Here is a 115343-nt window from a genome sequence, read left to right on the forward strand (position 1 = left end):
TTTTGCGCGCCGCCGGTATGAAGAGATAATTTGAGATTAATGCGCGCCCTGGGGACTTCATTCTGGAACGTATCAGCCATAGCAGTTCCTTTCCTTAAGGAATAATTATTGAAGATATATTGATGTGAAACGTGACGATGATAAAGCAAAAATGGATTACCGATCAACTTAACCACCTAATAATTATATTTATTCATAAACACCCCCTTTCACCATGAAAATAAAAGCACCATGAATATCAACATTTAAAATGTGTAACAACAGTCAATGATAAATTCAATAAATAATGCACCAAAGGAATGTTTGCAATGGATACTATAAGGCGGGCTAAAACATTAAGCGGATGAATAAAGGAAACCATAAAGACGACCGGGCAATATAATTCGCTCATTATGCAAATTTAGCGTAACAACGCAATAAATTACTCAGAGGGATAATATCTGGCTTCCATCCGATTGCCCCTTCGCGGCGGACGCTTAATAGTCCTGGCGCGAAATCTAAACGGTAACAATATTCTTCTGCTCCCCTTACTCCTCACAAACCGATTTTTTGCGGATAACGAGCCACAGCGCGATATCGAACAAAGTTGTCGTTAGCAAAAAAACATGAGCCCGGCTACAAGACGCACACGACACCGTCGTCGGCATCCTGAACGGTTCGCATTCTGCAAGTCGCCAGGCTATATCTAAGACACCTTTCGCCCACAACGAGACACAAAGATGAGCAAGAAAATCCTAATGCTGGTCGGCGATTATGCCGAAGATTACGAAACGATGGTTCCTTTTCAGGCACTGCAGATGATTGGACACCAGGTCGATGCCGTCTGCCCGGATAAAGCCGCTGGCGACTATGTCATGACCGCAATCCATGACTTTGACGGCGCCCAGACTTATAGCGAAAAGCCGGGCCATCGCTTCACGCTGAACGCTGACTTCGCCGCAGTTAAGGCCGAGAACTACGATGCGCTAGTGATCCCCGGCGGCCGGGCGCCGGAGTATCTGCGCCTGAACGAGGAGGTTATTAAACTGGTACAGGCATTCGACGCCGCGCGTAAACCTATCGCCGCCGTCTGCCACGGCCCGCAGCTGCTGGCCGCCGCCGGTATTCTGCAGGGACGGACCTGCAGCGCCTATCCCGCCTGCGCTCCGGAAGTGCGCCTGAGCGGTGGGCACTATGCGGATATTGGTATCGACCAGGCGCATGTGGACGGTAACCTGGTTACCGCCCCCGCCTGGCCTGCTCATCCACAGTGGCTGGCGAAATTCGCCGCCCTGCTGGCGGAATAACCATACTGAGCCGGTGTTTTTGTTGAGCCACCCGCTCCCCTGCGGGAATCTATGCCTCAGCGCGGTGTTTAGTCTCGGGTAAACGCGCTGTTGTATGTTATGCCGATGGCGGGGATGCGCCACGATTTACCGCTTATCTTCAGGGGCCGGTTAAAAAACCAGCCCCTGAAAGATTTATCGCTGCCCTGACGGGCATCATCAATTCAGCAACGCGATCTGCTTGACCACTATTTCATTGATTTTATAGATTATTTCAGGAGTTACGCGTTCTTTGATATCGCGGTCAACAAATACCCGAATGCAATATTTGATGATTTGATACTGATTTAACTTATCACCACATTCAATTAACGGTTTTATTTCGTAGCGGTTCTTAAGATCTTTCACCAAAAGCTTAACTTCGGTTTTATCCAGGTCTTTAAAGGCGCAGTCGGAGACAATATCAACGGCAAATTCATGTGGTTTGAAATGAGGCTGTAATACAGAAGTCAATAACCCGGTGAGTTGACTCTTCCACGCCTTATTTTCCTTGTCAGCGATGTTAGCTTTATACACAGAGTGTTTGGCCTCATAGACCTTCGACCATGGGTGTCGGTTAATAATGTCAGCAAGTATTTTTTTATTAACCGCCTCGGTATCGCTGATATCTATCCATTCACCAACCTTGTCATTCAAAAAATAATCATCACTGCACGCCAAATAAAACTCCTTCAGCGCGTCGATGAAGCTTTCATCGCTATGGTCAACGATACGGTCGGTAACGTCAGCGATAATGACATTTTGTGGATCCTTGCTTTGCATAATCTCACATAATGTGCTCAACATCGTCGCAAAGGCGCGGTTTGTTTTATGGTAATACACCTGCGAGAAAAGGCTGGAGCGCGCCCCAATAAACTCAGCGATCGAATCAATCCCACTCTCTTTGTAAGCAAGGTACAATTTTCCCTGTTCCTCGACCGGGACAATTGACATAAACAAGCGATTGTAATCGTAGATGCCACACTTGACGCCGGAGAAATAGCCATCTCTGAGCAAGTAATCCATCCGGTCGGCATCGATCGGACAGGAAGAGATGATCGAGGTCATTAACGGCAGGATATCTGTTGCCTTTCCATTAATTTCCTCAATGATCTGTTGGTCACCGTATCTTTTTTCGATAATTTTTAACACATTTTCGATATTTATTTCGTCATCGACCTTACCTTGTTTTCTCAGATCATGATAAATCATCAGGCTGAACAACAGCGAAAGCTGTTCATGTTCAACTTTCTGTTCTGGCTTGCTTAATACATCAATGATTGAATGGTAGGCCGTGGGGAGAACATCGGAGAATTCGTGCTTACCAGGCATAAAACTCTCAAACTGGTGGGATACCGGCCCGTGCCCGATGTCATGCATCAGGGCAGCGAGTCTCAACTCCTGAATGTTGTGTTTTGGTATCTGATCGATATGACCAAACACATGGCCATCATCATATTTCTTTTGATACCGTATCGCATTCAGGCGTAAATTATTGAGTATTTCACTTGATAAATGCAGCACCCCGAGAGAGTGTTCGAAGCGGCTGTGCACCGCAGAGGGAAACACCTTATATAAAAAAGAGTTCTGTTTAATGTTGCGTAAGCGCTGGAACAGGGGGTGATTGATAAAGGCAATCTCGAGTGTCGTCAAACGAATAGTGCCGTGAATGGGATCAAGGATCTTACTGGTCAATTCATTTTCAAAATCCATATCTTAAATCCTTTCATACATGCATTAAATATATTTAGCATATTGACTGTTTATTCAACAATAATCTTGCGCATTCAGGCAATAAGGTCAATCACTAATATTTAACGAGCAACGCGGCAGATCATTATTTCCTTATCTCTCCACAGCGTCGCGCTATATCGGCATCCACTGACATATCGATTGACTACGGATGAAAACAGCCCCGGTTTTCTTCGCTCAGATGCGCATTCCCCCGGAAACCTCAATGCGCTGGGCATTCACCCAGCGATGATCATCGGATAACAGCGAGGCGATCATCGGCCCGATATCCTCTGGCAGGCCAGGTCGGCCCAGCGCCGTCATGTTCGCTACCGCCTGAGCGACCTGCGAGTTATCCCGCACCACCCCGCCGCTGAAATCGGTGGCGATGGCGCCGGGCGCCACGCAGTTCACCGTGATCCCGCGACTGCCCAGCTCAAACGCCATATAGCGAGTCAGGGTTTCCACCGCGGATTTCATGATCGCATAGGGCGCCCGGTTCGCCATCACGATGCGGGTGAGGCCGGACGAGACATTCACTATTCGCCCGCCATCGGCCAGCAGCGGCAATAGTTTTTGGCTGAGGAAGAAAACGCTCTTCACGTGGATGCGATACAGCGCATCGAATTCCGCTTCCGTGGCGTTAAGAAATCCCATGCCGCTGGCGTTGCCGGCATTATTGACCAGATAATCAAATTTATCGGCGCCCAGCTCCGTCAGCGCGCCCTGAAAAGCGCTAACAAATGCGTCAAAGGTGTCGATTTCGCCGGCGCTGAAAGGCAACGCGATCGCCCGGGCGCCCAGTGCTTCAACCCGTGTAACCACCTCGTTCGCCTCGGCAAGACGCGTTTTGTAGGTCAGTACTACATTTACGCCGCGCTGTGCCAGCGCTTCGACGGTCGCGCGTCCCAGGCCGCGGCTGCCGCCTGTCACCAGGGCGATTTTTGCGCTATTGTTCATGTTTTCTCCTTTTCTCTCTGCTGAAAACATGAGCGATTATAAGCCCCTGAATGCCGACGATAAGACCGCGTTGGGCGACAGGATAGTTTTGCCAGCTGGAACAATGTCATGGATAAACTGGATACTCTGACCTTGTTTGTGCGCATCGTCGAACGGGGCTCATTCAGTGCCGCCGCCGCGGATCTGGGGGCTTCCCGGCCAGTAGCGACCGCGGCTATTAAAGCGTTGGAGGTCAGTCTCGGGGCGCGGCTGCTACATCGTACCACCCGGCACGTACGGCCGACGGCAGAAGGCTCGCTGTATTATCAGCGCTGCGTGTCCATTCTGGCGGCCCTTGAGGAGGCCAACCGCAGCGCCGGGGGGAGCATCTCCGGCACCATTCGGGTAGACGTGGCGGGCAACCTGGCACGGACCCTGCTTCTGCCCGCGCTGCCGCAGTTTCTCGCCCGCTACCCGGACATTACGCTGCAGATCGGCGAAAGCGAGCGTGACGTCGATCTGGTTCGCGAGGGAGTCGACTGCGTCATTCGCGGCGGCCATCTCCCCGACAGCGAGATGATCTGCCGGCCGCTCGCCGGGTTGCAGGAGATCACCTGCGCCAGCCCGACCTATCTCGCCCGGTACGGCACCCCGCATACGATTGAAGGACTGACGGGCCACGTGATGATCGGGTTTGTTTCATCGCGCGCGCAACGTACCTTGCCGCTGAGCTTTACCCAGGATGGCCGTCAGAGCGAGGTCAGTTTGCCCTGTCGGCTGCTGACTTCCGATGCCGACGTCGGCGCCGAAGCGGCAAGGCTTGGCTTTGGCCTGTATCAGGCGCCCTTGCCCCGCCTTGAGGCCGATCTGGCGTCGGGCGCGTTAACGGAAGTGCTGGCCGATTTTCGTCCTGCGCCGCTGCCGCTCTCCCTGCTCTATCCCAGTAATCGGCAGCTCTCTGCCCGGGTACAGGTATTTATCGACTGGGTGACGGCGCTGATGAAGCCTCCCCTGGCGCAGCAGGCATCCGGAAGGCTAAAATAACGTTTGCTATTATTCACGGCACGTGCGTTAATCGTTGAGTCGATTTACCAGACAAAAAGTTATTATCTGAGTACGTGTTCTCATCTCCAGGCGTTATCCCTGATACCACCTTCCTTTGAGCAGTCCCGTTAGTAGTTTGCTTTTTCTGTAAACAGGCCCTGTCAGATCCTTGTCGGCTCCTTAAAAAGTCCGCCATCTGACACAAAACCCGGCTTACCACCAACTAAAATCAGCCGCGTTAATTTTCCTGAAACGACCATTGTCTTTTCAACAGAACATCACCCATACAAGGTTTACATTATGATCGAACATATCCATTTTAGATGCCCATGCTGCCATGGCTCCCAGTACAGAACGTCCCAGTTTGACGTCACTGAAAAAAACCCTTTTGGTGCGAAATGCATTTTCTGCAAATCAGCCATGATGACATTAGATATCATCCGTCCTCATCACCTTGGCGTGCACTCCGCTGCCCAGGCACAGCAATAAGATGATGAAGCCGGTGAACGCGGGTGGGGAAATTCCCCCGGTGATTCACCCGGGGGCAACGTCTGTTCCCTCACCCGCAGCGATCGTCGGTGGCATGGCTTAGGCGGGTATCAGGCAACGCTTCTATCAGGGTAGTCACATTCTCCCCGGCGCCAGTTTCCACATTAAAATAGTCCACCGCACGCAGAATAAGCCGCAAGCCTCTGCCGCCTTCCGCTAACGGATCGACATCAAAGTGCTCATCGTTACGCGCCAGCGCCAGGCGTTCGGCAGGAAAGATCTCTCCCGCATCGATAAAGCGCAGTGTCACGCGGTCATTGGCAGCGAAAATTTCCCGTGAGACTGCCGCTTTAAAGGCCACTGCGACGGAAGCATCCAACCGACATGTCACCGGCCAGAGGATCAACTGTCACCAGTCAGCTGCCCGTGACGATCGACTACCGCATTGACAACCATCGCGGCAAACGCGTGGGCGCTAACCAGCATACCGAGCCCGTCGCCGCGGCGCAGGCGGGGAGATGAAGATGGAGCCAATCGGTGCCGCGGTCAGTCGTGGATTTTCACCCCCAGACATCCGCGAACGAACTCAGGGTTGAAGTGTTTTACCGCTTCGCCAACATAGCCTAAATCCAGGGCGCTGATTTGCGCCATTTCGTTATCTGTTAATACGAAATCCCAGATAGCAAAATTTTCTTCAATGCGCTCCTGGCGGGTGGATTTAGGGATCACCGTGACGCCACGCTGCACGTTCCAGCGCAGAACAACCTGCGCAATGGTTTTCTGGTGCGCATCGGCGATCCCCTGCAGCAATGCATCTTGATACGGATTATGTCTGCCACCGCCTAACGGCGCCCACGCTTCAGGCTGAACGTGATAATGCTTCATGGCTTCCAGCGCCGCGGGCTGCGCGAAATAAGGATGCAGTTCAACCTGGTTCACCATTGGCTTAATTCTGACAGTTTCGCAGAAGTTAGCTAACACATGGGGGTAAAAATTGGAGACGCCGATCGCTTTCAGGGTACCGGCCTCATAGGCCTCTTCCAGCGCACGCCAGGCGCTGAAATAATCGCCCATCGCCTGATGTAGCAAATAAAGATCAAAGTATTCCAGGCCCGATTTTTTTAATGACGCGGCAATCCCGGTTTTCGCCATCCCGGTGTTGGCCATGTCCTGGACCCACAGTTTGGAGGTAATAAACAGCGCCTCGCGGGTACACAGACCTTCGGCGATGGCTTCGCGCACGGCCTCACCCACCGCATCTTCATTATCGTAGACGGCAGCGGTATCGATGAGGCGATAACCGGTGCGAATGGCGTTCAACACCGCCTGCTTACACTCCGCTTTATCGGTCACCTTGAAAACGCCGAAACCCAGCATCGGCATTTTGCGAGCGTTACTTAATACTGAATATTCCACGGTGAAGCTCCCCTCTTGTTAAAACACCATGGTAAGACAGGAACGCGGTCACGATTAGCCTCTCATTCCTGATTTGACTTATGCATTCAATTCATTAATCGCAGTGCGCTGAGATGATCTGATTTTGACAGAGAGCAGAAAAGTCACCCCTGCCGCGCCCAGCAGTAACAGACCGCTCAGTGCAAAAGTGCTGTGCCATCCCAGACTATCAAACACCAGGCCGCCTACCGTTGACCCGAGGGCTATCGATAGCTGGATCACGGCGACCATCAGCCCGCCGCCCGTCTCCGCATCCTCGGGCAGCGTCCGCGCAATCCATGTCCACCAGCCGGTGGGCGCCGCCGTCGCCAGCAGCCCCCACAGGCTTAACAGTACGGCGACCGATCCCGTGTGGTGTCCGGCCAGCAGAAGCGTTCCGGCAATTGCGGCCATTAACAACGGGATAGCCACCAGCGTCGGATAAAATCGGGCATTCAGAACGGTCGTAATAAGCAGCGTGCAGATAAAACCGGCGATACCCATTGTCAGCAATATCAGGGACAGACCAGAAGGACTGACCTGGGTCACCGTCTCCAGAAACGGTCGCACATAGGTAAATAAGGTAAACTGTCCCATAAAGAACAGTCCGCAGGCCAGCAATCCCAGGGATAGCGTAGAAAGACGGAACAGACGCAGCACCGATCCCTGCCGCTGTGGTGCGCGCGGACTTTTCATCGACGGCAGGCTAATGCATTGCCAGACGAAGGCCAGCACCGCCAGCGGGACAAGACATAAAAAGGCGCCGCGCCAGCCGACGGTGGCCCCCAGGTAGCTGCCCAGCGGCGCTGCCACAACGGTGGCCAGCGCGTTGCCGCCGTTAAAGATGGCCAGTGCGCGGGGGACCTGGCGTTGCGGCACCAGCCGAATGGCCGTTGCCGTCGACATCGACCAGAAGCCGCCGATGACGATCCCAATGAGCGCTCTGCCCAGCATATAAACCGGGAAACTGGACGCCAGGGCAATAATCACCCCAGAGGCTGCCATCAACGCCGTGAGCCCCAGCAGCAGCCATTTACGGTCCAGCGATCCGGTAAGACGGGATATCGTCAGGCTGGTCAGTACCGCCAGCGCGCCAGAAAGCGCAATGCCCTGACCGGCTAATCCCTCGGTAATGTGTAAATCACCCGCGATGGGTGTCAACAGACTGACCGGCATAAATTCTGAGGCAATGAGCACAAATACGCAGAGCGTCATCGCCAGGACGCCGCTCCAGTGTGCCCGGGTGTGACCTAATGCAGACATTATTTCTCTCCGACAAGACAAAGCCGCCCGCAGGCGCGTGGCGGCTTTGGGGATGTCTCCGGCACAGGAGATCTATTTCAGGTTGGTTTTAAAAAATTGCGCGAACGTCGCAAAGGGAATTTTGCCCGCGACGTTGTCATAGAGATCGACGTGGTTTGCGCCTGGGACAATCACCAGCGCTTTCTCTTTACTGCCGATGGCCTTAAAGGCATCTTCGGCAAAATAGCGTGAATGGGCTTTTTCGCCGGTCACGATAAGCGTCGGAATAGTCACTTCGCTGGCGTAACTCAGCAGCGGCATATTCATAAACGACAGCGGCATCGTCGCATTCCAGGCCCCGGTTGAATTAACCGAACGCGGATGGAAACCACGCGGCATACGTTAATAATCGAAGAACTCTTTCAGGACCGGGTTGGGGTTGGCGGGCAAGGTTTCCGGCAAAATACGATCGGCAGCGCTGATGTTGCCTTTATCATCAACATATATGTCATGCCCACCGGGTGCGGAAGTGCCGTTTGCCGCATCCTTCCAGCGCTGCGCGTTCAAGTACTGCAGTACCGCTCGGCGGTCGGCTGTCGTGTAGCGGTCTTTGCCATCGCCCACTCCATGCCCCATCGCGCGGCTCATGTCATACATGACACTGGTCGCCACCGCTTTGACGCGTGTATCCATCGCCGCGTCGTTCAGGGCCATACCGCCCCAGCCACAAATGCCGAGCAAACCGATACGGTTGCGATCCACCTCTTTTTGCAGGCCCAGAAAGTCCACCGCGGCACTAAAATCCTCGGTATTGATATCCGGTGAGGCCACGTTGCGTGGGTAGCCACCGCTTTCGCCCGTATACGATGGGTCAAATGCCAGGGTGACAAACCCCTGTTCGGCCAGCGTCTGGGCATACAGGCCGCTGGACTGCTCTTTTACCGCGCCGAAGGGACCGCTCACGGCAATAGCTGCCAGTTTGCGTTCACCGCGATCCTTCGGCAGGTAGAGATCGCCAACTAAGGTTATCCCGTAGCGGTTCTGGAAGGTCACCTTACGGTGATCCACTTTCAAGCTCTCAGCAAACGTTTTATCCCATTGTTCAATCAGTGAAACAGGCGCATTCGGGTTAGTTGTCTCAGCAGAGCTCATCGTTGTGACTCCAGTTAATGAGGCGCAAAGCAGCATGGCGGGTATCGCGGCTGTCAGTTTTTTGGTGAAAACCGTCATCAAAATTCCCCTAAATAAACGTGATCAATGCAAGTCTTCAGTAGACAACGCTGCTGTGCTTTGTTGTCGTGCGCTTAGTGTAGCCAGCAGTAATGGTTCTGATTAGAGGCTGGAAAATGCTAAAATTAATACCATATTGTTCTAAATGGCATCTGGGTGACGAGGCAGGATAATGGCGAAACGGGAAAACTATAATGACCTTTATCTGTTTATGCAGGTGGTGCGGGAAGGCAGTTTTACCGCCGCAGCGCAACGACTTGGCCTGGCGCAGTCCGGGGTAAGCCGTGCGGTTCGTGAACTTGAAGAACGCCTGGGCGTTCAGCTTCTGGTGCGTACCACCCGCCGGTTGTCGCTCACTCAGGCAGGTGAGCAGCTCTATCACAACGTCGAATCCGGTTTCGACGCCTTAGATATGGGGCTCGCCACGCTGGCCCACTATCGTCAGACGCCCTCCGGTACGGTACGCATCAATGCCAGCCAGCATGCCATTGATAAAGTCCTGCTGCCGAAGCTGGCAGTATTTAAACAACGCTATCCCGATATCAGACTGGAACTGATCAGCGAAAGCCGGTTTGTCGATATTATTGCGCAGCGATTCGATGCGGGCGTGCGTCTGGGCCCGGAAGTCGGGAGTGGCATGATTGCGGTACGCATTTCGCCCGATATGGAGATGGCGGTGGTGGGTACACCGGAACATTTTCGCCGCTACGGCTTTCCACAAACGCCCGCCGATTTAGTCGCCCACCCCTGCATCGCTTATCAGTTCGGCGACGGCAGCCTTTACGCCTGGGAACTTAATGTGGATGGCAAAAAAATCACCCACCCACCTCAGGGACAGTGGGCTTTCGCCGATAGCTATATGGAGGCCAAAGCGGCGAGGCTCGGTCTGGGGCTGGCCTATGTCCCGGAAGAGCTGATTACCGACGATCTAGCCCAGGGCACACTTATCCGGGTGCTCCAGCGTTATAGCCAGCGTCTGGAAGGTTCATTTCTCTATTACCCGCACCGCAATGTGTCACCCGCGCTGAGAGCGGTCATTGATACATTGCGAATGTAGCTGAGGTTGCCTGGATCGTGTTTTGAACTATGGCAAGAGGTACCCCTATCCGCACTAAATCAAGACTCAATATTCGCAACCTTACGTGAGTCAGCCTCCCTTTGGAACCTGCTTTTTTAATATATCGTTAGCATTTTCAATGGGAAAAAGGATATATCCTTCGTTTTTTTTACATTTTACAACTTCCACATTAATATTATTTCCTCTAATATAGATAACACGGTAACTATCAGATGTTTCAGCGAGATACCTCGCATCTTTCCCTAACTCTGGAATCGTCCAGTACTTATTATTGCATCGAAAAGAGCTTCTGGTATCATAAGAATAAACCTTTTTGGTCACAGCATTAAATAACCAACCTGCGCTACCCAAATAAGAAATATAACTAATGCTAAAAAAAACGCAAGATAAACAAAATATCGAATAATGGATCATCGGAGGCACTTTAATTTTTCTTGTCCGGAATAAATCTGTTGTACCTTCTAAAATCATACACCCCACGTGGGAAGTAATCAAAAAAAATGGAATGGCAAACAAAATCGAGAATGACCAACTAATATAAGGAACTTTAGCGATATCAACATCAAAAAACTCTTTAACAAAACCATTTGCAATCATCTTAGAAAAAAACAATATAATCGAGAACACAATAAAAAGGATTTTATTTATTATTTTGACTATCTTTTCTTTTACTCTTGACATACACAAAAAATAATAATTAACAAGCAAGAAAGTAAAATAGCCTGTTGAAATGGCTAAGAGAGCAAGACCATAATTCAAATCACTCCCTGAAAATACTATCGAGCCTGAAACAAAAAAAACCAAGATTAGTACCATCGAGTCTGTAATAATTCTTTTTAGTTTACCTCTTCGTCTGGGAAAGACACCTTTTATTTTCTTTTTCTCCTTAGTTGCAAAGGTCGAAACAGAGTAGAAACTTATAATATATGTGGAAATTGATAACATACCAGTAAATGTTATGATGATGAATAGATCAGTTTCCGGATGCTTCCTGGCATAGATCAAACTAAACAGGATGGCCAGCAATAGATTAAAACCAATCACTAATAGCATAGGTATTGAGCGAAGTATATTTGCCATCATTAATTTCCTTCTTTAACAAATAATATTGCAGACAGTTATAACAGAAATAGTTTCCTCTCGTCTATTCTATGGTGCTACCTAACATACCGGACATATGAAATCAATGTACATTGTTAGTAATTCAGGATTACAGAAAACTGGTATTTTCACTTAAGTCGATCTTCGGTGCGACCAGTTACTGAACATATAATATGCAAAGAACAGCTTTTTTATATATCTCGAACATGAAATATTATTTATTTCTGGTTCATCATTATAGGAAAGACGATATTAATTTTTAAGATCTGGCATAGATTAAAGCACCAAATTCTCAATTGGCTAATTTACTTATTAATAAATAACTGGCGCGGCAAGACGCGCCAGCTCGGGGATCAGCGATGGTTGCCTGACATTATCAGGCAACCAGTACCGGTTAGTGCTTCACGATATACATGGTACGGCTGTAGGCCACATCTTCCGGGTTGGTGATCGGGTAGCCTTTCAGCCACGGCTTAATCAATCGGCCGTTAGTGTACTGGTAGATCGGCGCGATCGGCGCTTTGACCATAATGATCTTTTCCGCCGCGTTGTAATCGTCGTTACGCGCTTTGGCCGAATTCTCTACCGCCGCCTGGGCGAGGATTTTGTCGTACGCCGGATCGTTAAAGCGCGAGATATTTCCGCTGTGGGTGGAGGTCAGCAGCGACAGGAAGGTGGACGGCTCGTTGTAGTCCCCTACCCACGAAGCGCGGATCACGTCGAAATTGCCGGTGTTACGGCTGTCGATATAGGTTTTCCACTCCTGGTTCTGCAGCTTCACTTCCACGCCGAGGTTTTTCTTCCACATCGACGCCACCGCGATGGCAATTTTCTGGTGGTTCTCAGAGGTGTTATACAGCAGCGTCAGCTTCAGCGGACGATTCGGGCCATAGCCCGCGGCAGCCAGCAGGGCTTTCGCCTGGGCATTAAGCTCAGCCTGACTCATGCTCTCAAACTGTGACGGCTGGGGGGTGAAGCCCGCCGTCACGTCCGGCGTGAAGCGCCAGGCCGGTTTTTCCCCGGTCCCCAGTACTTTCTCCGCCATCACCCGGCGATCGATGGTCATGCTCAGCGCCAGGCGTACCCGCTCATCCGCCGTCGGCCCCTTTTGGGTATTGAAAGCGTAATAGTAGGTACCCAGCTGCGGCGGGGTATACACCTGCCCCGGAATATCCTTCAGCAGTTTCTGGTACATATTTTTCGGGAAAGACTCGGTGATATCGATATCCCCTGCAAGATAGCGCTTGGTGGCGGCGGACTCCTGGTTAATCGGCACAAAGGTGACCTGCTGGATCACCGTTTTGGCGTTATCCCAGTAGTGCGTGTTCGGCACCACCACCAGCTTCTCATTGACCACACGGTCTTTCAGAACATAGGCGCCGTTGCCCACCAGGCTGCCGGGCCGCGTCCAGTTCGCCCCGCTGTCGACATTCGCCTTTTGCACCGGATAGAAGGCAAAGCTGGCGGTCAGGTTGCTGAACCACGGCAGTGGTTTATCCAGCTGCACCCGCAGGGTGTGGGCGTCGACGGCGGTGACTCCCAGGGTCTCCGGCGCGGCTTTGCCGTCAATAATGTTCTGCGCGTTAGCGATCCCCGCCAGCGCCGCGAACCAGGCGAACGGCGAAGTGGTTTTCGGATCCACCAGACGCTGCCAGCTATAGACGAAATCTTCGGCAGTAACCGGCGTGCCGTCGGACCAGCGGGCATTATCACGCAGGGTAAAGGTCCAGACGCGGTTATCGTTGCTCTGCCAGCGGGTCGCTACGCCTGGAACCAGGTTGCCTTTCGCATCCTGATTGACTAAACCTTCAAACAGATCGCGGATCACCTGGATTTCCGGCAGGCCCACCGCTTTGGCGGGATCTAACGAGGCGGGTTCATCTTTGATATGGCGCACTAACAGCTGTTTTTCCGCCAGTACCGTGCCCGGCGGTACGTCAGCCGCCCAGGCCAGAGAAGATACGCTGGCTAACCACAGCGCGCCGCATGTCAAAGCGACAGGATACTTCATAAGATCCCCTTTAAAATGAAAAAAATACCGCCAACAGAGCGATAATTATTTGTTTCATCACCTGAAATTGCAAACGACATATGATAGAAAATTGATGTGCCGTCGGATTTCACGCCTCAGGGAATGGGTTTGATCCCGATACGCTTTTCGCCAACACTAAATAATAACGACACACAGGAAGCCCTATGTCTATTTCACGTCCTCGCCCGCAGCGCGGCGACTTTCCGCCGGGAACCCGGCAGTATGGCAGCTCGGAACTGGGCGCGCCGCTGCTGTGGTTTCCTGCGCCGCAGGCCGACAGCCGTAGCGGGCTGATTATTGCCGGTACCCACGGTGATGAGAATTCGTCGATTGTGACCCTCTCCTGCGCCCTGCGCACCCTGAAACCCGAGCTGCGCCGCCACCACGTGGTGCTGACGGTCAATCCTGACGGCTGTCAGCTCGGGCTGCGCGCCAATGCCCGCGGCGTTGACCTCAACCGTAACTTTCCGGCAGCCAACTGGAAGCAAGGGGAAACGGTTTACCGCTGGAATAGCGCGGCGGCGGAGCGCGACGTGGTGCTGTTGACCGGTGAGCAGCCGGGTTCGGAACGGGAGACCGAGGCCCTGTGTCAGTTGATCCATCAGATTCATCCGGCGTGGGTGGTCTCCTTTCACGATCCGCTGGCCTGTATCGAAGATCCGGGCCACAGCCCGCTGGGTCGCTGGCTGGCCGACGCCTTCTCCCTGCCGCTGGTGGGCAGCGTGGGCTACGACACGCCGGGCTCCTTTGGCAGCTGGTGCGCCGATATCGGACTCCCCTGCATCACCGCCGAGTTCCCGCCGGTCTCCGCCGACGAGGCAACGGAGCGTTACCTGCCGGCGATGACCGATCTGCTGCGCTGGCAGGCTTAAAGATGAAGCACGCCGGTGCTGAACCGCAGCGCCGGCTCAACGTCCACCGCCAGCCATGTCGGGCCGTCGAGGTCAGCGAAGCGCGCCAGCGGCGCCAGAGGGAGCGCGGCGGCGATCCCGCGCGAGGTGCAGAGCATACAGCCCAGCATCCGTTCAAATTCCTGCCGTTCCGCCTCCCCGGCCAGAGCCAGCGCTTCGGTCAGGCCGCCCGTTTTATCCAGTTTGATATTGATCATCTCATAGCGCCCGCGCAGCCGCGGCAGGCTCTCCCGGATGTGGCAGCTCTCGTCGGCGCAAATCGGCAGCGGATGAACGAAGTTTTCCAGCGCCGAGTCGTCGTCGGCGGGGAGCGGCTGCTCAAGCATCGCCACACCGAGGTCCGCCAGCAGCTGACAGCGCGCCGCCAGCCCCTCGCTGTGCCAGGATTCATTGGCATCAACAATCAGCGTAGCCTCCGGCGCCGCCTGGCGGATAGCGATTAGCCGCTCGCTGATCAGTCGATCATCGAGCTTCACCTTCAACAGCTGGGCCCCTGCCTGCCACAGCGCCGCGGCGCTGGCCGCCATCTGATCCGGCGTGCCAATGACCACCGTCTGGGCGGTAATCACCCGGTTAGGCAACGCCACGCCCAACAACTGGGCCAAGGTTTTGCCTTCGCGCCGGGCCTGCAGATCCCATAGCGCGCAGTCAATGGCATTGCGGGCGGCGCCTGCCGGCAGCAGCCGCTGCAGCTGTTCGCGAGTAAGCCCCGCCTCCAGTTGCTCGCCGATCGCCATCACCTGGGCCATGACCGAGGCGATGCTCTCGCCATAGCGGGGATACGGTGTGCATTCGCCTACCCCTTTCACGCCGTCCTCTTCCAGTTCCACTACCACCACTTTTGCCTCGCTGCGGCTACCACGGGCGATCACAAAAGGGGTATGGAGCGGCCAGGCTTCCTCATACACTCGCACGTTACGCATTCCCTTGTCCTCTCTGGTAAATGTTAAATAGGGTTTGCCGTGTAGCTGGCGGATGTCATACACTACTCGCGACGTTAACTATATGTAAACAGGAAGATAACCATGTCACAAACCGTGCATTTCCAGGGCAACCCCGTTTCTGTTCAGGGCACCATTCCGCAGGCAGGCGCTAAAGCGCAGCCGTTTACGCTGGTCGCCAAAGATCTCTCTGACGTCGCGCTGAGCCAGTACGCCGGCAAACGTAAAGTACTGAATATTTTCCCGAGCATTGATACCGGCGTGTGTGCCGCATCAGTGCGTAAATTCAACCAGCTGGCCGCTGAACTGGACAACACCGTAGTGCTGTGCATTTCCGCTGACCTGCCGTTCGCCCAGTCCCGCTTCTGCGGCGCAGAAGGCCTGAGCAATGTGGTCACCCTGTCCACGCTGCGCGGCGCGTCCTTCCTCGCTGACTACGGCGTCGCCATCGCCACCGGTCCGCTGGCTGGCCTGGCTGCGCGTGCGGTGGTCGTAATCGATGAAAACGATCAGGTCGTCTACAGCCAGCTGGTGAACGAAATCACCGAAGAGCCGGACTACGACGCCGCGCTGGCCGCCCTGAAAGCCTGATAACAGATTGCCCGGGCGCGTCGCGCTCGCGGACATTCGATCTGCCCAGCCCTCGCTCTGCGAGGGCTTTTTATTGCCGCGGCGCATAGCGGGAGATAGCCCGCGCCATCGCCGGGCCGGTCAGCAAAATGGTAAACAGCCGCAGCGTCTGTAGCGCCATAATAAACGACATGTCCGCCCGGGTGCCGGCGGCGATAATCGCCACCGTGTCCAGCCCGCCGGGGCTGGTGGCCAGATAGGCGGTCATAAAGTCCATCTGCAGAATGTGGGTCAGGGCAAGGGCCATCAGGGCGCACATCAGGATCAGTCCGAGGATGGAGGCGATAATCTGCGGCAGCGTCTTGAGGGCCAGCAGAAAAATGGCTTTATTAAACTGGAGCCCCACCGTCCAGCCCAGCACCGCATAGGCCATCGCCAGCAGCCACTCCGGCAGCTCCAGCATCAGCCAGCCGCCGCCCTGGGCCAGGGCGCCAAGCAGCATCGGCAGCAGCATGGCCCCGGAGGGGATGCGCAGCCGCATGCCCAGCCAACAGGCCACCGCCGTCAGCAGCAGCGTGAAAGGGAAATTCAGGGTCAACGATGGAAACCAGACAATATCCTGAGTCATTTCCTGTGCTTCATTGCCCAGGGCATAGCGCACCACCAGCGCCGCCGCGCCGACGACAAACAGCACCCGCAGATACTGCATCAGCGCCACCAGCCGCACATCGGCCCCGTACTCCTGGGCCATCACCACCATTGCCGACGCGCCGCCGGGAGAGCTTCCCCAGGCGCCAGTGGCGCCCGGCAGCGCGCTGTAGCGGACCAGCAGCCAGCCGGTAAGGCCGCTTATCGCCAGGGTGGTCAACAGGATCGCCAGCACCAGCGCCCAGTTGTTGAATAGCACGCCAAAAACAGAGGGATTAATCGCCCGGGCGATCATGCAGCCGACGATGGCCTGCGCCGCCAGATAACAGGGGCGAGGGATGCTCAACTTCACCCCGCGCAGGCTCAAAATGAGACCGGCGATCAGCGGCCCCAGCAGCAGCGCTGCCGGCAGGTGTATTCGTAACAGCAGCGAGGAAAAGAGAACAGAGAGCAGCAGCAATATCAGCCAGTGCCCGATCGCGCGACGCGACGCCAAGATGCACCACCCCGGAAAAAGGATTAAAAAACCAGTATATACAGGTTTGGCCCGCTTTGCAGGCCGGGATGCCGGCGACGTGAGTCGCCGGCCTGGCGGGATTATTCGTCGCCCTTTTTCTGACTCAGACCATATTCACGCAGCTTATTGGCGATGGCGGTATGCGACACCCCCAGCCGCTTCGCCAGCTTACGGGTGCTGGGGTAGCTGCGATAGAGCTGGGTCAGCACCGAGCGCTCAAAGCGGCGGGTGATGTCGTCCAGCGACCCTTCCATGGCCTCCTCGCCCACCGGCAGCGAGGCGACGTCATGGTCCGGCAGCAGAATGTCCTGTGGACGCAGCTCAAATCCTTCCAGCTGGGTCAGTGCGCGATAGACGGCATTCTTCAGCTGGCGGACGTTGCCGGGCCAGCTGTAGCGGGTAAGCACCGTACTGAGATCGGCAGAGAGCTTCGGCCGCGGGATCCCCTGCTCGTCGGCAAAGCGGGCCACGAACAGCTCCGTCAGCGGCATGATGTCCTGCGGGCAATCGCGCAGCGGCGGCAGATACAGCGTCAGGACGTTGAGGCGATAGTAGAGATCTTCGCGGAAAAGCCCTTTCTGCACCAGCTCGATCAGGTTTTTCTGCGTCGCGCAGATCACCCGCACATCGACGTGCACTTCATGATCCTCGCCAACGCGGCGGAAGGTGCCGTCGTTGAGAAAGCGCAGCAGCTTGGTCTGCATGCGCGGCGACATCTCGCCAATTTCATCCAGCAGCACCGAGCCGCCGTTGGCCTGCTCGAAGAAGCCCTTCTTGCCCTGCAGCGCGTCGCCAAACAGCTCGCTCTCGACCGCGTCCTCGGGAATGGAGCCGCAGTTGAGCGCCAGATAGGGTTTGCCCGCCCGCGGACTGGCCAGATGGCAGGCATGGGCCAGCAGATCTTTACCGGTGCCGGTGTCGCCGACAATCAGCAGCGGCGCGCTGAGCATCGCCAGCTTGCGCGCTTGCTCCACCACGTGGCGCATTTTCGGCCCCACCGCGAGGATCTGACTGAAGGCGCTGGTATCCTGGCTGGTCATGGTCTGCAGCTGGCGTCCCATGCGCACGGTTGAGCGCAACATCGCCACGGCGCCGGTCAGCACTCGCTCGTTATGCTCGCCTTCCAGATAGACCGGAGTCACTTCCAGCAGGTAGTTCTGCCCATTCACCACCACATGCTCCGCATGCGTCTCCTGCGGGCTGCTCTCCAGCCAGCGCTGAACGTTAAAATCGGCGATCAGCTGGGCCACCGGGTGGTTACGCAGCTTCGCCTGGCTTTGGCCAAACAGCAGGCAGCTGGCGGGGTTCGCCAGTTCCACCCGACCTTTGGTATCCAGCGACAGCACCGGCTCCGGCATCGCTACCAGCAGCGCGCTGAGCGCCAGGTGTTCACGTTCAGACGGCATCCACGGCACGGTGCGCACGTCCGTCACGCCGGCGATACGGCGGATCTCAGCCATCAGGCTGCTGAACGTGGCGAATTCCAGTTCGGCGAAATTGAGGTAAATTCGGCCAATAGGGTCAATATCGATACCGCGCAGGTCAATACCACGCAGCACCAGCAAATCGAGCAATTCACGAGTCAGACCGAGACGGTCTTCACAAAAGACTTCAAGACGCATGGGAGTGTTCACCCTAAAAGTGCCAATGACGGGAGAATAATAGGCCAGGAATGGGTTTTCGGGAAGCTAACTGTCAACAATTATTGACAGTGTGGCGGAAAAATGGGCGCTGTGGCGTAAAGTCAGACGGTCAGTGGTTAAATCACCGGCCAGGCGGCCGGTGAGTCTTGGGTCAGGCGTGGAAAGCAGGCAGCCGCTGACGGTTCTCAGCGATCACCTCATCCAACGCCAGTTCGAGCTTCTCGCCGCTGACGATCAGCGGATTCAGCATCAGAGCACGCCATGCGGTGTGGCGGTTGCCGGTGAGCGCGGCCTCGATAGTCAGCCGTTCAAATGATTTCATCAGCTGCAGCAAACGCAGGGTATCTTCCGGGAACGGCGCCACATTGAGAGGTAGCGGACCAGAAGCGGTAATCAGCGAGCTGACCTCTACCGCGCAGTCATCCGGCAGGCCATTGATGGCGCCGTTATTACGCGTATTGACGTGCATGATAATCCGCTTGTCGTTGTAGATGGCATTCATCAGCTCGCAGGCCGCCTCGGAATAGTACTGGCCGCCGCGCCCTTCCAGCGCCTTCGGTTTGACTGCCAGGTGCGGGTCGCGGTACTGGTCAAACAAGATTTTTTCCAGCTGCTTAACCACTTCCCCGCGGGTTCCTTCGCCGCCCGCCTCCGCCAGCTCCTGGCGCAGCAGATCGTCTTTCATGTAGTAATAACGCAGATAGGCGCAGGGGATCATGCCTAAGCCCTGCAGCAGATGCGACGGCCAACGGAACGGCGAAATGTTGCGCGGCACCAGCGGATCCCGACCGGCGTTGATCTCGGCTATCACCTCCGGCAGCCATTCTTTACCTTTGTGCAGGATCTGGCGCACGAAGATAAAGTGGTTCAGGCCGGCGACCTGCATCACCACCTCTTTTTCGTCAGCGCATTGCAGCAGAGTGGTTATCCCTTTTTGCATAATCACCGGCACGTTACACAGGCCGACGGCTTTGATGCGGCTGTGGCGCAGGATCGCTTCGGTCACCATCCCCGACGGGTTGGTAAAGTTCAGCAGCCAGGCGTCGGGACACAGTCGCTCCATATCGGCAGCGATCTCCAGGGCGATGGGAATGGTGCGGCAGGCGTTGGCGAAGCCGCCAAGGCCATTGGTCTCCTGGCCGATCAAGCCATACTTGAGGGAGATACGTTCATCGCTGATCCGGGCGTCAAGGCAGCCGGCGCGAAACTGCGAGCAGACGAAATCGGCATCGCGCAGCGCGCTTTCCCGGTCAAGGGTGGCCACCACTTCAATAGTCAGCCCGGCTTTGGCGATCATTCGCCGCGCCAGTCCGGCGATAATCTCGACTTTCTCTTTGCCCTCTTCAATGTCCACCAGCCATAGCGAAGCGACCGGCATTTCGTGATAGCGGTTGAGCAAACCTTCAATCAGTTCCGGGGTGTAGCTGGAGCCACCGCCAATCACCACAATTTTGAGTCCTGACATGGTATACCTCGGTTTAGTTACGATATAACTATTTAAAACCGGCAAAACTGGCCTAACAAACGAATTAAATCGGCCTATGCATGAACTCAATTAATGCATAAGGGAGACAATCTGTGCTTGAGCAACAAAGCATCCTTGCGCTGCTGCAGACCTTTGAGGTGACCGCCCGCCACCTGAGCTTTACCCTTGCCGCGCATGAAATGAACCTTACCCAGGGAGCGGTCAGCCATCGGATCCGCAGGCTGGAGATGCACATCGGGTTTCGCCTGTTTATCCGCATGACGCGTAAACTGGCGCTGACAGAGGAAGGTAAGCGGCTGCTGGCGACGTTAAGCCATTCGCTGCGGGCGATTAACGATGAAATTGAGGATATTCGCGATCAGGATCTGCGCGGCACACTGCATATTGGTATTGCGCCGACGCTGGCCCATCTGTGGCTGATGCCGCGTCTGCCGCGCTTTCAGGCGCAATGGCCGGGACTGAATCTGCAGTTTCGCGTGCGCGCCGGGGTGATGGATTTTAACGAGGAGCGGGTGGATCTGGCAATTTACTACGGCGCTACGCGCTACCCCGATCTTTATCAACAGCGGCTGATGGCGGAAAGTTTGCTCCCGGTCTGCTCCCCGCGTTATCGCCAGCAGTATCGTCCGCTGAGCGGCGGCGACCCGGCGGCGCTCGTCTGGATCCATGCGTGCGAATCCACCGACGTACAGGATCAATTTGCGGAATGGCGCCTGTGGTGCCAGCACAGCGGACAGGCGTTACCTTTTGACGGCCGGTATTACGCGGTGAATAACCACTCGCTGGCCATCGAGATGGCGCTCAATGGACTCGGCGTGGTGATGGGGCGTAAAACGCTGATCCAGCCGCTGCTCGACGCAGGCAGGCTGGTGGCCTTGTCTGAAAATGAAGCGCCCTCGCCCTTTGGCTATGACCTGATCTGTCCGCAGGAGAACCGTTCCCGCCCGCGCTTTCGCGCCTTCAGCGAGTGGCTGGCGGCGGAATGCGCCTAATCGAATATTGCCAGGGTGCGCGTGCCAGAGCTTGACGTCGAAGGCCGGGCAAGGCGAAGCCGCCGCCCGGCAATGTCTCTGAGCGGAGGTTACTTCTCCGGGCGGGTTTTGCTTTTCTGCAGGGTCTCTTTCAACTGCCCAATCAGCTCGCGCCGAAAATCGCCGAGTCGCGGTTTATCATCGGCGATCCACGGCAGCGGGCGGCACAGCTCCATCGCCTTGATCCCGAGACGGGCGGTCAGCAGGCCGGCGCCAATGCCCTGCGCGGCGCGCGCCGACAGCCGGGCCGCCAGATCCTGCGACATCCAGTCCATCCCCACCTCGCGCACCAGTTCGCTGGCGCCAGCGAAAGCGATATTGAGCAACACCAGGCGAAACAGTCGCAGACGGCTGTAATACCCGAGCTCAATGCCGTACAACGTGGCAATTCGGTTGATCAGCCGCAGGTTCCGCCAGGCGATAAACGCCATATCCACCAGCGCCAGCGGGCTGACGGCAATCATCAGCGTCGACTCCGCCGCCGAACGGCTGATTTCCCGCCGCGCCTGGGCATCGAGCACCGGCTGCACCAGCTGCGCATAAAGGCTCACCACTTCGCGATCGCTTTGCGTTTCGTGGATCGCGGCATACCAGCGCTGCAGCGCCGGATGCGACTGATCCAGCCCGGCCTGCTGCGCCAGCTTCTCACAAAACGCTTTCGCTTTACCGACCGCGTGACTGTGCAGCATATCGCGCGCTTCATCGCGTTCGTGGGCGCGCTGGCGCAGTCGCCACAGACGGCGCCACTCGGTGGCCAGCGAACCGACGCCGGCCCCGACGATCAGCGCCCCGGCGACGCAGCCGCCCAGCGCAATCCAGTCCTGGGTCTGCCAGGCGTTAGCCGTCCACTGCACGCCTTGCGCCACGACGCTGACGCAGAAGATCGCCAGTCCGGCGCTGACCATCCGCCGCCACAGGCTGCGTTTGGGTCGCAGGACCGACTCCACCACCGCTTCCGCCGCCCCCTCTTCCTCTTCGCCGGTCACCAGCCGCGCTGGCGCGAAGTTGTCCGCCTCCAGGGTGTCGAAGGCGCGAGCGCCTTTCAGCGGCGGAATTTTCTCCGCTTGCAGCGGCCCATCAAAATCAATCCGCGGTTTTAACGGTTCGCTCATCGCAGTTTATCTCCAATCAAAAATTCCAGCGCCGCGTCGAGACGAATGTGCGGCAAAGGCCGATCGACATCCATGACCTGCGGACGAAAGTTTTCAAACTGAAATCCCTGCTGCTGCCAGAAGGCCTGGCCCGGCAGGCGCGCCGGCACCTCACCGGGATAGATGGTCAACGGCTGGCCGTCGCTCAGGCGATTGCCGCGCAGGGCGGGAATTTTCTCGCCATTCACCTCAATCAGCCCGCTCTGGGTCGCCTGAATAGACGCCAGCCCCAGGCAATCCATACTGATCCCTTCAAAGGCGGCGTTCTGCCACGCGTCCTGAATCAGTTGCTGCAGGAGCGACACCATATTGCTGTGCTGATCGATCGTGACGTGATCGGCTTTGGTAGCGGCAAACAGCAGCTTGTCGATAACCGGCGAAAACAACCGGCGGAACAAGGTGCGCTGCCCGTAATGGAAACTTTGCATCAGCTGGGTCAGCGCCAGGCGCATATCGTTAAACGCCTGCGGCCCGCTGTTGAGCGGCTGCAGACAGTCCACCAGCACAATCTGCCGGTCGAAGCGCAGGAAGTGCTCTTTGTAGAACCCCTTCACCACCCTTTCGCAATAGTATTTGTAGCGTTCGCGCAGCATGCCGGCGTTGCTGTGTTTATCGGCCTGCGCCAGCTTGGCTTCGCCGACGGCGTCGACGTCGGGCCACGGGAAAAACTGCAGCGCCGGCGCGCCCGCCATTTCTCCGGGCAGGACAAAGCGCCCGGGTTGGATAAAGTGCAGCCCTTCACGCTTACAGGCGTGGAGATAGTCCGTCCAGGCGGCAGCGATATCCGCCAGCCGAGCCTCGTCGGCAGGGGCTAGCGGATCCAGCCCGGCGCACAGCTGCCGCCAGCGGGCCGACCACTCCGCACGCTGTCCCTGCAGGAGCCCGGTCATCTGTCGCGACCAGCTCAGATAATCCTGCGCCAGCATCGGCAGGTCGAGCAGCCACTCGCCCGGATAGTCGACAATCTCCAGATACAGCGTGGAGGTATCTTTAAAATGGCGCAGCAGGGAGTCATTCGAACGGTAGCGCAGCGCGAGACGGATCTCGCTCACCCCGCGCGTCGGGGTTGGCCACATGGGGGGCTGGCCGTACAGCTGGGCCAGCCCTTCGTCGTAGGTGAATCGGGGAATGCCAAAGTCCCGCTGCGGCACGCGCTTGACGCCGAGCAGCCGCTCTTCGCGTGCGGCGCTCAGCAGCGGCAGGCGGGCGCCGGTGTGGATATTCAACAGCTGGTTGACCAGCGCGGTGATAAACGCCGTTTTACCGCTCCGGCTCAGGCCGGTCACCGCCAGACGTAAATGCCGGTCAACCCCGCGGTTGACCAGCGCATTCAATTCAGTTTTCAGTCGCTTCATCGCCAGTCCGTTATGCCCTGAAGGTATGTCTCGTCATCATAAGCTATCTGCCGGGGATAAGCAGGACAACGTTAATCCTTTTGCGCCTTCCCCACGGCGGCATTATTTCATCCCGCGCGTGACGCGGTTGGCCAGCCGGCTGAGCAGCGGCTCCAGCGCCACCGCCAGCAGCATTTTCAGCGGCCGACGCGCGACCGATTTAACCGCCCAGCCGGCAACGCCCGCCGGGCCATAACGCAGCGCGGTCAGCAGCGCCAGCTTACCGACGATTTTCAGACCGGGCTTCACCTGCTGCCCGGCGCGTTGCCATTTGCTATTCATGCGTTGCCTCATTCGTTAAAAACAGGGTTTACAGCTGGCGAAAGCGGCTGCGCAGCGTAAAGGTGTCGGAGGTCACATACCGCTCCATTTCACGCAGACGCTGTTCACCGGAGGCCAGTTCGGCATCCACGGCGGCCAGCAGATCGCCATTGCTCGGCGCTTTATGACCGTACAGCTCGCTGTCCGGTATCGGATCCAGAGCAAAAGTCAAAATGATGTAGGCCACCAGGACAAAGAAAAAGAGGCCGAAAATCATCGCCAGCACGGTAATCAGACGCACCAGCTTCACCGGGACATCAAGATGCTGAGCAATGCCCGCGCAGACGCCCTTTACCATCCCGCGCTGCGGGATACGCCACAGTTTTTTATTCAGATCCAGCCCGGCCATTATTTGTCCCTCCAGTTCGGATGTTCGGCGTCCAGGATCGCTTCCAGCGCCTGAATGCGTTCGCGCATCCGCTTCGCGTCATCGGTCAACTGCAGCAGCCGTTGCTGCTCATTTTGCGTCAGACTGCCGTTGGCGCCGCGATTGTTGTAGTGCAGCCACAGCCAGACCGGCAGAACAAACAGCACAAACAGCGTCAGCGGAATGGCGAGAAAAAGCATGCTCATGTGTACTCCTTACAGGGGGTGAGCCGCGGCGCAACGCCGCGCCGCGCAATCATACTTACTGGTTGGACTGATTCATTTTGGCTTTCAACGCCGCCAGCTGCTCGCTGATTTCATCGTCCGCTTTCAGTTCGGCAAACTGCTGATCCAGCGTCTGCTGCTTGCCAAAGCGGTGGCTCTCCGCTTCCGCTTCCATCTGATCGATGCGACGCTCAAAGGATTCAAAGCGCGCCATCGCCTCATCCAGTTTACCGCTGTCCAGCTGGCGACGCACATCGCGGGACGAACTCGCCGCCTGATGGCGCAGCGCCAGCGCCTGCTGACGGGCGCGGGTTTCGCTGAGTTTGTTCTCCAGCTCGCCAATCTCTTTCTTCATGCGCGCCAGCGTTTCATCGACCAGCTGCACTTCATGATCCAGCTGAGCGATAAGGTCGGTCAGCTTTTGTTTTTCGATCAGCGCCGCCCGGGCCAGATCTTCTTTCTCTTTGCGCAGGGCCAGCTCGGCTTTTTCCTGCCATTCCGCCTGCTGGGCGACCGCCTGCTCAATACGACGGGACAGCTGTTTCTTTTCCGCCAGCGCGCGGGCCGATGTCGAACGCACCTCAACCAGCGTGTCTTCCATCTCCTGGATCATCAGACGCACCAGCTTTTGCGGGTCCTCCGCTTTCTCCAGCAGGGAGTTGATGTTGGCGTTCACGATGTCGGCAAAACGAGAAAAAATACCCATAATTTCAATCCTCATAGTTCTGGTTTCAGGCATTCACCTGTGGCTTAGCTAATACAAATGGCGTGCCAACTTTTTATCTTATTGATTTTAAACAGGGTGGTTGCGAAACGTGCTGGGCATTGCTACAGTCACCTGGTTAATTACACTACTTAATGGCGAAATTCATCATGGCGCAGTACAAGGATAATCTGCTGGGCGAGGCCAACAGCTTTCTCGAGGTGCTGGAACAGGTTTCCCGGCTGGCCCCGCTGGATAAACCGGTGCTGGTCATCGGCGAGCGCGGCACCGGGAAAGAGCTTATCGCTAACCGTCTCCACTACCTCTCCAGCCGCTGGCAGGGGCCGTTTATCTCGTTGAACTGCGCGGCGCTGAACGATAATCTGCTCGACTCGGAGCTGTTCGGCCACGAAGCCGGGGCTTTCACCGGGGCCAGCAAGCGCCATCCCGGGCGCTTCGAGCGCGCCGACGGCGGGACGCTGTTTCTCGATGAGCTGGCGACAGCCCCAATGCTGGTGCAGGAGAAGCTGTTAAGAGTGATTGAATATGGCGAGCTGGAGCGCGTGGGCGGCAGCCAGCCGCTGCAGGTTAACGTCCGGCTGGTGTGCGCCACCAACGCTGACCTGCCGCAGATGGTCGAGGAAGGTCATTTTCGCGCCGACCTGCTCGACCGCCTGGCCTTCGACGTGGTACAGCTCCCCCCGCTGCGCGACCGGCAGAGCGACATCATGCTGCTCGCCAACCAGTTTGCCATCCAGATGTGCCGCGAACTCGGTCTGCCGCTGTTTCCCGGCTTTAGCGAACGAGCGACCGCGACGCTGCTCGGCTACCGCTGGCCGGGGAATATTCGCGAACTGAAGAACGTCGTTGAGCGCTCGGTGTATCGCCACGGCGACAGCGAACATGAGCTGGACGCGATTATTATTAACCCTTTTCGTCAGTCCCCCGGCTCTCCGCCGGAAGCCGCGCCCGGCGATGAGCTGCCCGCGCTACCGCTGGATCTGCGCGATTTCCAGCTCCAGCAGGAAAAACGCCTGCTGCAGCGGAGTCTGGAGCAGGCGAAGTATCATCAGAAGCAGGCGGCGGAGCTGCTGGGATTAACCTATCACCAGCTCCGCGCGCTGCTGAAAAAGCATCAGCTGTGAGAGGCGCGCGGCAGCAGCAGCGTGCTCACCGCCATCGCCCCCAGACATAAGACGGCGTTAAACCACAGGGCATACTGGGCGGCATGGGCCATGCCCAGCGGTAAAAACAGCGCGAAAAGTGACGCTGTCACGGCGATACCCATCGCCCCGCCCAGCGAGCTGCCCATCTTATAGATCCCCGAGGCGACACCGATTTTGTTCTCCGGGGCATTGGCCACCGCGGTATCCGTCGACGGCGTGGCGTAGCAGCCCAGCCCGAGGCCAAACAGCACGTTGCTGGCGAACACCACCCCGATATACAGCGTCTTTTCGAGAAAGGTGCAGGATATCAGCGCGATGGCGATAGCGGTCAACACCGGACCGGCCATCATCGGCAGCCGGGCGCCATAGCGCTGCAGCAGCTTCTCGCCGACCCGGATCATCGCCAGGACGGTCACCAGATAGCCGAGGGTCATCATCCCGCTCTCCAGCGGCGTCAGGTGGTGCCCTTGCTGCAGCCAGATGCTGGCGATCATCATGGTGCCAATCGCCCCATTGAGCAGAAAGTTCGACAGCACCGCCGCACCGTAGGCCCGATTGCGGAACAGCGCAAAATCAATCAACGCCGCCTCGCCTTTGCGCATGCCGTTGCGGATAAATATCGTCCCCGCCGCCAGCGCCCCGGCCAGCATGGTCAACGACAGCGGGCTGCTCCAGCCCCAGCCGTGGCCCTTGCTGATAAACAGATTCACCAGCACCAGCGCAACAATCAGGCTCAGCAGACCGCCGACGTCCAGCTTATGCTGGCTGGCGCTGGCGCTGCGGCTCTCCGGCGTGCCGCGCAGCAAAAACAGCGCCAGCAGGGCAACGGCGATCGAGAAGACGAAGATCCAGCGCCAGCCCAGACCGGTGGCGATAGCCCCGCCGACGAAGGAACAGAGACCGCTGCCGCCCCACGAGCCGATGACCCAGAAGCAAGCTGACCGCCCGCTGCCGCGCACGCCCCTCATACCAGGTCTTAATCAGCGCCAGCGTCGCCGGCATAATGCAGGCTGCCGACAGCCCCTGCAGCACCCGGCCGGCCAGGAACAGCCCCGGTCCCTGAGCGACCACCAGCATGGCGCTGCCGACGATACTCAGCCCCAGCCCGAGGGTGGTCATCCGCATCCGGCCAAACTTGTCCGCCAGGCCGCCGCTGGCGACCACGAAGCAGCCGCTGAACAGCGCGCTGAGACTGACGGCCAGAGTTAAGGTTTCAAGAGAGATATCAAGGCTGCTTTTCATCGCCGGCACCACGTTAATCACCGACTGGGCGAACAGCCAGAAGGTTAAAACGCTTAACACAATCCCCACCAGCAGGCGATCGTTGCCGACAAACGGGGTGTCGCTTATTGTGACAGTGCTCATCGCATGGCCCTCCCGTTTCTCGTGATTAGCGCAGATAGCGTTCCGTCAGGCCACACCACAGCGCCGCGCCGGTCAGCAACAGCGCGTCGTTGAAGTCATACCCCGGGTTATGCACCATGCAGCGATCCGGCTCATCGCCAGCGCCGATGGTGAAATAGCTGCCATGCGGGTGCTGCTCCAGCATGAAGGCAAAATCTTCACTGCCCATAAACGGCTTCACCTCGCCCACCTGCTCTGCGCCAAACAGCGCTGTCGCCACCTCCCGCACCATGGCGTTCGTCGCCGGATCGTTACGCAACACCGGACTGCCGTTGACGTGGGTCAGCGTGGCGGTGGCATTGAAGCTCTCCGCCTGGGCCACGGCGATATCATGGATCCGCTGCAGTACGGTCTCGCGCACCTGCTCATTGAGGGTGCGCACCGTGAGCTTCATCAGCACGTGATCGTTAATGATATTGGGCGCATGTCCGGCCTGGATGCTGCCGACGGTCACCACCGCTGGCTCAAACGGGGTGATATTGCGCGAGACGATGGACTGCAGCGCGAGGGTAATATGGCAGGCCACCAGCGTGGCATCCACCGTATGCTCCGGCACCGCGCCGTGGCCGCCAACGCCCTTCACTTCAATATGCAGCGTATCGGAGGAGGCCATCATCGCCCCGTCGCGCAGGCCGATTTTACCCAGCGGCTGACCCGGCATATTGTGCAGGCCGAAGATGGCGTCGCAGGGGAACTGGTCAAACAGACCGTCCTCGACCATTACCCGCCCACCGTACAGCAACTCTTCCGCGGGCTGGAAAATCAGCTGCAGCGTCCCGTTAAACTGGCGTGTGCGCGCCAGATATTCAGCCGCGTAGAGCAGCGTGGTGGTGTGTCCGTCATGGCCGCAGCCGTGAAAGCGCCCTTCAACCTGGCTTGCCCACGGCTTACCGCTCCGCTCCTGCATCGGCAGGGCATCCATATCCGCCCGCAGGCCAAGGCGTTTTTTCCCCTCGCCGACGCGCAGCGTGCCCACCACTCCGGTGCCCGCCAGGCCGCGGTGAACCTCGTATCCCCACTCGCCAAGCAGTCGGGCGACCTCGCTGCTGGTCTGGTGCTCTTCAAAGCCGATCTCCGGCTGCTGGTGGAACCGACGACGCAGAGCAATAAATTGCGCCTCGTTAACCTGCAATGCTTCTAGCAACGGATGTGTCATTTTTGTTATTCCTGTGTTGTGTTTGCACGACACTTTCGAGTTTATGCGGGTGGCTCAGCTTGCAGGCGCGCTTTTTTGTTTTATATTGACGAAAAATCAATGAGTGTTTTTCATACATATCGGTTCATATCGGTTATGACAAAAAACAACCGGTTGTTTTTTGTCTACAGAGGAGAGTCATGTGGAGCACCATGCAGGCGACTTTAGCGTCACCGTACGCGATGTGCGTCAGCTGACCCAGCCGGAAAGCGATCTGCTGACGCTGCTGTGGGTACTGGAGGGAAGCGTAAATCTGGCGGTGGCCGAAGGTGCGTCGCAGCCGCTCGCCGCCGACGGGCTGGCGATCGTTAACCGCAACCGTCGCTGGAGCCTGCGCAGCGCCGGGGCCAACGCCGTGATGATCCTCACCCTCTCCGCCAGCTGGCTGGCCCGCCTCGATAATGCCTTTTTTGCCGTCGATTACCAGATAACGCCGCGCACCCGGGATGCCGATGACGGCCTGCGCCGCCTGATGCGCCAGCTGCTGGTGAGCGGCCTGGTCAATCATCCTGGCCATTACCGACTGGAGGCCAACCGCTGGCTGAGTGAGATAGCGCTGCTGCTGGCCACGCGCTTTAGCCAGCCCATCGCCTCCACGCCCCGACGCGATACCGAAAAATGGAGCCGGAGAATAGCCAGCGTGGTGGCGCGGATCGACGCTAACTATCAGCGTCGCCTCTCGTTGCAGGAGGTGGCGGCCGCGGAATTTGTCTCCGAGGCCTGGCTGTCACGCTTATTTCGCAAAGAGGTCGGGGTAAGTTTTGTCCAGTACCTCACCGCGCTGCGCCTGCGCCACGCCGCCGACCAGCTATTAACCACCCGCAAAACCGTCCAGCAAATCGCCCGCGAACAGGGATTCGCCAGTACGCGAATGATGAGCGATTTGTTTAAGCGCCAGCACGGCGTGACGCCGCGCCAGTATCGTGAACAGCATCCTCTGGAGCTTGCCAGACCGCGCCCGCCGCAGGCCGATCGCTGGCAGCCGGTGGCGGCCGACCGACTGTATGCGCGACTCAATGAGCCGGAACCACGCGACCGGGAAAGCCCCCCCCTGCCGATCAACCCACCGCAGACCCGGGAGATCAATCTGCGCGATCGTCCAGCGCGCCCCGTAGCGCTGCGCCATACCCGGATGGTGGTGACCGTGCGCGAACTGGACGATCTGCTGCGCGCAGATGTGCGCCGGGAACTCGAACAGCTGCACCACGCCCTGCCGGTGTATGCCATCGATATCAACGATCCCTTTCTCAGCAGTCGGCTGTTCGGCACCGGCTGGGACGATCCGCAGATGGCCGGCTACGCCTGCTGGTACAACCTGCAGCAGATTTTTAGCTGGCTGGCGGCGATGGGCTGGCAGGTGATCCTGCACACCGGCGTCACCACCCGCAGTGACCTGCTGCAGCGCTTCCTGCAGCTCGCCGCCAACCATTTTCCGCCAGCCACGCTCAACAGCTGGCGCTTTGTCTGGCACTGGTCGCCGCAGGCCAGCGAAGCTGCGCGCCAGGCCGCCTGGCGGCAGCAGCGCGGGGTCCTTCATCGCCTGCTGCCGCAGCCGCAGCTGGGGATCTGGCACCGCTTTGCTCCCAGCGATCCCGGGAACGATCCGCTGTTCCACTCGCCGCTGCTGGCAGAGGCGGATTTTCTCGCCTGCCAGGCAGATGCCAACGAACAGCTGGATCTGGCCCAGGCAGACAGCCGCCGCCTGGCCTCCAGCGAACATTATCCGCTGCACAAGCTGCGGCAGATCCACAGCGCCCTGCGCCAGCGTCAGCTCAACCTGCCGCTGTGGCTGCTCTCCTGGAATACGCTGACCGGCGATACACGGGATACCAACGGCCGCTTTTTTCGCGGCGCGCTGCTGATGGATAATCTACTGGGGGTGGCGGACCAGGTCTGGCTGGCGGGCTTCTGGTTAAATTCAGGCCTCCAGGGCGAAGCTCGCGCCAACGGCAAGCTCGATACCTCCAGCCTGGCGCTGCACTATCTGCACGGCCTGCCGCGCCCGGTTTACTGGGTACTCTGGCTCTGGCGGCGGCTGCGCGGCGAGATCCTGGTTCACGATAAAAACCTGCTGCTGCTCCACCACCAGGGTCACTACCAGCTGCTGCTGCGCAATACGGTGGTCTACAATCCCTGGCTCTCCAGCGAAGCGGCCTTTATCCAGCGCTTCAGCCAGCCCTACAGCGTGCGGCTGCAGGGCCTGGATGGCAGCTGGCGCATCAAACAGCACCTGTTCGATCAGCACCACGGCGCGTTGTTCCCGCTGGTGGACGCCTTTCGCAGCCGCAGCGGCCCTGACGCCGAGGATTATCAGTGGCTGATGCATCAGGCCCGTCCGGCGCTCAGCGTGGATGAAGCCAGGCTCGATGGCTATTGGCTGCGGATCGACTCGCTGCAGAGCAATGCGCTGGTGCTGTATGAATTTACCCCTCAGCTCTCCTCAGGCGCGGATCCCGCCCCCTGAAGTAAACCGTGAATTTTCCGCTGGCTTTCCGTCGTTGCCGGATTAAAGACCAGCAGGGAAAGATCGGGACGGCCCTCCACGGCAAAGGAGGTAAATTCCAGGTCGAGCGGACCCATCTGCGGGTGATTAATGCGCTTATAGCCCTCGCCGTGGCCGGCGACGTCATGGCTTTGCCAGAAACGGGCGAACTCGACGCTCTGCTGGCTGAGCTCCGCGATCAACTGGTCAGTTTCTTTCGTGGCGCCCATCCGCGTGACGTCGGCGCGGAAGGCGTTGACGATAAGCTGCCCCACCCTCTGCCAGTCTTCCAGAGTGCAGCGGGCCTCCGGCCGGGTAAACAGGCGGCGCAGCACGTTGCGCTCCGCCAGCGGCAGTTGGCTGTAGTCGGTCAGCACCCTGGCCGCCGGCGCGTTCCAGGCGATGACGTCCCAGCTGGCGGTGCGGATAATCGCCGGAATGGTGAAAGCGTCAAGCACCCGCTGCAGCCGCGGCGTCATATCATCCGTCACCGTCAGACGCGTCTGCGGCGGATGGCCAAAGGCGAGAATAAACAGATGCTCGCGCTCCGGGGTGGTCAGCCGCAGACCGCGGGCGATCCGCTCCAGCACCTCGCGGGAAGGCGCCCCACCGCGCCCCTGTTCAAGCCAGGTATACCAGGTCGGGCTGATGCTGGCGAGCTGCGCGACCTCTTCGCGGCGCAGCCCCGGGGTGCGCCGGCGTCCCGCCGGGAAGCCAAACGTTGCCGGATCGAGACGCTGGCGGCGGGCGCGGAGAAAATCGCCTAAAGCATGGTTGTCAGAAGTGTTCATCATCTGCCTGTGGTTTCTGCCTGTTAGAATTTATACCCCGATAATGTCTCTACTTTTATAGTATGACATCGCAGGTAGGATACGCCTGAAACCCATTCAGGAGATCCATGATGCGTATATTTCTTACCGGCGCGAGCGGATTTATCGGCTCACGTATTCTTCCGGCGCTGCAGGCGTCGGGCCATCAGGTTATCGGCCTCGCGCGCAGCGAGAGCACCGCACAGGCCCTGAAGGCGGCCGGCGCCGAGGTGCATCGCGGCACGCTGGATGCCCCGGAGTCGCTGCTGGCTGGCGTCGGGAACGCCGACGCGGTGATCCATACCGCCTTCGACCACGACTTCAGCCGCTTTGCCGCTAACTGCGAGAAAGACCGCCAGGCGATCCTGGCCCTGGGCCAGGCGCTGCGAGGCAGCACGCGGCCGCTGGTGATCACCTCCGGCACGCTGATGGGCGACGACGGGAGCGGCGCCCCGGCCCGGGAGTCGTTCTTCAACTCAGCGCACCCCAGCCCGCGCACCGCCTCAGAGCTCGCCGGCCAGCAGTTGCTGGAGGCGGGGGTGGATGTCAGGGTGGTCCGCTTACCGCAGGTGCATGACACCGTGCGTCAGGGACTGCTGACCTGCTATATCGAACGCGCGGTCGCCAACGGGGCGGTAGCCCTGCGCGGCGAGGGAAGCAACCGCTGGTCAGCCGCCCATGTCGATGACGTCGCACGTCTGTATGTCAGCGCGCTGCTTCAGGGCGCGGCCGGCGAGCGCTATCATGCGGTGGCCGAAGAGGGGATCGCGTTACGCGATATTGCCGCGGTAATTGCCCACGGATTAAACCTGCCGCTGACCCACCTGGATGAGTCGCAGGTCGACGCCTGGTTCGGCTGGTTTGCGCCGTTTACCGCCCTTGACCTGCGCGCCAGCTCGGCATGGACCCGCGAGCGCTTGCAGTGGCAGCCGGTTGGCCCCGGGCTGCTGGAGGACCTGCAGAATATGGACTATCATAAAGTGACACTGTCACAATAATCGAAACACGCTCCCCCTGTATCACACCCGACGGGTACGGCTAGTCGCCCGTCGGGTCATCGGCTTTCTCCCCGCTATACTGAATCTATTCTCTAGCGTCCGCACGTCGTCGCCGTTTGGTCAACCGCGGCAAAACAGAGCTGACTGGCGATATCGGCGATAAAAAGTTACCATGTTTCACTATACAGACTCGGTTCCGCGACTATTTTAATCAATTGACTGAATACTATACGCACCCGGTAACCGCATTATCCCTCAGGCTTGTTGAAGGCGGTGGTGAATGTCTATTAATCTTAATAAGATAGAGTTCAGCTCTATAATCAAACAGAAAATATGCGCCTGAAATTGTCATCTCTCCTGGCAGCCGTTTCCCTGCTGTGTGGGCCAGCTTTTGCCGCCCCTGCGCTCCCCGACCGCGCCGATATCCGCGATAGCAGTTTCGTCTATTGCGTCAGCGGCCAGGTTAATACCTTTAATCCGCAGAAAGTCAGCAGCGGCCTGATTGTCGATACACTGGCCGCTCAGATCTACGATCGTCTGCTTGACGTCGATCCCTATACCTACCGGCTGGTCCCCGAGCTGGCGGAGAGCTGGGAAGTTCTCGATAACGGCGCCACCTACCGCTTTCACCTGCGCCGCCACGTCCCGTTTCAACGCACGGCGTGGTTTACCCCAACGCGGGACTTTAATGCCGATGACGTCATTTTTACCTTTGGCCGTATTTTTAACCGCGACCATCCGTGGCACAACGTCAACGGCAGCAGTTTTCCCTACTTCGACAGTCTGCAGTTTGCTGACAGCGTGGAGAGCGTCCGCAAGCTGGATAATCAGACCGTGGAGTTTCGCCTCAAGCGGCCGGACGCCTCGTTCCTCTGGCATCTGGCCACCCACTATGCGTCAATTACCTCTGCCGAATATGCCGCCCGCTTAACTCAGGACGACCGCCAGGAGCAACTGGATCGCCAGCCGGTTGGCACCGGCCCGTTCCAGCTATCCGATTACCGCTCCGGACAATATGTTCGCCTGCAGCGCCACCCCGGCTACTGGCGCGGCAAACCGTTGATGCCCCAGGTGGTGGTCGACCTTGGCTCCGGCGGCACCGGCCGCCTGTCGAAACTGCTGACCGGAGAATGCGACGTGCTGGCCTGGCCAGCCGCCAGCCAGTTGACGATCCTGCGTGACGACCCGCGCCTGCGCCTGACGCTGCGCCCGGGAATGAACATCGCCTGGCTGGCCTTCAACACCGCCAAGCCGCCGCTGGATAATCCTGAGGTGCGCCATGCCCTGGCGCTGGCGATTAACAACCAGCGCCTGATGCAGTCCATCTACTATGGCACCGCGGAGACGGCGGCGTCCATGCTGCCGCGGGCCTCGTGGGCCTACGATAATGACGCTAAAATTACCGAATATAATCCGCAGGAGGCCCGCGCCCGCCTGAAAGCCCTGGGGCTGGAAAACCTGACCCTCAAGCTGTGGGTGCCCACCAGCTCGCAGGCGTGGAATCCCAGCCCGCTGAAAACGGCGGAGCTTATCCAGGCGGATATGGCGCAGATTGGCGTTAAGGTGATTATTGTGCCGGTAGAGGGACGTTTCCAGGAGGCGCGCCTGATGGACATGAGCCACGACCTGACGCTCTCCGGCTGGGCGACGGACAGTAACGATCCGGACAGTTTCTTCCGACCGCTGCTGAGCTGCGCGGCCATCGCCTCGCAAACCAACTTTGCCCACTGGTGTAACCGGGAGTTTGACGACGTGCTGCAAAAAGCGCTGCTCTCGCAGCAGCTCTCCTCGCGGATGGACGCTTACAAAGAGGCGCAGCGGATCCTCGCCCGCGAACTGCCGGTCCTGCCGCTGGCCTCGTCGCTGCGGCTGCAGGCCTACCGCTATGATATGAAAGGCCTGGTGCTCAGCCCTTTCGGTAACGCTTCGTTCGCTGGCGTATCGCGGGAAAATACCGAAGAGGTGAAGAAGCCATGATTATTTTTACCCTGCGCCGTCTGCTGCTGCTGCTGATCACTCTCTTTTTTCTGACCTTTGTCGGTTTCAGCCTGAGCTATTTCACCCCTCATGCCCCACTGCAGGGCGCTTCCCTGTGGAATGCGTGGCTGTTCTGGTTTGAAGGGGTGCTGCACTGGGATTTCGGCGTCTCCAGCATTAACGGCCAGCTGATTTCTGAGCAGTTGCGCGAGGTTTTCCCGGCGACCATGGAGCTGTGCATCCTCGCCTTCGGCTTTGCCCTGCTGATAGGCATTCCGGTGGGGATGATCGCCGGCGTAATGCGCAATAAATGGCCCGATACCCTGATCAGCGCCGTCGCGCTGGTCGGTTTCTCGATCCCGGTCTTCTGGCTGGCGCTGCTCCTGACCCTCTTCTTTTCCCTGACCCTCGGCTGGCTTCCGGTCTCCGGTCGCTTCGATCTGCTGTATGAGGTGAAAAATGTCACCGGTTTCGCGCTGATCGACGCCTGGCTTTCGGACTCGCCGTGGCGCCATGAGATGATCGTCAGCGCCGCCCGGCATATGGTGCTGCCGGTATTGACCCTGGCGGTCGCCCCCACCACTGAAGTGATCCGCCTGATGCGCATTAGCACCAGCGAGGTGTATGACACTAACTATGTAAAAGCGGCCGCCACCCGCGGCGTGTCGCGACGCAAAATTCTACTGCGCCATGTGCTGCACAACGCCCTGCCGCCGGTGATCCCGCGTCTCGGCCTGCAGTTTTCCACCATGCTCACCCTGGCGATGATCACTGAGATGGTGTTCAGCTGGCCTGGACTGGGCCGCTGGCTGATCAACGCCATTCGCCAGCAGGACTACGCGGCGATCTCCGCCGGAGTGATGGTGATTGGCGCGCTGGTGATTATTGTCAACGTAATTTCCGATATTCTCGGTGCCATGGCTAACCCACTGAAACATAAGGAATGGTATGCCCTACGATAGCGTTTATCTGGAAAAGCGTCCGCCCGGCGCGCTGCGCACCGTATGGCGTAAGTTTTATGGCGACACCACGGCGATGATCGGTCTGTACGGCTGCGCGGGCCTGCTGCTGCTCTGCGTCTTCGGCGGCTGGTTCGCCCCCTACGGCATCGACCAGCAGTTCCTCGGCTACCAGCTGTTGCCGCCGTCGTGGTCGCGCTATGGCGAAGTCTCCTTCTTTCTGGGAACCGATGACCTCGGCCGCGATGTGCTGAGCCGACTGCTGAGCGGCGCGGCGCCCACCGTCGGCGGCGCTTTTGTCGTCACCCTCGGCGCCACGCTGTTTGGTCTGGTGCTGGGCGTGATTGCCGGATCGACCCACGGCCTGCGCTCGGCGGTGATGAACCATATCCTCGACACCCTGCTCTCCATCCCCTCGCTGCTGCTGGCGATTATCGTCGTCGCCTTTGCCGGGCCGCATCTCAGCCATGCGATGTTCGCCGTCTGGCTGGCGCTGCTGCCGCGCATGGTGCGCTCCGTCTACAGCATGGTCCACGATGAGCTGGAGAAAGAGTACATCATCGCCGCCCGCCTCGACGGCGCCTCGACGCTGAATATTCTGCTGTTCGCCATCCTACCCAATATCGCCTCCGGCCTGGTGACCGAGATCACTCGCGCCCTGTCGATGGCCATTCTGGATATTGCCGCGCTGGGCTTTCTTGATCTCGGCGCCCAGCTGCCTTCGCCGGAATGGGGAGCCATGCTGGGCGATGCGCTGGAGCTTATCTATGTGGCGCCGTGGACCGTGATGCTCCCCGGGGCGGCGATTATGCTCAGCGTACTGCTGGTCAACCTGCTGGGCGACGGTATTCGCCGGGCGATCATTGCCGGGGTAGAATAATGCCGTTACTCGATATTCGTCACTTAACCATTGAATTTAAAACCAGCGAAGGCTGGGTAAAAGCCGTCGATCGCGTCAGCCTGACGCTGACCGAAGGCGAAATCCGCGGCCTGGTGGGGGAATCCGGCTCCGGGAAAAGCCTTATTGCCAAAGCTATCTGCGGCGTAACCAAAGACAACTGGCGGGTCACGGCCGACCGCATGCGCTTCGATGACATCGACCTGCTGCGACTGTCGAACCGCGAGCGCCGGAAGCTGATCGGCCATAACGTGTCGATGATTTTTCAGGAGCCCCAGTCGTGCCTCGATCCCTCTGAGCGCATCGGCCAGCAGCTGATTCAGAGTATCCCCGGCTGGACCTACAAGGGCCGCTGGTGGCAACGGCTGGGCTGGCGCAAGCGCCGGGCCATCGAGCTGTTGCACCGCGTCGGCATTAAAGATCACAAAGATGCCATGCGCAGCTTCCCCTATCAGCTGACCGAGGGCGAGTGCCAGAAGGTGATGATCGCCATCGCCCTGGCCAACCAGCCGCGTCTGCTGATTGCCGACGAGCCGACCAACGCCATGGAGCCGACCACCCAGGCGCAGATTATTCGCCTGCTGACGCGGCTCAACCAGAACAACAACACCACCATCTTGCTGATCAGCCATGACCTGCAAATGCTCAGCAAATGGGCGGATAAAATCAACGTCATGTACTGCGGGCAGACGGTGGAGAGCGGGCCCAGCGAAGAGCTGATCACCCTCCCACATCACCCCTACACCCAGGCGTTAATCCGCGCGATCCCGGATTTCGGTAGCGCCATGCCGCATAAAAGTCGCCTCAACACCCTGCCTGGAGCGATCCCGCTACTGGAGCAGTTGCCTATCGGCTGTCGGCTGGGGCCGCGCTGCCCGTACGCCCAGCGCGAGTGTATCGAAACGCCGCGTCTTACCGGGGCGCGCAACCATCTGTACGCCTGTCATTTCCCGTTGAACATGGAGAAAGAGTGAAATGGTCGAAACATTGCTGGAAGTTCGCCAACTCAGTAAGACCTTTCGCTACCGCACCGGCTGGTTTCACCGTCAGACGGTTGAGGCGGTTAAACCGCTGAGTTTTACCCTGCGCGAACGGCAGACGCTGGCGATTATCGGCGAGAACGGCTCCGGGAAATCGACCCTCGCGAAGATGCTGGCGGGCATGGTGGAACCCACCAGCGGCGAACTGCTGATTGACGATCATCCGCTGACTTTTGGGGATTACTCCTACCGCAGCCAGAAGATTCGCATGATCTTTCAGGATCCGTCGACCTCGCTGAACCCGCGCCAGCGCATCTCGCAGATCCTCGATTTTCCGCTGCGACTGAATACCGATCTCGACGCCGAAGCGCGGCAGAAGCAGATAATCGACACCCTGCGCATGGTCGGTCTGCTGCCGGACCACGTCAGCTACTACCCCCATATGCTGGCGCCCGGTCAGAAGCAGCGTCTCGGCCTCGCCAGGGCGCTGATCCTGCGCCCGAAGGTTATCGTCTGCGATGAGGCGCTGGCCTCGCTGGATATGTCGATGCGCTCCCAGCTTATCAACCTGATGCTGGAGCTGCAGGAGAAACAGGGCATCTCCTATATCTATGTCACTCAGCACCTGGGAATGATGAAACACATCAGCGATCAGGTGCTGGTGATGCATAACGGCGAAGTGGTCGAGCGCGGCAGCACTGCCGATGTGCTGGCCTCGCCGCTGCACGACCTGACCCGGCGCCTGATCGCCGGCCACTTCGGGGAAGCCCTCACCGCCGACGCCTGGCGCAAAGACGGGAAATAGCTGGCAGGCAACGGCAGGGGCGGCCCTCACGCCGCCCTTGTCATTCAGGTGGAAGGGAAAAGACTCTGCGCCGGCAGCGACCGGCGGTCAAAGCGGCGCAGCGCGTAGTAAAGAACCCCGGTGCCAAACCAGCCTATTATCCATGAGACATCGTTACCGGCGAAGATCCACGTGAGCGAACCATGGAACAACGGGTTCTCAATGAACGGCAACTGGATAAGCACACCGACGATATACAGGGTGATCGCGTACAGGTTCCAGAACCCGTAGCGTTGCTGCGGGTCGCTTAGCGCCGGAATATCGATGGCGCCCTTCGAGATAAGATAATAATCCGTCAGACAGATGGCGCTCCACGGCACGAAGAACGCCAGCAGAAACAGAAGAAAATGCGTGAAATGCTTTAAGAAAGCGGGTTCGCTAAGCAACGCGATAATGCAGGAAGCCGTCACCATCAGCACCACGAATGCAATGCGACACTTTTGCGACAGCACGGTTTGCCGGCGGAAGGCGGAAACAATGGTGGTCAGCGACATAAAGCTGCCGTACGCATTGAGGGTAGTGAAGGTAATTTTACCAAAACAGATGGCGAAATAGATAACCATGGCCATCGCCTGACTCTTACCTAATCCCACCAGATAGCTCACCTCGTGCCCAGGGAACGCGCTGCCGGCAATGGCCGCTGTCAGAACCCCGAGCGTCATCGACGTTTGGGTACCCAATACGGTGCCGAAAAACACTGAGCACCACGTTTTCGTGGCGGAAACATCGCGTGGCAGGTAGCGCGAATAGTCGGATACATAGGGGCAAAAAGCGATCTGCCACGATGAGGAGAGCGATACGGCTAATAAAAACGTCGGCAGCGAAAAATGGTTATTGTGCGCGAGCGCACTGAGATCGGCCGAAAGTAGCAGCGTGATGAACATATAAACGAAGGCGAGAATTCCGACGATACTCGCCAGTTTGCCCAGCTTGTGGATCACCTTATAACCGAGGACGGCGATAACGATAATAATCGCACTGAATATCAGCATCCCGGCTACATGGCTGATATTCAGTAGTTTAGCCATTGCCTGCCCGGCCAATACGGTGCCGCTGGCAGAAAAACCGATATACATGACGCAAACCAGCACCAGCGGCACCACCGCGCCAAAAACCCCAAACTGGGCGCGGCTAAGGATCATTTGCGGAAGTCCCAGTCGCGGTCCCTGCAGCGCATGCAGAGACATCACCGCCGCCCCCAGCATCTGACCGACCAGAAGCCCGACCAGAGACCACACTACATCGCCGCCCAGCACAACGGCTAAAGCGCCAGTGACAATCGCCGTAATTTGCAGATTGCCGCCAAACCAAAGGGTGAACTGGCTAAAAGGGTGTCCATGCCGTTCGCTTTCCGGGATGTAATCAATCGACCGCCTTTCACTCATTCCAGCATAATTGCTCTTTGACTGCCCGTCTGTAGACGAAAACGAAGACATAGATTCCTCACTCAAGTTATTAATATCACCTCACTCAATCGTTCTTGTATATACAAGCATTGACAACTCACCGCCTTGCATGCACTCTCATTTTGTGACGAATATGTAAAATATTTGTATTGCAGAAAGTTACTAAACTAGCTCAAGGCGGTGCTTATTGTTGACGCCGGAAGCGATTAACTAAGGTATGCTGCCCATGATGGTCCCTTTTCAACTTTCGACGCTCCCCGTCACGCCGTGGAAAAACGGCGGCGGAGAGACGCGCGAAATCATCTGCGTACCCGCTCCAGATGCCCCTTTTCTCTGGCGAGCGAGTATTGCCACCCTGCAGGCGGATGGCCCTTTCTCCCCCTTTCCTGGCGTCGACCGGGTCATTACTCTGCTGGCGGGGCAGCCGCTACGGCTGTGTGGCGAGAATATCGACCAACCGCTGGCGCTCTGGCAGCCGTGGGCTTTCCCCGGCGAATGGGCGCTGTCCAGCGTCGGGATCGTTGCGCCAGGGCTGGACTTCAATATCATGACTCAGCGCGGGCGCGCGTCGGCGACAGTTCAGGTCGTTAGCGACCTGCAATGCCCTGCCAGCGAGGGGGTCGCTTATGTTCTACAAGGCGGCGAGTGGGATCTGGCCGGGCGACGCTGCGCGGCCGGCAGCGGCCTCTGCTGGCGCGGTGGATCCCCGCGGAATCTGCGTCCCGTGGGCAGCAATGGACGCCTGCTGCTGGCGGAGATCGCGCTCAAATAATCGTCAGGAGAGATGATATACTGCAGCTATCGCGATGTACTTTTGCCCCGCGCGGCGCGGACCGGCTGAAAAATATCGTGACACAAGGGGTCGTCAGTGGGATATAATTCCCGGCTAAATTTGAGTTATTTTGAAATAACAATGTTAACGTTATGATTGTTAAAGTAAAAATAAGCAATAACGATAAGGATTAAAGCTATGGGTTTTCTTTCCGGTAAGCGCATTTTGATCACTGGCGTCGCCAGCAAACTGTCCATCGCCTACGGCATCGCGCAGGCAATGCACCGCGAAGGCGCGGAACTGGCATTCACCTATCAGAATGAGAAACTGAAAGGTCGCGTAGAAGAGTTTGCTGCCGCGCTGGGTTCTGACATTGTGCTGCCGTGCGACGTTGCTGAAGATGAGAGCATCACCGCGCTGTTCACCGAGCTGGAAAAAGTCTGGCCAAAATTCGATGGTTTCGTCCACTCAATCGGTTTTGCCCCGGCTGACCAGTTAGACGGCGACTACGTTGACGTTGTCACTCGCGACGGCTTTAAAATCGCGCACGACATCAGCGCTTACAGCTTCGTGGCAATGGCCAAAGCCTGCCGCGGCATGCTGAACCCGGGTTCGGCTCTGCTGACGCTCTCCTACCTGGGCGCAGAGCGCGCGATCCCGAACTATAACGTGATGGGTCTGGCCAAAGCCTCTCTGGAAGCTAACGTCCGCTATATGGCTAACGCCATGGGTCCGGAAGGCGTTCGCGTCAATGCCATCTCTGCCGGTCCTATCCGTACGCTGGCCGCGTCCGGTATTAAAGATTTCCGTAAAATGCTGGCGCACTGCGAAGCGGTCACCCCGATCCGTCGCACCGTCACCATTGAAGATGTGGGTAACAGCGCAGCCTTCCTGTGCTCCAACCTGTCTGCGGGGATCTCCGGTGAAGTCGTTCACGTTGACGGCGGGTTCAATATCGCCGCCATGAACGAGCTGGAACTGAAATAAGTTCCTTCCCCTCCTCGCCCCGGTGAGGAGGGTTCTTCCATCCCCCACGCCTTACGCCCCACCTGTTATTCCAATCGGCTATTTGTTAGCACGTATCAATATTTTCTCCTGCTTCCGGGTTACGCCAGGATAGTTCTGCATAAACGATCCGCGGAACGGCGGTTCGCCACATACCGAACAAGGAAAGCCCATGGAGCCACGCCGCGTGAATGGCAAAAATCACTGGTATCACGAAACCCAGTCAACAATCTGCCCGGTGGATGTCCTGCCGCTCGTCCCTGAAGCCGCCCATGTTGAAGACCGCTTTTTGCTGGACCTGACGCTGCCGGCCGCCTGGCTACGTGCCCACGCTGACTGGCTACACCCCGCACGCCAGCTGGCCGAACTGCTGTTTCCCGACCAGGTGGCGGTGAGTCGCCTGCAGACCTTTACCGCTTACGATCGACTCAGCACCGCGCTCACCGTCGCCCAGGTCTACGGCGTCCAGCGGCTGTGTAACCACTACGCCGCCCGCCTTGCTCCCCTGCCAGGCCCCGATTCCTCGCGCGAGAGCAACCGTCGTCTGGCGCAAATCACGCAATATGCTCGTCAGCTTGCCGGTTCGCCCTCGGTTATTAACGCTCTCTCCCGTAGCCAGCTGGACGAAGTGGGCTTAACCAGTCGGGACATTATTCTGTTCAACCAGATTATCGGATTCGTCGGCTTCCAGGCGCGGGCGATTGCCGTCCTGCAGGCGGCCCAGGGCTTTCCGGTGCGCTGGATCCCCGGTATGCCCCAGCAAGAGGAGGCACCCGCGGAGCTGTTCGCCCCGCCGCCGGGAGCATGGCAGGCAGACATTGCGGATCCCGACCTGCAGTATGCCGATGATGAGCGTCAGCGGCGCATCGCCGGCTGGCAGTCGCTGCCCGGTCTGGGCGAGCTGGCGCCGCTGCTGGCCTGCGACCCACAGTTATTCGCGCCTCTGGAGACCTTGATCCGCCAGCTCAGCACGGATGATACCTTTGGCCCGCAGGTCGCCTTACTCACGGCGCGCACCAATGGCAGCCCCACCTGCTTTGACGCCTGGCTCCCCCACTGGCAGGGTGAAGAGGAGTTCGCCAGCCATCTGCGGGAGGGCGACCAGGCCCTCCATCACTGGCTCCAGCAGCATCCTCAGGCCCGGTCTCTCGTGACCGCGGTGCAGCTGTTAACCCGCTCGCCTGACCGGTTTAGCGCCGCCCAGTTAACGCCCCTCGCGGAATATCGACTCTCTGAGCAACAAGCAATCGATCTGTTGATCTGGAGCGGGCTGTGCGGATGGATGAATCGTCTGAAAATCGCCCTCGGCAATGTGCGTCAGCAGACGTAAATTGCTGAAACAGCGCTTGCTGCGGCAGGCATATTCGCGTAAAAATGTCAGCCGCTCTTTTAGCCACGAAAATACCTAATTATGTTTCAGGATAACCCGCTGCTAGCGCAGCTTAAACAGCAACTGCATTCCCAGACGCCGCGCGCGGAAGGGGTCGTTAAGGGCACGGAAAAGGGCTTTGGCTTCCTCGAAGTGGACGCTCAGAAGAGCTACTTCATTCCGCCGCCGCAGATGAAAAAAGTGATGCATGGCGACCGTATCGTCGCGGTGATCCATTCTGAAAAAGAACGCGAAAGCGCCGAGCCGGAATCGCTGGTTGAGCCCTTCCTGACTCGTTTTGTCGGTAAAGTCCAGAAGAAAGACGATCGCCTCGCTATCGTTCCTGACCATCCGCTGCTGAAAGACGCCATTCCCTGCCGCGCCGCCCGCGGCGTTGAACACGATTTTAAACAGGGTGACTGGGCCGTCGCCGAGATGCGCCGTCATCCATTAAAAGGCGACCGCGGGTTTTACGCGGAGTTGACCCAGTTCATCACTTTTAGCGACGATCACTTCGTCCCATGGTGGGTAACCCTGGCGCGCCATAATCTTGAGAAAGAGGCACCGGACGGCGTCGCCACCGAGATGCTCGACGAGGGGCTGACGCGCCGCGACCTAACCGCCCTCGACTTCGTCACCATTGACAGCGCCAGCACCGAAGATATGGACGATGCGTTGTATGCCGAATCCACTGCTGATGGCAAACTGCTGCTGACGGTCGCCATTGCCGACCCGACCGCCTGGATTGCCGAAGGCAGCAAGCTGGATAACGCCGCAAAAGTGCGCGCCTTTACCAACTATCTGCCGGGCTTCAACATTCCAATGCTGCCGCGCGAGCTGTCGGACGACCTCTGCTCCCTGCGCGCTAACGAAGTGCGCCCGGTGCTGGCCTGCCGGATGACCCTGGCGGCCGATGGCACCATCGAAGACAATATCGAGTTCTTTGCCGCCACCATCGAATCGAAAGCCAAGCTGGCCTATGACGACGTCTCTGACTGGCTGGAAGGCCGCGGCAGCTGGCAGCCGGACAGCGAGGCGATCGCGCAGCAAATTACGCTGCTGAAGGACGTGTGCCAGCGTCGTAGCGAATGGCGTCAGACCCATGCGCTGGTGTTCAAAGACCGTCCGGACTACCGTTTCGTTCTCGGCGAAAAAGGCGAAGTGCTGGATATCGTCGCGGAACCGCGTCGCATTGCCAACCGCATTGTCGAAGAGTCGATGATCGCCGCCAACATCTGTGCCGCCCGCATTCTGCGCGACAAGCTCGGCTTCGGCGTTTATAACGTTCATACCGGTTTCGATCCGGCGAACACCGAGCAGTTGGCCGCCCTGCTGAAAACCCATGATGTGCACGTCGACCCGACGGAAGTGCTCACCCTGGAAGGGTTCTGCAAGCTGCGCCGGGAACTGGACGCTCAGCCGACCGGTTTCCTCGACAGCCGCATTCGCCGCTTCCAGTCGTTTGCGGAAATCAGCACCGAGCCGGGCCCACACTTTGGTCTTGGGCTTGAAGCCTATGCCACCTGGACCTCGCCGATCCGTAAGTATGGCGACATGATCAACCACCGTCTGCTGAAAGCCATCATTAAAGGCGAGACCATTGCGCGTCCCCAGGATGAAGCCACCGTGCAGATGGCGGAGCGCCGTCGTCTCAACCGGATGGCCGAGCGCGACGTCGCCGACTGGCTGTACGCCCGTTTCCTCAACGATAAAGCCGGGACCGATACCCGCTTCGCGGCGGAGATCATCGACGTCAGCCGCGGCGGGATGCGCGTGCGTCTGGTGGACAATGGCGCGGTCGCCTTTATTCCGGCCCCGTTCCTCCACGCCGTGCGCGACGAACTGGTGTGCAGCCAGGAGAACGGTACCGTGCAGATCAAAGGTGAAGTAGTCTATAAAGTGACTGACGTTATCGATGTCACTATCGCTGAAGTTCGCATGGAAACCCGCAGCATTATTGCGCGTCCGGCGGTCTGACGCCCCTTCACAGCGGTTCCTGCGGGAACCGCTGCTTCTTTCCTCTCTATCCAGCCATTTCCGTCGCACCGATTAAGGTTGTGCGTTTTTTTCGCTTCTCTTTTTCATTCATTTTTAGCATCATTGATTTCATTCGTTTTTGTTACCAGGATAATGCCATGTCAGATGTGAATGCCCACCTGCTCGCTCAACGTATCGATACCGTGCTGGATATTCTGGTTGCCGGTGATTACCATTCTGCGATCCATAATCTGGAGATCCTCAAAGCGGAGCTGCTGGCGCTGGCGGCGGACGATGCTGAACAACAAAACCAACCCAAGGCGCCCTGGGAAATCTGAATATCAGCCATGCCGCAGCCGGCCATATGGACCGGTTGCTCGCCATATAGCCCCCTAACAGTGATGTTGCTATGAACGCCCGACAACAAAGTATTTTGCAAGTGGTCATCGATAAAGGCCGCATGAGCGTCGCCGATCTGGCGAAGATGACCGGTGTCTCTGAGGTTACTATTCGTCAGGATTTGAATTTGCTGGAAAAGCAGAGCTATTTGCGCCGTACTCATGGCTATGCCGTACCGCTGGACAGCGAAGATGTCGAAACCCGCATGATGACCCATTTCGCCATTAAGCGTGAGCTGGCCAGCCGGGCTGCGGCGCTAGTGAATACCGGTGAAACGGTATTTATCGAAAACGGCAGCAGCAATGCCCTGCTGGCGCGTACGCTGGCCGAGCGCGGCGATATCACCATCATTACCGTCAGCAGCTATATCGCCCATCTGCTGAAAGAGACCCCAGGAGAGGTGATCCTGCTGGGCGGAATTTATCAGAAACGCAGTGAGAGTATGGTCGGTCCGCTAACCCGTCAGTTCATCCAGCAGGTGCATTTCAGCAAAGCCTTCATCGGGATCGACGGTTGGCAGGCGGAAACCGGCTTTACCGGCCGCGATATGATGCGTGCGGACGTGGTGAACGCCGTGCTGGAGAAGCATTGTGAGGCAATTATTCTTAGCGACAGTTCAAAATTCAGCGCGGTACATCCCTATCCGCTCGGTCCCGCCGGCCGCTTTAATCGCGTTATTACCGACGATCGCTTACCGGACGCCTGTCGCGAACAATTGCTCCGCAGCGGCCTGACCGTCGATATCGTGCCCTACATCTGATCCTCCGCCGCCCCATCTCCTGCCAAAGCGCCGGAAGGGGCGCTTTATCGCTCTGAGAGTATTCCGAGCCGCTAATTAAGACTTTTTACCTGACGATAAATTTTAAAAAAAGTAAAATTATTATTAGCGATATAACAGGAAGTGACTATCACCTGCGTGATTTTCGTGACACCTGCGCATCTTAACTTCATGGAATTGCCCTAAAGCTGCTTTATCAGGCTATGCTTAGAGGAGCGCTGTAATCCATGAATAGATTATTCAGGAGAAAAAAAATGATGACTTCAACGAGCAAAAAAATGGCTGCTGTCGTTCTGGCTGTCACTGTAGCAATGTCTCTGAGCGCTTGCTCTAACATGTCTAAACGCGATCGTAACACGGCTATCGGTGCTGGCGCCGGCGCTATCGGTGGTGCGGTGTTAACTGACGGTAGCGCGCTCGGTACCCTGGGTGGCGCAGCAGTCGGTGGTATTATTGGTCACCAGGTCGGAAAATAATTTAATTATCTGACGAAATAAAAGAATAATTCACACGAATTGACTTACGCACGTTAAATCATTCAAGGCCGCGGCATTTACCGCGGCCTTGTTATTTCAACCAGACCATTGGAGCAGAGGGAAAATAGCGATCAGCCACCGGCTAACTTGACCTTCATCCCTTTCGCCTCAAGCAGCGACTTGAGTAAATCCCGCTTATCGCCCTGGATCTCGATCACGCCATCTTTCACCGCGCCGCCGCAGCCGCATTTCTTTTTCAACTCTGCCGCCAGAGCGGTTAGCGCAGCATCGTCGGTATCAATCCCGCTAATCAGACAGACGCCTTTGCCCTTGCGGCCGCTGGTCTGGCGCTGGATCCGCACAATGCCGTCGCCTTTCGGGCGCACCGGCGCCGGTTTCGCCTCGTCGATACGCCCGGTTTCGGTGGAGTAGACCAGACGGCTGTTGGAATCGCTCATTATGCCCCCTTGCGCAGAGAATCGTTGATCGCCCGCAGCGTCGCGGCTGGATCCGCCGACTGAGTAACCGGGCGACCAATCACCATATAGTCTACCCCAGCTTCCTGAGCCTGCTCAGGAGTCATAATTCGCCGCTGATCGCCAGCGTCGCTGCCCTGCGGACGAATCCCCGGGGTCACCAGCTTAAACGCCTGCCCCAGCTCATGCTTAAAGCGCACCGCCTCCTGGGCTGAACACACCACCCCATCAAGGCCGCAGCGTTGGGTCAGTGCCGCCAGCTTCGCCGCGTAGTCAGCCGGAGATAAGGTAATGCCCAGATCCTGTAGATCGCTGGACTCCATGCTGGTGAGCACCGTGACAGCGATCAGCAGCGGCGCATCTTTGCCAAACGGCAGCAGCGCTTCGCGCGCGGCGGTCATCATTCGCGCGCCGCCGGAAGCATGGACATTCACCATCCATACGCCCAGCTCAGCCGCTGCGGCCACCGCGCGGGCGGTGGTGTTGGGAATATCGTGAAACTTAAGGTCCAGGAACACCTCAAACCCACGCTGATGCAGATCGCTAACAAACTGCGGGCCCAGCAGGGTGAACATCTCTTTGCCCACCTTCAGGCGGCAGTCGCGCGGGTCGATGCGGTCGACAAATGCCAGCGCTTTATCGCGATTATCATAGTCGAGCGCAACCACAACGGGAGAGGATGTGACAGCGCGGGAAGATGGGATAGCTGTAGACGTCATGACCAGACCTTAGTGTTGATGGGCGCCGGGGTGGCGCAAAAAAGGTAAACGGGCAGCATTCTACCTGTGAAGCGAACAAAATAACAGACTGCCGTACCTGCCCTGACCAGACGATGGCGCTGCCGAGGCCGCGCCTGGAGAGGAGTGAAGCGATAAGTATGTTGTAACTAACGGAGGGCTTTTTTTTTGGCTTTACTGGCCGTCGAGACCGCGAATGGGTTTAATGGTCGCCCACGAGCGGCAGGACGGACAATGCCAGTAGAGTGTATGAGCGGTAAATCCGCATTTCTGGCAGCGATAGCGTGGTTTGCTGCGCACCTGCTCACCAACCATGTTTCGCAGCACTCCAAGGCTTTCTTTCGCCCGCCCTTCTTCCGCTTCGTTGAGATGGTAGTCCATCAGCTTATGGAAGACGCGCATGGTCGGGTGGCGTTCCAGCTGCCGGGTGACGTAGTTTTGCGCCGCTTCGACGCCTTCCCGTTGCTCGAGGATCTGCGCCAGCATCAGTTCGGCGGTCGCCCCGGCGTTCTCCTCCACGCAGCGGCGCAGAAAAACTTCCCATTCATCGGTTTTGCCGAGCTGCTGGTAGCAGGTCTGCAGCATCTCCAGCGTTTCACCCACCAGCTCTTTATCCTGATCGATAACCCGCTCGAGGCTCTCCACCGCTTTGGCGTAGTCGCCCTTTTCCATCCACACCCGGCCCATCATGATCGATACCCGGGCGCTGGTGCGGTCCGCGGCGGCGCCTTTTCTCAACAACGCCATCGCTTTATCCAGATCGTTGGCTGCCATCTGCTGCAGGGCCAGTTCGCACCAGAAGTTGGCGATTTCGCCACGATGTTTCTCTTTCCCCAGCTTCACCAGCCGTTCAGCCACTTCAATAGCCGACTGCCAGTCGCTGGTCGCCTGGTAAATCTGCAGCAGTTGCTGCAGCGCGCCGAGGCGGAAATCGGTCTCATCCACCAGCTGTTTGAACATGTCTTCCGCGCGGTCATACAGTCCGGCGGCCATATAATCCCGTCCCAGCTGCTGCACCGCTAACAGGCGCTGATCGTAGGTTAACGACGCGCTTTCCATCAGGCTCTGGTGAATTCGGATCGCGCGGTCGACTTCGCCGCGCGAACGGAACAAATTACCGAGCGTCAGGTGCGCCTCAACGGTACCGGTATCCTCTTTCAGCATATCAAGGAACAGGTCGACGGCTTTATCCTGCTGGTTGCTGAGCAGGAAGTTAACCCCCGCCACGTAATCTCGCGACAGGCGGCTCGCATCGTCCTGTTTGGACTGTTGTGCACTTCTGCGTCCCATGTACCAGCCGTAAGCGGCGGCAACGGGTAAAAGCAGAAACAACAACTCCAGCATAAGAGGTTATTCCTTCACCGCAGGCACGCCTGCGTCGACAGCCGCCGGGCTGACGGGGGCAATCTGATGCTCAAGACGCTTAATTTTCCGCTCCGCGCGCGCCAGTGAGACACGCACCCGCAGCCAGAACAGGCCGCAGATCAGCCAGCCAATGGCAAAGCCCGCGGCAAACAGCACCGCCAGCAGCGTCGATATGCGGAATTCACCCTGAGCGAGTAAATAGTTGAAAGTGACCTGTTGGTCATTCTGCGCCCCCAGCGTCACTGAAATGACGAAGATTGCTAACACCAGTAAGAAAATGAGTAAATATTTCACATGACTTCCCGTTATGTGGGTTGCGCGAAAAAAGCCCGCTTTCAGCCCTATAAAGTATCATTTTCGCCGCAGCGGTGGAATGAAAAAGCATGGCAACTCTTCAGGATATGCGGTCGGATGCCGCTAAAATCAACATTATTCCGCTTCAGGCATCCGTTTTTTAATATCCTGCGCCTCTTCTCCGGGCGGCGAGAGCGGCCCACAAAGGCGCTGCGTCAGCCAGCAGGCCACCGTGACCAGCAGCCAGGAGATCAGCGTGGCGACGATGAGATCCAGCGGCCAGTGCATGCCCAGCGCCAGGCGACTGCCCATCACCGCCGTCGCCCACACCAGCAGCACCGCGATTGTGCCCCAGCGGCGACGCGGCCACAGCAGCCCCGCAGCGAGTAACGCCCAGCTGGCGGCAAACATGGTGTGACCTGACGGGAAAGCAAACCCCGTCTCCTTCTGCCAGTGTTTGCGTAAAAATGACGGAATGTCCTGCGCCTGCGCCAGCTGTTCATGCACCAGTTTAGCGCGTTCTTTACGCTTTAACGCGTAGAATTGCGTCACCGGCACCTGCCTTGTGTTTTCCAGCCAGATGACGAACGGTCTCGGCTCCTGGACCCGCGCCTTGACCCAGGATTTCGCCCCCTGTCCCGCCAGGATAGCGGCGGCAAGGATAAGGAACAGGATCAACGCCGCGCGCAGGCGAAAGCGCAGACACCAGAGGAACCAGCCGCAAAGCACGACATGAGTGATAATTCCCCACGGCTGGGTCACCGTTTCCGTCACCCACCACAGGCTTTTCAACATGGCAACCGGCAGTCCAGGCTGCCACAGCCACCCGGAAAGCCAGACCGTGAGGGGCATAACCAGCAGCAGCGCCGCCGCGAGAGCAGTTCGTCGGGCTATCAACAGCATTTTCTCTCCTTCTCCTTGTAGATGAACATCATAGCGGAAAGTAGATCGTTTGTGCGCTTTCCACACGGCTAACCGTTCGCGATTAGGAGAACGTCCAGGCGTTGTGGCAAAATAGCGGGAAACAGAAAGCACAGTCAGGTGCTGACAGAATCTGGAGAATCACATGCAGCTTAAACGTGTGGCAGAAGCCAAACTGCCAACCCCCTGGGGCGATTTCCTGATGGTGGGTTTTGAAGAACTGGCAACCGGACAGGATCATGTCGCGCTGGTGTATGGCGATATATCAGGGCAGTCGCCGGTCCTCGCCCGCGTACATTCAGAGTGTTTGACGGGCGATGCCCTGTTTAGCCTGCGCTGTGATTGCGGCTTTCAGCTGGAAGCGGCTCTGTCGCATATCGCTGAAGAAGGTCGGGGGATCCTGCTCTATCACCGCCAGGAAGGACGCAACATTGGTTTATTGAATAAGATCCGCGCCTACGCGCTGCAGGATCAGGGCTACGACACTGTCGAAGCGAACCATCAGCTTGGCTTCGCCGCCGATGAGCGCGATTTCACCTTGTGCGCCGACATGTTCAAATTGCTCAACGTTGAGCAGGTGCGGTTATTAACCAATAACCCGAAAAAAGTGGAAATTCTTACCGAAGCCGGGATCAACATTGTGGAGCGGGTGCCGCTGATCGTCGGGCGTAACCCGAAAAACGCTCACTATCTGGACACCAAAGCCGCCAAGATGGGCCATCTGCTGAACAGCAAGCCGACGGAATAAACCGGTGGAATAACCGAAAAAGGGCCAGCAATGCTGGCCCTTTGTTTCACAGCATATTACGAATAACGTAGTGCAGGATGCCGTCGTTGCGGTAGTAGGTGAGTTCGGTCGCCGTGTCGATACGGCACCGACAAGGGATCGCTTCCTGCGAGCCGTCAGCGCGAGTCAGGGTCACCGGCACCGTAGCGCCAGGCTGAAGCGACTGCAGATTACTGATATCAATCCGCTCTTCCCCTGTCAACCGTAGCGTTTTGCGGGTGACGCCCTGCGGGAACTCCAGCGGCAAAATGCCCATTCCGATCAGGTTGGAACGATGGATACGCTCGAAGGACTCGGCGATCACTACCCGAATCCCCAGCAGGCGCGGCCCCTTCGCCGCCCAGTCACGGCTGGAACCTGAGCCATACTCCTTACCGGCAATCACCGCCAGCGGTGTACCCTCAGCCTTGTACAGCATCGCCGCATCGTAAATCGCCATCGGTTCAGGATCCGGCAGATGGCGGGTCATACCCCCTTCCACCCCTGGGACCATTTCGTTACGGATGCGGATATTGGCGAAGGTGCCACGCATCATCACCTCATGGTTACCGCGACGGGAACCATAGGAGTTAAAGTCGCGCCGGGCAACCCCATGCTCCTGCAGATAGCGGCCTGCCGGACTATCGGCTTTGATGCTCCCCGCCGGCGAAATGTGGTCCGTGGTGACTGAGTCGCCCAGCATGGCGAGGATCCGCGCGCTGCGAATATCCTCTACCGGCAGCGGCTCGGCGCCCATCTCGTCAAAGAACGGCGACAAGCGAATATAGGTCGAGTCCTCCTGCCAGTCGTAGGTATCTGACGCCTCCACCTTGATCGCCTTCCACTCCTCAGTGCCGGAAAACACTTCCGCGTACTCTTTGCGGAACATCTCGGTGGAGACCTGTTCCACCGCGCGGGCAATCTCCTCCCCGCTCGGCCAGATATCTTTCAGATAGACCGGCTCGCCATTCTTGCCCTGTCCCAACGGCTCGCGGGTGAGGTCGATATTCATGTTCCCCGCCAGCGCATAGGCGACCACCAACGGCGGCGAGGCCAGCCAGTTGGTTTTCACCAGCGGATGAATACGTCCTTCGAAGTTACGGTTACCGGAGAGCACTGCCCCGACGGTCAGATCTCCTTTTTTGATCGCTTCTTCGATAGGTTCAGGCAATGGACCGGAGTTACCGATACAGGTGGTGCAACCATATCCCACCAGATTGAAGCCGAGCTGGTCGAGGTAAGGCGTCAGGCCGGCATGGGCCAGATAATCCGACACCACTTTCGAGCCTGGGGCCAGGGAAGCTTTCACCCACGGCTGCGGCTGCAGGCCGCGTTCGACGGCTTTTTTCGCCAGCAGGCCGGCGGCCATCAACACGCTGGGGTTAGAGGTATTGGTGCAGGAGGTAATCGCTGCAATAGCCACCGCGCCATCCGGTAGCGAATAGTGATGCCCGTTCAGCGTATAGTCAACCGGCTGACGCTGACGCTGAAGGTGGTTAACCTCCAGCTCGCCGCTGGCGGCGAAGGCTTTCGGAACATCGCCCAGCGCCACGCGATCCTGCGGTCGCTTCGGCCCGGCGAGGCTCGCTTCGACGCTGCTCATATCCAGCGCCAGGGTACTGGTAAAGACCGGCTCATCGCCAGGCTGGCGCCACATGCCCTGGGCTTTAGCGTAGGCTTCCACCAGCGCGACCTGTTCTTCGCTACGGCCGCTGAGACGCATATAGCTGAGCGTTACGTCATCGATAGGGAAAAAGCCACAGGTGGCGCCATACTCCGGCGCCATATTGGCGATGGTCGCCCTGTCGGCAAGGGGTAAGGTATCCAGGCCGTCACCATAGAATTCAACAAACTTGCCGACGACGCCATGCTGACGCAGCATTTGGGTAACCGTCAGTACCAGGTCAGTGGCGGTGATGCCTTCGCGCAGTTTGCCGCTGAGCTTAAAGCCCACAACATCGGGGATCAGCATTGACACCGGCTGGCCCAGCATAGCGGCTTCCGCTTCAATCCCGCCCACGCCCCAGCCCAGCACGCCAAGACCATTAATCATGGTGGTATGGGAGTCGGTGCCCACCAGCGTATCCGGCCACGCCATCCACTGGCCGTTCACCTCCTCGCTCCAGACCGCCCGGCCAAGGTATTCCAGGTTCACCTGGTGGCAAATACCGGTGCCCGGCGGCACCACGCTGAAGCGGCTGAAGGCCTGCTGCCCCCAGCGCAGAAAAGCGTAGCGTTCGTGGTTCCGCTCCATTTCCAGGCGGACGTTGTCTTCGAAGGCCTCGTCGTCGCCGAAGCGGTCAACGGTCACCGAGTGGTCGATCACCAGGTCAACCGGCGATAGCGGATTAACCTTCGCCGTATCGCCGCCAAGGCGTTTCACCGCCTCGCGCATGGCGGCCAGATCCACTACCGCCGGCACGCCGGTAAAGTCCTGCATCAGGACGCGTGCCGGACGGTAGGCGATTTCCCGGTCGGCATGGGCCTGTTGCAGCCAGCCGGCCAGGGCGCGAATATCTTCTTCAGTTACCGAGTCACCGTCCTGCCAGCGCAGCAGGTTCTCCATCAGCACCTTCAGCGACTTGGGCAGTCGACTGATCTCGCCCAGCTGCTTCTCCGCCAACGGCAGACTGTAGTAATGCCAGGTTTTATCGTTGACCTGCAGCGTGTCCTTACTGGCTTCTCGTAGGGTTGACGACATAGCTCCTCCTTTATCTCAGGGATGGCATACCCTGATTCTCCTCAGGGTCTCCATTAAAGATAACACATACTGAGCATAACACTTTGATAACAACCCAAATTGCTAAATACGACGAGACAGAGAGAGAGGAAACGGGAATTATCCGAGAGCAGGCGAAATAGCACCAAAATAGTGCAAAGAGGGCGTATGCCGATATTGTATTAGTACACGAGGACAAAAAAAGAGCTAATCGGCCAGCGGGCAGTGATTAGCTCTGGTGAGTGATTTCAGGTTGGATGAATCCAGCGGCAAAATATATTCTCCCTGTATTGCCGGTCACTGATTTTATATTACAGTTTCCTTTCACTGTCATAAAAATGACATGTATCTACAACGATGACCTACAGCTTTAGCTGACAATCCAGATGTTGCAGATGGTGAGCGCGATGATGCTCCAGAACATCGCCAACCCTACCAACACTACGCCCCATACGCGACTACGCAGAACGGGATCGATTTCGGTTTTGTCATTCTCGTATGACATCGCCAGTTTCATGTAATCGATATTACTTATCATATTGTCACCACCAATTGCTCAAATCATCAGGTACAGATAAATCTTAATTATGGATAAAAGATTAATCCAGTGAATTTAGGCCTGATGGAATATATTTAACCGGTTATTTGATCGCGGCGGGCATAATGAAAAACGTGTTGCCAAAAATTATTAATTTTGTGATTGGTTCGAGGTTTAAGTTGTTAAATACAGTCCATCATAGTTAATGGCACTCCTCGCAGGGAGTGCCATTATTATTTTCAGGGTTATTTTTCCGGAAGTTTTATATCTTTGAACATCGCTTCAATATCTTCATTCGAGCGTAAAGCCACCGCGGTATCTACCACGTCCCTGGTCAAATGGGGAGCAAAACGTTGAATAAAATCATACATGTAGCTTCGTAAGAAGGTGCTACGGCGGAAACCTATCTTAGTGGTGCTGTGGCTGAAAATACCGTTCGCATCCAGCTTCACCAGATCCGGGTCAGAGACCGGATCCACCGCCATGCTGGCGATTACCCCTACCCCCAGCCCCAGGCGAACATAGGTTTTGATGACGTCGGCATCGGTGGCGGTAAAAACAATGCGCGGCGTCAGGCCCGCACGGTTAAACGCGGTATCCAGTTCGGAGCGGCCGGTAAAACCAAAGGTATAGGTTACCAATGGATACTGGGCCAGTTCCTCTATGGACACCGAGCCCTTGGTGGCCAGAGGATGCTCGGGGGTCACTACAATCGACCGGTTCCAGTGATAGCATGGCAGCATCACCAGATCGTCATACAGATGCAGCGCCTCGGTGGCGATGGCGAAATCGGCATTGCCTTTCGACACAGCCTCCGCAATCTGAGTCGGCGAGCCCTGATGCATATGCAGCGACACCCGCGGGTAGCGTTCAATAAACCCCTTGATCACTCCCGGTAACGCATAGCGCGCCTGGGTATGGGTGGTGGCGACGTAAAGAGACCCTTTGTCAGGCCAGGTATGCTCTCCGGCGACAGATTTGATGGCATCGACTTTCGACAGCACTTCGCGGGCGATGCGGATGATCTCCTGCCCGGCCGGCGTCACCTGGGTTAAGTGTTTACCGCTGCGGGCAAAGATCTGAATGCCCAGCTCATCCTCCAGCATGCGGACCTGCTTACTGATACCCGGCTGGGAGGTATAGAGCCCTTCGGCGGTGGATGAAACATTCAGGTTATGGTTAACCACCTCAACGATGTAGCGAAGCTGTTGTAGTTTCATGGCTGATATCCGTTTGCGCGTAAAATGAAGCCGCTTAATACACTTTACGTTCAGGCAACTTGTCGCCGATGAAGGCCCTGGGCTCCCGGCAGTTGGCCATAGTGGCGCCGCAATGCATCCTGAAAGCGATGATGTATAAGACGTTTTAATAATAAAAAAGGCATTAACTATAACCACTATATCATTTATATCAACACTGTATAGACGCTAACGAAAAATAATATAGGTGGTTATAAGGGGAGGAAATTAACACAAAGAGGGGAAGACGACACGGCAGAGAAATGCACTCTCTCTGCCGGTCGCCTGAGCAGGAAAAGCGCGCTTTTCCTGCCCGAACGAACGCCATTACTTTTTGGCTTCCGTCCACTTACCGTCGATAAAGAAAGCTGACCAGCCGGTCGCTTTGCCCTCTTTTTCAGACGCCACGTACTGCTGCTTGGTTTTACGGCTAAAGCGTACCAGCGTTTTATTGCCTTCCGGATCCTGCTGCGGCGCATCGGCGAGATAACGCAGTTTTTCCGGCAGACGATCGCGGAAGCGGTACAGCTCCTCCACCAGCGGCGCACGCGTTTCCCGTGATTTCGGGAAGGTGTTGGCCGCCAGGAAGACGCCCGCCGCCCCGTCGCGCAGCACAAAGTAGGCGTCAGACTTCTCACACGGCAGCTCCGGCAGCGGCACCGGATCTTCCTTCGGCGGAGCCACTTCGCCATTGCGCAGGATCTTACGCGTGTTCTTACACTCGTCGTTGGTACAGGCCATGTACTTACCGAAACGCCCCATTTTCAGGTGCATTTCAGAACCGCACTTCTCGCACTCCACCACCGGGCCGTCATAGCCCTTGATGCGGAATTCGCCCTCTTCAATCTCGTAGCCGTCGCAGGTCGGGTTATTACCACAGACGTGCAGCTTACGCTTAGGATCGATAAGGTAGCTGTCCATCGCCGTCCCACACTTCTGGCAGCGACGTTTGGCGCGCAGCGCGTTGGTTTCCGCGTCATCGCCTTCCAGCACGTTGAGGACTTCGTTCTCCGGCACCAGGTTGATGGTGGTTTTGCACCGCTCTTTCGGCGGCAAGGCATAGCCCGAACAGCCGAGGAAAACGCCGGTGCTGGCGGTACGGATCCCCATTTTACGGCCGCAGGTCGGGCAGTCGATGCTGGTGAGCACCATCGGGTTCGGCTGCATGCCGCCCTCTTCCGGATCTTTCTCTGCCGTCGCCAGCTGGGTGGTAAAATCGCCGAAGAAGTGGTTCAGCACCTCTTTCCACTCGGCCTGGTGGTTCGCAACCTGGTCGAGGCGATCCTCCATCTGCGCGGTAAAATCGTAGTTCATCAGATCGCGGAAGTTTTCTTCCAGCCGGTCGGTAACGATCTCGCCCATTTTTTCGGCGTAAAAACGACGGTTTTCCACCCGCACGTAGCCGCGATCCTGAATGGTCGAAATGATTGACGCGTAGGTCGACGGACGGCCAATCCCGCGTTTTTCCAGCTCTTTCACCAGCGAGGCCTCGCTGAAACGCGCCGGCGGCTTGGTAAAGTGCTGCGCAGGCGTCAGCTCCACCAGGCTCAGGCGGTCGCCCTGTTTGACCAGCGGCAGCGTCCGGTCTTCATCGCCCTTGCGCAGCGCCGGCATGACTTTTGTCCAGCCGTCGAAACGTAAAGTGCGACCGCGCGCTTTCAGTTTGAAATCACCCGCAGCCACGGTCAGCGTGGTGGAGTCGTACTGCGCCGGCGTCATCTGACAGGCGACAAACTGGCGCCAGATCAGCTGATAAAGCTTCTGCGCATCCGCTTCCATATCTTTCAGCGTTTCCGCCAGCACGTTCACATCAGACGGACGAATCGCTTCGTGCGCTTCCTGCGAGTTTTCTTTGCTGGCGTACTGGTTCGCGCTATCCGGCAGATATTTTTTGCCAAACTTGTCGCTGATGTAGCCGCGAACCATGTTCAGCGCGTCCTGACTCAGGTTGGTGGAGTCGGTACGCATATAGGTGATGTGCCCTGCCTCATAGAGTCGCTGAGCCATCATCATGGTCTTTTTCACGCCGAAGCCCAGACGGGTGCTGGCCGCCTGCTGCAGGGTGGAGGTGATGAACGGCGCGCCCGGCTTGCTGCTGGTCGGCTTATCTTCACGCTCCAGTACGCTGTAGCTGGCTTTTTCCAGCAGCGATACCGCCGCCATGGTCTCATCGCGGCTGACCGGACGGAACGGCTTATCATCCTTATGGGTCACCTGCAGCGGCAGGGCGTCACCGCCCGGCGTGGTGGTGCTGGCGTCGACTTCCCAGTACTCTTCCGGGACGAACGCTTTAATTTCACGTTCACGCTCCACCACCAGGCGGACCGCGACGGACTGCACGCGCCCGGCAGAAAGACCACGGGCGATTTTTTTCCACAGCAGCGGCGAAACCATATAGCCCACCACGCGGTCCATAAAACGACGCGCCTGCTGGGCGTTAACCCGATCGATATTCAGTTCGCCCGGCTTTTCAAAGGCCTGACGAATAGCGTTTTTGGTGATCTCATTGAACACCACGCGGCTGTAACGCTGTTCATCGCCGCCGATGACTTCCCGCAGGTGCCAGGCAATGGCTTCCCCTTCGCGGTCAAGGTCGGTTGCGAGATAGATGTGGTCAGCTTTTTCCGCCAACTGTTTGAGTTCTGAAACTACCTTTTCTTTACCCGGAAGTACTTCATAGTGCGCATTCCAGTCATGCCATGGGTCCACGCCCATACGGTTAACCAGAGCACTACGTTCGTCCTTTTTAGGCTTTTTAGCCCCTTTGGTGGCGGTAGAGTCGGCGCTCTTTTTGGAAGCTGATCCACTGGTCGGCAAATCGCGGATATGACCGACGCTGGATTTCACCACGTAGTCATTACCCAGATACTTATTGATCGTTTTGGCTTTTGCCGGGGACTCAACGATAACGAGAGCTTTACCCATATTCACCTTTACCTAATTTGATTCATCCAGGAATACATCGCACATTCATACACCCTCCACTGGCGACTGCCTCATATGTTGCGGCACCGTCGGTGAATATCAACCCTGAACACCCGTTTCATCTCCGTAAAACCAGGCGCTTGAGTTTGCTGACTTTTTCTCGTCAGGTGACATAGCACGAAGAATTTTTGGCCGAATGTCAAGCAAATCTGTTGCCAGATCGCCGAAAGCGTCACACTGTACCTGATAAAATTCGTTACGCAACTTTATTAGCATGCAAAAGCAAATCCCGCCAGTAAACGGCTGTTTCTCCACTGGTTACCATTACCCCTGATTTATGCATGGAAAATTTGCCCCACGCCGCCGCGCGGCGTAAACTACGCGCGGAGAAAAAGAGGAGTCCGTTATGCAAGGTACAACCCAACCAATCGATCGCCAGACGCTGCTCGAAAAAGCCAACAAACTTATTCGCGAACATGAGGATACGTTAGCCGGTATCGAAGCCACCGACGTCGTTCAGCGCAACAATGTCCTGGTGTTTAGCGGTGAGTTTTACCTTGATGAGCAGGGACTACCGACGCCGAAGAGTACAGCGGTATTTAACATGTTTAAGTATCTTGCTCACGAGCTGTCGGACAAGTACCACCTGGTCGATTAAGACCGGTGAAAACAATAACGCGAGGCCCAGGCCTCGCGTTATGTTATTTACATCAGCGGTTTCTGACCGCGCTGCCACCAGCGCAGCAGAAGCCGATCGGCGCTCTCCGCCGCGCTACCGGTGAAGCGGTCGAGCATCTTCTTACGCTGTTGATAACGCACCCCGATCACCTCGTGGCTCTCCATCAGCCCCAGCAGCAGCTCATCGCTGGTTTCAACCGCATCCACCAGACCTTTTTCCAGCGCCTGCACCCCGTACCAGTGTTCGCCGGTAGCTACCTGCTCAATATCAAGTCCCGGACGCATCCGGTGGACGAAATCCTTGAACAAATGATGTGTCTCATTAAGATCCTCGCGGAACTTGCGCCGCCCTTCCTCGGTATTTTCGCCCAGCATGGTGAGCGTTCGTTTGTACTGCCCGGCGGTGTGCAGTTCGATATCGATATCTTTATTCTTCAGGAAGCGGTGCAGGTTCGGGATCTGCGCCACCACGCCAATAGAGCCAAGGATCGCAAACGGCGCCGAGACAATTTTGTTCGCCACGCAGGCCATCATATAGCCGCCGCTGGCCGCCACTTTGTCGACCGCCACCGTCAGCGGGATCTGCTTGTCGCGCAAGCGCTGCAGCTGAGAGGCGGCCAGACCGTAGCCGTGCACCACCCCGCCGGGGCTTTCCAGGCGAATCACCACCTGATCGCGCGCTTTCGCCGCCGCCAGTACCGCGGTGATCTCTTCCCGCAGGCTATTGACCTCATGGGCATCCATACTGCCTTTGAAATCCAGCACCCAGGCGCGCGGCTTGCCTTCCGGCTCGGCATTACCCAGCTTCGCCCGCGCTTTGGCCGCCTTCGCCTCTTGTTTTTGCTTTTTCTTCTGCGCCTTATGCCACTGCTTCTGCTGCGGGCCGTCCAGCAGCGCCACCGCCAGCGATTCCTTCATCTCTTTATAATGCTCGCTAAGATTGGTCACCCGCAGCTCGCCGCGCTGCTTCTTGCGCTGAGCGAGGTTGACGATAATAGCGGCAATCACCGCGATGGCGACGACAACCGTCGCGATCTTGGCTAAAAATAAGCCGTACTGAGCAAGTAATTCCACGTTTTCACCTTGTGTAAAGCACTGACGTTGCTGCACAGTGTACCTCAGCCGCTGGCGAGAAGTCTTTGTGCTTTGTGTTCTCTGCGCAGCGGATTCCGTTTTTTTTCGCGCGGCTGAAATCGTTGCAAGATATTAATTTTGTGAATACTTTCCGCTTCGCCGATTGCAATGGCGGGCGCTTTCAGGCATAACAGCGCAAAAGTGAGATACCAAAGATGAAGCGCGATCGGGAACCGATCGCCCAAGGAGTTGCCGTGCATTATCAACCACAACGTCACTTGCTGAAAGATCGCATCATCCTTGTCACCGGGGCCAGCGACGGGATTGGTCGTGAAGCGGCCCTGACCTACGCGCGCTATAGCGCCAGCGTTATCCTGCTGGGTCGCAACGACGACAAACTGCGCACCGTCGCCCAGGAGATTGAGCGTGAGGGTGGTATTCCCCCTCGCTGGTTTACCCTCGACCTGCTCACCTGTACGCCCCAGGCGTGCCAGCAGCTGGCGCAGCAGATCAGCATGCACTATCCCCGCCTTGACGGCGTGCTGCATAACGCCGGCCTGCTCGGCGACATCTGCCCAATGGAAGAGCAGAAGCCGGAGGTCTGGCAGCAGGTGATGCAGGTGAACGTTAATGGCACCTTTATGCTGACCCAGGCGCTTCTTCCTTTATTACTCCGTTCGGAATCGGGCTCGCTGGTCTTCACCTCATCCAGCGTCGGTCGTCAGGGCCGCGCCAACTGGGGCGCCTATGCCGTTTCCAAATTCGCCACCGAAGGGATGATGCAGGTGCTGGCCGACGAGTATCAAAGCCGCCACCTGCGGGTAAACTGTATCAACCCCGGCGGCACTCGCACCGGAATGCGCGCCAGCGCGTTCCCGACGGAAGATCCGCTGAAACTGAAAACCCCCGCTGACATTATGCCCGTCTATCTGTGGCTGATGGGTGACGACAGTCGTCGCAAGACGGGAATGACCTTCGACGCCCAACCGGGACGTAAACCAGGAATTGCCCAATGAGTGATGAACGCTACCGCGAACGCCAGCAGCGGCTGAAAGATAAAGTTGACGCCCGGGTGGCGGCGGCCCAGGACGAGCGCGGCATTGTGATGGTCTTTACCGGCAACGGCAAAGGCAAAACCACCGCCGCCTTTGGCACCGCGACCCGCGCCGTCGGCCATGGCAAAAAAGTCGGCGTGATCCAGTTTATCAAGGGGACCTGGCCTAACGGCGAGCGTAATCTGCTGGAGCCTCACGGCGTCGAATTTCAGGTGATGGCCACCGGCTTCACCTGGAACACCCAGGATCGCGACAGCGACACCGCCGCCTGCCTGGCGGTCTGGGAGCATGCCCGCCGTATGCTCGCTGACGACCAGCTCGATCTGGTGCTGCTGGACGAGCTGACCTACATGGTGGCGTATGATTACCTGCCGCTGGAGTCGGTGCTGAGCGCCCTGCGTGAGCGACCTGCCCATCAGTCGGTGATCATCACCGGCCGCGGCTGTCATCGCGATATTATTGAACTGGCCGATACCGTCAGCGAACTGCGTCCGGTCAAGCATGCATTTGATGCCGGGATTAAAGCGCAGATGGGGATAGACTACTGAGGGCCTGATAGCGCGGAAGGAAGTACGCGTTCCGGCGGCAAGTCACCGGAACGCATAACATTAACCGTTAGTCTTATTGCGAGTACTGGAACGACGGTTGCTGTTGTTACCCTGGCGCGGATTAGCGCTGGTCTGGCTGTGACGCTTCACCGCCCGACGGATCTGATTGGCTTTCAACCGCCGACGGTCTTTCTCGACGGCAACCTTAGAGCTGGTTTCCGGCGTGAGCTCCACCAGCTCGCGCAGGTAGTTGGTCTGCGCCAGGTCCAGCTCGGTATAGCCGCCGCGCGGCAGGCCTTTCGGCAGCAGAATATCGCCGTAGCGCACGCGGATCAGACGGCTGACCTGCACGCCGACCGCTTCCCACAGGCGACGCACTTCGCGGTTACGCCCTTCGGTCAGGGTAACGTTATACCACTGGTTAATCCCTTCGCCGCCGGTGAATTTGATGGTTTTAAACGCTGCCGGACCATCTTCTAACTGTACGCCGCGCGACAGCTGGCGCAGCTTATCATCATCCACCTGGCCGAAAACGCGAACGGCGTACTCACGCTCGACTTCACGGCTCGGGTGCATCAGGCGGTTGGCCAGTTCGCCATCGGTGGTGAACAGCAGCAGGCCGCAGGTATTCACGTCCAGACGACCAACGGCAATCCAGCGCGCGCCGCGCAGTTTAGGCAGACGATCAAACACCGTCGGGCGTCCTTCCGGATCGTTACGGGTGCAAAGCTCGCCTTCCGGCTTATAGTAAGCCAGCACGCGGCAGATCTGCTCGGCAGACTCTTTCACCGAGATCAGATGACCATCGATACGAATTTTTAAACCAGGGACAATTTCCACACGATCGCCGAGGGTGGCGATTTTGCCGTCGACGCTGACGCGGCCAGCTTCGATTTTCGCTTCAATTTCACGGCGGGAGCCGTGGCCGGCGCGGGCCAGCACTTTTTGCAGTTTCTCGCTCATTGAGCTTCCTTAAGGTGTCGCCTTCCCAGGCGTCTGGTATGCTTTATGAAACAATGAGGCCAAAAGCACAACTCATTGTTACGTATATACTTTTAACGTAAAGTCTCGTCGGCGCGTTCAGGATATCCACCGCGAGCCCGTATTCGTGGCCGAACATACTACACTAACTTCGTCGGGAAAGCTTCTGTTCGCCGCGCCCCGTCTTTAGTATGGAACAGATTTTCCTCATTCTCCTGTGCCCATTCACGCACACGGATCTTTATCGGACAGCGCCCCCTCACTACGCGCGCTCCTCAGCAACGGCCGGGCGCTGGCCAAGCAGCCAGTCGCGAAAACAGCGGTTGGCAGGCGCCAGCAGCGCGGTCTCGTGGTAAACCAGATGATAGGCCAGCGGACAGGCGATGGGCTGCGCCAGAGGATTAACCAGCCGCCCCTGCGTCAGCGCAGGCGCTATGAATGAGCGTCGCAGCAACGCCATCCCCATACCGGCGAACGCCGCCTCCGTCACGCCGTTGGAATCAGTGAACACCGGCCCACGCCGCGCGAAGTGCGGCGCCAGCCCGACGGCCTCACACCACAGCGCCCAGTCTTCACGATGTTCATCGTGCAGCAGCGGATACTGCAGTAGATCGCTCGCATCGGTGAGCGTCCGGCGCGGAGCAATCAGTTGCGGGCTACAGACCGGCATCAGATCGTCATCCAGCAGGCGGTAAGCCTGCAGTTCCGGCCAGCCACCGACACCATGACGCACGGCAAAATCGATCCCTTCACTCAGCAAATCCACTCGCCGGTTGGTGGTGCCGATCTGGATCTCTATCTGCGGATAGCGTCGTTCAAAATCAGCCAGCCGCGGCAGCAGCCACTGAATGGCGAAGCCGCTGGTACAGCTGATAGCTACCTTTTCTGGTCCCGGGGGCACCTGCAGGCGCTGGGTGGCGGCGGCTATCTGATGAAACGCCGGCTGAACGGCCCGCAGGTAGATCTCTCCCACCGCCGTTAACTGTAACCGTCGCGGAGTACGGATAAATAGCGGGACATTCAGCGTCTCCTCAAGGCGGGCAATCTGCTGGCTGACGGCGCTGGGCGTGACGCAAAGCTCACTGGCGGCCAGCTTCAGGCTGAGCAGCCGCGCCGCCGCCTCAAAGCAGCGCAACGCATTCAGCGGCGGGAGTTTCATGGGTGTGGAACCTCAGTTAAGAAAAACTTAATCATGTAAGCATAACGCGTTTGTCGCACGCTGCACGTGGGTTCTACAGTTGACTTCCTTCGTGACTACAAGGAGTCAATCATGCGTGTTATCGACTATGGCCGCCTGCTGCTGCTCGCCGCCCTCTGGGGCGCCAGCTTTTTGTTTATGCGCATCACCACCCCGGCCTTCGGGGCGTTGAACAGCGCTTTTCTTCGCGTACTGTTCGCCGCTATCGCGCTCGGGCTGTTACTCGGCGTGCAGGGTAAATGGAGCGGGTATCAGGGAAAATTCACATCCACTCTGCAGTTGGGGGTCATTAATTCAGGCCTTCCTTTTCTCATGTACTGCCTTGCCGCGCAATGGCTGCCGGCAGGGTACTCCGCCACGCTTAACGCCACGGCGCCGATGATGGGGGTGCTGATCGGCGCGTTATGCTTTGCAGAACCGTTAACCCTGCGCAAAGGCGGCGGCGCGATACTGGGCGCCATTGGCGTGGCGGTGATCGCGCGCCCGACGTCTGGCCTTAGCGCCGCCCTGCTGCTGCCGGGGATTGGCGCCTGCCTGACCGCGACCGCCTGTTACGGTCTGGCCGGCTTTCTGACCCGCCGCTGGATCCAGCAGCGAGGCGGCCTCGAGGCTGAACGCGTCGCGCTGGGTAGCCAGGTCGGCGCCACGCTGTTTCTGTTTCCTTTCTTTCTCTGGTCCTGCTGGCATGGGCCTGCCGTAGACTGGCGGCAGAGTCTGCCGTGGATAGCGATAGTCATGCTGGGCGTGGTCTGCACGGCGGCAGGGTATATTCTCTACTTCCGCTTGATTGCAGATATAGGGCCGCTGCGTTCGCTGTCGGTGACCTTTTTGATCCCACCTTTTGCGGCGCTGTGGGGCTATCTCTGCCTCGGAGAGACAGTGGAGAAAGGATTGATTCTCGGCGCGCTGCTGGTTTGTGTAGCGCTATGGATGATTATCGTGCCGTCGGGGCGAAAACGCGGGGTACCGGACGGCGCATGATGCACCGCCCGGCAGATAGCCTTAGAGAAACGGCCTCACGTCGCCGACGCCTTCGCGCAGCACCACCGGGGTGTCTTCAGTGAGATCGATAACCGTGGTCGGCTGCTGCCCAAGGAAACCGCCGTGAATGATGAGGTCCACCACTTTCTCCAGACGATCTTTGATCTCTTCCGGGTCGGATTCGGTAAAGTCGCTGCCGGGCAGCATCAGCGACGTGGAGAGCATCGGCTCGCCTAAGGTCTCGAGCAACGCCTGAGCGATGGGGTTAGACGGGACGCGCATGCCGATGGTTTTACGCTTCTCTTGCAACAGCCGACGCGGCACCTCTTTGGTCCCCTTAAGGATAAAGGTATAGTTGCCCGGCGTGTTGTTTTTCATCAGGCGAAACGCCACATTATCCACAAAAGCGTAGGTTGACAGCTCGGACAGATCGCGGCACATCAGGGTAAAGTTGTGGCCGTCCGGCAGCTGACGAATGCGGCAGATCCGCTCCATCGCCCCCTTGTCTTCAATTTTGCAGCCCAGCGCGTAGCCGGAGTCGGTAGGATAAACGATCACCCCGCCCTTACGCACAATCTCCACCGCCTGGTTAATCAACCGCGCCTGCGGGTTATCCGGATGGATATAAAAAAACTGGCTCATACTTCCCTCTCAATTTTTATTCGGCGGCCGCTTCCCAACTGTGCCAGACGCCTTCCACGCCGGCAGGAAGCCAGAGCTTACGGCCAAGTTCGATCCACGCGCAGGGCTGATGAAAATCGGATCCCTGCGACGCCAGAAGACCAAACTGCACGGCCAGGGTGGCCAGCTGGGCGCGTTCATGGGGCGCCTGCTGACACTGGGCCACTTCCATGGCATCACCGCCCTGCTCGCTAAAGTGGGCCAACAGCCGCTTCAACCACTTGGCGGAGAGATCGTAGCGCCCGGGATGGGCAATCACCGCCTTGCCGCCAGAATGATGAATCACATCAATCGCTTGTTTTATTGTACACCACTGCGGCGGCACGTAACCGGTTTTCCCGCGGGCAAGGTATTTTTTGAAGACTTCCGCCATGTTTTTCGCATGGCCGGCCTCCACCAGAAAACGGGCAAAATGGCCGCGGGTGACGGCGCCACCGTCCGCCAGTCGCAGCGCCCCTTCCCAGGCGCCGGGGATCCGCGCCTTCTCCAGGCGCTCGGCAATCATCTGACCGCGCTGCTGGCGCCGCGCTTTCTGCTCCTCCAGCAGGGCGGTCATCGTTGGGTGCGCAATATCAATATTCAGACCCACAATATGAATCTCGTGATTCTCCCAGAGGGTGGAAATCTCGACGCCGTTCACCAGGGTCAAGGGTAATCCGGCGCGGGCGATCTCCTCCCGGGCCGCCGGGATCGCCGCCACGCTGTCATGGTCGGTGATCGCCAGGGTGCCGACGCGCATCTCATGGGCGCGATGGACCAGTTCCTGCGGAGTCAGCCGCCCGTCAGAGGCGGTGGTATGGCTGTGCAGATCGTAAATCACTGCGTATTGGCTGTCGCTCAAAAGGACTCCTGCTGGACATCAACGTAAATAAGCGCATTATCATACCGACAGGCAGAGAAAATCTGCAAACAAGGGTTGACTTTATTCCATTGAACTAGTTAACTAGTACGCAAGTTCACATGAAGGGGTATCACGATGAAAATGCACTTTATCACTCTGCACAGCTGGTGGCGCACCTCCTGACGACGGGCGGCGTGATCGCGTTTTGCATTCAGCATACAGATACCCGGCCCGCCAATGAGCGGGCTTTTTATTGGACAAAAATAATACGAACAGGCGAGAACAATAATGCAAACATCCAAACCGGCACTCGAGCTTCTCACCAGCGACGCCATCTACCGGGAGAACCCGACGGCGTTATTCCACCAACTGTGCGGCGCCCGTCCGGCGACGCTGCTGCTGGAATCCGCTGACATCGACAGCAAAGATGACTTAAAAAGCCTGCTGCTGGTCGATAGCGCGCTGCGCATTACGGCCCTTGGTGACACTGTCACTATTCAGGCCCTCTCCGCCAACGGCGCGGCGCTGCTGGAACTACTGGACGGCGCGCTGCCCTCCGGGATCAACAATCAGCGCCAGCCCAACGGCCGCATCCTGACCTTCCCGGCCGTCAGCGCCCTGCTCGATGAAGACGCCCGTCTCTGCTCACTGTCGGTGTTTGACGCCTTCCGTCTCCTGCAGGAGCTGGTGAGCGTTCCGGACAACGAGCGCGAAGCGATGTTCTTCGGCGGCCTGTTCGCCTATGACCTGGTGGCCGGTTTTGAAGATCTTCCCCAGTTGCAAAGCGACACCGCCTGCCCGGACTACTGCTTCTATCTGGCGGAAACCCTGCTGGTCATCGACCATCAGACCAAGCATACCCGCATTCAGGCCAGCCTGTTCACCCCGCTGGAGAGTGAAAAACAGCGCCTGGAGCAGCGCCTGAGCCAGTTGCGTCAGCAGCTGAACGAGCCGCCGGCGCCGCTACCGGTTACCACCGTGGCCGAAATGCGCTGCGACGTTGATCAGAGCGATGAAGAGTACGGCGCGGTGGTGCGCAAAATGCAGCGCGCGATCCGCGCCGGGGAAATCTTCCAGGTGGTTCCTTCCCGCCGCTTCTCGCTGCCCTGCCCATCGCCGCTGGCCGCTTATGATGTGCTGAAGAAGAGCAACCCCAGCCCGTACATGTTCTTTATGCAGGACAATGATTTCACCCTGTTCGGCGCCTCGCCGGAAAGCTCGCTGAAGTATGATGCCGTCAGCCGTCAGATTGAGATCTACCCCATCGCCGGCACCCGGCCACGCGGCCGCCGCGCCGACGGCTCGCTGGATCGCGACCTCGACAGCCGCATCGAGCTGGAAATGCGCACCGATCATAAAGAGCTTTCCGAACACCTGATGCTGGTGGACCTGGCGCGTAATGACCTGGCGCGCATCTGCACCCCGGGCAGCCGCTATGTCGCTGATTTAACCAAGGTTGACCGCTACTCCTTCGTGATGCATCTGGTCTCCCGTGTAGTAGGCGAATTGCGTCAGGATCTCGACGTCCTCCACGCCTATCGCGCCTGCATGAATATGGGCACCCTCAGCGGCGCGCCGAAGGTCCGCGCCATGCAGCTGATTGCCGCCGCCGAAGGTAAACGCCGCGGCAGCTACGGCGGCGCGGTGGGCTATTTCACCGCCCACGGCGACCTCGACACCTGCATCGTCATCCGTTCCGCCTACGTGCAGGAAGGTATCGCTACCGTCCAGGCCGGAGCCGGCATTGTGCTCGACTCGGTTCCCCAGTCGGAAGCGGATGAGACCCGAAATAAAGCCCGCGCGGTGCTGCGCGCCATTGCCCAGGCCCATCACGCGAAGGAGATTTTCTGATGGCTGACATTCTGCTGCTCGATAATATCGATTCCTTTACCTATAACCTGGCAGACCAGCTGCGCGCCAACGGCCATAACGTAGTGATTTATCGCAACTCCGTTCCGGCGCAGGCGCTGATTGAGCGTCTGGGCACCATGGACAACCCGGTGCTGATGCTCTCCCCGGGCCCGGGTACGCCAAGCGAAGCCGGCTGCATGCCGGAGCTACTGACCCGTATGCGCGGCAAGCTGCCGATCATCGGCATCTGCCTCGGCCACCAGGCCATTGTCGAAGCCTACGGCGGCTATGTCGGCCAGGCGGGGGAGATCCTCCATGGCAAAGCCTCCAGCATTGAGCACGACGGCCAGGCGATGTTTGCCGGTCTGGCTAACCCGCTGCCGGTGGCGCGCTACCACTCGCTGGTCGGCAGCAATATTCCCGCCGGGCTGACGATTAACGCCAATTTCAACGGTATGGTGATGGCGGTGCGTCACGATGCGGACCGGGTGTGCGGCTTCCAGTTCCATCCGGAATCGATCCTTACCACCCAGGGCGCACGGCTGCTGGAGCAGACCCTGGCCTGGGCGCTGCAGAAGCTGGAGCATACCAACACCCTCCAGCCGATCCTCGAGAAGCTGTACCAGGCGGAAACCCTGAGCCAGCAGGAGAGCCACCAGCTGTTCTCCGCCGTCGTGCGCGGCGAAGTGAAGCCTGAGCAACTGGCCGCCGCGCTGGTCAGCATGAAAGTGCGCGGCGAGCAGCCGCAGGAAATTGCCGGCGCCGCTACCGCGCTGCTGGAAAACGCCGCGCCGTTCCCGCGCCCGGACTACCTGTTTGCCGACATCGTCGGCACCGGTGGCGACGGCAGCAACAGCATCAATATCTCCACCGCCAGCGCCTTTGTCGCTGCGGCCTGCGGGTTGAAAGTGGCGAAACACGGCAACCGCAGCGTCTCCAGCAAATCAGGCTCTTCCGACCTGCTGGCGGCCTTCGGCATTAATCTCGATATGAACGCCGATAAATCCCGCGCCGCGCTTGATGAGCTGGGCGTCTGCTTCCTGTTCGCGCCGAAGTACCACACCGGTTTCCGCCACGCGATGCCGGTCCGTCAGCAGCTGAAGACCCGCACCCTGTTCAACGTGCTGGGCCCGCTGATCAACCCGGCGCATCCGCCGCTGGCGCTGATTGGCGTCTACAGCCCGGAACTGGTGCTGCCGATCGCCGAGACCCTGCGCGTGCTGGGTTATCAGCGCGCGGCGGTGGTGCACAGCGGTGGGATGGATGAAGTTTCACTGCATGCGCCTACGGTGGTGGCCGAACTGCATAACGGGGAAATTAAAAGCTATCAGCTGACCGCCGACGACTTCGGCCTGACGCCTTACCATCAGGCGCAGCTGGCGGGCGGCACCCCGGAAGAAAACCGTGACATTCTGACGCGCTTGCTACAAGGTAAAGGTGAAGCCGCTCACGAAGCCGCCGTCGCCGCCAACGTCGCCATGTTGATGCGTTTACACGGGCATGAAGATCTGAAAGCTAACGCTCAGCAGGTACTGAATGTGCTGCACAGCGGCGCGGCCTATGACAGAGTGACCGCCTTAGCGGCAAGAGGGTAAATAATGCAAACCGTTTTAGCAAAAATCGTTGCCGACAAAGCGATTTGGGTGGAAGCCCGCAAACAACAACAACCGTTAGCCAGTTTTCAAAATGAGATCGTTCCGACGCAGCGCAATTTCTATGACGCACTGGCCGGCACCCGCACCGCGTTTATTCTCGAGTGCAAGAAGGCCTCACCGTCGAAGGGGTTGATTCGCGAGGATTTCGATCCGGCAGCGATCGCCAGCATCTACAAGCACTACGCCTCGGCGATCTCGGTGCTGTGTGATGAGAAATATTTCCAGGGCAGCTTCGATTTCCTGCCGATCGTCAGCCAGGTCGCGCCGCAGCCGATCCTGTGTAAGGACTTCACCATCGACCCTTACCAGATCTACCTGGCGCGCTACTATCAGGCCGACGCCTGCCTGCTGATGCTCTCGGTGCTCGACGATGAACAGTATCGTCAGCTCTCGGCGGTGGCTCACAGCCTGAATATGGGCGTGCTCACCGAAGTCAGCAATGAAGAGGAACTGGAGCGCGCCATCGCCCTGAAGGCGAAGGTGGTGGGCATTAACAACCGCGACCTGCGCGATATGTCGATTGACCTTAACCGCACCCGTCAGCTGGCGGCGCGTCTCGGCCCGGATGTCACGGTGATCAGCGAATCCGGCATCCATACCTATGCCGAAGTGCGCGAGCTGAGCCACTTCGCCAACGGCTTCCTGATCGGCTCCGCCTTGATGGAGCAGGCGGATCTGGAAACGGCGGTTAAACGCGTGCTGCTCGGCGAGAACAAAGTGTGCGGCCTGACGCGCCCGCAGGATGCCCAGGTGGCCTGGGAGTCCGGCGCCATTTACGGTGGGCTGATCTTCGTCCCGACCTCGCCGCGAGCGGTGAATGACGCCCAGGCCAAAGCGGTGATCGCCGCTGCGCCGCTGCAGTACGTCGGCGTCTTCCGCAATGCGCCGCTGGAGGAGGTGGTCGCCCGCGCGCAGGCTCTGGGGCTGGCCGCCGTGCAGCTGCACGGTGATGAAGACCAGGCCTATATCGACGCGCTGCGCGACGCCCTCGCGGACAACGTCCGCATCTGGAAAGCGCTGAGCGTCGGCGAAACCTTCCCGGCCCGTACGCTCCGCCATGTCGACAAGTACCTGCTCGACAACGGCCAGGGCGGCAGCGGCCAGCGCTTTGACTGGAGCCTGCTGCAGGGCCAGGATCTGCGCAACGTCATGCTGGCGGGCGGCCTCGGCGCCGATAACTGTGTGGAAGCGGCCAAAAGCGGCTGTGCCGGACTCGATTTCAATTCAGGCGTAGAGTCGCAACCCGGGATGAAAGACGCCAGCAAGCTGGCCTCCGTATTCCAGACGCTGCGCGCATATTAAGGAGCAATAATGAGCACTTTACTGAACCCCTACTTCGGCGAATTCGGCGGCATGTATGTGCCGCAGATCCTGATGCCCGCCCTGCGCCAGCTGGAAGAAGCCTTTGTCAGCGCGCAGAAGGACCCGGCCTTTCAGGCGGAATTCACCGACCTGCTGAAAAACTACGCCGGTCGTCCGACGGCCCTGACCAAATGCCGGAATCTGACCGAAGGCACCCGCACCACCCTGTACCTGAAACGCGAAGATCTGCTGCACGGCGGCGCGCACAAAACCAACCAGGTGCTGGGCCAGGCTCTGCTGGCCAAACGGATGGGCAAAACCGAAATTATCGCCGAGACCGGCGCCGGCCAGCACGGCGTCGCCTCAGCGCTGGCCAGCGCCCTGCTCGGCCTGAAATGCCGTATCTACATGGGCGCCAAGGACGTCGAGCGCCAGTCGCCGAACGTGTTCCGTATGCGCCTGATGGGCGCCGAGGTGATCCCGGTGCACAGCGGCTCCGCCACGCTGAAAGATGCCTGTAACGAGGCGCTGCGCGACTGGTCCGGCAGCTACGAAAATGCGCACTATATGCTGGGCACCGCCGCTGGTCCGCACCCGTTCCCGACGATTGTGCGTGAATTCCAGCGCATGATTGGCGAAGAGACCAAAGCGCAGATCCTTGAAAAAGAGGGCCGCCTGCCGGACGCGGTGATCGCCTGCGTCGGCGGCGGATCAAACGCCATCGGCATGTTCGCTGATTTTATCGAGGAAACCAACGTCGGCCTGATCGGCGTGGAGCCCGCCGGACACGGTATCGAGAGCGGCGAGCACGGCGCGCCGCTGAAGCATGGTCGCGTTGGGATCTACTTCGGTATGAAGTCGCCGATGATGCAGACCGCCGACGGCCAGATCGAAGAGTCTTACTCCATTTCCGCCGGGCTGGACTTCCCGTCCGTTGGGCCGCAGCACGCGTTTCTGAACAGCACCGGTCGCGCTGACTATGTGTCGATCACTGACGACGAAGCGCTGGACGCGTTTAAAGCGCTTTCCCGCCACGAAGGGATTATCCCGGCGCTGGAGTCCTCTCACGCTCTGGCCCACGCGCTGAAGATGATGCGCGAGAACCCGGAAAAAGAGCAGCTGCTGGTGGTTAATCTCTCCGGCCGCGGCGACAAAGACATTTTCACCGTACATGACATCCTAAAAGCGCGAGGGGAAATCTGATGGAACGCTATGAGACGCTGTTTGCCCAACTGAAAAATCGCCAGGAAGGCGCCTTCGTCCCCTTTGTCACCCTTGGCGATCCGGGACCGGAGCAGTCGCTGAAAATTATCGATGCGCTGATCGAAGGCGGCGCCGATGCCCTTGAACTGGGGATCCCTTTCTCCGACCCGCTGGCGGACGGCCCGACCATCCAGGGCGCGGCCCTGCGCGCCTTCGCCGCGGGAGTGACCCCGGCGCAGTGCTTTGAGATGCTGGCGGCGATCCGCCAGAAGCATCCGACCATCCCAATCGGCCTGCTGATGTATGCCAACCTCGTCTTCAGCCCGGGCATCGATGCGTTCTATGCCCAGTGCGCCCGCGTCGGCGTCGACTCGGTGCTGGTGGCCGACGTGCCGGTGGAAGAGTCCGCCCCGTTCCGCCAGGCGGCGATGCGCCATAACATCGCGCCGATTTTCATCTGCCCGCCCAATGCGGATGACGATTTACTGCGCCAGATTGCCTCTTATGGCCGCGGCTACACCTATCTGCTGTCGCGCGCCGGAGTGACGGGTGCGGAAAATCGCGCCGCGCTGCCGCTGCACCACCTGGTGGAGAAGCTGGCGGAATATCACGCCGCGCCGCCGCTGCAGGGCTTTGGTATCTCCGCGCCGGAGCAGGTGAGCGCCGCTATTGACGCCGGAGCCGCCGGGGCTATCTCCGGTTCCGCCATCGTCAAAATCATCGAACGCCACCTCGATGAGCCGCAGACCATGCTCGACGAGCTGAAAGCCTTCGTCCAGAGCCTGAAGGCAGCGACCAAAACCGGCTGACCATCAGCCGCCTGGCATCGCGCCAGGCGGCGATTTCCACGCGTTACCTTCCTTTCCATGTCATCTTGCACGCCAACACATCAGACGGACCGATGATCGACACCTTGACGCCAGGCGATGCGCTTTAGCGTGGAAATGGATGGCGGGCGGATACCGAAGATTTGAACTATGTTGAAAGGGAAAAATATCGCTCTCCCTGGCACAGGAGAGCGATACAGTCAGGCAATCAATATTGCCCGAATATCATTGACGTTGGTTAACGTCGGGCCGGTGATCAGCAAATCATTAAGCGCGTGAAAATAGCAGTAACTATCATGGCCATCCAGATATTGCACTGCATTAAGACCGCTCAGCTTGCCGCGCGCAAGCGTATCCGGGAAGACGATCGCACCTGCGGCATCTTCTGTGCCATCAATACCATCGCTATCTCCCGCCATGGCCCAGATACCGTGTTCCCCCTGGAGCGCACAGGCCAGACTGAGTAAAAACTCGGTATTGCGGCCCCCTTTTCCAGGCTGAGTGTTGTTTACTGTCACCGTGGTTTCGCCACCTGACAACAGCACAGCAGGCCCTGAAATCGGGTGACCATACTGCTTCGCCGATCTCGCCATACCGGCCATGACCACCGCCACTTCCCTGCTTTCACCTTCTATAGCATCCCCCAAAATAAGGGGGGTGAACCCATGTTGTCGTGCGGCCAGAGCCGCCGCCGCTAACGCCATCGCCGGCGTGGCGATAAGCCTGACCTCGCCTGTCGCGGCGTTTTCCACCGGGCCGGCCGGCTGGTTTAGCCGTTCGCTAACGGGCTTCGGGATCGCAATGCCATACCGCTGCAGTACCCGGAGCGCATCACGTGGTGCGCTGTTATCGGCAACGGTGGGGCCAGACGCTACGTCCGTCGGATTATCGCCAGGCACATCGCTGATAATCAGTGATACGATGCGCGCCGGTTGCGCCATGGTCGCCAGCTTTCCGCCTTTCACCGCTGAGAGATGACGACGTACCAGATTCATCTCTTTGATGCTGGCCCCGCTATGGAGCAGGGCCCGGGTGATGGTCTGCTTATCTGCCAGCGTTAACCCCGGGGCGGGCAGCGCCATCAGCGCCGACCCTCCCCCTGAAATCAATGCCAGCACCAGATCATCGGCAGTTAAACCGCGCAGCGTCTCCACAATCAGCATTGCGGCAACCTCGCTCATGGCATCTGATACGGGATGAGCCGCCTCAATAATGCGGATGCGGCCCGCAGGAACCGCGTAACCGTAACGCGTCACCACCACGCCCGACACCGCCACATCCGGCCAGGCCGCATCCACGGCAGCCGCCATTGCCGCGGACGCTTTACCCGCACCGATCACCACACAACGGCCGCGAGGTTTTTCCGGCAGGTTAGCCAGGGTCACCGGCCCGGCGCGGGCACTGTTGACCGCATGTTGAAAGATATCCTGCAGGATCTCTGCAGCCTGTTCGTTATTCATGTTTATGCGGTCTCGGCAATGTCAGCTTTAGCGTCAATGTAGTGCACCACGGCGCGTGTCACCTCCGCGGTATTGGCTGAGCCACCGACATCTGGCGTCAGAATGCCTTTTTCACACACATACTCAATGCTTTCCATAATCAGCGCAGCGGCATGGCGTTCGCCCAGATGTTCAAGCATCTGTACCGCGGTCCAGAAAGTGGCAATGGGGTTCGCAATCCCTTTGCCGGTGATATCGAATGCGGAACCATGGATCGGTTCGAACATGGAAGGGAAACGGCGTTCAGGATCAATATTCGCGGTCGGCGCTACGCCCAGACTACCCGCCAGCGCGCCAGCCAGATCGGAAAGGATATCGGCGTGCAGATTGGTGGCAACGATGGTATCCAGGGTCTGGGGATGCAACGTCATACGGTGCGTCATGGCATCGACCAACATTTTGTCCCACTGCACATCCGGGAATTCCTGCGCCACTTCAGCGGCAATCTCATCCCACATCACCATACCATGGCGCTGGGCGTTGGATTTGGTCACCACGGTCAGCAGTTTACGTGGACGAGACTGTGCCAGTCTGAAGGCATAGCGCATAATGCGTGTCACCCCAACACGGGTAAAGATTGCCACTTCGGTACCGACTTCTTCAGGTAAACCACGGTGGGTACGGCCGCCGTTACCAGAATATTCACCTTCGGAGTTTTCGCGCACGATGACCCAGTCAAGATCGCCAGGCCCGCGGTTGCGCAGCGGTGAAGTGACGCCCGGCAGAATTTTGGTGGGTCGCACATTGGCGTACTGGTCAAAGCCCTGGCAAATAGGCAGCCGCAGGCCCCAGAGTGTGATGTGGTCAGGGACATCCGGGGCCCCCACCGCGCCGAAGTAAATGGCATCAAATGCTTTCAGCATGTTCAGCCCTTCTTCCGGCATCATCACGCCATGTTTTTTGTAATAGTCTGACCCCCAGTCAAAGGTCTCTATATCAAATTTCAGTTGCGGATCGTGGCGCGTCAGCGCGTGCAAGACTTCAATACCTGCCGAAATGACTTCCGGTCCGATACCGTCCGCAGGGATGGCAGCAATTTTGTAGTGACGCATCGTTACTTCTCCAGTTAATGAGTATGAGGATGTGGAAGCTCTGCCGTCGGCGATTTGTTCGCTCTGGCAGAAAGAATCATGACCACGAGGGCCGAGAGCGCCAGCAATCCGGCGACAAAGTACAGGCCCCAGCTGTAACTACCGGTTTGCTCGCGGATCACGCCAATCATCATCGGGCCAACGAAACCGCCGAGGTTGCCGATGGAGTTGATAGCGGCAATGCCAGCGGCCGCAGCCGGGCCGCTGAGGAACAGGGTTGGCATGCTCCACAAAGGGGGTTTTGATGCGCTAATCCCCACGGTGACCAGCGTTAAGGCGACCATTACGGTAAACAATGTGCTGACATTACCGGCGTATATCAGCCCGGCAGCCGCCAGCAGGCAGGCGCCAATGACGTGCCAGCTGCGCTCTTTGGTTCGATCGGAATGACGCGCCCAGAGGATCATGGCGATGACGCCGATCACCGCCGGAAAGGCGTTCAGGAAACCAATCTCCAGCGAGGAAGCACCGAAACTGCGAATGATTTGCGGGGACCAGATGCCAAGCGTATACAGCCCGGCTGAGGTACCGAAATAGACCAGCGCCAGCGCCAGGACGCGTATATCCGCTAGCCCTCGCCATGCGCTGGAATGGCTCTGTTTTGCCGCCCGTGCCCGCTCCTCGTCTTGCATGGCGTTTTCCAGCCAGGCACGCTCTTGATCAGTCAGCCATTTGGCCTTGGCCGGACGATCCGTCAGGAAGAACAGAACCACAACACCGAGCACCAGCGCCGGCAAAGCTTCCAGTACAAACATCCACTGCCAGCCGGCGTAGCCAAGGAAGCCATGCATCTCCAGCAGTGCGGCCGAAACCGGCGATCCCAGTGCTGTCGACAGGGGAGCTGCGGCCATAAAGATGGCAGTGACCTGCGCACGCCTGGCGGCAGGAAACCAGTAACTGAGATAGAGAATGATCCCCGGGAAGAAACCGGCTTCCGCCACGCCGAGCAGAAAACGCAGAATGTAGAAGCTCGTCGTGCCCTGCACAAAAGCCATGCAGCCAGAGACGAATCCCCAGGTAATCATGACGCGGGCGATCCAGATGCGGGCGCCCACTTTATGAAGAATTAAGTTTGACGGTACCTCAAACAGAAAATAACCCAGGAAGAAAATTCCAGCGCCCAGACCAAAAACGGTGGGTGAAAATCCCAGATCCTGATTCATGGTCAGGGCGGCAAAGCCAATGTTGACGCGGTCAAGGAAGGCAATGAAGTACAGCAGCATGATGAAAGGAATAATGCGCAGGGTAACCTTACGCATCACCTTCTTTTCGAGGTCGTTTTTCATGACGGGATGCTCCATAGTGATGTAGGGTTGTTATCGTTTTGTAATAATCCCAGTATGAAGTTTTGAACCGCTTTATCATCGGCTCGGCTTTATATAAATAATTTGTATAATCAGGTTTTGGTGAAAAAATGGATATAAATCAGCTACGTTGCTTTGTGGTGTTAGGTGATGAGCTTCACTTTGGCCGGGCTGCCCGTAAACTCGAAATGATGCCTGCGTCACTGAGTCGCTTTATTAAGCTACTGGAAGATGATTTGGGGATCAGGCTACTGAATCGATCGACCCGCAACGTGTCGCTAACACCTGAAGGCGCCGCCTTTTTAAATGAGGCCAAAACGGTCATTGCTGATTTCGATGCGCTACGGCAGCGATTCCGGAAAAATAGCCTGTTGCAGAAAAGAACGTTGCGGATCGGGGCTATCGACAGCGCAGCCAAAGGATTACTTCCTGAATTGCTTAATCTTTTCGTCAGGCGTTTTCCTGAAGCAGATATTCATCTTACAGAAGATAAATCTCACAAACTTATCCCCCGACTCATTTCAGGGTGGCTGGATGTGGTTTTTGTGCGCCCGCCGGAACACATTGATGCCATGCTGACAACGCGATTTATTGCCAATGAAACTTGCGTGCTCGCCGTGCCCACTAACCACCGGCTGGTCAGTTATGATGAAGTCAGTATCGATGACTTTCGGCACGAGCCTGTTATCTTGCCGGAAAGACGCACCCGGCGTCACAGCCATGACCTGACAATGAATATTTTCAAAGAGGGGGGCAGCATGCCTGTCATCGCGCAGTATGCTGAAGAGAAGCAGACTATCCTGAGTTTTGTTGCCGCAGGACTCGGCATTGCTCTGGTGCCAGCGTCCTATAAAGACATGAATGCCGACGGCGTGAAATACCTTGCGCTCACGCCGAAAAAGCATGTCGAAGGGCTCCCCCTCAGCGCGATGTGGCATCAGGGAAACAACACTCTCTATGTGAGATCCCTGCTGGAGATACTTTCCGACAACATCGACGAACTGACCCGTGAGTTGTGACGCAAAAGCTGATTGTTGCGCCAGGCGGCAACACACGAGAATTTAGCCTGGTTGCTGCAAACTGTCGGCGTATTTGCGCGTTAAGCGAAACAGCGCCTGCACTTCATCTTCCGGCCACTGCGCCAGCACCTGATTCATTAACCGCCGCCGCGCTACCGCAATACTGTCGATCATCTGTTGTCCGCTGGCGCTAAGCGTCACTTCGCTGATCCGTCGATCATGACGGTTCGGTTGCTTACAGGCGAGTCCCTGGGCTTCCAGTTTTTTCACCTGGCGGCTGACGGTGGTGTAATCGCGCCCTAAATGATCCGCCAGCTCAACCACCCCCACCGGGCCATGGCGCCCTACCGCCACAAGCAGCGGAAACAGCATCTGTTCCAGCTGGACGCCGGCTGCCTGGAGGATCTGCTCATCGCGCAGCGGCTGGTTCATTACGCTGATGATATCCAGCAGCGCGGCGTGAAAGTCGGTAATGTCGTAGTCATTATGTGCATCTTGCATGTATTAATTTTCCGCGTATAGTGCTGCAAAACAATATGTGTATTTTACACATAATTCCCGACAGGAGATAATTTATGAAAGCAGCCGTGATTTTTGATCTCGCAGAAGGCCCGGTTTGGGCCGATTTTATCGACCCGCAGCCCGCGCCCGGCCAGACGCTCATTGACGTCCGCGCCGCCGCGCTGAGCCATGTGGTTAAGGCCCGCGCATCCGGACGCCATTACAGCTTCGACGGCAATCTGCCCTTTGTGCCCGGTATCGATGGCGTCGGCACCACACCTCAGGGCCAGCGCGTCTACTTCGCCTTCCCCACCGCCCCCTTCGGCAGTATGGCGCAGCGGGCGCCGGTCGCCCTGCAGAATTGTCTGCCGCTGCCGGATGCGCTCGATGATATCCAGGCGGCGGCGATGGCCAACCCCGGTATGTCCGCGTGGGCATCGCTGGTGACACGCGCCCAGCTTCAGGCCGGCGAAACGGTGCTGATTAACGGCGCCACCGGCAGCGCCGGTCAGTTGGCGGTGCAGATTGCCCGCTATCTGGGGGCGAAAAAAATCATTGCAACCGGGCGCAATGCGCAGTCGCTCGCGGCGCTGGACGCCGATGAGTGTATTCAGTTAACCGCTGATGATAAAACCTTGAGCGGGCAATTTTCAGCGGTCAGCGCCGCGCAGATCGATGTGGTCATCGATTACCTGTGGGGACACAGCGCGGAATTATTATTGCCGGCACTGGCGAAATATACCCCTGCCGGCAGTCCGGTGCGCTATGTGCAGGTGGGTTCCCTGGCTGGCGCCGATATCGCATTAAATGGCGCAGTGCTGCGTTCCGCCCCGCTCCTGCTGATGGGCAGCGGGATCGGTAGCCTGTCGGTATCGCAACTGCTGGCGGCGACCGGTGAAATGCTGCAGGCGGCGGTGCCGGGGAAATTGACCATCGCCACCACCCCGCGGCCACTGCAGGAGATCGCGGCGGCCTGGCCGCAGGACGACAGCCAGAAGCGCACGGTTTTCACCCTCGGATAAAAAATCGCTTCCGCACAAAAGATGGGGTTGATATCTTAAATGAGAAATATTATCTTTCTCATCACTGAATAGTTGAGTAAATCACTCGGGTATTCAGTACGACATTGCTCACATTGCTTCCAGTATTTTTGCCCGCACTTGTGCGGGCTTTTTTTTACTCGCGACACACCTCACGCACCCGCTGCCGCAGCCAGCGGTGGCCGGGGCCTGCTCCAGACGCGGATGCCACGCCTGCGAAACCGTAATCACCTCGGTACTGACCGGCAGCGGATCGAGGGCCGCCAGCAAATTAAAATCGGGATCGTTCATTATCGCTCCAGTCGCCAGACAGGGCGTTTGCTGCAAGATATGAGTGCACTGGCGGCGTCTTCCGCCCGATCTCGGGCCTGATTATAGTGAAGACCTCCTTTCTGCAGCGAGAAACATCATGAAATCCGATCAGCACAACACTATCCTCATCGTCGGCGCCTCGCGCGGCCTTGGCCATGCTATGGCGGCGACGTTCCTGCAGCACGGCTGGGAGGTCATCGGCACCGTGCGCGATTTATCATCCCACACGCCGCTCCACGACCTGGCCAAGACGCATCCCCTGCGGCTACGCCTGGCGACGCTCGACATCCGCGATGAAGCCCAGCTGGCCGCGCTGCAGGCGACGCTTCCCCCGGCAAGCCTCGATATGCTGTTTGTCAACGCCGGTACCACCAATCGTGACCCATCGCAGACCATTGGCGACGTCTCCACCGAGGAGTTTTACCAGGTGATGCTCACAAACGCCCTGGCGCCGATGCGGGTTATCGAGCGCCTGCAGCAGGCAGTTAAACTGCAGGGGCTGCTCGGCGTGATGTCCTCCGGCCAGGGGAGTCTGACCAATAACCTTACCGGCCAGCGGGAACTCTATCGCGGGAGTAAAGCTGCGCTGAATATGTTCATGCGCAGCTTCGCCGCTCGCCCCTCCTCGGCCTCCCATCCGCTGGTGGTGATGGCCCCGGGATGGATCCGCACCGAGCTCGGCGGGGCAGATGCCCCGCTGACCATCGAAGAGACGATCCCACGCCTGGTGAACGTCCTGCTCGACAAACGGCAACGTCCGGGACTGGAGTATCTCGATTACCAGGGCCGTACCGTGCCCTGGTGATCCGTGCCGGAACAACCATCATATGGCCGCCCGGAAGTTAACCCCGCCCGGCGCGGCTTGCTACCGACCTTATTCTGCAGCACTTTCCCTATATTCCCGCTTTATCGTTCAAAAAATGTGAATTATGTAAATCGAAGTGAAGAAAGTTGTTTTAAGGTCAACTTTTCTATGTAAATATTAAGGCAAATGATAACTATTCTTTTTATCATTTATAGAATCACACCGGGTCAGCGCAAGCCAGACGACGAATAACGTCCTTTTGCGCGGTGTGATATGTGCTCATAACAAAAAGTAAGCCTGCATTTATCATGGAAAAAAACGCTTCTCTGCCTTTCGGCAGTTTCAACTCATTGGCATTGTTTACAGGTCTGTGTCTGGGAGCCTCGCCGGCAGCAGGCATCGCAGCGGAAAATTCGGTCAAAAATAGTGAAGAGACGCTGGTAGTGGAAGCCGCTCCGCCTTCACTCTACTCCCCCGGCGCTTCCGCCGATCCCAAGTTCAATAAACCGCTGGTCGATACCACCCGCACCATCACCGTGATCCCGGAACAGGTGATTAAAGATCAGGGCGTCACCAACCTGACTGACGCCCTCAAAAACGTTCCCGGCGTCGGGGCGTTTTATGCCGGGGAGAATGGCAGCTCAACCACCGGGGATGCCATCTTTATGCGCGGCGTGGATACCTCTAACAGCATCTATGTGGACGGCATTCGCGACATCGGCAGCGTGACGCGCGATACCTTCAATACCCAGCAGGTGGAAGTCATCAAAGGGCCCGCCGGCACGGACTATGGCCGCAGCGCGCCCTCCGGCTCGATCAATATGATCAGCAAGCAGCCGCGCCTTGACTCCGGGATCGACGGCTCGGCCAGCATCGGCAGCGCCTGGTCGCGCCGGGGCACTCTCGACCTGAACCAGGCGTTTAGCGACAACGCTGCGTTCCGTCTGAACCTGATGGGGGAAAAAACCCATGACGCTGGTCGGGACCGCATTGAAAACGAACGCTATGGCATCGCACCGTCGCTAGCCTTGGGCCTTGATACCCCAACTCGTCTGTATCTGAACTATCTGCACGTCCGGCAGAACAACACCCCGGATGGCGGGATCCCTACCGTCGGCCTGCCGGGCTATTCGGCGCCTTCGCCGAAGTATGCCGCACTCAACTCCACCGGGAAGGTCGATACCAGCAATTTCTATGGCACCGACTCCGATTACGATAAATCTACTACCGACAGCGGTACCCTGCGCTTCGAACACGATCTGACGGAGAATACCACCGTGCGCAATACCACCCGCTGGTCGCGAGTGAAACAGGAGTATCTTTTGACCGCGGTGATGGGCGGCGCGAACAATATCACCGCCCCCGATATCAATGACGTCAACACCTGGAGCTGGTCGCGTCTGGTTAATACCAAAGATGTCAGCAACCGCATTCTGACCAACCAGACCAATATCACCTCGACCTTCGATACTGGCTCGATAGGCCATGACGTCAGCGCCGGCGTGGAGTTTACCCGGGAAAACCAGACCAACTATGGCGTTAACGCCAGGACCGCGCCGGCGGTGAATCTCTACCATCCGGTGAGCAACCTGTCGATTGGCGGGTTGGACAGAAACGGGGCGAACGCCAACGGCCAGACCGATACCTTCGGGATTTATGCCTTTGATACGCTGACGCTGACCGAGCGGATTGAGATCAACGGCGGGCTGCGTCTCGACAATTACCATACCAAATATGACAGCGCCACCGCCTGCGGCGGCAGCGGACGCGGGGCTATCGCCTGCCCGCCCGGACAGTCGACCGGCAGCCCGGTCACCACTGTCGATACCGCTAAATCCGGCAATCTGGTTAACTGGAAAGCCGGGGCGCTGTACCGCTTAACCGAGCAGGGCAATGTCTACGTCAACTACGCCATCTCACAGCAGCCGCCGGGAGGCAGCAGCTTCGCCCTGGCCGCCAGCGGCAGCGGCAACAGCGCTAACCGAACCGACTTTAAGCCGCAGAAGGCAAAATCCAGCGAGCTGGGCACCAAGTGGCAAATCTTCGACAACCGTCTGCTGCTCAGCGCGGCATTATTCCGCACCGATATTGAAAACGAAGTGGCCGCCAACGATGACGGAACCTGGTCGCAGTACGGCAAAAAGCGCGTGGAGGGGTATGAACTCTCCGCGACCGGAAACCTGACCCCGGACTGGACGATTATCGCCGGCTACACTCAGCAGCATGCGACAGTGACGGAGGGACAGAACGTTGCACAGGATGGATCTTCCGCCCTGGCCTACACCCCGAAACATGCCTTTACGCTGTGGACGCAGTATCAGGCCACCAGCGATCTGTCCGTCGGCGGCGGTGTGCGCTATGTCGGAAGCCTGCGCCGGGGCAGCGATGGTGCGGTCGGTACCCCGGATCACACCGAGGGCTACTGGGTTGCCGACGCCAAACTGGGCTATCGGGTCAACAGCAACCTCGATCTGCAGCTCAATATGTATAACCTGTTTGATACCGATTACGTGGCCTCCATCAACAAGAGCGGCTATCGCTATCATCCGGGCGAACCCCGGACCTTTATGCTGACGGCGAACGTCCATTTCTGAGTCTGCGCGTGGGGCCGTTGCGCCCCACTTTTTAGAGAGAACACCGCGATGATGTATCACATTCCTGACGTGCTATCGACAGACCAGGTGGCGGAATTTACCCGGCAACTGGCGCAGGCCGAGTGGGTCGACGGGCGGGTTACGGTGGGTAGCCAGGGGGCGGCCGTCAAACAGAACCAGCAGATCGATACCCGAACGCCGCTGTATGCCCGCCTGCAGGCCGCTGTGCTCGATATGCTGCGCGGCCATCCGCAGTTTTTTTCCGCCGCGCTGCCGCGGACGATTTCCGCGCCGTTGTTTAACCGCTATGGGCCAGGGGAGACCTATGGTTTTCACGTCGATGGCGCCGTTCGCCAGAACGGCGAGGCTGGCTGGATGCGCACTGATCTGTCAGCGACGCTGTTCCTTTGCGATCCGGAGAGCTATGAGGGTGGCGAACTGGTGATTGAAGACACCTATGGCCAACATCGGGTGAAGCTCCCGGCCGGGCATCTGGTGCTCTATCCCGCCAGCAGCCTGCACTGCGTCACCCCGGTCACCCGCGGCGTCCGCCAGGCCTCTTTCCTGTGGATCCAGTCGATGGTCCGCGACGATAAGCAGCGTGCGATGCTTTACAACCTGGACCGCACCATCCAGTCTCTGAAGGCCCGCTTTGGCGACGGAGAAGAGGTCCTCTCCCTGCTCAACATGTATCACAACCTGCTGCGCCAGTGGACGGAAGTGTGATCCGCTGTTGATGACAGAGGCTTGCGGCAGACAGGTGTGACGAGACAATGAACTGGCCATCCGTTGGCCAGTTTACAGAAGAATTTAGAACCGATAGCCTGCGGAGAACATAAACACCCACGGATCCAGACGGGTGCTGACTTTCTGGTCCACGCCGCCGGCTTTGAATTTCACATCGGTATCGATATCCATGTACCACACCGACATATTCAGCAGCCAGTCGCGGTTAATCAGATAATCGAGGCCGACCTGCCCCGCCGCGCCCCAGGAGTCCTTCAGGCTCAGATCGGAAAGCCCGGCCGCCTTGCCGGTATCGTTAAAGTCTTCATTAAAGAAGGTGGTGTAGTTGATACCGGCCCCCACGTACGGGCGCACCTTGCTTTGCGCATCGCCAAAGTACCACTGCGCCATCAGGGTGGGCGGCAGCTGATGGACGGTGGCGATAGTCCCGGTTGGCCCGGTGCCGACCTTATGGCGGAACGGCGTCGCGGCAAGCAACTCCACGCCAATGTTATCGGTCGCCATATAGGTAAAGGTTAAACCCAGCTGGGTATTGTTACTGACGTTGAAACTGCCAAGGCTGCCTAACACATTGTCAGAGCCCTCCGTCGGTCGGACGGTGGCGGTCCCGGCACGAATGAAAAACTCCCCCGCCTCATGCGCCCAGACGCTGCCGGTAGAAAGCGTGCCAAGAATCAATGCCGCCGCTGCTAACTTCTTCATATCCACTTCCTCATTATGGTTTTTCAGCGCGGCCAAATATACCTATAACGAGTTACGTTTGATCTGTTTTAGATCACACTAAGTCCTCAGATTTAACATTTATTGATCCAGATTAATTTTTGCTACCGATCGCAATGCCTTGAATTGTTCGCACATCAATTTTCACTTTTCGCGCAAAAATTTATTTCTGCCCCTCTTGCCGTCGCTGAGGCGGCTGGATAAGTTAACTGCCGACAATCTGTGTTGATGCGTTTTTTTCAGGTGTAATTATGAGTGAAATCAACCCGTGCATGACGTGCGGTGCCTGTTGTGCGTATTTTCGAGTCTCTTTCTACTGGGCGGAAGCCGACGATGCGGGCGGCCTGGTGCCCTCCGCGCTGACCGAACCGCTGACCCCTTTCCTGCGCTGCATGAGCGGCACCAACCAGCGCCAGAGTCGCTGCGCGGCCCTGTCTGGCGATATCGGCGACGCCGTTCACTGCACTATTTATGAAAACCGGCCTTCGCCGTGTCGCGAATTCGCCATGTCCGGGGAAAATGGCGAGGAAAACGATGCCTGCAACCGGGCGCGGGCGCGCTACGGCCTGCCACCATTGCGGCCTCTTTACAAAGATATACCTGCCCTGACCGGCGCAGAGAGTGCTACGACGGAACGATTTGCGGTACAATCGCCGGCTAGTTAACACCTGCGACACTCAAGGAGAATGCATGTCTATCACGGCGAAGTCCGTCTACCGTGACACCGGGAATTTTTTTCGTAATCAGTTCATTACTATTTTACTGATTGCGCTGTTGTGCGCGTTTATTACGGTAGTACTTGGCCATGCCTTTTCACCCAGCGACGAGCAGCTGTCGATACTCAGCGAAGGCGATAACCTCGCCGGTAGCGCCGGGCTGTTCGAGCTGGTGCAGAACATGACGCCGGAGCAGCAGCAGGTTCTGCTGCGCGCCTCGGCGGCATCAACCTTCTCGGGTCTGGTAGGTAATGCGATCCTCGTCGGCGGCGTCCTGCTGCTGATCCAGCTGGTCTCCGCCGGTCATCGCGTTAGCGCCCTGCGCGCCATCGGCGCCTCGGCGCCGGTCCTGCCCAAGCTGCTGCTGCTGATCCTGTTCACCACCTTCCTGGTGCAGATGGGGATGATGCTGGTGCTGGTGCCCGGCGTGCTGTTGGCCATCGTGCTGGCCTTTGCGCCGATCATGCTGGTACAGGACAAAATGGGCATCCTCGGCGCCATGCGCAGCAGCATGCGCCTGGCGTGGGCCAATCTGCGGCTGGTGGCGCCGGCTATTATCGGTTGGCTGGTGGCGAAAACCCTGCTGTTACTGTTTGCTTCCAGCTTTGCCGCCCTGACGCCAAACGTCGGCGCGGTGGTGATTAATACCATCAGCAACCTGATTTCCGCCCTGTTGCTGATCTATTTATTTCGCGTGTATATGCTTATCCGCAGCTAATTTTAACCAGGACCGGGGCCTTCCCCGGTCCGTCCTGAAAGACGGGATCGATGTATGAAGCAGTTTCTGGATTTTTTACCGCTGGTGGTCTTCTTTGCCTTTTATAAGCTTTACGATATCTACGCCGCCACCACGGCGCTGATTGTGGCGACCGCCGTCGTGCTGATCTACAGCTGGGTGCGCTACCGGAAAGTGGAAAAAATGGCGCTGATCACCTTCGTGCTGGTGGCCGTCTTCGGCGGGTTAACCATCTTCTTCCATAATGATGAGTTTATTAAATGGAAGGTGACGGTGATCTATGCCCTGTTCGCCGGCGCGCTGCTGTTCAGCCAGTGGGTGATGAAAAAGCCGCTGATCCAGCGCATGCTGGGTAAAGAGCTGAGCCTGCCGCAGCAGGTCTGGTCGCGACTTAACCTGGCCTGGGCGGTGTTCTTTATTCTCTGCGGGCTGGCCAATATCTATATCGCCTTCTGGCTGCCGCAGAATATCTGGGTTAACTTTAAGGTCTTTGGTTTAACCGCCCTCACGCTGGTCTTTACCTTGCTGAGCGGGATCTACATCTACCGTCATATGCCGCAGGACGACCACCACTAACCCCTCCGCCGGCGCGCCATCGCGCGCCGCGCTCGCCCCCTATAAGCTTACTGCACTGGCAAACATTCCCTGCAACCACACAACCTCAGCGCATACGCTGACAGCTTCCCGGCCACACTGTGTAGGCTCTCTTCACGATTTCTCTCAACTGCATAAAAAGTTGCGGTAATTGTGAGGATTTTATGGAGATTCATCTCGTTACATTGTAATGATAATTGTTATCATTAATATTCTCGATATCATTTTGCATTGTTTTGAAAAGGATATTTACATGAGATCGCCGCAATATTCTGTGCCCACGACCCTGGCGCTGGTCATATCCAGTCTCCTCGCCCCTAACGCCTTTGCTGAAGAATCAGAACAAGATACCGAAACGATGATTGTGCGCAGTACGGCGGAAGAGGCGCTTAAGCAACAGCCCGGGGTGTCGATTATCACGGCTGAGGATATTGCTAAGCAGCCGCCGGTCAACGATCTCTCAGACATCATCCGTAAAATGCCCGGGGTGAACTTGACCGGCAACAGCGCCAGCGGCAGTCGGGGCAACAACCGCCAGATTGATATCCGCGGCATGGGGCCGGAGAACACCCTGATCCTGATAGATGGGGTACCGGTCACGTCACGTAACGCGGTTCGCTATAGCTGGCGCGGCGAACGCGATACCCGGGGCGACAGCAACTGGGTACCTGCCGAAATGGTCGAACGGATTGAAGTTCTCCGCGGTCCGGCAGCCGCGCGCTATGGTTCCGGCGCGGCGGGCGGAGTGGTCAATATCATTACCAAACGTCCGACCAACACCTGGCACGGTTCGCTGTCTTTCTTCACCAACCAGCCGGAAAACAACAAAGAAGGCACGACCAATCGCGCTAACTTCAATCTCAGCGGCCCACTGGCCGGCGAGGCGCTGACGATGCGCCTGTATGGCAATATCAATAAAACGGAACCCGACGCCTGGGATATTAACCATGCGCAAAACGGCTCTTACGCTGCGGGGCGCGAAGGGGTCCGCAATAAAGACATTAACGCGCTACTGTCATGGAAAATGACCCCGCAACAAATTCTCGATTTCAGCTACGCCTATAGCCGTCAGGGGAATATCTATGCTGGCGATACCCAGTACAGCAACGGCAATCTTAGCCCGAACGGGCTGGTGGACTCCCTGTACGGCCACGAAACTAATCGCCTCTATCGCCAGTCCTGGGGACTGACCTACAACGGTCTATGGGATTGGGGCCAGTCCAAAGCCGGTGTTTACTACGAGAAAACCAACAATACCCGCCTGCAGGAAGGCTCTACCGGCCGCGTCGAAGGCATGATCAACAGTGAAGATTATGCCACCAGCCGTCTGGAATCCTGGCGTACTACCTCGGAATTCAATGTGCCTTTCTTCTGGCTGGCGGACCAGACGCTGACGCTGGGAATGGAATGGAACCATGATCAGCTCGACGACCCGGCATCGATGCAGGCCACTAACAGCAACGGCGAGACTATCCCTGGGACCTCGGGCGACCCTACGCAACGCAGTACCAAAAACAGCGCCACCCTCACCGGTATCTATCTGGAAGATAATATCGAAGCCGTGCCCGGCACCAACCTGATCCCCGGCATTCGCTTCGATTATCATAATCAGTTTGGCAGTAACTGGAGCCCCAGCCTCAATCTGTCCCAGGAGCTCGGCGATATGGTCACGCTGAAGGCCGGTATCGCGCGCGTGTTTAAAGCGCCAAACCTCTATCAATCCAGTAAAGGCTATTTGCTCTCCACCCGCGGCAACGGTTGTCCAAACACGATCGCTGAAGGCAGCTGCTACCTGCTGGGTAACCCTGACCTCGACCCGGAGATCAGTATCAACAAAGAGATCGGTATCGAATTTAACCTTAATGGTTACGCTGCCGGGGTCACCTGGTTTCGCAACGATTACAAAAACAAAATCGTCTCCGGAACAGAGGTACTGGGCTATACCTCCAGCGGCAATAATATTTTGCAATGGCAGAACGGCGGCAAAGCCGTGGTCGAGGGGCTGGAAGGAAATCTGCTGATCCCGGTGCTGAGAGATGTCCTCAGCTGGCGGACCAATGCCACCTGGATGCTCAAATCTGAAAGTAAAGAGACAGGCAACCCGCTGTCGGTTATCCCGAAATATACCGTTAACACGATGCTCGACTGGCAGGTAAACGACGCCCTGTCTGCGAATGTGAACTGGACGCTTTATGGCCGTCAGAAGCCGCGTCAGTATGCGGAGATCCGCAACGAAACCGGGACCCTTGCCACCACTGAGGTTGGCGCCTATTCCATCGTGGGTATTGGTACTCAGTATCAGCTAAACCGGGATATTCGCCTGAATGCCGGAATAAGTAATCTATTTGATAAACAACTGTATCGCGAAAATGCCGGCGCCTCGACCTACAATGAGCCTGGCCGCGCGTATTACGCCGGCGTTACCCTCTCCTTCTGAACCACCGCGCCCGCGCCAGCGGGCGTATTCCCCTATTCTCACTGCGCTATTTTCATAGTAGCATCCCGCTGATCGTCTTTGACCACAACAGAGTAGAGCATGACAACAACAGATCTCGCCCCAAAGGGCGAAATGGTTTTACGCACCCTGGCAATGCCGGCGGATACCAATGCCAACGGGGATATTTTTGGCGGCTGGCTGATGTCGCAGATGGATATTGGCGGCGCCATTATGGCCAAAGAGATCGCCCAGGGTCGCGTGGTGACCGTGCGGGTGGATGGGATGACCTTTTTACGCCCGGTCGCCGTTGGCGACGTGGTGTGCTGCTACGCCCGCTGCGTGAAGCGCGGCAACACCTCGGTGACAATTAACATCGAAGTGTGGGTGAAAAAAGTCTCTTCAGAACCGATTGGCCAGCGCTACAAGGCGACGGAAGCGCTGTTTATCTACGTTGCCGTTGATAATCAGGGAAAACCACGTCCTCTGCCAGCGGAATAAGAAGGTGCCCGGCTTGCCGGGCACCTGACTTACAGAAAGCCCAGCAGCGAAAAGAAGAAGTAACCGATGACAATCACGATCACCGGCAGCACGTACAGTGGGAAATACTGCACCAGGATAGTATGGCGCGGTACCACAATGCGTTCAGCAAGCTGCTCGCGGGTTAACCCATCTGCGCCTTTGGCCTGTTCGAGGATCAGCTGATCCTCAATCCCCTCGCGGAGAAATTTCGCCTGCCGCGCCATTCGCGCGCCGGAAGCCTGCAGGGCCATGCCGACGAACACCAGAATGAAGATGATCCAGAAGCCGATGTTCAGGCTATGGTGAAAATCCGGCAGCGGCGAGTTGTACCAGAAAAAGTTCAGGAACGGCGTGTTAAAGCGCATCATCTCAATCATCACGTGCGCAAAATCCATCATTACCGCATCAATGCCGGGTTTCTTTTCACTGTGCTCATACATAAATTTGAGCACAGAAATCAGCGTCGACAGCACGGCGGGAATAAAGATAACCCATCCTAAAATGCGTTTGATAACCGCTATGCGTCCAGCTTGTTGGTACGTCATGAGTTCCCCTTGTTAAAGACGCGTTGGTGGTTCGCCTGCTGCCTGTTGCGTGGCGCTGGCTTCCCTCGCTCCCCCGAGTATGTCGGGTATAAGTCTATCTGCCACGGCGAATTTCGCCCAATAATGCGCGGTATGATATACCATGATTGCCGATTCGTTTATCTGATTACGCAACAGGAGAAGGACATATGTCAGCGAAGCGCCGCATTGAGGCCGCGATATTTGATATGGACGGGTTGCTGATTGACTCGGAGCCGCTCTGGGATCAGGCGGAGGTCGAGGTCATGGAGAGCCTGGGGGTGGATACCCGTCGCCGCGATGAACTGCCCGACCTGCTCGGTCTGCGAATCGACCTGGTGGTGGATCTGTGGTACGCGCAGCAGCCGTGGCACGGCGTAGACCGGGCGGAAGCTACCGCGCGCATTATTCGTCGCGCCATTGAGCTGGTGGAAGCCTCACGCCCGCTGCTGCCGGGCGTACGCGAGGCAGTGGCCCTGTGTAAAGCTCAGGGCTTAAAGGTGGGCCTGGCCTCGGCCTCGCCGCTGATGATGCTGGAGAAAGTGCTCGATATGTTTGAACTGCGCGACCAGTTTGATGCTCTCGCCTCTGCGGAGCATTTACCCTGGAGCAAACCGCACCCGCAGGTCTACCTCAACTGCGCCGCTGCCCTGGGAGTCGACCCGCAGCGCTGCGTCGCGCTGGAGGATTCGGTCAATGGCATGATCGCCAGCAAAGCCGCGCGCATGCGGTCTATCGTGGTGCCGGAAGCGGAGAACAGCCGCGACCCGCGCTTTGCGCTGGCGGACGTCAAGCTTCCGTCACTGCTGGCACTCACTGCTGAGAACTTGCTCGGTTAAGACCGCTGGCGGGTGCAACAATCGCTGTCACGCCGCCGGCAACAAAATCAAAACATTGTTTCATTTTAATTGTAATTTTGTTTTCCTCCCTCTATGCTGGTCACAGGTGGCGTCATCGTACGCCAGTAGATCAGCTGACAGAGGTGAATATGGTACTGAACGCCTTCGACCTGACGGGTAAGGTCGCCATCGTGACCGGTTGCGATACCGGCCTGGGACAGGGAATGACGCTGGGCCTGGCGCAGGCCGGGTGCGATATCGTCGGCATCAACCGTAAAATTCCCCATGATACGGCCGCCCAGGTGCTGGCGCTGGGCCGCCGCTTTCACGCCATTCAGGCGGATCTCAGCCAAGAGAATGATATGAGCGGTCTGGTCGACCAGGCGGTGGCGGCGATGGGCCGGGTCGATATTCTGGTCAACAACGCCGGAATTATCCGCCGCCATGATGCCCTGACCTTCACGGAAAGCGACTGGGACGCGGTGATCGACCTGAATCTCAAAGCGGTTTTCTTTCTCAGCCAGGCGGTCGCCAGGCAGTTCATTCGCCAGGGGGAAGGCGGGAAAATCATTAACATCGCCTCGATGCTCTCGTTTCAGGGCGGGATCCGCGTCCCCTCCTACACCGCCTCGAAAAGCGGCGTGCTGGGTTTGACCCGTCTGCTGGCTAACGAATGGGCTGGCCAGGGTATCAACGTCAACGCCATAGCGCCCGGGTATATGGCCACCAACAACACCCAGGCGCTGCGCGAAGATGAAGAGCGTAACCAGGCGATCCTCGAGCGCATTCCCGCTGGTCGCTGGGGAGCGCCGAAAGACCTGCAGGGGCCGGTGGTGTTTCTCGCCTCATCAGCGGCCGACTATATTAACGGCTATACGCTGGCCGTCGATGGCGGATGGCTGGCGCGCTGAGAGTTTGTGACAAAGAGTTACACCGTCACCTCTTCCGTACACTGTATAAAAACCCTATACTGTATGAATCGACAGTTTAGGGTGTGTTATCATGACGGCGGAAGGCCATCTCTTCTTTTCAATCGCCTGCGCAGTATTTGCCAAAAACGCAGAGTTAACGCCGGTGCTGGCGCAGGGCGACTGGTGGCATATTGTGCCCTCGGCTGTTTTGACCTGCCTGCTGCCGGACATCGATCACCCAAAGTCGTTTCTTGGCCAACGGCTGAGCTGGATCTCAAAGCCCGTGGCGCGGGCCTTTGGCCACCGCGGCTTCACCCACAGCCTGCTGGCCGTCTTTGGCGCGCTGACGCTGTTCTATCTGAAAGTGCCTGACAGCTGGATTGTCCCGGCAGACGCTCTCCAGGGCCTGGTGCTGGGCTATCTCAGCCACATTCTCGCCGATATGCTCACCCCCGCCGGTGTGCCGCTGCTGTGGCCCTGTCGCTGGCGCTTCCGGCTGCCGATCCTTGCGCCGCGCAAGGGCAATCAGCTCGAACGCGCCTTGTGTATGGCGCTGTTCGTCTATGCCGTCTGGATGCCGCAGACGCTGGCGGACAACAGCGCGATACGCTGGTCATCCGGGGTGATCAATTCCCTGCAGATCACCTTCAATCGCTTTATAAGTCACCAGAGTGGGCGATAAAGCGGCGGAAAACGCCATTTGGTTATAACCCATTCCATTTGAATATAAGTCCTTGATAACGCCTTCTGCTAACCTTGCCGTCATAAGAGCTGGTTATCCACCAGCCCAGGTTATAAAAATATCAGGAGAACGGGGATGAACTTTCCATTAATAGCGAACGTAGTCGTGTTCGCCGTATTACTGTTTGCGCTGGGGCAAACACGCCATAAACAGTGGAGCCTGGCCAGAAAAGTGCTGGTCGGTCTGGCGACTGGCGTGGTCTTTGGTCTGGCGCTGCAGCTGATCTACGGGTCTGACAGCCAGGTGCTGAAGGATTCCATCCAGTGGTTCAATATCGTCGGCAACGGTTACGTCCAGCTGCTGCAAATGATTGTTATGCCGCTGGTCTTCGCCTCCATCCTTAGCGCGGTGGCCCGCCTGCATAATGCCTCGCAGCTGGGGAAAATTAGCTTCCTGAGCATCGGTACTCTGTTGTTCACCACCCTGATCGCCGCCCTGGTTGGTGTGCTGGTGACCAATATGTTCGGCCTCACCGCCGAGGGTCTGGTCCAGGGCAGCGCGGAGACCGCCCGTCTGAACGCCATCCAGAGCAACTATGTGGGGAAAGTAGCGGATCTCAGCGTCCCGCAGCTGATCCTTTCCTTCGTGCCGAAGAACCCGTTTGCTGACCTGACCGGGGCTAACCCAACCTCCATCATCAGCATCGTCATTTTCTCGGCGTTCCTCGGCGTCGCAGCGCTTAAGTTGCTGAAAGAGGATGTGGAAAAAGGCCAGCGCGTGCTGACCGCGATCGATACCCTGCAGGGCTGGGTAATGAAGCTGGTTCGTCTGGTCATGCAGCTGACCCCTTACGGTGTGCTGGCCCTGATGACCAAAGTGGTTGCCGGGTCGAATTTGCAGGACATCATCAAGCTTGGCGGCTTCGTGGTAGCCTCGTACATTGCGCTGGGTATTATGTTTGTCGTCCACGGCCTGCTGCTGGCGATTAACGGCGTCAGCCCGCTGAAGTACTTCCGTAAAGTCTGGCCGGTGATCACCTTCGCCTTTACCAGCCGCTCCAGCGCCGCCTCCATTCCGCTGAACGTTGAGGCGCAAACCCGTCGTCTCGGCGTACCGGAGTCGATTGCCAGCTTCTCCGCCTCCTTTGGCGCCACCATCGGCCAGAACGGCTGCGCTGGTATCTATCCGGCAATGTTGGCGGTGATGGTCGCGCCGACCGTGGGCATCAACCCGCTGGATCCGATGTGGATTGCCACCCTCGTGGGCATCGTCACCGTCAGCTCGGCGGGCGTCGCCGGGGTGGGCGGCGGCGCGACCTTCGCCGCGCTGATCGTCCTGCCGGCGATGGGCCTGCCGGTGACCCTGGTAGCCCTGCTCATCTCCGTCGAACCGCTGATCGATATGGGGCGTACCGCGCTGAACGTTAACGGCTCAATGACCGCCGGGACGCTGACCAGCCAGTGGCTGCGCCAGACCGACAAGTCGATCTTCGATAGCGAGGAAGAAGCCGAACTGGCGCATCGCTAAACGGCAAGCACAAAAAAAACCGCTGATCATTCAGCGGTTTTTTTATTTCTGCAGCCGACTCAGGCTTCAATCTCACCTTCCTGACGCACCTGGTTAGCCCAGCGCTGCGCCGACTCCGGCACGCTGAATGCCGGTGAGCGACGGAAATGCTCCCCCATCAGCAGAAAAGCGACATACTTCCCGCGCAAAATCCAGACATCGCGAAAATGGTCCATTTTCACGGCATGTTCCGGGGGCGCAGGCTCCACGCGCGGCACGTAGCTAATGACAGGGCGATTTTGTTGGCGCAATGGTTTCATAACAAATGGATTCACTAAACATAGCGGGAAACAGAAACCTCTATCATAGCCGATTGTGGCCCCGTTCGTCGCCCCTTCGCCGCCGATGCGCATTTTAGGATAACTCCCTGCCCCCTCGCCGGGCGCAGACAGCGTAATGTTCTATAGTTAGAAGGGTTTTGGTCTATCAACGACCACTTTTAGCAATGAAAGCAGGAGACGAGTAATGTCTGATAAGCACCCGAACCCTCACCAACAGCAGGCACCGGTCCACGACAGCGAGGAAGCGCAGCCGGGTCTCGATTCGCTGGCGCCGGACGATCGGGAGTTGCGCCCCACGCCGAAACCTACCGCTCCGGGCGTCGAACCCACCGCCCCAGGCAGCCTGAAAGCGCCCGATACTCATAACAGCAAACTGGATTCCCTGGAGGCGCAACGCAAAGGGGGGGAAGATTTTCCGCTGACCACCAACCAGGGCGTGCGCATTGCTGACGATCAGAATTCGCTGCGCGCCGGTAGCCGCGGCCCAACGCTGCTGGAAGATTTTATCCTGCGGGAGAAGATCACCCACTTTGACCACGAGCGTATTCCGGAGCGTATCGTTCATGCCCGCGGCTCTGCCGCCCACGGCTACTTCCAGCCCTACAAAAGCCTGGCTGCGTTGACTAAAGCCGATTTTCTTTCGTCAGCCGATAAAATCACCCCGGTGTTTGTACGCTTTTCCACCGTGCAGGGCGGCGCGGGGTCGGCGGACACCGTCCGCGATATTCGCGGCTTCGCTACCAAGTTTTACACTGACGAAGGGATTTTTGACCTGGTGGGCAACAACACACCGGTCTTCTTCATCCAGGACGCGATGAAGTTCCCCGACTTTGTCCACGCCGTGAAGCCTGAACCCCACTGGGCCATCCCACAGGGGCAGAGCGCCCACGATACTTTCTGGGACTATGTTTCCCTGCAGCCGGAAACGCTGCACAACGTGATGTGGGCGATGTCGGATCGCGGCATCCCGCGCAGCTATCGCACCATGGAAGGCTTCGGGATCCATACCTTCCGTCTGATTAATGCCGAGGGCAAAGCCACCTTCGTTCGCTTTCACTGGAAACCGGTCGCCGGCAAGGCGTCGCTGGTGTGGGATGAAGCGCAGAAGCTGACCGGCCGCGACCCCGATTTTCATCGCCGCGATCTATGGGAGGCCATCGAAGCCGGGGACTACCCGGAATTTGAGCTTGGCCTGCAATTGATCCCCGAAGAGAATGAATTTGCTTTTGACTTCGACCTGCTCGATCCCACCAAGCTGATCCCCGAGGCGCTGGTGCCGGTGCAGCGGGTTGGCAGAATGGTCCTCAACCGCAACCCGGATAACTTCTTTGCCGAAAATGAACAGGCGGCCTTCCATCCCGGACATATCGTCCCGGGCATTGATTTCAGCAACGATCCGCTGCTGCAGGGGCGTCTCTTCTCTTACACCGATACGCAAATTAGCCGCCTGGGTGGGCCGAACTTCCATGAAATCCCCATCAACCGTCCGACCTGCCCGTATCATAATTTCCAGCGTGACGGGATGCACCGGATGGACATTGACACCAATCCGGCCAACTACGAGCCCAACTCGATTAACGACAACTGGCCGCGCGAGACGCCGCCTGCCGCCAAACGCGGTGGCTTTGAGTCCCTCGCCGAGCGCGTCGACGGCGAAAAAATCCGCCAGCGCAGCCCTTCGTTCGGCGAATATTACGCCCAGCCGCGTCTGTTCTGGCTGAGCCAGACGCCGATTGAACAGCAGCATATTATCGATGGTTTCAGCTTCGAACTCAGCAAAGTGGTCCGCACCTGGATCCGCGAGCGGGTGGTCGATCATCTGGCCCACATTGATACTAAGCTTGCGGAAGCGGTTGGGGCGAACTTAGGCATCGAACTGAGCGACGATCAGCGCAACATTACCCTGCCCGCCCCGGTCAATGGCGTGGAGAAAGACCCCAGCCTCAGCCTCTACGCCGACGCCGAAGGAGATGTGAAAGGTCGCGTGGTGGCAGTCCTGCTCAACGAACGCACCTCAGCGCAGGATCTGGTTCAGCTCCTGCAGGCGCTGCAGGCCCAGGGCGTGCACAGCAAGCTGCTCTACTCGCGAATGGGCGAAGTCATTGCCGACGATGGTTCTCCGCTGCCGATCGCCGGCACCTTCGCCGGCTCCCCGTCGCTGACGGTGGATGCGGTGGTGGTGCCCGGCGGCGACCTCAGCGCCCTGAGTCAGAGCGGTGACGCGCCCTATTACCTGCTGGAAGCCTATAAACATCTGAAGCCGATCCTGCTGGCAGGGGATGCGCGGCAGCTGACGTCCGTTCTGCATGTTCCGACCCAAGGTGAAGAGGGGGTCATCGTCACCGATGCGCTCGACACGCCAGCGGCGGACAAACTGCTCGCCCTGATGACGGCCCACCGCGTGTGGTCGAGAAGCCCGAAAATCGCCGCTATTCCGGCGTAGTAAAAAGCCCGGCACGCTGTGCCGGGCTTGATTCACTTTCCCTTTCCCCCGTCGGGCTTACACGTCGCGGTAGGTTCCCAGACGATAACCCCGGTCGGCCACCGCCGCTTTCAGTGAAGCAGATGTCAGCACATCAAGCTCATCCAGTCGCGGATAGCAGTAGGCGCTGCCCATAATGATCCGATCGACATAAGCCGGATGACACATCACCTCCAGGGAGCGCTCCCCGCGGGCGATGGAGGCATCCAGCGTCTGCAGAAACAGTTCCTCAGAGACCGCTTCGCCGTAAAACTCGCTGCTGAAGCCGGCGCTGCTGCGCGCCGCCTGCTGGTCGAGCCCACTCTGCGCCGCCACCTGGCGGTCAATACGTAACGCAATGCCCTTCTCGCGGGCAAAGGCCGCGACGATGGGATAAATCTGGGCGAACATATGAACATGGTGATGGCTGTCGATATGCGTCGGCTCATGGCCGAAGAGTTCGACAAAACGATGGTACTGACACGCCAGCTCGTGGGCGATCTCTTCCAGCGGCAGGCTATCTTCTTCCGCCTGCTGCCAGATCCATTTGCCCAGCCGGCCATCGCGGGTTAATCCCGGCATGGCCGACAGCGGCTCGCCCAGCGTCAGTACAAAGTGCATACCGACCGCCAGCTCCGGAGTACTGCGGCTCAGCTGGGCGGCGTGGTCAATGGCCGCGCCGTTGACCAGCGCGGTGGTCGATGTCACCACGCCGTTGCGACAGGCCTCGATAATGCCGTAGTTCTGCCCTTTACTGAGGCCGAAGTCGTCGGCATTGACGATCAATACGCGTTCCATTTGCTACTCCCGTTACGATTTTAGTTTTTCGATCGTCGCCGCAAAGTTCGGCAGCCATTTTTCATGCGCCAGAATCATCTCCCGCGCCAGCTGTTCGGCGTCACGATCGGAATGGATCAGCGGGCTTAAGTTCAGCGCCAACAGGACATCGTTCAGCTCACCGCTGATCGCCGCCTGGCTGGCCGCCACTTCGAACCCCTTGATGGTGTAGATAAGCCCTAACACCTTCTCATCGAAATGAGTAATGCGCGGCGTCGGCTTCGCGCCGTCGCGGCCTAAGGTGCAGCTCATCTCTACCGCCCAGTCCGCCGGGATATTATCGACATGGCCATGATGCGGGATATTCACATAGTGCTCAGTCTGCTTGTCGTTATAGATGGCATTGATTACTTCGCAAGCGGCATCAGAGTAATAGGCCCCGCCGCGCTGCTCCAGCTCCTTCGGCTTAACGTTAAGATCCGGGTTTTTATACAGCTCGAACAGCTGTTTCTCCACCTTCTGCACCACCTGGGCGCGCGCACCGCCTTTGTAGTACTCGCCCATCTCAATCGCCAGCATCTCTTTTGGCTTAAAGTAGTAGAGCAGGTAAGAGCATGGGATCAGGCGCAGGGAGCGGATCAGCCCTTCGCTAAACGGCAGGTCGAAGATGTTTTTCACCGAGTTCGCGGTCAGACGGCCGGAGGCCACGCCGTCCAGCAGTTCATCGAAGCGCGAGACGCCGTTAACCAGCACGTCGCGGACGAACACCAGGTGGTTCAGACCAAACAGGTCGATATTCAGCTCATCGCTCGAGCTCAGCTGCAGCACGTCGGTGATGAACATCTTCATGCCGATAGGAATGTTGCACACGCCGATAAAGCGTTTGAAATTGGTGTGGCGATAGACCGCCTCGGTGACCATGCCCGCCGGGTTGGTAAAGTTGATGATCCATGCGTCGGGGCAAATTTCCTGCACATCTTTCACGATATCGAAAATCACCGGGATGGTGCGCAGTCCTTTAAACAACCCGCCCGCCCCGTTGGTCTCCTGACCCAGGTAGCCGTGACTCAGCGGGATGCGCTCATCTTTTTCACGCGCCTTCAGCTGGCCCACGCGCAGCTGGGTGGTGACGAAATCTGCGCCCTGCAGCGCTGCGCGGCGATCCAGCGTTTTATAGACTTTCATCGGCACGCCGGCTTTTTCCACCATCCGCTGGCACAGCGCGTGGATAATATCGAGCTTCTCCTGGCCCTCTTCGACGTCTACCAACCACAGTTCGCTTACCGGCAGTTCATGATAACGTTTCAGAAATCCTTCCAGTAATTCCGGGGTATAGCTGCTGCCGCCGCCAATAGTGACTACTTTTAATTTCTGGCTCATCTTTTTCTCCCTTAGGCGCTGCGCCTGGACGCAGGCCGCTCTCCGCAACAATGCGGACAGTTAACTTGAATGATTTTCGGTATAAACCTGGCGGCGAACGCCGCGCGGGTTTAATTAATACTGGTCAAATGTTTGCGATAACTGCTCGGCGTAAACGACGTCAGTTTTTTAAAGGTTTTAATAAACAGGCTCGGACTGCTGTAACCTGATTCATACGCAATATCCGTCACCGAATAATTGGTAATTTCCAGCTGTTTTTTGGCAAAGTTGATACGGATATCATTAATTATCTGCATCGGCGTTTTACCATAATAGCGCTGGGTCGCCCGGGTTAAATATTCCTGCGTTTTTCCGGATAAGCGAACCATATTTTCGAGAGCGCCTTCACCGAATTTCAGCTTATCATGCATGGCTTCCACGGTATTTTTTAACCATTGCGGCGTCACGTCGGCAACCGGCTCTTCACGATAGTGGCGTAAACGGTTAATGACATAAAAGGAGACCAGCTCGATAAATTCGTCAAATTCCGTTTCGCGAAAATTGAGTGAGGCGATGACCGACTCAACGTAGCCGAGAAAAGCGCTCTGCACGGCGTAGACTTGCGAAGCCACCAGACCAAACGGCAGCAGCGGCAGGTAGTGTTTCTCAAAGAAGCGTCTGCTGATGCCGACGTTAAGGATGCGCGTCGCCCCGAACTCGTAAAAGCTCTGGTGGTGCGAGCCCATCGGGATAAAGACGAAATCCCCGCGCTCCAGCAGCACCCGTTTGCCATTGATCTCCTGGTAATAGCGCCCGGTTAACACCACGGTAAATTCGTAGTAATCATGCTGGTGAAGCCCGCTCACGCTTTCCGTTTTGTTATAGATGACCACATGAAAGTTCTTCCCGTTGAACAGCTGTTGTTCTCTGGCGGTACTGATCTCGGTGGTCATCATTCTGGGCTGCCTCATCGTCGCGATGGCCTATTGTACCTTCTCGTGCAGCTCAATCAATTCGGCCACCAGCTCACGAGCCAGCATGGAGGTCATCAGATGGTCCTGGGCATGCACCAGCACCAGGCTGACCTTCATTTTCCCTTCGCCCTCGTCGCTTTCGATAAGCTGGGTCTGCACGCGATGCGCCTCGCTCAGCGCCTGGCGCGACTGCTCCATCATCGCTTTCGCTGCCGCAAAGTCGCCCTGCTTCGCCTGCTTCAGCGCGCCATAGGCCAGGCTACGGGCTTGTCCGGAGTTGATAATCAGCCCCATCACTACCTCTTCGAGGTCATTTTCCGGGGTCTCTACCGCGTCGATGTTGTCCAGATCAAACATAATATTTCCCTCATTTATCAGGCGGTACGGGACGCTGCCCGTACCGCGCGGTATCAGAATTTCAGTGCGTTAGCGATGTCTTCTTCGCTCTCTTCCTGCTCGATAACGGTCTGCGCTTTATTCGACAGCACCACAAACGGCAGGTAGACCAGGGTAGCGACGCCAAGGTTGAACAGGGCCACCAGCAGGGCGGCAACGCTGCCGTTACTGTTAAAGAACGCTCCCAAACCGGTCGGCATAGTCCACGGCGCCAGGTTGGTCACCGGTGGGATAATCCCCAGGCTGTAGGCCGCCAGCGTAATGGCCGCCAGAATCGGCTGAACCAGCACGAACGGGATGAACATCACCGGGTTCATGATGATCGGCAGACCAAACAGAATCGGTTCGTTAATCTGGAAGATGCCTGACGGCAGCGCCAGCTTGGCAACCTGACGATGGTCAGCGCGGCGAGAAGCGATAAAGATGGCGATAATCAGACCCAGCGTCGCCCCGGAGCCACCCAGCAGGATGTAGGAGTCGAGCATCGGCTTAGCCCAGAAGTGGAACTGTTTGCCCGCTTCGATGGCCGCATCAACAGAGCCGTACTGGTTGTACAGCGCGATGTTTTCCAGCGCCCACGGCGTCATGATGCCGTTATCCAGGGCGGTAAGCGCCAGAGAACCGTGCACACCGAAGAACCACAGCAGAGAGTTAAAGATAACGTATGCCCAGCCAACCACGCTGCCCATCGCCGCCAGCGGCGTCGAGATAGAGTCCATGATGATCTGGTGGAAGTTGCTGCCATAGCTCGCCAGGGCCCACGAGATAATGCCGAAGATGGAGAGGATCAAGAAGCCCGGGATCAGCGCTGAGAAAGAGCGTGATACCGACCCCGGCACGCTGTCCGGCAGTCTAATCACCCAGTTGCGACGGATCACGAAGGTGAACAGTTCCGCAACGACCAGACCGATAATCATCCCGGAGATGATGTTCTGCCCGCCCAACCAGTTGGCGCCCACCGCATAGGCTTCGCCCACGCTATACGGGGTCACGGTCATGAAGGCCGCCACCGCCAGCAGGCCAGCTGCCATCGGGTCAACTTTGCGCTCTTCCGCCAGCGCGGAACCGATAAAGAACGGCGCCATTAGCGACATAATCCCGAGGGTGCCGTTATAGACGTTTCCGCCGATAGCCTTAAAGCCGTTTAAGGTTTCAATGGTGGAGGCATCCAGGCGAATGCCCATGGAATAAAAGAAAGAGCCTTCGCCGAAGCTCAGAAAAACGTTGTTAATTAACACAAACATGGCCCCGGCGAGGGTCAACGGCATTAATTTAATAAATCCATTTTTTATTGCATTAATATGCGGCTGCTTTCCTATTTTCACTGCAAAAGGAAGGAGTACCTTTTCAAGCGAATCGATCACTTTACTCATAGTCAATACCCTTAAAAGCCGCAATAAACTATTACGGCGATGATGTATGAAATTACTCTTTGACGGGAAAATAAACTCATTATTTTTTGACGTCCGGCAACAGGCAGCCGCCAGGCGTCAAAATACATCGAGTTTTAAAAGTTAAAATTATTGTGCTGCAGCTTTCTTAATAGCCGCGACGGCGGCTTTCAATACCCCTAAACCATCAACTTTGCCATAGAGTAGGGAGTCGATAACTTCAACCGGTTTATTCGGCAGCAGGCGCTGAATTTCCGGTAACATATACGCAATTTGTGGCCCTAATAATACTACGTCGGCTTCCGGCCCTTTTTCGCCCGCGAGGGTTTCGGGATAGGCTTCAATAATGACCGGGACTTCATATTTTTCCGCCTGCGCCCGCATTTTGGAGACCAGCAGTGACGTGGACATGCCTGCCGAGCAGAAGAGATAAATGTGTTTCTTTTCCATGAACGCTTCCTCAATGTGTGAGACCAGGGCCTTCAGTAACCGCTGAGAGCCGGTAAGACTGGTAACATCCGGTTAATTCTGTTTATGAGTTGAGTATACGGCAAGCTGAGCCGCCAGGATAATTCGCTGTTGAACAGAATTGTCTCTCATTGACCTCCGGTTTTGACTACCCTCACATTTTCATCCAAATAATTCGCGCAATTAAATAAGCATCATGACTCACAAAAAAGCCCGACCAGTGGTCGGGCTTACGTAGAAGTCAGTAAACAGTAGGAAGCTTACCTGGCGTTGCGCGGGTCGGTATCATACTCGGCGCAGGTCTGGTAGCCGGAGTTCATGACGTGACCCGTTTCGTCGAGGGCCACAAAGTAGGTTTCAACTTTACCATCTCGTTGACCGAGGATATAGGTCTGGCAGGTGCCGCGGGCATGGACCATGGTGACTTCCGTTGAAGGTTTGCCGGCGATCTGCATCACCTGCTGACGCGACATCCCTTTCTTCACATCTTTCACCACCGGCTGGGTAAACTGGTCTTTGGTACGATCGTAAGCGGTACAGCCCGCCAGTAAGGTTAACGCGACGGTGACGCCCAGTATTCCTGCTAAGCTTTTGTTCATTTTGGTTCCTCTTTTCTACTGTGTAACGATAAGCCTGGAATAAATAGTGTTATTTTTCAAGCCGAACAGCGAAATCATGTCAGGTTATGTTATTGCGTAAACAGGATTGTTCTGCCGACGTCGGACGGCGGCGCAATGCGCGGTACAGCATCTATAATGAAAACCTATGTCATTGATTGCCTTCTTTTCCGGCAGTCAAAACCCCGGTCCTTGTCGTTTCAGCGGCAAAGAGGTAGCTTTAAGCCAACAGCTTGCCAAACAGATTCACTTTCGGAGGGCGCGATGACGCTACAACAAGAGATTATTCAGGCGCTGGGCGCAAAGCCGCAGATTGATGTCGCAGGCGAGATCCGCCGCAGCGTCGATTTCCTGAAGTCATACCTGCAGACCTACCCGTTTATTAAATCGCTGGTGCTGGGTATCAGCGGCGGTCAGGACTCCACCCTGACGGGAAAACTGTGCCAGATAGCGATTAACGAACTGCGTGCCGAAACCGGCGACAGTAGCCTGCAGTTTATCGCCGTCCGTTTACCCTATGGCGTGCAGGCTGATGAGCAGGACTGCCAGGACGCCATCGCATTTATCCAGCCTGACCGGGTGTTGACAGTCAATATTAAAGCTGCGGTGCTGGCCAGCGAACAGGCGCTGCGCGAAGCAGGCATCGAACTGAGCGACTTCGTTCGCGGAAATGAAAAAGCCCGTGAGCGAATGAAGGCCCAGTACAGCATCGCCGGAATGACCAAAGGAGTTGTGGTCGGTACCGACCATGCGGCGGAAGCGATTACCGGCTTTTTCACCAAATATGGCGACGGCGGCACCGACATCAACCCAATTTTCCGCCTGAACAAACGTCAGGGCAAACAGCTGCTGGCCCATCTCGGCTGCCCGGAACATCTGTATAAGAAGCTGCCCACCGCCGACCTGGAAGACGATCGCCCCTCCCTGCCGGATGAAGTGGCCCTGGGTGTCACCTACGAGAACATCGACGATTATCTGGAAGGCAAAACGCTGGACCCGAGCATCGCCAAAACGATCGAGGGCTGGTATCTGAAAACCGAACACAAGCGTCGGCCGCCGATCACCGTCTTTGACGATTTCTGGAAAAAATAGTCTCTCCCCCCGCCCCGGCCTGCGCCGGGGTTATTTTTTGTCCTTTTCGCCGCAAAAATGGCCTGCTATACTGGATGGATAGACAGTACCAGGAGTTATTGTGGCCAGAAAGCAATCAGCCCCGCGTCTCGAGTTTGAGGCGGCGGCGATCTATGAATATCCCGAACATCTTCGCCCGTGGCTGGAGGCGCTGCCGAAGCTGCCGGGCGTCTATCAGTTTCACGGCGACAGCGACACGATGCCGCTCTATATCGGTAAGAGCGTCAACCTCCGCAGCCGGGTGTTATCCCACCTGCGCACCCCTGAAGAGGCCGCGATGCTGCGTCAGTCGCGGCGTATCACCTGGCAGCGCACCGCTGGCGAGCTGGGAGCGCTGCTGCTGGAGGCGCGGTTGATTAAAGAGCAGCAGCCGCTGTTTAACAAGCGGCTACGGCGTAACAAGCAGCTCTGCGCCTGGCTACTTGCGGACGACCGGCCGCAGATTGTCTATGCCCGTGAGGTTGATTTCTCGCACCAGCAGCATCTCTATGGCCTGTTCGCCAACCGGCGGGCGGCGCTGCAGATGCTGCAGAGCCTCGCTGACGAACAGCGCCTCTGTTATGGCCTGCTTGGTCTGGAACCGCTCAGCCGCGGCCGCGCCTGCTTTCGCTCCGCGCTGGGCCGCTGCGCCGGGGCCTGCTGTGGAAAGGAGAGCGTGGAGGCGCACAAAGAGCGCCTGCTGGCGCAGATGAGCAGACTGCAGCTGGTGTGCTGGCCGTGGGCGGGGCCCGTGGCGCTGGAGGAGCGCGGCCCGGACATGACGCAGTATCACGTCATTCATAACTGGCTGTGGCTGGGCGCCGTTGAATCGCTCGACCAGGCGGCGGAGTTGACCCGTCTGCCCGCCGGATTTGACCAGGATGGTTACAAGATCCTCTGTAAGCCTTTGCTCAGCGGAGACTATCCGCTGCATCCGCTTGGCTGAGAAGCCACCAATAAAAAACCGCCGGCCCTGCCCAACGCCTGATGGCATTATTGGGCAAGACCGGCGGTCTTGATTCAGTGCGCTACATTATTCAGCAGGTGCAGGCATTTTACCTGCCGGCGCGTTGCGTTCTGTCAGATGCTTCTCAAAATTAGCATTGAACTGTTTTTTCTGCTCTGGGGTCAGAATGTTGTAGATCTTGTTCTGCGTTTCCAGGCGGGACAGCGCCATCGCTTTATGCTGCGCTTCCATCTTATCGATCTGCGCTTCCGCCTTCGCCTTATCGAAGGTGTCGCTGGCGATCAGATCGTGCATCGCGCGGCGTTCTTCAAGGGACGGACGTTTCATATTTTCGCGCTGGCTCTTCATGATGTCGCGGATCTGCTGCTTCTGCGCATCGGTCAGGTTCAGGCCTTTAAACATCATGTCATGCTGACCCGGGCCGCCTTTATGATGCATCATCATCGGCTTGCTGTCGCTCGGCGCGGTGGTGGTATCGGCGGCGTGTGCCAGGTTAGCCGCGCCCAGAGCCAGAGTAGAGGCAACAAACAGTGCAGTGAGTTTCTTCATCATTCAATCCTTACTTTACGTTATTCTTACGGCGCGTTGCCGTGTTGACGAGATTAACTTTACGACGTTAATCGTCAATTAGTCAGAGCAAGAGTAAAACAATGAAAGTGTAAAAAACAGTTTCTCGCCAATTATGGAGAAAATAAGGAATTTAGCCGAAGAATTGCAATAAAAAATAAATAACTTACTGTTTTGCAGAGAAATTATGGAGAGTATAAAGGAGGGGGGATTAAAAACAAAGCATTTTACCAGGAATAATCTGCAAATTTACACTGGGGCACGAAAAAATAAGATGGCGAAAAAAGACGCGCGAAATAAAGCAGGCCGCCTGGCGGACGGCTTGCCCTCAGGATAATTTCTCCAGCATCAGGCCGGCGCGCAGTCCTTTCGCCACCGTCGGGTTAGGAAACAGAACATACTCCGTCTCATGCCCCACCACATACCGCGTCTCGCCCTCCTCCGCCAGCAGCGTGCCGGGTTCGAAGGGGGTGAAGTTCAGCGTCTGATCCGCCATATGCAAGCGGAAATCATCGCTATGGCGGGTTAGCTGCTGTACCACCCGGTAGCGCAGCGGCGCTGGGGCGTCGGCAATGGCCAGATCCCCCACCAGCAGCCGGGAGAGCGCCCTCTGGACGGCGGCAAACTGCGTCAGATCGTTTTCCCCCAACGGCAGCGCTTTGCCCAGCTCAAGGGTGCAGGCCAGCGCCGCGAACCGTTCGCAGCTGAAGTGGGTGAAGGTCCCGCCGGGCTGGCGATGAAACACCAGCGCCTCCAGCCCGGCGCCGCCCAGCCAGTGAAGAAAATCCTCCTCCCACGGCGTATCGCGGGCCGGGAGCACGCCGAAGCGCGGATGTAGCGACCCGCGGATCGCGGTATGCAGATCGAGGTGCCAGCGCGGGCCATCGTGGTCGCGATAAAAGCGGGCCACCGCCTGCTCCAGCCGCTGCGCCCGCTGCGTCTCCTCACTGAGCGGAAACTGCCGCCAGCGCTCGCCAAACATGCGGTTCATATCGCTGTGCAGATAGCGCTTATTCGCCCGCAGCGCTGGTGGGTTGCCGACGATCACCAGCAGCCGCCAGCGCAGCGGGAGCGCCTCCCGGACCAGTCGCTGCACCAGCTGGTCGACTATCTCCACCGGCGCCGTTTCGTTGCCATGAATGGCGCAGGAAAGTACCAGCCCGCGCTCGCAGCGCGCATGCGGCGTCAGCTCAAGGATCCCTTCCCCGAGCCAGTGCCAGCGGAAATGAGCCGTCTCGCCGTGAAAGTGATGGGGCAATCGCCCCGCCAGGGTTAATGCCAGAAAATGTTCCACCGCGCCCCCTTATTGCTGAAATGGATAAACCGAACCGAGCTGCAGGATCTGGGTCAACCGATCCAGCGCGTCGCGCCCTTCCCGCAGCAGCTGCGGGTCGGCGAGGTCGGCCAGGGTGAGACGATCGCGATAGTAGCGATCCACCCAGTCATTGAGGGTGGCAAACAGCGTATCGTTCATCAGGACGTGCGGATTGACCGCCTGATACTCCTCGGCCGTCAACACCACCCGCAGGCGCAGGCACGCCGGACCGCCGCCGTTGGCCATGCTCTCGCGCAGATCGAACACCCGCAGGTCGGCGATAGGATTATCCCCGGCCAGCAGCTCATTGAGGTATTCCCACACGCCGGCATGCTCCTGCGCTTCCTGAGGCAGGATAAGCGCCATGCTGCCATCCGCCCGGCTCAACAGCTGGCTGTTGAACAGATAGGTGGCAACCGCCTCTGCCACCGAGACCCGGCTGGCGGGAACCACCAGCGGCGTAAAACCCGGCACCCGCTGCGCCAGCTGCTGGAGAAGCGTGGTCTGGTCGGCAAAGGCCTGCTCATGGCAGAACAGGACCTGACGGTTGCTCACCGCGATGACGTCGTTATGAAAAACCCCCGTGTCGATCGCCGCCGGATGCTGGCGGGCGAAGATCAGCTGGCGGGGATTGACCTGATTGAGGCGCGCTACCGCCTGGCTGGCCTCAAGGGTTTGCCGCGCCGGATAGCGACGCGGCGCCTCCTCGCTCCCCCGGCGGCGGCCATAGACAAAGAGCTGGGCGCCGGGAGCGCCATACTCGCCGCCGAGACGATTATGGTTCGCCGCCCCTTCGTCGCCAAACCAGGCCGAGGCGGGCAGCGCCGGGTGGATAGCAAATCGCGTGCGGTCGGGGAAAATCGCCTGCAGCAGCGCCTCTGTAGTCGGTGCTTCGCTGGCGCGGTGGAATTTATCCTGCAGATTCGCCACCGTCAGATGCACCAGGCCATCCAGCGAATCGGCGGAGGGACACACCGTCGCCGCGTTCGCCACCCACATCGCCGAGGCCGAACTCACCGCCGACAGCAGATCCGGCTCCTGCTGCGCCACCCGGGCCACCACCTGCTCATCGCTGCCGCTAAAGCCCAGCTGGCGCAGAAGCGGCACGTTGGGACGCTCCTGCGGCGGGATCACCGCCTGCGGGTAGCCGGCGTCGGCGAGGGCTTTCATTTTTTTCAGCCCCTGCTTTGCCGCCAGCTGCGGGTTAGACACCCGATAGCGATGCCGGGTGGAAGCCTCATTGCCAAAGGAGAGCCCGGCGTAGTGATGGGTCAGCCCGGGCAGACCGTCAAAGTTGACTTCGCGGGCGGTCATGACGCCTCCCCGGCCAGAAAGTCGAGCCCCGGGCTCAGGCTGGCGGGCAGCGTCAGGGTCGGCGATTCAAGGCTGGCCATCGGCCAGGCGCAATAATCGGCGGCATACCAGGCCCCCGGACGATGGTTACCGGACGCCCCGGTGCCGCCGAACGGCGCGGTACTCGCCGCCCCGGTCAGCGGTTTGTTCCAGTTAACTATCCCTGCCCGCGCCTCGAGCAGCAGTCGATCGAACTTCTCCCGTTCCGGAGAGATTAACCCACAGGAGAGGCCGAAGCGGGTGGCGTTGGCTAAGGCAATCGCCTCCTCGAAAGTGTCGTAGCGCCAGACCCCAAGCAGCGGGCCAAACACCTCTTCATCTTCGACATTGGCCACGTCGCTCATGTCGACAATCCCCGGCGTTAGCAGCGACGTCCCGGCCTGCAATAACCGCGGCTCCAGCAGGGTGACCGCGCCAGCGGCGACCCGCTGCAGCCAGGCCTGATGCACTTTCTGCGCGGCTTGTTCAGAGATAAGCCCGCCGAGAAACGGCTGCGGCTCGGCGTCCCACGCCGCCGGGATCAGCCGCTGGCTCACCGTCACCAGCCGGGAGAGGAAGGCATCGCCCGCCTCGCCGCGCCGGACCAGCAGACGGCGGGCGCAGGTGCAGCGCTGGCCGGCGGTAATAAAGGCGGACTGGATGGTCAGATGCACCGCGGCATCCACGTCCCGCGGATCGTCGACGATCAGCGGGTTATTGCCGCCCATCTCCAGCGCGAGGATCTTCTGCGGCTGCCCGGCCAGCTGGCGATGCAGATGAAAACCGGTGGTTGAGCTGCCGGTAAACAGCAGTCCGTCGATATCCGCCTGGCCGCTGAGCGCCTCGCCGGTTTCCCGACCGCCCTGCACCAGGTTGAGCACCCCGGCGGGCAGGCCGGCCTGCTGCCATAGTTTCACCACCGCTTCGCCGCTGCGCGGGGTGAGTTCGCTGGGTTTAAAGACCACGGTATTGCCCGCCAGCAGCGCCGGCACGATGTGCCCGTTCGGCAGATGGCCGGGAAAGTTATAGGGGCCAAACACCGCCAGTACGCCGTGCGGCCGGTGACGCAGCGTGGCGGCGCCGTCGGGCAGGTCGCTGTGCTGTTCGCCGGTGCGGACGTGGTAGGCCTTCACCGAGATCGCCACCTTGTTGATCATCGCCGTCACTTCCCCGGCCGCCTCCCAGCGCGGCTTTCCGGTCTCGGCGCCGATAACCGCCGTCAGCTCCGCCTTACTGGCTTCCAGCAGAGCGGCAAACTTTTCAACGATCGCCTGACGGGCGGCAAACGGCAGCCGCGCCCAGGACGGGAACGCCTGGCGGGCAGCCGCCACCGCCTCGGCAACCTGCCCGGCATCCGCCGCCTCGCCCTGCCAGACAACCTTCAGGTTAACCGGATCCTGTTTACTGAAACCTGGCCCACGGCCGGGCCGCCACTCGCCGTTAATCCACAGACTCATGCAGTTTTCTCCTCAGGGATCAGGCGCACCATGCGCACCTGGTCGCCGGCATGACACTTCAGCATATCCAGTTCGCGGGCGCTGAGGGTCAGGGTGTCGCCATCCGGATCGGCATGCACCAGCAGAGCGCGGAACTGGTGATACTGTTCATTCGCCACCAGGCACAGCGGCCAGTCACCGGGCGAGGTTTCACCTGCCTCGGTGGTCACCAGACGGCTTTTGCGGATCGCCCGCACCCGGTCGATGTCGCACTCCAGAGTCGGGCCGCCGTCGAAAATATCGATGTAGTTCAGGTAGCGGAACCCCTCTTTCTCCAGCACCGTCCGGGCCGGGGCGGTCTGCGGATGAACCTTGCCGATCACCGCCTGTGCCTCAGGGGAAAGGAAATCGATATACAGCGGATGCTTGGGCATCAGGGCGGCAATGAAAGCCTTCTGTCCGGTGCCGCACAGGTAGTCGGCACGGGAAAACTCCATGGCGAAAAAGCGTTTGCCCAGGCTCTCCCAGAACGGCGAGTAGCCCTGCTCGTCAATCACCCCGCGCATCTCGGCGACCACCTTCTCATTGAAGCGCTCGCGAAAGGCGGCCATAAATAAGAAGCGTGATTTCGACAGCAGATAGCCATTGCCCTCTTTGCGCCACTGCGGGTCGAGGAACAGGGTGCACAGCTCGCTGCTGCCGGTATGATCGTTGCTGAGAAACAGCGTCGGCAACGCCTGATAGACGTTGAGCTCCTTCGAGGCATGGACCTGGGTGCCGACCCGGTAGTTATACCAGGGATCGTTGAGCCCCACCGCCACCTCGATCGCGCAGATGCCCACCACCGCGCCGCTTTCGCTCTCCTCCAGCACAAAGACATAGCCCTGCTCGCTTTTCGGTAGCTCGCCGCGCCAGGTCTGCTGCGAGCGGGCGATCCGCGCCGCGAGGGTCGCTTCATCCACCGGCAGCGAGGTCAGCCCGCCGCCGGTCTCCGCTGCCAGCTTCAGCAGCCCGGGCAAATCGCCCGGCTCCACCGGTCGAATAACCATCATGATGAGACTCCTGCCACGAAACGCGCGCAGGCCCGCTCGACGCGATCCAGCCCGCTGTTCACCTCTTCTTCACTGACGTTCAGCGCTGGCGCGAAACGCACCACGTTGGCGCCGGCGATTAGAATCATCACCCCCTCTTCCGCCGCCAGGTTACTGAGGGTTTTCGCCTTCCCGGCCCAGGCGTCGTTTAGCACGCAGCCGAGCAGCAGTCCCAGGCCGCGGATCTCCTTGAACAGGCCATAGCGGGCGTTAATTGCCTGCAGGCGTTCACAAAACCACTGATGGCGCTGTCTGACGCCGGAGAGCACTTCCGGGGTGTTGACGATCGACAGCAGTTCGCCGGCCACCGCCCCGGCCAGCGGGTTACCGCCGTAGGTGGTGCCGTGGGTGCCGACGGTCATCACGCTGGCGCAGGCCTCTGTCGCCAGCAGCGCGCCGATAGGGAAACCACCGCCCAGCGCTTTGGCGGTGGTCAGCACATCGGGCGTCACGCCGTAGTGCATATAGGCATACAGCTCGCCGGTGCGCCCGACCCCGGTCTGCACTTCATCGAAAATCAGCAGGGCGTTGTGCTGGTCGCAAAGCTGACGCAGGCCGCGTAAAAACTCGACGCTGGCCGGCACCACGCCCCCTTCGCCCTGCACCGGCTCGACGATCACCGCGCAGGTCTGGTCATTGATTAAGGCCTTTGCCGACTCGAGATCGTTAAATACGGCATGCTGGATCTGCGGCGGCAGCGGGGCGAAATCACGGGAATAGGCCGGCTGACCGCCCGCCGAGACGGTGAACAGCGTCCGCCCGTGGAAAGCGTTCTGAAAGGCGACGATGCCACTTTTCTCGCTGCCAAAGCGATCGTGGGCATATTTACGCGCCAGCTTGAGCGCTGCCTCATTGGCCTCGGCGCCGGAGTTACAGAAGAAGACCCGGTCGGCGAAGGTAGCATCGATAAGCATTTTGGCCAGACGCAGGATCGGCTCATTGGTGTAGCCGTTGCCGGTATGCCAGAACTTGCCGGCCTGGTCGGTCAGGGCTTGCACCAGACGCGGATGGGCATGCCCCAGCGCGTTCACGGCGATGCCGCCGGCAAAATCGATATACTCTTTGCCCTGCTGATCCCACAGCCGTGACCCGGCGCCCCGCACCGGAATAAACGCCGCTGGCGCGTAGACCGGCATCATCCATTCATCAAAGTGGTTACGCGTAATTGACTGAGACATATCGACCTCTTCCGGTAAATTAAAAGTAGCAATAATGTTAATAAATATGAGTTATTACGCTGTAAATGTAGATTGCACAGTTCGTGCCAGCCAGCGATAAAAATGCATAAATCGGATGAGATAACGCGGAATCAATGAGTTACAGCCGAACGCTATTCACATAAAATGCATATTTAGTGAATAAGTATCCGACAAAGGGGGGTAAACAGTGATTAAAGAAGATAAATTATGCAACGGTAAGATATAATTCTGTAATTGTGATCCTCTGCGAAATTTATCGTAGATATTTGCCCTTTTTTGGCGCGACATGCCCGCAAAAGGGGCACCCACGGCACGCTCATGCGCAGCGATTGGCAGAATGACGCATCCGGTGGCAGCCAGCCTGGCGAATTTCTGCTACCATCCCTGCACTATTCACCTTGCACAGTGGCAGCGACTATGAAATTCGTCTCTTTTAATATCAACGGCCTGCGTGCCCGCCCACACCAACTGGCCGCCATCGTCGAAAAACACCAGCCGGACGTGATTGGCCTGCAGGAAACCAAAGTTCACGACGACATGTTCCCTCTCGAAGAGGTCGCCAGGCTCGGCTATAACGTCTTTTATCACGGGCAGAAAGGCCATTATGGCGTCGCGCTGCTGACCAAAGAGACGCCGATTGCCGTCCGCCGCGGTTTCCCGGACGATGGCGAAGAGGCTCAGCGCCGCATCATTATGGCGGAGATCCCGTCGCCCTTCGGCAACGTCACAGTGATTAACGGCTATTTCCCGCAGGGTGAAAGCCGCGATCATGAAACCAAATTCCCGGCCAAAGCGGCGTTCTATCAGAATCTGCAGAACTATCTGGAGACCGAGCTCAACAAAGAGAATCCGGTGCTGATCATGGGCGATATGAACATCAGTCCTACCGATCTGGACATCGGTATCGGTGAAGAGAACCGCAAACGCTGGCTGCGCACCGGCAAATGTTCCTTCCTGCCGGAAGAACGGGAATGGATGGACCGCCTGCTGGGCTGGGGCCTGGTGGATACCTGGCGTCAGGCTAACCCCGACAATCATGAGCATTTCTCGTGGTTTGATTACCGCTCCAAAGGCTTCGACGATAACCGTGGGCTGCGCATCGATCTGCTGCTGGCCAGCCAGCCTCTGGCGCAGCGCTGCGTGGAAACCGGGATCGATTACGAGATCCGCGGGATGGAAAAACCGTCCGACCACGCGCCGGTGTGGGCCACCTTCCGGCCATAATTCACGCCCTTCTCTCGCCTCCCGCTGTGCGGGGGGCAGAATTTCCTGAGCAAAATCAACAAAGCGACGGTAAACCATTGTGACGGTCGTCGGAACAGGATACTGTCGCGCGCACTTTTTGATGTCCACTGCGTCCAGACTGTACAGGAGCACCTCTCATGCAAAAGAAGCCGTCATCCGGCCATTGGTAAAGGGCTGGGACTTCTCGCGCTGGTGGCCACGCTGGCCGTTATCAGCCACCGCGTCGGTCTCCACGATCTGCTGACTCACCTGCATCTGCTTCAGGACACCCTCCGCCATCAGGGCGCCTGGGGATATCTGGTCTATGCTGCGCTGTTTATCATTGCCACCCTGTGTCTGATCCCCGGCAGCCTGCTGGTGATCGCCGGCGGGATGCTCTTCGGCCCGCTAACAGGCTCCCTGCTCTCGTTTGCCGCCGCCACCCTCGCCTCTTCGCTGTCGTTTTTAATCGCCCGCTGGCTTGGGCGCGATCTGCTGCAGCGCTATGTGGGCCATACCACCGTCTTTCAGGCGATTGAGCGCGGTATCGCCCGCAGTGGCTGCGATTTCCTGATCCTCACCCGCCTGGTGCCGCTCTTTCCCTACAATATTCAGAATTACGCCTACGGCCTGACGGCGATCCGCTTCTGGCCCTTTACCCTGATCTCGGCCGTGACCACCCTGCCGGGTCTGGTCATCTATTCGGTGATGGCCAGCGAACTGGCCCGCGAGGGGGTGACCCTCGCCTTCGCGCTAAAACTGAGCCTCGCCGGCGGGCTGCTGTTTGCCCTGGTGCAGATAGGCAAACGGTTTGCCCGCGCCCGTCGCGTGGCGGCGTGCAGTGAGGAGGTGCGCCATGACCCAACCTGATCGCCGTCACCTGCGCCGCGCCCGGCTGGCCCTT

At 58.0% G+C, this 115343-nt stretch carries 110 protein-coding genes, 4 pseudogenes and 1 other annotated feature (1 of these 115 running past the window's edge); of the genes and pseudogenes, 53 read left to right on the forward strand and 61 right to left on the reverse strand.

The annotated features are described in order from the left end of the window. A pseudogene (locus RRF55_RS17375) lies at positions 1-80 on the reverse strand (type VI secretion system contractile sheath small subunit); the annotation flags it as partial. A gap of 639 nt (positions 81-719) precedes the next feature. On the opposite strand from RRF55_RS17375, the gene RRF55_RS17380 reads away from it, so the two are divergent. Then, a complete protein-coding gene (locus RRF55_RS17380; protein ID WP_004190556.1) occupies positions 720-1286 on the forward strand; it encodes a DJ-1/PfpI family protein in 567 nt (188 codons plus the stop codon). Between the two features lie 198 nt (positions 1287-1484). Here the strand turns inward: RRF55_RS17380 and RRF55_RS17385 are convergent, their stop codons facing one another. Together RRF55_RS17385 and RRF55_RS17390 are read right to left on the reverse strand one after the other, a co-directional pair. Then, positions 1485-3017 carry an HD domain-containing protein gene (locus tag RRF55_RS17385; protein ID WP_032414818.1) on the reverse strand — a complete coding sequence of 511 codons (1533 nt, stop codon included), beginning with the start codon at positions 3015-3017 and terminating at the stop codon, positions 1485-1487. A 216-nt stretch (positions 3018-3233) separates the two neighbouring features. Then, the gene (locus RRF55_RS17390) at positions 3234-3995 is read right to left on the reverse strand and encodes an SDR family NAD(P)-dependent oxidoreductase (protein WP_032410959.1); all 762 of its coding nucleotides are present in this window, start codon (positions 3993-3995) and stop codon (positions 3234-3236) included. Between the two features lie 108 nt (positions 3996-4103). Here RRF55_RS17390 and RRF55_RS17395 point away from each other — a divergent pair, with 108 nt between their 5' ends. Further along, positions 4104-5018 (forward strand): LysR family transcriptional regulator, encoded by a 915-nt coding sequence (locus tag RRF55_RS17395; protein ID WP_032414817.1) that lies wholly within the window; start codon positions 4104-4106, stop codon positions 5016-5018. Positions 5019-5318: 300 nt separating this feature from the next. Beyond that, positions 5319-5507, forward strand: coding sequence for a cold shock small protein YmcF (ymcF, locus tag RRF55_RS17400; protein ID WP_071994685.1), 189 nt, complete (start codon positions 5319-5321; stop codon positions 5505-5507). A 70-nt stretch (positions 5508-5577) separates the two neighbouring features. Here ymcF and RRF55_RS17405 read toward each other — a convergent pair. Further along, positions 5578-5841, reverse strand: a pseudogene (locus RRF55_RS17405) (ATP-binding protein); the annotation flags it as partial. 50 nt (positions 5842-5891) lie between these two features. Between RRF55_RS17405 and RRF55_RS17410 the strand changes: the two are divergent. Next, positions 5892-6029, forward strand: a complete 138-nt coding sequence (locus RRF55_RS17410) for a hypothetical protein (RefSeq protein WP_021469311.1) — start codon at positions 5892-5894, stop codon at positions 6027-6029. 24 nt (positions 6030-6053) lie between these two features. On the opposite strand, the gene RRF55_RS17415 is transcribed toward RRF55_RS17410, so the two are convergent. From RRF55_RS17415 to RRF55_RS17425, 3 genes and pseudogenes are all read right to left on the reverse strand, one after another. Continuing rightward, positions 6054-6923 carry an aldo/keto reductase gene (locus RRF55_RS17415; protein WP_032414815.1) on the reverse strand — a complete coding sequence of 290 codons (870 nt, stop codon included), beginning with the start codon at positions 6921-6923 and terminating at the stop codon, positions 6054-6056. 78 nt (positions 6924-7001) lie between these two features. Next, positions 7002-8204, reverse strand: a complete 1203-nt coding sequence (locus RRF55_RS17420) for an MFS transporter (RefSeq protein ID WP_439419148.1) — start codon at positions 8202-8204, stop codon at positions 7002-7004. A 72-nt stretch (positions 8205-8276) separates the two neighbouring features. Further along, positions 8277-9413 (reverse strand): annotated as a pseudogene (locus RRF55_RS17425) (alpha/beta hydrolase). 172 nt (positions 9414-9585) lie between these two features. On the opposite strand from RRF55_RS17425, the gene RRF55_RS17430 reads away from it, so the two are divergent. Then, positions 9586-10470, forward strand: coding sequence for a LysR family transcriptional regulator (locus RRF55_RS17430; RefSeq protein ID WP_004152138.1), 885 nt, complete (start codon positions 9586-9588; stop codon positions 10468-10470). Between the two features lie 90 nt (positions 10471-10560). Here RRF55_RS17430 and RRF55_RS17435 read toward each other — a convergent pair whose 3' ends face one another. The 3 genes from RRF55_RS17435 to RRF55_RS17445 all read right to left on the reverse strand — a co-directional run bounded on the left by RRF55_RS17435 (position 10561) and on the right by RRF55_RS17445 (position 13716). Then, on the reverse strand, positions 10561-11574 hold the full coding sequence (locus RRF55_RS17435; RefSeq protein WP_032438529.1) for a hypothetical protein: 1014 nt from the start codon (positions 11572-11574) through the stop codon (positions 10561-10563). A 412-nt stretch (positions 11575-11986) separates the two neighbouring features. Next, positions 11987-13603, reverse strand: a complete 1617-nt coding sequence (locus tag RRF55_RS17440) for a peptide ABC transporter substrate-binding protein (protein ID WP_004176446.1) — start codon at positions 13601-13603, stop codon at positions 11987-11989. Continuing rightward, the gene (locus RRF55_RS17445) at positions 13600-13716 is read right to left on the reverse strand and encodes a hypothetical protein (RefSeq protein ID WP_004148146.1); all 117 of its coding nucleotides are present in this window, start codon (positions 13714-13716) and stop codon (positions 13600-13602) included. Before RRF55_RS17445 ends, RRF55_RS17440 begins: the two co-directional genes overlap by 4 nt. 72 nt (positions 13717-13788) lie before the next feature. Between RRF55_RS17445 and mpaA the strand changes: the two genes are divergently transcribed. Further along, the gene (mpaA, locus tag RRF55_RS17450) at positions 13789-14496 is read left to right on the forward strand and encodes a murein tripeptide amidase MpaA (protein WP_004152134.1); all 708 of its coding nucleotides are present in this window, start codon (positions 13789-13791) and stop codon (positions 14494-14496) included. Here the strand turns inward: mpaA and ycjG are convergent. After that, complete coding sequence (gene ycjG, locus RRF55_RS17455) at positions 14493-15458, reverse strand: L-Ala-D/L-Glu epimerase (protein WP_439419149.1); 966 nt, start codon at positions 15456-15458, stop codon at positions 14493-14495. The two genes, mpaA and ycjG, sit on opposite strands and share 4 nt — an antisense overlap. Before the next feature lie 102 nt (positions 15459-15560). On the opposite strand from ycjG, the gene tpx reads away from it, so the two are divergent. Then, entirely contained in the window at positions 15561-16067 is a 507-nt protein-coding gene (gene tpx / locus RRF55_RS17460; protein WP_004152131.1) for a thiol peroxidase, read from the forward strand. Positions 16068-16137: 70 nt separating this feature from the next. Here the strand turns inward: tpx and RRF55_RS17465 are convergent, their stop codons facing one another. The 3 genes from RRF55_RS17465 to RRF55_RS17475 all read right to left on the reverse strand — a co-directional run bounded on the left by RRF55_RS17465 (position 16138) and on the right by RRF55_RS17475 (position 20319). Beyond that, positions 16138-17190 carry an AbrB family transcriptional regulator gene (locus tag RRF55_RS17465; protein WP_004176450.1) on the reverse strand — a complete coding sequence of 351 codons (1053 nt, stop codon included), beginning with the start codon at positions 17188-17190 and terminating at the stop codon, positions 16138-16140. Between the two features lie 101 nt (positions 17191-17291). After that, complete coding sequence (gene tyrR / locus RRF55_RS17470; RefSeq protein ID WP_002901979.1) at positions 17292-18833, reverse strand: transcriptional regulator TyrR; 1542 nt, start codon at positions 18831-18833, stop codon at positions 17292-17294. A gap of 172 nt (positions 18834-19005) precedes the next feature. Further along, complete coding sequence (locus RRF55_RS17475; protein ID WP_032414814.1) at positions 19006-20319, reverse strand: 6-phospho-beta-glucosidase; 1314 nt, start codon at positions 20317-20319, stop codon at positions 19006-19008. 143 nt (positions 20320-20462) lie between these two features. Between RRF55_RS17475 and RRF55_RS17480 the strand changes: the two genes are divergently transcribed. Next, complete coding sequence (locus RRF55_RS17480) at positions 20463-21332, forward strand: LysR substrate-binding domain-containing protein (RefSeq protein ID WP_223174956.1); 870 nt, start codon at positions 20463-20465, stop codon at positions 21330-21332. A gap of 89 nt (positions 21333-21421) precedes the next feature. On the opposite strand, the gene RRF55_RS17485 is transcribed toward RRF55_RS17480, so the two are convergent. The 6 genes from RRF55_RS17485 to pspA all read right to left on the reverse strand — a co-directional run bounded on the left by RRF55_RS17485 (position 21422) and on the right by pspA (position 25534). Further along, positions 21422-22483, reverse strand: coding sequence for a TIGR01620 family protein (locus tag RRF55_RS17485; RefSeq protein WP_032414813.1), 1062 nt, complete (start codon positions 22481-22483; stop codon positions 21422-21424). Then, positions 22480-23877, reverse strand: a complete 1398-nt coding sequence (locus RRF55_RS17490) for a YcjX family protein (protein ID WP_002901917.1) — start codon at positions 23875-23877, stop codon at positions 22480-22482. The genes RRF55_RS17485 and RRF55_RS17490 overlap by 4 nt, the downstream gene beginning before the upstream one ends. Positions 23878-23979: 102 nt before the next feature. After that, positions 23980-24198, reverse strand: coding sequence for a phage shock protein PspD (gene pspD / locus RRF55_RS17495; RefSeq protein WP_002901915.1), 219 nt, complete (start codon positions 24196-24198; stop codon positions 23980-23982). Between the two features lie 28 nt (positions 24199-24226). Then, positions 24227-24586 carry an envelope stress response membrane protein PspC gene (gene pspC, locus RRF55_RS17500; protein WP_002901913.1) on the reverse strand — a complete coding sequence of 120 codons (360 nt, stop codon included), beginning with the start codon at positions 24584-24586 and terminating at the stop codon, positions 24227-24229. After that, positions 24586-24810: an envelope stress response membrane protein PspB gene (gene pspB, locus RRF55_RS17505; RefSeq protein WP_002901911.1), complete on the reverse strand. Its 225-nt coding sequence runs from the start codon at positions 24808-24810 to the stop codon at positions 24586-24588. Before pspB ends, pspC begins: the two co-directional genes overlap by 1 nt. 55 nt (positions 24811-24865) lie before the next feature. Further along, positions 24866-25534, reverse strand: coding sequence for a phage shock protein PspA (pspA, locus tag RRF55_RS17510; RefSeq protein ID WP_002901908.1), 669 nt, complete (start codon positions 25532-25534; stop codon positions 24866-24868). Between the two features lie 152 nt (positions 25535-25686). On the opposite strand from pspA, the gene pspF reads away from it, so the two are divergent. Further along, on the forward strand, positions 25687-26676 hold the full coding sequence (gene pspF, locus RRF55_RS17515) for a phage shock protein operon transcriptional activator (protein ID WP_004148137.1): 990 nt from the start codon (positions 25687-25689) through the stop codon (positions 26674-26676). Here the strand turns inward: pspF and RRF55_RS17520 are convergent. Beyond that, a pseudogene (locus RRF55_RS17520) lies at positions 26667-28062 on the reverse strand (MFS transporter). The gene pspF and the pseudogene RRF55_RS17520 sit on opposite strands and share 10 nt — an antisense overlap. A gap of 25 nt (positions 28063-28087) precedes the next feature. Continuing rightward, the gene (locus RRF55_RS17525; RefSeq protein WP_032414811.1) at positions 28088-29257 is read right to left on the reverse strand and encodes a M20 aminoacylase family protein; all 1170 of its coding nucleotides are present in this window, start codon (positions 29255-29257) and stop codon (positions 28088-28090) included. Positions 29258-29438: 181 nt separating this feature from the next. Here RRF55_RS17525 and RRF55_RS17530 point away from each other — a divergent pair, with 181 nt between their 5' ends. Continuing rightward, complete coding sequence (locus RRF55_RS17530; RefSeq protein ID WP_021469319.1) at positions 29439-31760, forward strand: helix-turn-helix domain-containing protein; 2322 nt, start codon at positions 29439-29441, stop codon at positions 31758-31760. Here RRF55_RS17530 and RRF55_RS17535 read toward each other — a convergent pair. Then, a complete protein-coding gene (locus RRF55_RS17535) occupies positions 31727-32569 on the reverse strand; it encodes a helix-turn-helix transcriptional regulator (protein ID WP_004140254.1) in 843 nt (280 codons plus the stop codon). The genes RRF55_RS17530 and RRF55_RS17535 overlap by 34 nt on opposite strands. 107 nt (positions 32570-32676) lie before the next feature. On the opposite strand from RRF55_RS17535, the gene RRF55_RS17540 reads away from it, so the two are divergent. The 6 genes from RRF55_RS17540 (at position 32677) to sapF (ending at position 39204) form a co-directional block, all read left to right on the forward strand. Continuing rightward, positions 32677-33585, forward strand: a complete 909-nt coding sequence (locus RRF55_RS17540; RefSeq protein WP_020802465.1) for an SDR family oxidoreductase — start codon at positions 32677-32679, stop codon at positions 33583-33585. Positions 33586-33918: 333 nt separating this feature from the next. Next, the gene (gene sapA / locus RRF55_RS17545; RefSeq protein ID WP_439419150.1) at positions 33919-35562 is read left to right on the forward strand and encodes an ABC transporter substrate-binding protein SapA; all 1644 of its coding nucleotides are present in this window, start codon (positions 33919-33921) and stop codon (positions 35560-35562) included. Further along, positions 35559-36524 carry a putrescine export ABC transporter permease SapB gene (sapB, locus tag RRF55_RS17550; protein ID WP_002901816.1) on the forward strand — a complete coding sequence of 322 codons (966 nt, stop codon included), beginning with the start codon at positions 35559-35561 and terminating at the stop codon, positions 36522-36524. Before sapA ends, sapB begins: the two co-directional genes overlap by 4 nt. Beyond that, a complete protein-coding gene (sapC, locus tag RRF55_RS17555) occupies positions 36511-37401 on the forward strand; it encodes a putrescine export ABC transporter permease SapC (protein WP_004151901.1) in 891 nt (296 codons plus the stop codon). Before sapB ends, sapC begins: the two co-directional genes overlap by 14 nt. Beyond that, a complete protein-coding gene (sapD, locus tag RRF55_RS17560; protein WP_004140266.1) occupies positions 37401-38393 on the forward strand; it encodes a putrescine export ABC transporter ATP-binding protein SapD in 993 nt (330 codons plus the stop codon). Before sapC ends, sapD begins: the two co-directional genes overlap by 1 nt. A 1-nt stretch (position 38394) precedes the next feature. Next, on the forward strand, positions 38395-39204 hold the full coding sequence (gene sapF, locus RRF55_RS17565; RefSeq protein ID WP_004140269.1) for a putrescine export ABC transporter ATP-binding protein SapF: 810 nt from the start codon (positions 38395-38397) through the stop codon (positions 39202-39204). Between the two features lie 44 nt (positions 39205-39248). Here sapF and RRF55_RS17570 read toward each other — a convergent pair whose 3' ends face one another. After that, positions 39249-40628 carry a purine-cytosine permease family protein gene (locus RRF55_RS17570; RefSeq protein ID WP_004151902.1) on the reverse strand — a complete coding sequence of 460 codons (1380 nt, stop codon included), beginning with the start codon at positions 40626-40628 and terminating at the stop codon, positions 39249-39251. A 247-nt stretch (positions 40629-40875) separates the two neighbouring features. Here RRF55_RS17570 and RRF55_RS17575 point away from each other — a divergent pair, with 247 nt between their 5' ends. From RRF55_RS17575 to osmB, 7 genes are all read left to right on the forward strand, one after another. After that, on the forward strand, positions 40876-41421 hold the full coding sequence (locus RRF55_RS17575; protein WP_439419151.1) for a HutD/Ves family protein: 546 nt from the start codon (positions 40876-40878) through the stop codon (positions 41419-41421). Between the two features lie 198 nt (positions 41422-41619). Beyond that, positions 41620-42408 (forward strand): enoyl-ACP reductase FabI, encoded by a 789-nt coding sequence (gene fabI, locus RRF55_RS17580; RefSeq protein WP_004140277.1) that lies wholly within the window; start codon positions 41620-41622, stop codon positions 42406-42408. A 190-nt stretch (positions 42409-42598) separates the two neighbouring features. Beyond that, entirely contained in the window at positions 42599-43756 is a 1158-nt protein-coding gene (locus RRF55_RS17585) for a CMD domain-containing protein (RefSeq protein ID WP_004151905.1), read from the forward strand. 81 nt (positions 43757-43837) lie between these two features. Beyond that, entirely contained in the window at positions 43838-45772 is a 1935-nt protein-coding gene (locus tag RRF55_RS17590; protein WP_004176468.1) for an exoribonuclease II, read from the forward strand. A gap of 158 nt (positions 45773-45930) precedes the next feature. Further along, the gene (locus RRF55_RS17595; RefSeq protein WP_002901786.1) at positions 45931-46110 is read left to right on the forward strand and encodes a YciZ family protein; all 180 of its coding nucleotides are present in this window, start codon (positions 45931-45933) and stop codon (positions 46108-46110) included. A gap of 71 nt (positions 46111-46181) precedes the next feature. Next, a complete protein-coding gene (gene yciT / locus RRF55_RS17600; RefSeq protein WP_002901785.1) occupies positions 46182-46931 on the forward strand; it encodes a DNA-binding transcriptional regulator YciT in 750 nt (249 codons plus the stop codon). A gap of 275 nt (positions 46932-47206) precedes the next feature. After that, on the forward strand, positions 47207-47425 hold the full coding sequence (gene osmB, locus RRF55_RS17605; RefSeq protein WP_002901783.1) for an osmotically-inducible lipoprotein OsmB: 219 nt from the start codon (positions 47207-47209) through the stop codon (positions 47423-47425). Between the two features lie 131 nt (positions 47426-47556). Here the strand turns inward: osmB and yciH are convergent, their stop codons facing one another. From yciH to pgpB, 5 genes are all read right to left on the reverse strand, one after another. Then, a complete protein-coding gene (gene yciH / locus RRF55_RS17610; RefSeq protein ID WP_004210732.1) occupies positions 47557-47883 on the reverse strand; it encodes a stress response translation initiation inhibitor YciH in 327 nt (108 codons plus the stop codon). Further along, the gene (pyrF, locus tag RRF55_RS17615; protein WP_032438556.1) at positions 47883-48620 is read right to left on the reverse strand and encodes an orotidine-5'-phosphate decarboxylase; all 738 of its coding nucleotides are present in this window, start codon (positions 48618-48620) and stop codon (positions 47883-47885) included. The genes yciH and pyrF overlap by 1 nt, the downstream gene beginning before the upstream one ends. Positions 48621-48812: 192 nt before the next feature. Continuing rightward, the gene (gene lapB, locus RRF55_RS17620) at positions 48813-49982 is read right to left on the reverse strand and encodes a lipopolysaccharide assembly protein LapB (RefSeq protein WP_002901781.1); all 1170 of its coding nucleotides are present in this window, start codon (positions 49980-49982) and stop codon (positions 48813-48815) included. Between the two features lie 6 nt (positions 49983-49988). After that, on the reverse strand, positions 49989-50297 hold the full coding sequence (locus RRF55_RS17625; RefSeq protein ID WP_002901780.1) for a LapA family protein: 309 nt from the start codon (positions 50295-50297) through the stop codon (positions 49989-49991). Between the two features lie 135 nt (positions 50298-50432). Further along, positions 50433-51200, reverse strand: a complete 768-nt coding sequence (gene pgpB, locus RRF55_RS17630; RefSeq protein ID WP_002901779.1) for a phosphatidylglycerophosphatase B — start codon at positions 51198-51200, stop codon at positions 50433-50435. 163 nt (positions 51201-51363) lie between these two features. On the opposite strand from pgpB, the gene ribA reads away from it, so the two are divergent. Then, a complete protein-coding gene (gene ribA, locus RRF55_RS17635; protein ID WP_002901778.1) occupies positions 51364-51966 on the forward strand; it encodes a GTP cyclohydrolase II in 603 nt (200 codons plus the stop codon). Positions 51967-52012: 46 nt separating this feature from the next. Here ribA and acnA read toward each other — a convergent pair whose 3' ends face one another. The 4 genes from acnA to topA form a co-directional block, all read right to left on the reverse strand. Further along, positions 52013-54685, reverse strand: a complete 2673-nt coding sequence (gene acnA, locus RRF55_RS17640; protein ID WP_130974908.1) for an aconitate hydratase AcnA — start codon at positions 54683-54685, stop codon at positions 52013-52015. Positions 54686-55073: 388 nt separating this feature from the next. Beyond that, complete coding sequence (locus RRF55_RS17645; RefSeq protein ID WP_002901776.1) at positions 55074-55241, reverse strand: YmiA family putative membrane protein; 168 nt, start codon at positions 55239-55241, stop codon at positions 55074-55076. Between the two features lie 245 nt (positions 55242-55486). Beyond that, positions 55487-56461: an HTH-type transcriptional regulator CysB gene (gene cysB, locus RRF55_RS17650; protein ID WP_002901772.1), complete on the reverse strand. Its 975-nt coding sequence runs from the start codon at positions 56459-56461 to the stop codon at positions 55487-55489. Positions 56462-56806: 345 nt separating this feature from the next. Continuing rightward, the gene (gene topA / locus RRF55_RS17655) at positions 56807-59404 is read right to left on the reverse strand and encodes a type I DNA topoisomerase (protein ID WP_002901763.1); all 2598 of its coding nucleotides are present in this window, start codon (positions 59402-59404) and stop codon (positions 56807-56809) included. A gap of 406 nt (positions 59405-59810) precedes the next feature. Between topA and RRF55_RS17660 the strand changes: the two genes are divergently transcribed. Further along, positions 59811-60062 (forward strand): YciN family protein, encoded by a 252-nt coding sequence (locus RRF55_RS17660; RefSeq protein ID WP_002901761.1) that lies wholly within the window; start codon positions 59811-59813, stop codon positions 60060-60062. A 47-nt stretch (positions 60063-60109) separates the two neighbouring features. On the opposite strand, the gene sohB is transcribed toward RRF55_RS17660, so the two are convergent. Together sohB and RRF55_RS17670 are read right to left on the reverse strand one after the other, a co-directional pair. Next, complete coding sequence (sohB, locus tag RRF55_RS17665; protein WP_002901758.1) at positions 60110-61156, reverse strand: protease SohB; 1047 nt, start codon at positions 61154-61156, stop codon at positions 60110-60112. Positions 61157-61200: 44 nt separating this feature from the next. Then, complete coding sequence (locus RRF55_RS17670; protein WP_004148112.1) at positions 61201-61416, reverse strand: hypothetical protein; 216 nt, start codon at positions 61414-61416, stop codon at positions 61201-61203. Between RRF55_RS17670 and RRF55_RS17675 the strand changes: the two genes are divergently transcribed. Both RRF55_RS17675 and cobO read left to right on the forward strand, forming a co-directional pair. Beyond that, positions 61411-62172, forward strand: a complete 762-nt coding sequence (locus tag RRF55_RS17675) for a YciK family oxidoreductase (protein WP_004196459.1) — start codon at positions 61411-61413, stop codon at positions 62170-62172. The genes RRF55_RS17670 and RRF55_RS17675 overlap by 6 nt on opposite strands. Next, positions 62169-62759 (forward strand): cob(I)yrinic acid a,c-diamide adenosyltransferase, encoded by a 591-nt coding sequence (gene cobO, locus RRF55_RS17680; protein WP_002901749.1) that lies wholly within the window; start codon positions 62169-62171, stop codon positions 62757-62759. The genes RRF55_RS17675 and cobO overlap by 4 nt, the downstream gene beginning before the upstream one ends. A gap of 60 nt (positions 62760-62819) precedes the next feature. On the opposite strand, the gene rluB is transcribed toward cobO, so the two are convergent. Together rluB and gcvA are read right to left on the reverse strand one after the other, a co-directional pair. After that, positions 62820-63722, reverse strand: a complete 903-nt coding sequence (gene rluB / locus RRF55_RS17685; protein ID WP_002901746.1) for a 23S rRNA pseudouridine(2605) synthase RluB — start codon at positions 63720-63722, stop codon at positions 62820-62822. 280 nt (positions 63723-64002) lie between these two features. Beyond that, complete coding sequence (gene gcvA, locus RRF55_RS17690; protein WP_004176482.1) at positions 64003-64899, reverse strand: transcriptional regulator GcvA; 897 nt, start codon at positions 64897-64899, stop codon at positions 64003-64005. Positions 64900-65010: 111 nt separating this feature from the next. Here gcvA and RRF55_RS17695 point away from each other — a divergent pair, with 111 nt between their 5' ends. Beyond that, entirely contained in the window at positions 65011-65919 is a 909-nt protein-coding gene (locus tag RRF55_RS17695) for a DMT family transporter (RefSeq protein WP_004210746.1), read from the forward strand. Between the two features lie 21 nt (positions 65920-65940). Here RRF55_RS17695 and RRF55_RS17700 read toward each other — a convergent pair whose 3' ends face one another. Both RRF55_RS17700 and rnm read right to left on the reverse strand, forming a co-directional pair. Continuing rightward, positions 65941-66561 carry an L-threonylcarbamoyladenylate synthase gene (locus RRF55_RS17700; RefSeq protein ID WP_002901738.1) on the reverse strand — a complete coding sequence of 207 codons (621 nt, stop codon included), beginning with the start codon at positions 66559-66561 and terminating at the stop codon, positions 65941-65943. A 16-nt stretch (positions 66562-66577) separates the two neighbouring features. Further along, positions 66578-67441 carry an RNase RNM gene (rnm, locus tag RRF55_RS17705; RefSeq protein WP_002901735.1) on the reverse strand — a complete coding sequence of 288 codons (864 nt, stop codon included), beginning with the start codon at positions 67439-67441 and terminating at the stop codon, positions 66578-66580. A gap of 159 nt (positions 67442-67600) precedes the next feature. Beyond that, positions 67601-67696: a sequence feature (Trp leader region), on the forward strand. Positions 67697-67729: 33 nt separating this feature from the next. Between rnm and RRF55_RS17710 the strand changes: the two genes are divergently transcribed. From RRF55_RS17710 to trpA, 5 genes are read left to right on the forward strand one after another with little or no spacing between them, the layout of a single operon-like run. Further along, on the forward strand, positions 67730-69292 hold the full coding sequence (locus RRF55_RS17710; RefSeq protein ID WP_004176488.1) for an anthranilate synthase component 1: 1563 nt from the start codon (positions 67730-67732) through the stop codon (positions 69290-69292). Beyond that, positions 69292-70887, forward strand: coding sequence for a bifunctional anthranilate synthase glutamate amidotransferase component TrpG/anthranilate phosphoribosyltransferase TrpD (gene trpD / locus RRF55_RS17715; protein ID WP_021441599.1), 1596 nt, complete (start codon positions 69292-69294; stop codon positions 70885-70887). Before RRF55_RS17710 ends, trpD begins: the two co-directional genes overlap by 1 nt. Positions 70888-70890: 3 nt before the next feature. Continuing rightward, positions 70891-72249: a bifunctional indole-3-glycerol-phosphate synthase TrpC/phosphoribosylanthranilate isomerase TrpF gene (trpCF, locus tag RRF55_RS17720; protein ID WP_004183704.1), complete on the forward strand. Its 1359-nt coding sequence runs from the start codon at positions 70891-70893 to the stop codon at positions 72247-72249. Positions 72250-72258: 9 nt separating this feature from the next. Further along, positions 72259-73452, forward strand: a complete 1194-nt coding sequence (gene trpB / locus RRF55_RS17725) for a tryptophan synthase subunit beta (RefSeq protein ID WP_004183703.1) — start codon at positions 72259-72261, stop codon at positions 73450-73452. Continuing rightward, entirely contained in the window at positions 73452-74261 is an 810-nt protein-coding gene (gene trpA, locus RRF55_RS17730; RefSeq protein WP_016529824.1) for a tryptophan synthase subunit alpha, read from the forward strand. The genes trpB and trpA overlap by 1 nt, the downstream gene beginning before the upstream one ends. A 218-nt stretch (positions 74262-74479) precedes the next feature. On the opposite strand, the gene RRF55_RS17735 is transcribed toward trpA, so the two are convergent. Genes RRF55_RS17735 through RRF55_RS17745 form a run of 3 tightly spaced genes read right to left on the reverse strand, consistent with a single transcriptional unit; the run spans position 74480 to position 78155 of the window. Further along, positions 74480-75739, reverse strand: a complete 1260-nt coding sequence (locus tag RRF55_RS17735; RefSeq protein WP_004179454.1) for a glycerate kinase type-2 family protein — start codon at positions 75737-75739, stop codon at positions 74480-74482. Positions 75740-75741: 2 nt separating this feature from the next. Next, on the reverse strand, positions 75742-76830 hold the full coding sequence (locus RRF55_RS17740; protein WP_002901724.1) for a tartrate dehydrogenase: 1089 nt from the start codon (positions 76828-76830) through the stop codon (positions 75742-75744). Positions 76831-76844: 14 nt separating this feature from the next. Beyond that, the gene (locus tag RRF55_RS17745; RefSeq protein WP_002901722.1) at positions 76845-78155 is read right to left on the reverse strand and encodes an MFS transporter; all 1311 of its coding nucleotides are present in this window, start codon (positions 78153-78155) and stop codon (positions 76845-76847) included. A 128-nt stretch (positions 78156-78283) separates the two neighbouring features. Here RRF55_RS17745 and RRF55_RS17750 point away from each other — a divergent pair, with 128 nt between their 5' ends. Continuing rightward, a complete protein-coding gene (locus RRF55_RS17750; protein ID WP_004183698.1) occupies positions 78284-79192 on the forward strand; it encodes a LysR family transcriptional regulator in 909 nt (302 codons plus the stop codon). Positions 79193-79234: 42 nt separating this feature from the next. Here RRF55_RS17750 and RRF55_RS17755 read toward each other — a convergent pair whose 3' ends face one another. Beyond that, the gene (locus tag RRF55_RS17755; protein ID WP_032104636.1) at positions 79235-79693 is read right to left on the reverse strand and encodes a MarR family winged helix-turn-helix transcriptional regulator; all 459 of its coding nucleotides are present in this window, start codon (positions 79691-79693) and stop codon (positions 79235-79237) included. Positions 79694-79767: 74 nt separating this feature from the next. Here RRF55_RS17755 and RRF55_RS17760 point away from each other — a divergent pair, with 74 nt between their 5' ends. Next, complete coding sequence (locus RRF55_RS17760) at positions 79768-80715, forward strand: quinone oxidoreductase family protein (protein WP_021312928.1); 948 nt, start codon at positions 79768-79770, stop codon at positions 80713-80715. A gap of 108 nt (positions 80716-80823) precedes the next feature. Here RRF55_RS17760 and RRF55_RS17765 read toward each other — a convergent pair whose 3' ends face one another. After that, complete coding sequence (locus RRF55_RS17765; protein WP_004151911.1) at positions 80824-81024, reverse strand: hypothetical protein; 201 nt, start codon at positions 81022-81024, stop codon at positions 80824-80826. A gap of 118 nt (positions 81025-81142) precedes the next feature. Between RRF55_RS17765 and RRF55_RS17770 the strand changes: the two genes are divergently transcribed. From RRF55_RS17770 to ybiX, 3 genes are all read left to right on the forward strand, one after another. Then, entirely contained in the window at positions 81143-81850 is a 708-nt protein-coding gene (locus RRF55_RS17770; RefSeq protein ID WP_032414809.1) for an SDR family NAD(P)-dependent oxidoreductase, read from the forward strand. 308 nt (positions 81851-82158) lie between these two features. Continuing rightward, complete coding sequence (locus tag RRF55_RS17775) at positions 82159-84444, forward strand: catecholate siderophore receptor Fiu (RefSeq protein ID WP_130974909.1); 2286 nt, start codon at positions 82159-82161, stop codon at positions 84442-84444. 48 nt (positions 84445-84492) lie between these two features. Next, entirely contained in the window at positions 84493-85170 is a 678-nt protein-coding gene (gene ybiX / locus RRF55_RS17780) for a PKHD-type hydroxylase YbiX (RefSeq protein WP_130974910.1), read from the forward strand. Positions 85171-85254: 84 nt separating this feature from the next. Here the strand turns inward: ybiX and ompW are convergent, their stop codons facing one another. Continuing rightward, positions 85255-85893, reverse strand: coding sequence for an outer membrane protein OmpW (gene ompW, locus RRF55_RS17785; RefSeq protein WP_002901634.1), 639 nt, complete (start codon positions 85891-85893; stop codon positions 85255-85257). A 269-nt stretch (positions 85894-86162) separates the two neighbouring features. On the opposite strand from ompW, the gene RRF55_RS17790 reads away from it, so the two are divergent. The 5 genes from RRF55_RS17790 to yciA all read left to right on the forward strand — a co-directional run bounded on the left by RRF55_RS17790 (position 86163) and on the right by yciA (position 90892). Then, positions 86163-86576 carry a YkgJ family cysteine cluster protein gene (locus tag RRF55_RS17790; RefSeq protein ID WP_002901633.1) on the forward strand — a complete coding sequence of 138 codons (414 nt, stop codon included), beginning with the start codon at positions 86163-86165 and terminating at the stop codon, positions 86574-86576. 25 nt (positions 86577-86601) lie between these two features. After that, positions 86602-87345, forward strand: a complete 744-nt coding sequence (locus RRF55_RS17795) for a YciC family protein (RefSeq protein ID WP_002901632.1) — start codon at positions 86602-86604, stop codon at positions 87343-87345. A gap of 54 nt (positions 87346-87399) precedes the next feature. After that, complete coding sequence (locus RRF55_RS17800; protein ID WP_002901631.1) at positions 87400-87939, forward strand: septation protein A; 540 nt, start codon at positions 87400-87402, stop codon at positions 87937-87939. 271 nt (positions 87940-88210) lie between these two features. Continuing rightward, entirely contained in the window at positions 88211-90394 is a 2184-nt protein-coding gene (locus tag RRF55_RS17805) for a TonB-dependent siderophore receptor (RefSeq protein ID WP_023283572.1), read from the forward strand. 99 nt (positions 90395-90493) lie between these two features. Continuing rightward, positions 90494-90892 (forward strand): acyl-CoA thioester hydrolase YciA, encoded by a 399-nt coding sequence (gene yciA, locus RRF55_RS17810; RefSeq protein WP_002901629.1) that lies wholly within the window; start codon positions 90494-90496, stop codon positions 90890-90892. 29 nt (positions 90893-90921) lie between these two features. Here the strand turns inward: yciA and RRF55_RS17815 are convergent, their stop codons facing one another. After that, positions 90922-91458: a YniB family protein gene (locus RRF55_RS17815; protein ID WP_002901627.1), complete on the reverse strand. Its 537-nt coding sequence runs from the start codon at positions 91456-91458 to the stop codon at positions 90922-90924. 188 nt (positions 91459-91646) lie between these two features. Between RRF55_RS17815 and hxpB the strand changes: the two genes are divergently transcribed. From hxpB to RRF55_RS17835, 4 genes are all read left to right on the forward strand, one after another. Beyond that, positions 91647-92315: a hexitol phosphatase HxpB gene (hxpB, locus tag RRF55_RS17820; protein WP_004140335.1), complete on the forward strand. Its 669-nt coding sequence runs from the start codon at positions 91647-91649 to the stop codon at positions 92313-92315. Between the two features lie 149 nt (positions 92316-92464). Further along, the gene (gene kduD / locus RRF55_RS17825) at positions 92465-93226 is read left to right on the forward strand and encodes a 2-dehydro-3-deoxy-D-gluconate 5-dehydrogenase KduD (protein WP_004176511.1); all 762 of its coding nucleotides are present in this window, start codon (positions 92465-92467) and stop codon (positions 93224-93226) included. 91 nt (positions 93227-93317) lie between these two features. After that, on the forward strand, positions 93318-93908 hold the full coding sequence (locus RRF55_RS17830) for a metal-dependent hydrolase (RefSeq protein ID WP_002901611.1): 591 nt from the start codon (positions 93318-93320) through the stop codon (positions 93906-93908). A 135-nt stretch (positions 93909-94043) separates the two neighbouring features. Continuing rightward, entirely contained in the window at positions 94044-95435 is a 1392-nt protein-coding gene (locus RRF55_RS17835; RefSeq protein WP_004151918.1) for an L-cystine transporter, read from the forward strand. Between the two features lie 59 nt (positions 95436-95494). Here the strand turns inward: RRF55_RS17835 and cedA are convergent, their stop codons facing one another. After that, positions 95495-95749 carry a cell division activator CedA gene (cedA, locus tag RRF55_RS17840; protein WP_008807754.1) on the reverse strand — a complete coding sequence of 85 codons (255 nt, stop codon included), beginning with the start codon at positions 95747-95749 and terminating at the stop codon, positions 95495-95497. 190 nt (positions 95750-95939) lie between these two features. On the opposite strand from cedA, the gene katE reads away from it, so the two are divergent. Then, the gene (gene katE, locus RRF55_RS17845) at positions 95940-98198 is read left to right on the forward strand and encodes a catalase HPII (protein ID WP_130974912.1); all 2259 of its coding nucleotides are present in this window, start codon (positions 95940-95942) and stop codon (positions 98196-98198) included. A gap of 57 nt (positions 98199-98255) precedes the next feature. On the opposite strand, the gene chbG is transcribed toward katE, so the two are convergent. From chbG to osmE, 8 genes are all read right to left on the reverse strand, one after another. Then, a complete protein-coding gene (gene chbG / locus RRF55_RS17850) occupies positions 98256-99014 on the reverse strand; it encodes a chitin disaccharide deacetylase (protein WP_004183684.1) in 759 nt (252 codons plus the stop codon). A 12-nt stretch (positions 99015-99026) separates the two neighbouring features. After that, on the reverse strand, positions 99027-100373 hold the full coding sequence (locus tag RRF55_RS17855; RefSeq protein WP_016530008.1) for a 6-phospho-beta-glucosidase: 1347 nt from the start codon (positions 100371-100373) through the stop codon (positions 99027-99029). A 110-nt stretch (positions 100374-100483) separates the two neighbouring features. Next, positions 100484-101308, reverse strand: a complete 825-nt coding sequence (gene chbR, locus RRF55_RS17860) for a transcriptional regulator ChbR (RefSeq protein WP_002901552.1) — start codon at positions 101306-101308, stop codon at positions 100484-100486. 27 nt (positions 101309-101335) lie between these two features. Beyond that, positions 101336-101683 (reverse strand): PTS N,N'-diacetylchitobiose transporter subunit IIA, encoded by a 348-nt coding sequence (gene chbA / locus RRF55_RS17865; protein ID WP_004140356.1) that lies wholly within the window; start codon positions 101681-101683, stop codon positions 101336-101338. A 53-nt stretch (positions 101684-101736) separates the two neighbouring features. Next, the gene (chbC, locus tag RRF55_RS17870) at positions 101737-103095 is read right to left on the reverse strand and encodes a PTS N,N'-diacetylchitobiose transporter subunit IIC (protein WP_004148091.1); all 1359 of its coding nucleotides are present in this window, start codon (positions 103093-103095) and stop codon (positions 101737-101739) included. A gap of 11 nt (positions 103096-103106) precedes the next feature. After that, positions 103107-103223 (reverse strand): hypothetical protein, encoded by a 117-nt coding sequence (locus RRF55_RS17875; RefSeq protein WP_014907779.1) that lies wholly within the window; start codon positions 103221-103223, stop codon positions 103107-103109. A 19-nt stretch (positions 103224-103242) separates the two neighbouring features. Next, positions 103243-103563, reverse strand: a complete 321-nt coding sequence (chbB, locus tag RRF55_RS17880) for a PTS N,N'-diacetylchitobiose transporter subunit IIB (protein WP_002901547.1) — start codon at positions 103561-103563, stop codon at positions 103243-103245. 278 nt (positions 103564-103841) lie between these two features. Beyond that, entirely contained in the window at positions 103842-104180 is a 339-nt protein-coding gene (gene osmE / locus RRF55_RS17885) for an osmotically-inducible lipoprotein OsmE (RefSeq protein WP_002901544.1), read from the reverse strand. Between the two features lie 282 nt (positions 104181-104462). Here osmE and nadE point away from each other — a divergent pair, with 282 nt between their 5' ends. Together nadE and cho are read left to right on the forward strand one after the other, a co-directional pair. After that, complete coding sequence (nadE, locus tag RRF55_RS17890) at positions 104463-105290, forward strand: ammonia-dependent NAD(+) synthetase (RefSeq protein WP_004151921.1); 828 nt, start codon at positions 104463-104465, stop codon at positions 105288-105290. Between the two features lie 100 nt (positions 105291-105390). Beyond that, positions 105391-106254 carry an excinuclease Cho gene (gene cho, locus RRF55_RS17895; RefSeq protein ID WP_002901541.1) on the forward strand — a complete coding sequence of 288 codons (864 nt, stop codon included), beginning with the start codon at positions 105391-105393 and terminating at the stop codon, positions 106252-106254. A gap of 87 nt (positions 106255-106341) precedes the next feature. On the opposite strand, the gene spy is transcribed toward cho, so the two are convergent. The 6 genes from spy to astC form a co-directional block, all read right to left on the reverse strand. Further along, positions 106342-106827 carry an ATP-independent periplasmic protein-refolding chaperone Spy gene (gene spy, locus RRF55_RS17900; protein WP_004217130.1) on the reverse strand — a complete coding sequence of 162 codons (486 nt, stop codon included), beginning with the start codon at positions 106825-106827 and terminating at the stop codon, positions 106342-106344. Positions 106828-107170: 343 nt separating this feature from the next. After that, positions 107171-108136 carry a succinylglutamate desuccinylase gene (astE, locus tag RRF55_RS17905; RefSeq protein ID WP_032414806.1) on the reverse strand — a complete coding sequence of 322 codons (966 nt, stop codon included), beginning with the start codon at positions 108134-108136 and terminating at the stop codon, positions 107171-107173. A gap of 9 nt (positions 108137-108145) precedes the next feature. Beyond that, the gene (astB, locus tag RRF55_RS17910; protein WP_021312936.1) at positions 108146-109471 is read right to left on the reverse strand and encodes an N-succinylarginine dihydrolase; all 1326 of its coding nucleotides are present in this window, start codon (positions 109469-109471) and stop codon (positions 108146-108148) included. Continuing rightward, positions 109468-110946 carry a succinylglutamate-semialdehyde dehydrogenase gene (astD, locus tag RRF55_RS17915; protein WP_004151922.1) on the reverse strand — a complete coding sequence of 493 codons (1479 nt, stop codon included), beginning with the start codon at positions 110944-110946 and terminating at the stop codon, positions 109468-109470. Before astD ends, astB begins: the two co-directional genes overlap by 4 nt. Continuing rightward, positions 110943-111977, reverse strand: a complete 1035-nt coding sequence (gene astA / locus RRF55_RS17920) for an arginine N-succinyltransferase (protein ID WP_004183681.1) — start codon at positions 111975-111977, stop codon at positions 110943-110945. The genes astD and astA overlap by 4 nt, the downstream gene beginning before the upstream one ends. Next, positions 111974-113194: a succinylornithine/acetylornithine transaminase gene (gene astC / locus RRF55_RS17925; RefSeq protein ID WP_002901489.1), complete on the reverse strand. Its 1221-nt coding sequence runs from the start codon at positions 113192-113194 to the stop codon at positions 111974-111976. Before astC ends, astA begins: the two co-directional genes overlap by 4 nt. Positions 113195-113632: 438 nt before the next feature. Here astC and xthA point away from each other — a divergent pair, with 438 nt between their 5' ends. From xthA to RRF55_RS17940, 3 genes are all read left to right on the forward strand, one after another. Then, positions 113633-114439 (forward strand): exodeoxyribonuclease III, encoded by an 807-nt coding sequence (gene xthA / locus RRF55_RS17930; RefSeq protein ID WP_002901486.1) that lies wholly within the window; start codon positions 113633-113635, stop codon positions 114437-114439. A gap of 213 nt (positions 114440-114652) precedes the next feature. Continuing rightward, on the forward strand, positions 114653-115309 hold the full coding sequence (locus RRF55_RS17935; protein WP_004140389.1) for a TVP38/TMEM64 family protein: 657 nt from the start codon (positions 114653-114655) through the stop codon (positions 115307-115309). After that, a protein-coding gene (locus RRF55_RS17940; protein ID WP_004151923.1) for a TVP38/TMEM64 family protein crosses the window boundary here: on the forward strand, positions 115296-115343 show its 5' portion. 663 nt of this gene lie beyond the right edge of the window; only the first 48 of its 711 coding nucleotides appear in the window; its start codon is at positions 115296-115298; the stop codon falls past the right edge of the window. Before RRF55_RS17935 ends, RRF55_RS17940 begins: the two co-directional genes overlap by 14 nt.

This window comes from Klebsiella sp. K47 (genome assembly GCF_051858335.1).
In the GTDB taxonomy this organism is placed as follows: domain Bacteria; phylum Pseudomonadota; class Gammaproteobacteria; order Enterobacterales; family Enterobacteriaceae; genus Klebsiella; species Klebsiella pneumoniae.

Coding starts and splice junctions, on each gene's coding strand:
- RRF55_RS17490 (WP_002901917.1), bottom strand. CDS start 23,877: ATGAAGCGACTGAAAACTGAATTGAATGCGCTGGTCAACCGCGGGGTT.
- fabI (WP_004140277.1), top strand. CDS start 41,620: ATGGGTTTTCTTTCCGGTAAGCGCATTTTGATCACTGGCGTCGCCAGC.
- yciT (WP_002901785.1), top strand. CDS start 46,182: ATGAACGCCCGACAACAAAGTATTTTGCAAGTGGTCATCGATAAAGGC.
- sapF (WP_004140269.1), top strand. CDS start 38,395: ATGGTCGAAACATTGCTGGAAGTTCGCCAACTCAGTAAGACCTTTCGC.
- RRF55_RS17800 (WP_002901631.1), top strand. CDS start 87,400: ATGAAGCAGTTTCTGGATTTTTTACCGCTGGTGGTCTTCTTTGCCTTT.
- gcvA (WP_004176482.1), bottom strand. CDS start 64,899: ATGAAACTCCCGCCGCTGAATGCGTTGCGCTGCTTTGAGGCGGCGGCG.
- RRF55_RS17570 (WP_004151902.1), bottom strand. CDS start 40,628: ATGAGTGAAAGGCGGTCGATTGATTACATCCCGGAAAGCGAACGGCAT.
- sapC (WP_004151901.1), top strand. CDS start 36,511: ATGCCCTACGATAGCGTTTATCTGGAAAAGCGTCCGCCCGGCGCGCTG.
- trpA (WP_016529824.1), top strand. CDS start 73,452: ATGGAACGCTATGAGACGCTGTTTGCCCAACTGAAAAATCGCCAGGAA.
- ribA (WP_002901778.1), top strand. CDS start 51,364: ATGCAGCTTAAACGTGTGGCAGAAGCCAAACTGCCAACCCCCTGGGGC.
- RRF55_RS17765 (WP_004151911.1), bottom strand. CDS start 81,024: ATGAACGATCCCGATTTTAATTTGCTGGCGGCCCTCGATCCGCTGCCG.
- katE (WP_130974912.1), top strand. CDS start 95,940: ATGTCTGATAAGCACCCGAACCCTCACCAACAGCAGGCACCGGTCCAC.
- RRF55_RS17395 (WP_032414817.1), top strand. CDS start 4,104: ATGGATAAACTGGATACTCTGACCTTGTTTGTGCGCATCGTCGAACGG.
- pspD (WP_002901915.1), bottom strand. CDS start 24,198: ATGAATAGCAAATGGCAACGCGCCGGGCAGCAGGTGAAGCCCGGTCTG.
- RRF55_RS17815 (WP_002901627.1), bottom strand. CDS start 91,458: ATGACGTACCAACAAGCTGGACGCATAGCGGTTATCAAACGCATTTTA.
- yciA (WP_002901629.1), top strand. CDS start 90,494: ATGACAACAACAGATCTCGCCCCAAAGGGCGAAATGGTTTTACGCACC.
- chbC (WP_004148091.1), bottom strand. CDS start 103,095: ATGAGTAAAGTGATCGATTCGCTTGAAAAGGTACTCCTTCCTTTTGCA.
- trpB (WP_004183703.1), top strand. CDS start 72,259: ATGAGCACTTTACTGAACCCCTACTTCGGCGAATTCGGCGGCATGTAT.
- astB (WP_021312936.1), bottom strand. CDS start 109,471: ATGACCGCCCGCGAAGTCAACTTTGACGGTCTGCCCGGGCTGACCCAT.
- astA (WP_004183681.1), bottom strand. CDS start 111,977: ATGATGGTTATTCGACCGGTGGAGCCGGGCGATTTGCCCGGGCTGCTG.
- RRF55_RS17660 (WP_002901761.1), top strand. CDS start 59,811: ATGCAAGGTACAACCCAACCAATCGATCGCCAGACGCTGCTCGAAAAA.
- RRF55_RS17590 (WP_004176468.1), top strand. CDS start 43,838: ATGTTTCAGGATAACCCGCTGCTAGCGCAGCTTAAACAGCAACTGCAT.
- topA (WP_002901763.1), bottom strand. CDS start 59,404: ATGGGTAAAGCTCTCGTTATCGTTGAGTCCCCGGCAAAAGCCAAAACG.
- RRF55_RS17385 (WP_032414818.1), bottom strand. CDS start 3,017: ATGGATTTTGAAAATGAATTGACCAGTAAGATCCTTGATCCCATTCAC.
- cobO (WP_002901749.1), top strand. CDS start 62,169: ATGAGTGATGAACGCTACCGCGAACGCCAGCAGCGGCTGAAAGATAAA.
- pspF (WP_004148137.1), top strand. CDS start 25,687: ATGGCGAAATTCATCATGGCGCAGTACAAGGATAATCTGCTGGGCGAG.
- RRF55_RS17875 (WP_014907779.1), bottom strand. CDS start 103,223: ATGTATTTTGACGCCTGGCGGCTGCCTGTTGCCGGACGTCAAAAAATA.
- RRF55_RS17430 (WP_004152138.1), top strand. CDS start 9,586: ATGGCGAAACGGGAAAACTATAATGACCTTTATCTGTTTATGCAGGTG.
- RRF55_RS17795 (WP_002901632.1), top strand. CDS start 86,602: ATGTCTATCACGGCGAAGTCCGTCTACCGTGACACCGGGAATTTTTTT.
- chbR (WP_002901552.1), bottom strand. CDS start 101,308: ATGATGACCACCGAGATCAGTACCGCCAGAGAACAACAGCTGTTCAAC.
- pspC (WP_002901913.1), bottom strand. CDS start 24,586: ATGGCCGGGCTGGATCTGAATAAAAAACTGTGGCGTATCCCGCAGCGC.
- RRF55_RS17760 (WP_021312928.1), top strand. CDS start 79,768: ATGAAAGCAGCCGTGATTTTTGATCTCGCAGAAGGCCCGGTTTGGGCC.
- ybiX (WP_130974910.1), top strand. CDS start 84,493: ATGATGTATCACATTCCTGACGTGCTATCGACAGACCAGGTGGCGGAA.
- cysB (WP_002901772.1), bottom strand. CDS start 56,461: ATGAAACTACAACAGCTTCGCTACATCGTTGAGGTGGTTAACCATAAC.
- mpaA (WP_004152134.1), top strand. CDS start 13,789: ATGTCTATTTCACGTCCTCGCCCGCAGCGCGGCGACTTTCCGCCGGGA.
- RRF55_RS17575 (WP_439419151.1), top strand. CDS start 40,876: ATGATGGTCCCTTTTCAACTTTCGACGCTCCCCGTCACGCCGTGGAAA.
- chbA (WP_004140356.1), bottom strand. CDS start 101,683: ATGTTTGATCTGGACAACATCGACGCGGTAGAGACCCCGGAAAATGAC.
- RRF55_RS17745 (WP_002901722.1), bottom strand. CDS start 78,155: ATGAAAAACGACCTCGAAAAGAAGGTGATGCGTAAGGTTACCCTGCGC.
- spy (WP_004217130.1), bottom strand. CDS start 106,827: ATGATGAAGAAACTCACTGCACTGTTTGTTGCCTCTACTCTGGCTCTG.
- RRF55_RS17775 (WP_130974909.1), top strand. CDS start 82,159: ATGGAAAAAAACGCTTCTCTGCCTTTCGGCAGTTTCAACTCATTGGCA.
- astD (WP_004151922.1), bottom strand. CDS start 110,946: ATGAGTCTGTGGATTAACGGCGAGTGGCGGCCCGGCCGTGGGCCAGGT.
- osmE (WP_002901544.1), bottom strand. CDS start 104,180: ATGAACAAAAGCTTAGCAGGAATACTGGGCGTCACCGTCGCGTTAACC.
- astC (WP_002901489.1), bottom strand. CDS start 113,194: ATGTCTCAGTCAATTACGCGTAACCACTTTGATGAATGGATGATGCCG.
- RRF55_RS17585 (WP_004151905.1), top strand. CDS start 42,599: ATGGAGCCACGCCGCGTGAATGGCAAAAATCACTGGTATCACGAAACC.
- RRF55_RS17540 (WP_020802465.1), top strand. CDS start 32,677: ATGATGCGTATATTTCTTACCGGCGCGAGCGGATTTATCGGCTCACGT.
- RRF55_RS17435 (WP_032438529.1), bottom strand. CDS start 11,574: ATGATGGCAAATATACTTCGCTCAATACCTATGCTATTAGTGATTGGT.
- RRF55_RS17710 (WP_004176488.1), top strand. CDS start 67,730: ATGCAAACATCCAAACCGGCACTCGAGCTTCTCACCAGCGACGCCATC.
- nadE (WP_004151921.1), top strand. CDS start 104,463: ATGACGCTACAACAAGAGATTATTCAGGCGCTGGGCGCAAAGCCGCAG.
- sapA (WP_439419150.1), top strand. CDS start 33,919: ATGCGCCTGAAATTGTCATCTCTCCTGGCAGCCGTTTCCCTGCTGTGT.
- RRF55_RS17830 (WP_002901611.1), top strand. CDS start 93,318: ATGACGGCGGAAGGCCATCTCTTCTTTTCAATCGCCTGCGCAGTATTT.
- ycjG (WP_439419149.1), bottom strand. CDS start 15,458: ATGCGTAACGTGCGAGTGTATGAGGAAGCCTGGCCGCTCCATACCCCT.
- RRF55_RS17750 (WP_004183698.1), top strand. CDS start 78,284: ATGGATATAAATCAGCTACGTTGCTTTGTGGTGTTAGGTGATGAGCTT.
- ompW (WP_002901634.1), bottom strand. CDS start 85,893: ATGAAGAAGTTAGCAGCGGCGGCATTGATTCTTGGCACGCTTTCTACC.
- pgpB (WP_002901779.1), bottom strand. CDS start 51,200: ATGCTGTTGATAGCCCGACGAACTGCTCTCGCGGCGGCGCTGCTGCTG.
- RRF55_RS17835 (WP_004151918.1), top strand. CDS start 94,044: ATGAACTTTCCATTAATAGCGAACGTAGTCGTGTTCGCCGTATTACTG.
- RRF55_RS17735 (WP_004179454.1), bottom strand. CDS start 75,739: ATGAATAACGAACAGGCTGCAGAGATCCTGCAGGATATCTTTCAACAT.
- trpCF (WP_004183704.1), top strand. CDS start 70,891: ATGCAAACCGTTTTAGCAAAAATCGTTGCCGACAAAGCGATTTGGGTG.
- RRF55_RS17390 (WP_032410959.1), bottom strand. CDS start 3,995: ATGAACAATAGCGCAAAAATCGCCCTGGTGACAGGCGGCAGCCGCGGC.
- acnA (WP_130974908.1), bottom strand. CDS start 54,685: ATGTCGTCAACCCTACGAGAAGCCAGTAAGGACACGCTGCAGGTCAAC.
- RRF55_RS17410 (WP_021469311.1), top strand. CDS start 5,892: ATGTCACCGGCCAGAGGATCAACTGTCACCAGTCAGCTGCCCGTGACG.
- RRF55_RS17420 (WP_439419148.1), bottom strand. CDS start 8,204: ATGTCTGCATTAGGTCACACCCGGGCACACTGGAGCGGCGTCCTGGCG.
- trpD (WP_021441599.1), top strand. CDS start 69,292: ATGGCTGACATTCTGCTGCTCGATAATATCGATTCCTTTACCTATAAC.
- RRF55_RS17695 (WP_004210746.1), top strand. CDS start 65,011: ATGCGTGTTATCGACTATGGCCGCCTGCTGCTGCTCGCCGCCCTCTGG.
- lapB (WP_002901781.1), bottom strand. CDS start 49,982: ATGCTGGAGTTGTTGTTTCTGCTTTTACCCGTTGCCGCCGCTTACGGC.
- RRF55_RS17380 (WP_004190556.1), top strand. CDS start 720: ATGAGCAAGAAAATCCTAATGCTGGTCGGCGATTATGCCGAAGATTAC.
- pspA (WP_002901908.1), bottom strand. CDS start 25,534: ATGGGTATTTTTTCTCGTTTTGCCGACATCGTGAACGCCAACATCAAC.
- hxpB (WP_004140335.1), top strand. CDS start 91,647: ATGTCAGCGAAGCGCCGCATTGAGGCCGCGATATTTGATATGGACGGG.
- RRF55_RS17485 (WP_032414813.1), bottom strand. CDS start 22,483: ATGAGCGAACCGTTAAAACCGCGGATTGATTTTGATGGGCCGCTGCAA.
- RRF55_RS17770 (WP_032414809.1), top strand. CDS start 81,143: ATGAAATCCGATCAGCACAACACTATCCTCATCGTCGGCGCCTCGCGC.
- RRF55_RS17535 (WP_004140254.1), bottom strand. CDS start 32,569: ATGAACACTTCTGACAACCATGCTTTAGGCGATTTTCTCCGCGCCCGC.
- RRF55_RS17805 (WP_023283572.1), top strand. CDS start 88,211: ATGAGATCGCCGCAATATTCTGTGCCCACGACCCTGGCGCTGGTCATA.
- RRF55_RS17525 (WP_032414811.1), bottom strand. CDS start 29,257: ATGACACATCCGTTGCTAGAAGCATTGCAGGTTAACGAGGCGCAATTT.
- RRF55_RS17645 (WP_002901776.1), bottom strand. CDS start 55,241: ATGATAAGTAATATCGATTACATGAAACTGGCGATGTCATACGAGAAT.
- sapB (WP_002901816.1), top strand. CDS start 35,559: ATGATTATTTTTACCCTGCGCCGTCTGCTGCTGCTGCTGATCACTCTC.
- RRF55_RS17755 (WP_032104636.1), bottom strand. CDS start 79,693: ATGCAAGATGCACATAATGACTACGACATTACCGACTTTCACGCCGCG.
- ymcF (WP_071994685.1), top strand. CDS start 5,319: ATGATCGAACATATCCATTTTAGATGCCCATGCTGCCATGGCTCCCAG.
- osmB (WP_002901783.1), top strand. CDS start 47,207: ATGACTTCAACGAGCAAAAAAATGGCTGCTGTCGTTCTGGCTGTCACT.
- pspB (WP_002901911.1), bottom strand. CDS start 24,810: ATGAGCATGCTTTTTCTCGCCATTCCGCTGACGCTGTTTGTGCTGTTT.
- chbG (WP_004183684.1), bottom strand. CDS start 99,014: ATGGAACGCGTATTGATCGTCAATGCCGACGACTTCGGCCTCAGTAAA.
- RRF55_RS17670 (WP_004148112.1), bottom strand. CDS start 61,416: ATGCACGGCAACTCCTTGGGCGATCGGTTCCCGATCGCGCTTCATCTT.
- RRF55_RS17790 (WP_002901633.1), top strand. CDS start 86,163: ATGAGTGAAATCAACCCGTGCATGACGTGCGGTGCCTGTTGTGCGTAT.
- tpx (WP_004152131.1), top strand. CDS start 15,561: ATGTCACAAACCGTGCATTTCCAGGGCAACCCCGTTTCTGTTCAGGGC.
- RRF55_RS17475 (WP_032414814.1), bottom strand. CDS start 20,319: ATGTCAGGACTCAAAATTGTGGTGATTGGCGGTGGCTCCAGCTACACC.
- tyrR (WP_002901979.1), bottom strand. CDS start 18,833: ATGCGTCTTGAAGTCTTTTGTGAAGACCGTCTCGGTCTGACTCGTGAA.
- RRF55_RS17440 (WP_004176446.1), bottom strand. CDS start 13,603: ATGAAGTATCCTGTCGCTTTGACATGCGGCGCGCTGTGGTTAGCCAGC.
- rluB (WP_002901746.1), bottom strand. CDS start 63,722: ATGAGCGAGAAACTGCAAAAAGTGCTGGCCCGCGCCGGCCACGGCTCC.
- RRF55_RS17595 (WP_002901786.1), top strand. CDS start 45,931: ATGTCAGATGTGAATGCCCACCTGCTCGCTCAACGTATCGATACCGTG.
- yciH (WP_004210732.1), bottom strand. CDS start 47,883: ATGAGCGATTCCAACAGCCGTCTGGTCTACTCCACCGAAACCGGGCGT.
- sapD (WP_004140266.1), top strand. CDS start 37,401: ATGCCGTTACTCGATATTCGTCACTTAACCATTGAATTTAAAACCAGC.
- RRF55_RS17700 (WP_002901738.1), bottom strand. CDS start 66,561: ATGAGCCAGTTTTTTTATATCCATCCGGATAACCCGCAGGCGCGGTTG.
- xthA (WP_002901486.1), top strand. CDS start 113,633: ATGAAATTCGTCTCTTTTAATATCAACGGCCTGCGTGCCCGCCCACAC.
- kduD (WP_004176511.1), top strand. CDS start 92,465: ATGGTACTGAACGCCTTCGACCTGACGGGTAAGGTCGCCATCGTGACC.
- RRF55_RS17855 (WP_016530008.1), bottom strand. CDS start 100,373: ATGAGCCAGAAATTAAAAGTAGTCACTATTGGCGGCGGCAGCAGCTAT.
- pyrF (WP_032438556.1), bottom strand. CDS start 48,620: ATGACGTCTACAGCTATCCCATCTTCCCGCGCTGTCACATCCTCTCCC.
- chbB (WP_002901547.1), bottom strand. CDS start 103,563: ATGGAAAAGAAACACATTTATCTCTTCTGCTCGGCAGGCATGTCCACG.
- RRF55_RS17740 (WP_002901724.1), bottom strand. CDS start 76,830: ATGCGTCACTACAAAATTGCTGCCATCCCTGCGGACGGTATCGGACCG.